Origin of the sequence: Halorubrum sp. SD626R (assembly GCF_001261915.1) — an archaeon.
In the GTDB taxonomy this organism is placed as follows: Archaea; Halobacteriota; Halobacteria; order Halobacteriales; family Haloferacaceae; genus Halorubrum.
Genome location: NZ_CVRT01000030.1, coordinates 1 through 115343, shown reverse-complemented (window position 1 = coordinate 115343; position 115343 = coordinate 1). Strand labels below are relative to the sequence as shown.

Annotated in this window: 83 protein-coding genes and 5 pseudogenes (1 of these 88 running past the window's edge); 43 read left to right on the top strand and 45 right to left on the bottom strand. The window is 55.2% G+C overall.

Annotation, left to right across the window (positions count from 1 at the left end; all coding sequences use genetic code 11):
- Positions 1-1810 carry the 5' portion of an ABC transporter ATP-binding protein gene (locus SD626R_RS02220; protein WP_092562886.1) on the bottom strand. 95 nt of this gene lie to the left of the window's left edge, so the window shows 1810 of its 1905 coding nt (coding positions 1-1810); it begins with the start codon at positions 1808-1810; the stop codon falls past the left edge of the window.
- Positions 1811-2215: 405 nt separating this feature from the next.
- Between SD626R_RS02220 and SD626R_RS02215 the strand changes: the two genes are divergently transcribed.
- From SD626R_RS02215 to SD626R_RS02205, 3 genes are all read left to right on the top strand, one after another.
- On the top strand, positions 2216-2578 hold the full coding sequence (locus tag SD626R_RS02215; RefSeq protein ID WP_092562883.1) for a nucleotide pyrophosphohydrolase: 363 nt from the start codon (positions 2216-2218) through the stop codon (positions 2576-2578).
- Positions 2579-2733: 155 nt separating this feature from the next.
- Entirely contained in the window at positions 2734-5688 is a 2955-nt protein-coding gene (locus tag SD626R_RS02210; RefSeq protein WP_092562880.1) for an AAA family ATPase, read from the top strand.
- Positions 5685-7043 (top strand): hypothetical protein, encoded by a 1359-nt coding sequence (locus SD626R_RS02205; protein WP_092562878.1) that lies wholly within the window; start codon positions 5685-5687, stop codon positions 7041-7043. Before SD626R_RS02210 ends, SD626R_RS02205 begins: the two co-directional genes overlap by 4 nt.
- 105 nt (positions 7044-7148) lie before the next feature.
- On the opposite strand, the gene SD626R_RS02200 is transcribed toward SD626R_RS02205, so the two are convergent.
- Positions 7149-9224 carry a phospholipase D-like domain-containing protein gene (locus SD626R_RS02200; protein ID WP_092562875.1) on the bottom strand — a complete coding sequence of 692 codons (2076 nt, stop codon included), beginning with the start codon at positions 9222-9224 and terminating at the stop codon, positions 7149-7151.
- A gap of 962 nt (positions 9225-10186) precedes the next feature.
- Here SD626R_RS02200 and SD626R_RS16650 point away from each other — a divergent pair.
- Positions 10187-10456, top strand: a complete 270-nt coding sequence (locus SD626R_RS16650; protein WP_158298345.1) for a hypothetical protein — start codon at positions 10187-10189, stop codon at positions 10454-10456.
- Between the two features lie 838 nt (positions 10457-11294).
- Here the strand turns inward: SD626R_RS16650 and SD626R_RS02190 are convergent.
- The 5 genes from SD626R_RS02190 to SD626R_RS02170 form a co-directional block, all read right to left on the bottom strand.
- Positions 11295-12314: a helix-hairpin-helix domain-containing protein gene (locus SD626R_RS02190; RefSeq protein WP_092562872.1), complete on the bottom strand. Its 1020-nt coding sequence runs from the start codon at positions 12312-12314 to the stop codon at positions 11295-11297.
- Positions 12315-12595: 281 nt separating this feature from the next.
- Positions 12596-12778: a ribbon-helix-helix domain-containing protein gene (locus SD626R_RS02185; protein WP_092562869.1), complete on the bottom strand. Its 183-nt coding sequence runs from the start codon at positions 12776-12778 to the stop codon at positions 12596-12598.
- A 110-nt stretch (positions 12779-12888) separates the two neighbouring features.
- Positions 12889-13578 carry a 7-cyano-7-deazaguanine synthase QueC gene (gene queC / locus SD626R_RS02180; RefSeq protein WP_092562866.1) on the bottom strand — a complete coding sequence of 230 codons (690 nt, stop codon included), beginning with the start codon at positions 13576-13578 and terminating at the stop codon, positions 12889-12891.
- A 93-nt stretch (positions 13579-13671) separates the two neighbouring features.
- Positions 13672-14448: a 7-carboxy-7-deazaguanine synthase QueE gene (locus SD626R_RS02175; protein ID WP_092562863.1), complete on the bottom strand. Its 777-nt coding sequence runs from the start codon at positions 14446-14448 to the stop codon at positions 13672-13674.
- Positions 14448-14909 carry a 6-pyruvoyl trahydropterin synthase family protein gene (locus SD626R_RS02170; RefSeq protein ID WP_049932898.1) on the bottom strand — a complete coding sequence of 154 codons (462 nt, stop codon included), beginning with the start codon at positions 14907-14909 and terminating at the stop codon, positions 14448-14450. Before SD626R_RS02170 ends, SD626R_RS02175 begins: the two co-directional genes overlap by 1 nt.
- A 180-nt stretch (positions 14910-15089) precedes the next feature.
- Here SD626R_RS02170 and SD626R_RS02165 point away from each other — a divergent pair, with 180 nt between their 5' ends.
- The 4 genes from SD626R_RS02165 to SD626R_RS02150 all read left to right on the top strand — a co-directional run bounded on the left by SD626R_RS02165 (position 15090) and on the right by SD626R_RS02150 (position 19068).
- Complete coding sequence (locus tag SD626R_RS02165) at positions 15090-15749, top strand: queuosine precursor transporter (protein ID WP_049932897.1); 660 nt, start codon at positions 15090-15092, stop codon at positions 15747-15749.
- A gap of 250 nt (positions 15750-15999) precedes the next feature.
- A complete protein-coding gene (locus SD626R_RS02160) occupies positions 16000-17034 on the top strand; it encodes a tRNA-guanine transglycosylase (protein WP_158298343.1) in 1035 nt (344 codons plus the stop codon).
- Positions 17031-17921: a hypothetical protein gene (locus SD626R_RS02155; protein WP_176697251.1), complete on the top strand. Its 891-nt coding sequence runs from the start codon at positions 17031-17033 to the stop codon at positions 17919-17921. The genes SD626R_RS02160 and SD626R_RS02155 overlap by 4 nt, the downstream gene beginning before the upstream one ends.
- Positions 17914-19068, top strand: a complete 1155-nt coding sequence (locus SD626R_RS02150) for a BREX system ATP-binding domain-containing protein (protein ID WP_092562854.1) — start codon at positions 17914-17916, stop codon at positions 19066-19068. Before SD626R_RS02155 ends, SD626R_RS02150 begins: the two co-directional genes overlap by 8 nt.
- A 130-nt stretch (positions 19069-19198) precedes the next feature.
- Here the strand turns inward: SD626R_RS02150 and csa3 are convergent, their stop codons facing one another.
- Positions 19199-19843, bottom strand: coding sequence for a CRISPR-associated CARF protein Csa3 (gene csa3 / locus SD626R_RS02145; protein ID WP_092562851.1), 645 nt, complete (start codon positions 19841-19843; stop codon positions 19199-19201).
- A gap of 442 nt (positions 19844-20285) precedes the next feature.
- On the opposite strand from csa3, the gene SD626R_RS17090 reads away from it, so the two are divergent.
- The 7 genes from SD626R_RS17090 to SD626R_RS02110 all read left to right on the top strand — a co-directional run bounded on the left by SD626R_RS17090 (position 20286) and on the right by SD626R_RS02110 (position 38961).
- Entirely contained in the window at positions 20286-21152 is an 867-nt protein-coding gene (locus SD626R_RS17090) for a hypothetical protein (RefSeq protein ID WP_092562848.1), read from the top strand.
- Positions 21149-22075: a hypothetical protein gene (locus tag SD626R_RS02135; RefSeq protein WP_092562845.1), complete on the top strand. Its 927-nt coding sequence runs from the start codon at positions 21149-21151 to the stop codon at positions 22073-22075. Before SD626R_RS17090 ends, SD626R_RS02135 begins: the two co-directional genes overlap by 4 nt.
- The gene (locus SD626R_RS02130; RefSeq protein WP_092562842.1) at positions 22072-25149 is read left to right on the top strand and encodes a hypothetical protein; all 3078 of its coding nucleotides are present in this window, start codon (positions 22072-22074) and stop codon (positions 25147-25149) included. The genes SD626R_RS02135 and SD626R_RS02130 overlap by 4 nt, the downstream gene beginning before the upstream one ends.
- Before the next feature lies 1 nt (position 25150).
- Complete coding sequence (locus SD626R_RS02125; protein WP_092562839.1) at positions 25151-25975, top strand: hypothetical protein; 825 nt, start codon at positions 25151-25153, stop codon at positions 25973-25975.
- A gap of 2 nt (positions 25976-25977) precedes the next feature.
- Positions 25978-31506, top strand: a complete 5529-nt coding sequence (locus SD626R_RS02120) for a DEAD/DEAH box helicase (RefSeq protein ID WP_176697250.1) — start codon at positions 25978-25980, stop codon at positions 31504-31506.
- Between the two features lie 26 nt (positions 31507-31532).
- Positions 31533-36989 carry a DEAD/DEAH box helicase gene (locus SD626R_RS02115; RefSeq protein WP_092562836.1) on the top strand — a complete coding sequence of 1819 codons (5457 nt, stop codon included), beginning with the start codon at positions 31533-31535 and terminating at the stop codon, positions 36987-36989.
- Between the two features lie 208 nt (positions 36990-37197).
- Entirely contained in the window at positions 37198-38961 is a 1764-nt protein-coding gene (locus tag SD626R_RS02110; RefSeq protein ID WP_092562833.1) for a phospholipase D-like domain-containing protein, read from the top strand.
- 496 nt (positions 38962-39457) lie between these two features.
- Here the strand turns inward: SD626R_RS02110 and SD626R_RS02105 are convergent, their stop codons facing one another.
- Positions 39458-39784: a DUF7344 domain-containing protein gene (locus SD626R_RS02105; RefSeq protein WP_092562830.1), complete on the bottom strand. Its 327-nt coding sequence runs from the start codon at positions 39782-39784 to the stop codon at positions 39458-39460.
- A 438-nt stretch (positions 39785-40222) separates the two neighbouring features.
- On the opposite strand from SD626R_RS02105, the gene SD626R_RS02100 reads away from it, so the two are divergent.
- Positions 40223-43216, top strand: coding sequence for a queuine tRNA-ribosyltransferase tRNA-guanine transglycosylase (locus tag SD626R_RS02100; RefSeq protein WP_092562827.1), 2994 nt, complete (start codon positions 40223-40225; stop codon positions 43214-43216).
- A gap of 394 nt (positions 43217-43610) precedes the next feature.
- Here the strand turns inward: SD626R_RS02100 and SD626R_RS02095 are convergent, their stop codons facing one another.
- Both SD626R_RS02095 and SD626R_RS02090 read right to left on the bottom strand, forming a co-directional pair.
- Positions 43611-43841: a ferritin family protein gene (locus SD626R_RS02095; protein ID WP_199242127.1), complete on the bottom strand. Its 231-nt coding sequence runs from the start codon at positions 43839-43841 to the stop codon at positions 43611-43613.
- Positions 43842-44457: 616 nt separating this feature from the next.
- Positions 44458-44790, bottom strand: a complete 333-nt coding sequence (locus SD626R_RS02090; protein WP_092562824.1) for a phage repressor protein — start codon at positions 44788-44790, stop codon at positions 44458-44460.
- 380 nt (positions 44791-45170) lie between these two features.
- On the opposite strand from SD626R_RS02090, the gene SD626R_RS02085 reads away from it, so the two are divergent.
- The 4 genes from SD626R_RS02085 (at position 45171) to SD626R_RS16260 (ending at position 50096) form a co-directional block, all read left to right on the top strand.
- The gene (locus SD626R_RS02085) at positions 45171-45470 is read left to right on the top strand and encodes a helix-turn-helix transcriptional regulator (protein WP_092562821.1); all 300 of its coding nucleotides are present in this window, start codon (positions 45171-45173) and stop codon (positions 45468-45470) included.
- A 219-nt stretch (positions 45471-45689) separates the two neighbouring features.
- Positions 45690-46193 carry a DUF8112 family protein gene (locus tag SD626R_RS02080; RefSeq protein ID WP_092562818.1) on the top strand — a complete coding sequence of 168 codons (504 nt, stop codon included), beginning with the start codon at positions 45690-45692 and terminating at the stop codon, positions 46191-46193.
- Between the two features lie 490 nt (positions 46194-46683).
- A complete protein-coding gene (locus SD626R_RS02075) occupies positions 46684-49491 on the top strand; it encodes a plasmid replication protein RepH (RefSeq protein ID WP_176697249.1) in 2808 nt (935 codons plus the stop codon).
- On the top strand, positions 49488-50096 hold the full coding sequence (locus SD626R_RS16260) for a hypothetical protein (protein WP_137782578.1): 609 nt from the start codon (positions 49488-49490) through the stop codon (positions 50094-50096). The genes SD626R_RS02075 and SD626R_RS16260 overlap by 4 nt, the downstream gene beginning before the upstream one ends.
- Before the next feature lie 450 nt (positions 50097-50546).
- On the opposite strand, the gene SD626R_RS02070 is transcribed toward SD626R_RS16260, so the two are convergent.
- The 4 genes from SD626R_RS02070 to SD626R_RS02055 form a co-directional block, all read right to left on the bottom strand.
- Positions 50547-52034 carry a tripartite tricarboxylate transporter permease gene (locus SD626R_RS02070; protein ID WP_092562814.1) on the bottom strand — a complete coding sequence of 496 codons (1488 nt, stop codon included), beginning with the start codon at positions 52032-52034 and terminating at the stop codon, positions 50547-50549.
- Positions 52034-52528, bottom strand: coding sequence for a tripartite tricarboxylate transporter TctB family protein (locus SD626R_RS17435; RefSeq protein WP_092562811.1), 495 nt, complete (start codon positions 52526-52528; stop codon positions 52034-52036). The genes SD626R_RS02070 and SD626R_RS17435 overlap by 1 nt, the downstream gene beginning before the upstream one ends.
- Before the next feature lie 12 nt (positions 52529-52540).
- The gene (locus tag SD626R_RS02060) at positions 52541-53608 is read right to left on the bottom strand and encodes a tripartite tricarboxylate transporter substrate binding protein (protein ID WP_092562808.1); all 1068 of its coding nucleotides are present in this window, start codon (positions 53606-53608) and stop codon (positions 52541-52543) included.
- A gap of 431 nt (positions 53609-54039) precedes the next feature.
- Entirely contained in the window at positions 54040-55389 is a 1350-nt protein-coding gene (locus SD626R_RS02055) for a cytosine permease (protein WP_092562805.1), read from the bottom strand.
- Between the two features lie 107 nt (positions 55390-55496).
- Between SD626R_RS02055 and SD626R_RS02050 the strand changes: the two genes are divergently transcribed.
- The 3 genes from SD626R_RS02050 (at position 55497) to SD626R_RS02040 (ending at position 60749) form a co-directional block, all read left to right on the top strand.
- Positions 55497-57581: a hydantoinase/oxoprolinase family protein gene (locus SD626R_RS02050; RefSeq protein ID WP_092562802.1), complete on the top strand. Its 2085-nt coding sequence runs from the start codon at positions 55497-55499 to the stop codon at positions 57579-57581.
- A gap of 5 nt (positions 57582-57586) precedes the next feature.
- The gene (locus SD626R_RS02045; protein WP_092562799.1) at positions 57587-59410 is read left to right on the top strand and encodes a hydantoinase B/oxoprolinase family protein; all 1824 of its coding nucleotides are present in this window, start codon (positions 57587-57589) and stop codon (positions 59408-59410) included.
- A 94-nt stretch (positions 59411-59504) separates the two neighbouring features.
- Positions 59505-60749: a Zn-dependent hydrolase gene (locus tag SD626R_RS02040; RefSeq protein ID WP_092562796.1), complete on the top strand. Its 1245-nt coding sequence runs from the start codon at positions 59505-59507 to the stop codon at positions 60747-60749.
- A 171-nt stretch (positions 60750-60920) separates the two neighbouring features.
- Here the strand turns inward: SD626R_RS02040 and SD626R_RS02035 are convergent, their stop codons facing one another.
- The 3 genes from SD626R_RS02035 to SD626R_RS02025 all read right to left on the bottom strand — a co-directional run bounded on the left by SD626R_RS02035 (position 60921) and on the right by SD626R_RS02025 (position 66553).
- Positions 60921-61739 carry a hypothetical protein gene (locus tag SD626R_RS02035; protein ID WP_241996670.1) on the bottom strand — a complete coding sequence of 273 codons (819 nt, stop codon included), beginning with the start codon at positions 61737-61739 and terminating at the stop codon, positions 60921-60923.
- A complete protein-coding gene (locus SD626R_RS02030) occupies positions 61732-63066 on the bottom strand; it encodes a protein kinase domain-containing protein (RefSeq protein WP_092562793.1) in 1335 nt (444 codons plus the stop codon). The genes SD626R_RS02035 and SD626R_RS02030 overlap by 8 nt, the downstream gene beginning before the upstream one ends.
- Before the next feature lie 898 nt (positions 63067-63964).
- The gene (locus SD626R_RS02025) at positions 63965-66553 is read right to left on the bottom strand and encodes a hybrid sensor histidine kinase/response regulator (RefSeq protein ID WP_092562791.1); all 2589 of its coding nucleotides are present in this window, start codon (positions 66551-66553) and stop codon (positions 63965-63967) included.
- A gap of 300 nt (positions 66554-66853) precedes the next feature.
- Here SD626R_RS02025 and SD626R_RS16255 point away from each other — a divergent pair, with 300 nt between their 5' ends.
- Entirely contained in the window at positions 66854-67225 is a 372-nt protein-coding gene (locus SD626R_RS16255; RefSeq protein ID WP_137782577.1) for a hypothetical protein, read from the top strand.
- Between the two features lie 171 nt (positions 67226-67396).
- Here SD626R_RS16255 and SD626R_RS02020 read toward each other — a convergent pair whose 3' ends face one another.
- Positions 67397-68020 (bottom strand): hypothetical protein, encoded by a 624-nt coding sequence (locus tag SD626R_RS02020; protein ID WP_092562788.1) that lies wholly within the window; start codon positions 68018-68020, stop codon positions 67397-67399.
- 102 nt (positions 68021-68122) lie between these two features.
- On the opposite strand from SD626R_RS02020, the pseudogene SD626R_RS02015 reads away from it, so the two are divergent.
- From SD626R_RS02015 to SD626R_RS02000, 4 genes and pseudogenes are all read left to right on the top strand, one after another.
- Positions 68123-68756 (top strand): annotated as a pseudogene (locus SD626R_RS02015) (IS6 family transposase).
- Between the two features lie 83 nt (positions 68757-68839).
- The gene (locus SD626R_RS02010; protein WP_092562785.1) at positions 68840-69142 is read left to right on the top strand and encodes a type II toxin-antitoxin system HicB family antitoxin; all 303 of its coding nucleotides are present in this window, start codon (positions 68840-68842) and stop codon (positions 69140-69142) included.
- 5 nt (positions 69143-69147) lie between these two features.
- Positions 69148-69396 (top strand): annotated as a pseudogene (locus SD626R_RS02005) (type II toxin-antitoxin system HicA family toxin).
- A gap of 26 nt (positions 69397-69422) precedes the next feature.
- A pseudogene (locus tag SD626R_RS02000) lies at positions 69423-69618 on the top strand (zinc ribbon domain-containing protein); the annotation flags it as partial.
- Between the two features lie 472 nt (positions 69619-70090).
- Here the strand turns inward: SD626R_RS02000 and SD626R_RS16250 are convergent.
- Positions 70091-70810: a DUF6498-containing protein gene (locus SD626R_RS16250; RefSeq protein ID WP_137782576.1), complete on the bottom strand. Its 720-nt coding sequence runs from the start codon at positions 70808-70810 to the stop codon at positions 70091-70093.
- Between the two features lie 673 nt (positions 70811-71483).
- Here SD626R_RS16250 and SD626R_RS16245 point away from each other — a divergent pair.
- The gene (locus SD626R_RS16245; RefSeq protein ID WP_137782575.1) at positions 71484-72044 is read left to right on the top strand and encodes a hypothetical protein; all 561 of its coding nucleotides are present in this window, start codon (positions 71484-71486) and stop codon (positions 72042-72044) included.
- A gap of 444 nt (positions 72045-72488) precedes the next feature.
- On the opposite strand, the gene SD626R_RS01990 is transcribed toward SD626R_RS16245, so the two are convergent.
- Positions 72489-75401, bottom strand: coding sequence for a PAS domain S-box protein (locus tag SD626R_RS01990; RefSeq protein WP_092562782.1), 2913 nt, complete (start codon positions 75399-75401; stop codon positions 72489-72491).
- A 414-nt stretch (positions 75402-75815) separates the two neighbouring features.
- On the opposite strand from SD626R_RS01990, the gene SD626R_RS01985 reads away from it, so the two are divergent.
- Positions 75816-76829: a DUF7544 domain-containing protein gene (locus SD626R_RS01985; RefSeq protein WP_092562779.1), complete on the top strand. Its 1014-nt coding sequence runs from the start codon at positions 75816-75818 to the stop codon at positions 76827-76829.
- A gap of 128 nt (positions 76830-76957) precedes the next feature.
- A complete protein-coding gene (locus SD626R_RS16240) occupies positions 76958-77647 on the top strand; it encodes a hypothetical protein (RefSeq protein WP_176697248.1) in 690 nt (229 codons plus the stop codon).
- A gap of 151 nt (positions 77648-77798) precedes the next feature.
- On the opposite strand, the gene SD626R_RS16235 is transcribed toward SD626R_RS16240, so the two are convergent.
- Positions 77799-78236 carry a hypothetical protein gene (locus SD626R_RS16235; protein WP_137782573.1) on the bottom strand — a complete coding sequence of 146 codons (438 nt, stop codon included), beginning with the start codon at positions 78234-78236 and terminating at the stop codon, positions 77799-77801.
- Positions 78237-78423: 187 nt separating this feature from the next.
- On the bottom strand, positions 78424-79224 hold the full coding sequence (locus SD626R_RS01980; RefSeq protein WP_176697247.1) for a DUF6498-containing protein: 801 nt from the start codon (positions 79222-79224) through the stop codon (positions 78424-78426).
- A 325-nt stretch (positions 79225-79549) separates the two neighbouring features.
- On the opposite strand from SD626R_RS01980, the pseudogene SD626R_RS01975 reads away from it, so the two are divergent.
- The 3 genes and pseudogenes from SD626R_RS01975 (at position 79550) to SD626R_RS01965 (ending at position 84435) form a co-directional block, all read left to right on the top strand.
- Positions 79550-80973: pseudogene (locus SD626R_RS01975) on the top strand (lamin tail domain-containing protein).
- Complete coding sequence (locus SD626R_RS01970; protein ID WP_092562776.1) at positions 80973-81269, top strand: DUF3006 family protein; 297 nt, start codon at positions 80973-80975, stop codon at positions 81267-81269. Before SD626R_RS01975 ends, SD626R_RS01970 begins: the two are co-directional and overlap by 1 nt.
- A 2581-nt stretch (positions 81270-83850) precedes the next feature.
- On the top strand, positions 83851-84435 hold the full coding sequence (locus SD626R_RS01965) for a type IV pilin domain-containing protein (protein ID WP_092562774.1): 585 nt from the start codon (positions 83851-83853) through the stop codon (positions 84433-84435).
- Positions 84436-84662: 227 nt separating this feature from the next.
- On the opposite strand, the gene SD626R_RS16230 is transcribed toward SD626R_RS01965, so the two are convergent.
- The 3 genes from SD626R_RS16230 to SD626R_RS01950 all read right to left on the bottom strand — a co-directional run bounded on the left by SD626R_RS16230 (position 84663) and on the right by SD626R_RS01950 (position 88536).
- Entirely contained in the window at positions 84663-85481 is an 819-nt protein-coding gene (locus SD626R_RS16230) for a DUF7537 family lipoprotein (protein WP_137782572.1), read from the bottom strand.
- A gap of 671 nt (positions 85482-86152) precedes the next feature.
- Positions 86153-87763: a hypothetical protein gene (locus tag SD626R_RS01955; RefSeq protein WP_092562768.1), complete on the bottom strand. Its 1611-nt coding sequence runs from the start codon at positions 87761-87763 to the stop codon at positions 86153-86155.
- Positions 87760-88536 (bottom strand): ABC transporter ATP-binding protein, encoded by a 777-nt coding sequence (locus SD626R_RS01950; protein ID WP_092562765.1) that lies wholly within the window; start codon positions 88534-88536, stop codon positions 87760-87762. Before SD626R_RS01950 ends, SD626R_RS01955 begins: the two co-directional genes overlap by 4 nt.
- A gap of 253 nt (positions 88537-88789) precedes the next feature.
- Between SD626R_RS01950 and SD626R_RS01945 the strand changes: the two genes are divergently transcribed.
- A complete protein-coding gene (locus SD626R_RS01945) occupies positions 88790-89671 on the top strand; it encodes a ParA family protein (protein WP_092562762.1) in 882 nt (293 codons plus the stop codon).
- Positions 89671-90102, top strand: coding sequence for a DUF7970 domain-containing protein (locus SD626R_RS01940; RefSeq protein ID WP_092562759.1), 432 nt, complete (start codon positions 89671-89673; stop codon positions 90100-90102). Before SD626R_RS01945 ends, SD626R_RS01940 begins: the two co-directional genes overlap by 1 nt.
- A gap of 54 nt (positions 90103-90156) precedes the next feature.
- Here SD626R_RS01940 and SD626R_RS01935 read toward each other — a convergent pair whose 3' ends face one another.
- From SD626R_RS01935 to SD626R_RS01925, 3 genes are all read right to left on the bottom strand, one after another.
- Positions 90157-90672: a DUF7342 family protein gene (locus SD626R_RS01935; protein WP_092562756.1), complete on the bottom strand. Its 516-nt coding sequence runs from the start codon at positions 90670-90672 to the stop codon at positions 90157-90159.
- Between the two features lie 117 nt (positions 90673-90789).
- Positions 90790-92019, bottom strand: a complete 1230-nt coding sequence (locus SD626R_RS16225) for a tyrosine-type recombinase/integrase (protein ID WP_137782571.1) — start codon at positions 92017-92019, stop codon at positions 90790-90792.
- A gap of 373 nt (positions 92020-92392) precedes the next feature.
- Positions 92393-94069: a transposase gene (locus SD626R_RS01925; protein ID WP_004595762.1), complete on the bottom strand. Its 1677-nt coding sequence runs from the start codon at positions 94067-94069 to the stop codon at positions 92393-92395.
- 532 nt (positions 94070-94601) lie between these two features.
- On the opposite strand from SD626R_RS01925, the gene SD626R_RS01915 reads away from it, so the two are divergent.
- The gene (locus SD626R_RS01915; RefSeq protein WP_004599809.1) at positions 94602-95720 is read left to right on the top strand and encodes an MFS transporter; all 1119 of its coding nucleotides are present in this window, start codon (positions 94602-94604) and stop codon (positions 95718-95720) included.
- A gap of 70 nt (positions 95721-95790) precedes the next feature.
- Positions 95791-96180 (top strand): CopG family ribbon-helix-helix protein, encoded by a 390-nt coding sequence (locus SD626R_RS01910; RefSeq protein ID WP_049908337.1) that lies wholly within the window; start codon positions 95791-95793, stop codon positions 96178-96180.
- Between the two features lie 30 nt (positions 96181-96210).
- On the opposite strand, the gene SD626R_RS01905 is transcribed toward SD626R_RS01910, so the two are convergent.
- From SD626R_RS01905 to arsD, 9 genes are all read right to left on the bottom strand, one after another.
- Positions 96211-96594: a hypothetical protein gene (locus SD626R_RS01905; RefSeq protein ID WP_049908341.1), complete on the bottom strand. Its 384-nt coding sequence runs from the start codon at positions 96592-96594 to the stop codon at positions 96211-96213.
- 334 nt (positions 96595-96928) lie between these two features.
- Positions 96929-97351: a DUF8036 family membrane protein gene (locus SD626R_RS17085; protein WP_239641222.1), complete on the bottom strand. Its 423-nt coding sequence runs from the start codon at positions 97349-97351 to the stop codon at positions 96929-96931.
- On the bottom strand, positions 97344-97634 hold the full coding sequence (locus SD626R_RS01895; protein ID WP_049908338.1) for an ArsR/SmtB family transcription factor: 291 nt from the start codon (positions 97632-97634) through the stop codon (positions 97344-97346). Before SD626R_RS01895 ends, SD626R_RS17085 begins: the two co-directional genes overlap by 8 nt.
- A gap of 68 nt (positions 97635-97702) precedes the next feature.
- Positions 97703-98398, bottom strand: coding sequence for an alpha/beta hydrolase family protein (locus SD626R_RS01890; RefSeq protein WP_255310032.1), 696 nt, complete (start codon positions 98396-98398; stop codon positions 97703-97705).
- 723 nt (positions 98399-99121) lie between these two features.
- Positions 99122-100798: a transposase gene (locus SD626R_RS17080; protein WP_092562747.1), complete on the bottom strand. Its 1677-nt coding sequence runs from the start codon at positions 100796-100798 to the stop codon at positions 99122-99124.
- Between the two features lie 32 nt (positions 100799-100830).
- The gene (gene hcsS / locus SD626R_RS01880; RefSeq protein ID WP_092562744.1) at positions 100831-101022 is read right to left on the bottom strand and encodes a halo-CC-star protein HcsS; all 192 of its coding nucleotides are present in this window, start codon (positions 101020-101022) and stop codon (positions 100831-100833) included.
- Positions 101013-101381: a halo-CC-star protein HcsL gene (gene hcsL, locus SD626R_RS01875; RefSeq protein ID WP_092562741.1), complete on the bottom strand. Its 369-nt coding sequence runs from the start codon at positions 101379-101381 to the stop codon at positions 101013-101015. The genes hcsS and hcsL overlap by 10 nt, the downstream gene beginning before the upstream one ends.
- Positions 101378-103309 (bottom strand): arsenical pump-driving ATPase, encoded by a 1932-nt coding sequence (arsA, locus tag SD626R_RS01870; protein ID WP_092562738.1) that lies wholly within the window; start codon positions 103307-103309, stop codon positions 101378-101380. Before arsA ends, hcsL begins: the two co-directional genes overlap by 4 nt.
- Before the next feature lie 3 nt (positions 103310-103312).
- The gene (gene arsD / locus SD626R_RS01865; RefSeq protein ID WP_092562735.1) at positions 103313-103642 is read right to left on the bottom strand and encodes an arsenite efflux transporter metallochaperone ArsD; all 330 of its coding nucleotides are present in this window, start codon (positions 103640-103642) and stop codon (positions 103313-103315) included.
- A 323-nt stretch (positions 103643-103965) separates the two neighbouring features.
- On the opposite strand from arsD, the gene SD626R_RS01860 reads away from it, so the two are divergent.
- Both SD626R_RS01860 and SD626R_RS01855 read left to right on the top strand, forming a co-directional pair.
- Positions 103966-104358 (top strand): ArsR/SmtB family transcription factor, encoded by a 393-nt coding sequence (locus SD626R_RS01860; protein WP_092562732.1) that lies wholly within the window; start codon positions 103966-103968, stop codon positions 104356-104358.
- Between the two features lie 152 nt (positions 104359-104510).
- On the top strand, positions 104511-104942 hold the full coding sequence (locus SD626R_RS01855; protein ID WP_092562729.1) for a low molecular weight phosphatase family protein: 432 nt from the start codon (positions 104511-104513) through the stop codon (positions 104940-104942).
- 82 nt (positions 104943-105024) lie between these two features.
- Here SD626R_RS01855 and SD626R_RS01850 read toward each other — a convergent pair whose 3' ends face one another.
- The 6 genes and pseudogenes from SD626R_RS01850 to SD626R_RS01825 form a co-directional block, all read right to left on the bottom strand.
- Positions 105025-105870 carry an arsenite methyltransferase gene (locus tag SD626R_RS01850; RefSeq protein WP_092562726.1) on the bottom strand — a complete coding sequence of 282 codons (846 nt, stop codon included), beginning with the start codon at positions 105868-105870 and terminating at the stop codon, positions 105025-105027.
- On the bottom strand, positions 105863-106222 hold the full coding sequence (locus tag SD626R_RS01845; protein ID WP_092562723.1) for an ArsR/SmtB family transcription factor: 360 nt from the start codon (positions 106220-106222) through the stop codon (positions 105863-105865). Before SD626R_RS01845 ends, SD626R_RS01850 begins: the two co-directional genes overlap by 8 nt.
- 425 nt (positions 106223-106647) lie before the next feature.
- Positions 106648-107034: pseudogene (locus SD626R_RS01840) on the bottom strand (transposase); the annotation flags it as partial.
- Between the two features lie 10 nt (positions 107035-107044).
- A complete protein-coding gene (locus SD626R_RS01835) occupies positions 107045-107398 on the bottom strand; it encodes a type II toxin-antitoxin system PemK/MazF family toxin (RefSeq protein ID WP_092562720.1) in 354 nt (117 codons plus the stop codon).
- Positions 107395-107766 carry a MarR family transcriptional regulator gene (locus SD626R_RS01830; RefSeq protein WP_092562717.1) on the bottom strand — a complete coding sequence of 124 codons (372 nt, stop codon included), beginning with the start codon at positions 107764-107766 and terminating at the stop codon, positions 107395-107397. The genes SD626R_RS01835 and SD626R_RS01830 overlap by 4 nt, the downstream gene beginning before the upstream one ends.
- Positions 107767-108121: 355 nt before the next feature.
- Positions 108122-108496 (bottom strand): hypothetical protein, encoded by a 375-nt coding sequence (locus SD626R_RS01825; RefSeq protein ID WP_092562714.1) that lies wholly within the window; start codon positions 108494-108496, stop codon positions 108122-108124.
- Between the two features lie 184 nt (positions 108497-108680).
- Between SD626R_RS01825 and SD626R_RS01820 the strand changes: the two genes are divergently transcribed.
- From SD626R_RS01820 to SD626R_RS01810, 3 genes are all read left to right on the top strand, one after another.
- Positions 108681-111155 (top strand): DUF5059 domain-containing protein, encoded by a 2475-nt coding sequence (locus SD626R_RS01820; protein ID WP_092562711.1) that lies wholly within the window; start codon positions 108681-108683, stop codon positions 111153-111155.
- A gap of 296 nt (positions 111156-111451) precedes the next feature.
- Positions 111452-112369 (top strand): DUF7551 domain-containing protein, encoded by a 918-nt coding sequence (locus SD626R_RS01815; protein ID WP_092562708.1) that lies wholly within the window; start codon positions 111452-111454, stop codon positions 112367-112369.
- 1 nt (position 112370) lies between these two features.
- Positions 112371-113162, top strand: coding sequence for a DUF7260 family protein (locus tag SD626R_RS01810; RefSeq protein WP_092562705.1), 792 nt, complete (start codon positions 112371-112373; stop codon positions 113160-113162).
- A gap of 462 nt (positions 113163-113624) precedes the next feature.
- On the opposite strand, the gene SD626R_RS01805 is transcribed toward SD626R_RS01810, so the two are convergent.
- Positions 113625-115208, bottom strand: a complete 1584-nt coding sequence (locus tag SD626R_RS01805) for a pentapeptide repeat-containing protein (protein WP_092562702.1) — start codon at positions 115206-115208, stop codon at positions 113625-113627.
- Positions 115209-115343: the final 135 nt, after the last annotated feature.

The window sequence follows — 115343 nt, the reverse complement described above, 5'->3', positions numbered from 1 at the left end:
CGATCCGGCCCTGATCCATGACAACGATCTCGTCTGCGTTCTGAATCGTCGACAGTCGGTGGGCAATGATGAACGCGGTCCGCTCCTCGACCAGCCGCTCAAGGCTTTCTTGAATCAGCTCCTCAGTCTCCGTATCAACATCCGATGTGGCCTCATCAAAAACGATGATCTCGGGGTCATTGAGTAGTGCCCGGGCAATAGCAAGGCGCTGACGCTGGCCGCCCGAGAGTTTGATACCTCGCTCGCCAACTTGCGTATCGTATCCATCCGGGAGGTCGGTGATGAACTCGTCAGCCGCAGCGGCCTCAGCGGCTCGCTTAACCCGAGCGCGGGCGCTCTTGTCAGGTTCCTCCGCCCACTCGGCCTCAAGTGTCTCGCGATCGCCATACGCGATATTCTCCGCGACAGTCCCAGAGAACAGGTACGGATTCTGCTCAACGATGGCGATCGAATCCCGTAACGACTGTAGATCATACTCCCGGACATCAGTCCCATCAACCCGGACTTCTCCGTCATCGACATCGTGGAACCGAGGAATGAGTTTCAGGAGTGTTGATTTCCCGGCCCCAGTCGCCCCAGCAAGGCCGATTGTCGTCCCCGCCGGCACATCAAGCGAGACATCATGAAGGACAGGCTCGCGGTCCCCGTAGGCGAACGTCACATCGTCGAACGTGACTTCCCCGTCAATCGACTCAGGAGTGTGCGGTGAGTCGGGGCTCGTAATAGTTGGCTCACGGCCGAGCAACCCGAACACGCGCTCGGCACTGGACTTCGCAAGCTGGTACTTATTTGCTGACTTCCCGACCCGGCGCATCGGCGAGTACAGCCGCCGCAACAGAAGGAAAAAGAGCGCGAACCCACCAAGGGTCAACACTCCTGCCTCGCCAGGAACGCCGGTGATAATATCAGTGCCACCGATGTAAAGAACGAGGACGAACACGACGCCGGTTAACAGCCGTAGCGTCGCAAAGAATCCACGTCGGATTTGTAGCGCCGCAACCTTCTCGTCGTGGTACGCTTCGCTCTGCTCAGCGACCCGACTCTGCTCAAACCCGTACCGGTCGAACGCCTTAATCACCGCCGCGCCACCCAGGTTGTTCTCAAGCCGCGTGTTCAGTCGAGCGACAGTCTCGCGAATCGATTTATACCGCGGCTCGATCCAGGTGAGAAACTGCCCACTAGCCAGTCCGATGACTGGGACGGGTGCAAGCGCGATGAGGGCCAACTTCGGCGAGTATGTCCACAGGATGATCGCAATCCCACCGACCGTTGCGACCACACGGATGAGTTGTCGAAACTCCGTATTCAGGAACTGCTCAAGCCGGTTGATATCGCTGTTGAGGATCGACATCATGCCGCCAGTCTGATGATCGGCGAAGAAATCCATCGAGAGCCGCTGGAGATGGTCATATGTATCGTTTCGCAGATCACGCTGAACCTTCTGGGCCGTCGCTTGAAGCAGATAGCGAGACACAAACCGAGCGAGCGACCGGACCAGATACGCAAGCACCGCGATGAGTACGAGCTGTTCAAGTACCGCGAGGCGGGCCGCCTCGCCGGTGATCTCACCCGGCGGCAGCAAGCCCACGTCGGTCAACAGTCCCGCGTCGGCCGAGCCGCGGATCGCTCGATCGATGGCGGCCGCGACGACAATCGGTGGAACCAGCCGGGCAAACCTCGTAAGGAACGCTGCAAGCACGCCGAGCGTGAGAGTCGGCCAGTAGCGTTTGGCGTAGCCGAGCAAATTCACCATCGGGTGGCCGTCAACGTTCTCCCGAGCGTGTTCAAACCCGCCGTGGTCGTCTGTCACTGCATTCGATAGCGTTCTCGCGCACAAGTATCCGATGACATGGATGTGTTGAACCGCTCGCCTGTATACGGTAGCGTCGGCAAGCTCCGTGATTGACCGTATCGGTGTTGCTGCCGCTTACATCACGCTCTCGGTTCACCGTATAAAACCAGCTCTACCATATCGGGATTCCCACAACTGGTGGGACAGATTATAAGAACAACGTGTTGAGCAACACTTGGCGGTTAGAGTAAGCTGCCGGAGCCGAACAGCAATCTACTTGATATATCTCTGATCACCTTGGGTCAGTACCTAATTAATTGGCTCTCTTCAGACACCACGCGCTATCCAAACTCACTCTATCAGCGACCGGATAATGGAGTTACCACCGAAATTTGATACTCCTCCACAGGGGACTAGCGGTAGATGACTGACTTCGATGAGTTCACTGACCGGTACAAATCATTTATCGTAGACCGTGATTGGGACCAGTTTCACACACCGAAAAACCTCGCTGAAGCGATCAGCATTGAAGCAAACGAACTGTTGGAACTCTTTCTCTGGCACGACAACCATCCATCTGAAACAGTGCAAGCTGACACCGAACTCCACGGCCGAGTCAAAGAGGAACTCGCTGACGTGGTGATTTATTCGATTGCGCTTGCAACACAGCTCGACATTGACCTTGCTGACGCAGTGGATGAGAAAATGACCGCTAATGAAACCCGGTTCGATGAGGACACGGCTGCAGACATGACTGCGGAACTCGAATCCTGGCAGCGGGACTAACCCACAGACACAGCCGAAATACTCTCTTCGTTTCCCTGAGAGCACTACCACGCTCTGAACTGTGAGTTTGTGACCTCAGACGGTAGTCACTGGCTCAGAAAGTTTGTTTAGCAGAATCATGTGTTATATGACATAGGCGTCGTAACCCATTTCTCATGAGTAATGGGTCTCCCGCCGACGGCAATCGTGAGCAGGCCGAACGCCGGGCGTGGATTGTTGGGTTCAATAATGAAACGTGGTGTAACCTGTTTTTACGCGAAGGGAGCGTTAGCATGGGATGGTCGGACGTCACAACTGACATTTCTGCATTAACATCTCATGAGGCGATTATTGATGCGACGACGGCCCGCGACTCGGTGCACCCGCGAAATCCCGCAGTACAACTCCGAAAATTCGCACATGAAGCCCAGGTCGGCGATATCATCGTGCTCAAAAACGGGCTTCGCTACCGTTCCGATGACAAATGGCAGGGGAAGGCTACGATACGGGCAATCGGTGTCATCGACAGCGACTACACCTATCAAGACCCGAGTGACCGGTACGGCGAGCTCCCACCGACCGCACGAAACTCAGTCAACACTCACCACCGGGATGTTAATTGGATCCTCAACTTCGATGAACTGATCGGTGGAGCGTTCACACCCGAAGTCCCAATCAATCGCTGGACCTTCGAAGAATTTGACGACTATCTGGAGCTAAAATCCCAGCTGCAATCTTCCCGTGGACTCACGGATCATTTCTCGGAACTCGAAGCGTACGCAGACCAGGCGAAAACACAACACAGCGGCGACCAACCGACGGTCTGGATCGAGAAAAGCTACCACAACCGTGACGATCGTGACGTCGACGGATGGGGGCTTGGGGACGCATTATGGTGTCCACAAACCAGGACCGACGGCGGGAGCTCCGTGTACTACGACAACGCGACCGACGTGGAACCAGGCGACGTCATCTTACATCTTGACCAGCATCAACGCGCATTCACCGCCGCCTCACTGGCCGCAGCTACGTATGAGGAAACGACATGTCTCGAAGACACCGAATGGGATAACAAAGGCGTATCAGAAATGGGGTACAGTTCCGGCGAACGTCCCGCGTACCGGGTCCCACTCACCGAGTATGAAGAATTTGCGACCCCGCTCGACGTCGATGAGGTACTCACAGAAGCTAACGAAGACGTCCTCCATGACCTCCGTGACGACCACACCGTTGTCTACAGTAAGAACCTGAACCTCAACCAAGGCGCGTACCTCACCGAAGCTCCGCCCGCTTTCATCGAACTCATCAGCGCCGCCGCACGCACCGCCATCGGTGACACACTTCCCCACCTCGACCGGGTGGGTTCCACTGAACGGGTAGAAACTCTACGGACAGATTCGAACGACACAGAGCCAGACGAGTCCGAACAGTTCGACCATCCGACCGACCCGTTAGTCCAGCACATCCAAGCTGAGGAACCGACGATCTATGGATTGACCGCACCTGCAGACTACTGGGTGACGGCACTCAAGTATCGGGCCTTAGGCTTCGAAGACACACAGCACTCCCAGTGGGCGAACATGGACCCCGGCGATGTACTCATCTTCCACGCTGGGGGCGAACCAATGCATCCTGAGCTTTCACGGCCCGATGGCTTCGTCTTCGGCATTGCGGTCGTGGGCAGCCACTTCGAAGCAGACGAGCAGTGGTGGTACGACGATATACACAATACCCGAACGTACCCATACCGTGTTGCATTTGATCGACTTTTCCTCACCCCTGGTGCTGCTGTTGCGACAGACCTTCCAGACGCAACTGACTCTGTCCATGAACTAACTGACGCCATCTCCCAACTACAACGAGAGAGTATCCCCATCGGCACCGTCAACGAACGCTGTGATGACGCGACAGGTAATCACTTCCCAAGCCGACAGTTCATCAGCACATTCGACGATGATGCCGAGTACGGTCGTGGTGAGGCCGTCATTGACCTACTCGTAGGCACGACAACTGAGTCGTCGCCAATTGCAACGACAATTGAATTCTCAGGCACAATCGACCCGGATGCGTTCTCTGGTATCGTGTTTCCTGAGGCGTACGATGTTCCGTCTGCCAACGAACTTGCCGACCAGATTACGGCTGCTGTCCGCGCCGGGGATCACATCATTTTCACCGGCCCACCTGGCACCGGAAAAACCGAGATTGCCCAGCAAGTCACCGCCCACCTCACCCGCCACTACCCGCATCTATACAGCGGGTACCAGGTTACGACCGCCACTGCCGACTGGTCTACATTTGACACCGTGGGCGGGTATATGCCGACCGAATCCACTGACGAGGAAACGAGCGGTGACCTCGCGTTCACATCTGGGATCGTTCTCAACCGTCTCAAAAACACAAAGACAGGTGTTCAGGCCAACGAACCGATTATTATTGACGAGCTCAACCGGGCCGACATCGACAAAGGATTTGGCCAACTTTTCACCCTGCTCTCGGGCCAACCAGTCCAACTCCCATACACGAAACACAACAACGAAATCGAGCTGCTCACCACCGATCATCTCCACGGCACTCCCGCGGATTACCAGTATCTCGTCCCTGACTCGTGGCACATTTTCGCGACCATGAATTCCTATGACAAGACGTCGCTGTATGAGATGAGCTACGCGTTCATGCGCCGCTTCGCGTTCATTCGGATCCCAGCGCCAACTCTCCCGGCAGGGACCGATGATGACGCACTCGATGCTCTTGATGACGGGATGCGGCAGTACGTCGCTGCCTGGGACGGTCTTGACCCGACACCCGAGGAACGACGCGCAGTCGGGCTCGTTTGGAAACATACCAACCAAGCCGTCGAGGATCGCGCAATCGGCCCCGCAATCGTCAAAGACATGCTCGGATACATTACCAACCACCACGACACCGGCAACGGAACCCTCCCAAACCGAGTTACCAATGCCGTTATCAGCTACATTTTCCCACAACTCGAAGGTGTCCCGAAACGAGACCAGATCGTGCGGCACATTACTGACATCAACAGTCACGAGGGAACTGCCGATATGATTGACCGGGAACTGTTGGAAACAGCCGCACGTGATATGCTGCAAGTTACACTCGACAGTGACTCATGAATCGCGAAGCCCTGGTCGACGGACTCACTCAAGATATTCTCGCGTACGTCATGAACGGCGGGTTCCCCGAACGCGAACTCGCCAACTCACTCACGTTTGACGGACTCGACGAGCGATTCGAAGATTACGAGCTCCTCCTTGATTTGCATTTTATCCTCAAGCCCGACGTCGTCGAATTCGTTGAGGAGCTTTCACAGCGCTTGCGCAATGTCCGTACCGAGACCAAAACCGTGGCTCGGACGCAACGCGGCGGCATCGACGGGCACATCAACTGGGGCTCAACCGTCAAAGCCCGGTACTCAACCAACCCGAACGACCGCTCACTCTTCGTCACCGAAAACCGTTCCGAGGACTACGATATCCCCGAGAATATCGTTCTCAAACGGCTTCTCTCAATCATTTACACAACGTTGCGTGACGCTGACGACTACCTGAAAGGCAACTACGAGTGGGTCACCGCTCGGTGGCAGGCGAACACTGACCTCATCGATGATGTCCAACGCACCGTTGAACGGAACGTCCACGTTCGGCGGATCCGTGACCCGAAAACGTACGAACCGACCGAGCGAATGCTCACAACTGCCGAAAACTCTCGGCAAGAAATCTACCGTGATGCTGCCGATCTGCTGCGAGCTCGCCAGCGGCTCTTCGACGGGGATCCCGATGCGCTGCAGAGTCTGCTTAATCAGACTGCGATCACCCCAGACGATCAGGCCCGACTCTTCGAGCTCTACGTCCTCTTCCGTTTTATCGGCACCCTCGAAGACCTCCAAGACACACCGCCCGTCTTTCAAACAATCAAGAGCGGACGGCAAGAGATTGCTCGCATCGATGGCAGTCAAGAGATTGTGTTGTACCACGATACCTCCGCCAGTGATCGCGGTCTCTCTTTCCGTACAGATACCGTGCCAGAGGACCGCGAACTCACTCGTGCCGAGCGCGTTCAACAAACTGCACGCGACGTTGCCAGTGCGTACTTCCAGAAGAATTTCCAAAATCACACGGGCCGTCCTGATGTTATTGTCCTCGAAGTCCAATCTGAGGACCCGCTCACGTATGAGTATCTCATCGCCGAAGTGAAGCATAGTACCCGCGAGGAAACCATCCGAACCGGGATCAAGGAGACGCTCGAATATCTTGCATTTCTCCGTATCAACGAAGACTACGTCTTTGGACGGGACACGAGTACTGGGGAGATTTTCGGGAGTGGGTGGAACGGTCTTCTTGTTGTACAGGATCTCGATCAAGAGACGCCGTCTGTGGATGCACAGGAAGACGAACCGATAACTATTCTCCAGGCAGGAGAACTCGACGAGGCGTTGCCTGATATTCTGAAGAACGTATTGGATCAATAGCTCGTGTTTTTTACGTAATCAATACACGACGACATCCGTGAGCTTCTACAGTAGTCTATTGAGTTACTGTGGGTTTGGGGTTAGCTAATCGATGGATAAGACGAATTACCCCAGCAAGCGGTCCAGGAACCCTGGTGATGATTCGGTATCGTTGTTCTCACTCAGTTCAGCGAGGTCGATCCATTCTTCGAAGCCGTCTGGGTTCTTGATAATGATGCTCCGACCGCTCTTTTCTGGGCGCATTTTCGTCGGGAGCGTTTTCCGATAGCTGTAGAGTTCGTGTGGCTCAAGATCGAATTCGGCGATGAGCCGGTTTTCCCGCCGGTCGAACGTTACGTCACCCCGCTCGTAGGCTTGCTTCCACTTGCGCTTGCCAATGTTGTACTTCCGGTTGGCCGGCTCTTTCGGGAAGAATCGTGGGACATCACGGTCAGCACGGTCGTAAAATTCGAGAAACACCTGGCGAACGTCATCGACAGTTCCGCCAGCGTCGAGATATCGCTCGTCGGTTAGGATGCGCCGTGACACATACGAGAAGATCGGGTTGCGGGCATCGAGGATTGTGTTGAGGTCTTCTTGCGCCTTGTAGAAGCCCTCATCCTCGGGATTTGATGGGAACGCGACATCGAAGTGAAGCATCTTCGCTCGGTTCCGGAACCAGTCATTCGGCCGAGAGTCGTTGCTCGTGAAGATGAGCGTCGGATACGCGACCTCATTTGATGGGTGCCACGAGTCTTGCCAGAAATTCCGCAGCGTATCGACACGCTCGATTTTTTGCTTGGAAATGTCGGAGACGACGTACGGGAACACCGTATCGATGTTCCGCAGCGATCGAATCTGGTTCTTTCCGACATCGTCTGCGTCTGCGCCACCGCGAACGAGGTCATCAGAGATGAGCCGCAACACGAACTCCGTGAACTTGTCTTTCCCTGCGTCGGACTCGCCAAAGATGTAGAGATATTGGAGTGCATTATCGAGGGTAACGCTTCCGTAGAACTGCTCTGCGTACAGATTCACGAACGGCGCCCAGAGCCCGTAGAGAACGCCTTCGTAGAGATGCGCTTTCACAGCTTCTGGGTTGTTCGTTTCACCCCAGCGGTCGATTGTCTTGATGTAGTTCTCGATATTCTCAAGGGCTGCGTCGAGGAGGTCTGGATCGGGATCGTGGTCTGCGGTCAAGATACGGTGATGTTCACCGTACTGAAGATGGACGCGGTGATTCTCCTCGTCTATCCACATCTTCGGCACGTCATACCGCGTTTGAAGATAGTTAGTGTAGCCCTCAACGGGTGTTGTGATTGCGTCAGCGCCGACATCTGCGCCGCGGCGCCTGAGATCGGTTTCCATCTGGTCGAGATAGCCGTTGGTTTCGTATCCTTGCGTCGAGAGAGTGATTGAGTACTCTGGGGTTTTTGCTGCAGTAATGCCTTCGACTGGATCTGCTTCTGATTGCTCGCCGTTGGTCGTAGTATCGTCGGATTCGATCTTCTCGGGATCAATGCTAACGACTTCATCTGCTTCTTCGGGGTCTTCGGCCACGCCCACAACCTGATCTACCTCGTCGCCTAACGCTTCGAGTTCTTGGCCAACATTGGAGTGGATCTCGCCCTGTTCTGAGAGCTGTGTGTTGCGGTTGTCTATCCACAGCTCAATACGGCGCTCAACCTCTTCTTCATCCTCAAGTTCTTCCAGCTCTGCCGCGAGGTCCTCCATGAATATGGTGTCAGCATACTCCTCGCGGTGGTGATCGATCCACTGTGTGAACTGTTGATCGAGTTGGCTCCCGACCTCTGTGTTGAACACGACAACGCTGTTGGTCTGGTTTTTCCAGCTGTTGTAGGATAGATTCGCGCTTCCAGCGATGAGCGTCACTGTATCGTCGGCCTCAACGATCCGATACAGCTTGGAGTGGACGACTTTTCGGTTTTTGAGTCTGACAGTCAGCCTGTCTTCCTCGTAGTATCGCTCAAGTCGGCGCGCTACCGTGGCATCATCAACGGCGGACTGGTACTCATCTTTGTCCCCGACGAGGACGTCCATCGTCTCCAGACTGGAGCCCTCTTGATCAAACAATTCGAGGAGTAGTTCGGGTGACTCACAGTACGTGACTGCGTCGATATGGACCGCGTCATCGAAGAAATTTGTAAATGACTTCCAGCTCTTGACGGTTTGCCACTCCATCTGTGCGGAGTTACCGAACCCGCCGAGGTTGATCGTCGTGTCCCAGTCTATTTGTTGGTGGATTGGGAGGACTGGCAATAAGAATTGGCGAGGTGATTGGTCGGCTGTGAGGTGATGGCTGGGATTGACGCGCGATACCGTCACAGTACAGAGGTGGAGTCAACTTCCATGACACCGGTGAGAAGTCATGTACTCCCATGGGTGCTCCTCGTTTCAGCGGCCGTGTTTCACGTTCTGTCCGCCGATATACTCCGTTCACTCTTAACCAACAGCTGGCGGTTCGATTACCACTGGTTGGTTAAGATTGAAACCACTGGAAGGTGAGCCTAATAGGGACAGGGTTCAATACAGTCAGAGATATCTATAAAAAAGAATTCATGAAGAGAATGTATAATATGAAAACAAACGGCGTTTCTACTGTGAGCGGACAACGAGAGATTATATCGGTAGCTCTCACACCCCATATTCGATATGAATTTGGTTCTTCCACAGCGAAGATTGCTCTAAACCCAATCTTCAACATCTAATACGGCAGTATTAGTATTTTGTTCAAGCATTTCATTTCGAAGCACCTGCTGCTACTCCTCATGATGAAATCTCGTGGACGGGCTCGCACACAGTGTTTTGGTATTTCATTTCGATGACGGGGTGTCTGTCTTGGTATCTGAGATTTCATATCGACAGAGGGCTCTTCACTTCGAAGTCGGTGTATGATCACGGAATTGGGTGGGAAGACAGAGACACACCACTCTTGCAAGTGAAGACGAGAAACTGAGGTAGAGGGTGGAAGTAGAACAAGGCAGTCAAAGGGTAACGCATACTGATCTCAATACGTAGAATCACTCTAAGTACAAACTACTACAAATCAATATGAGCAATACGTGTCAACGTTTTAGTTGAAACTGTGGACTGTTCCTCAGTTCAGTACTACTAGATTAGTATTTCACTTGAAATAGTGGTGTGTGAGATGGGCAGAAATCTCAGCGTCGATCGGTATCTGCGTACAGATTGAAGTCCCCAATATCGAAATCGACTTCCTCAACATCGGTGAGGCAGATCATGTACTCCCACAGGTGTTCCTCGTTTTAGTGATCGTGTTTTCTCTAGAGACGCTCCGCGAGGTCGGCATAGTGTCGGAGTTGGAGGACTTGGTTTCTCGCGACGAACGCGCTATTGTGGTCGACGAGAGCGATATCGTTGCGCTTGACGTTCCACCACGCCCCGGCTACTGAGGTCCCTCAGATGTGGCTGAGATCGTTGTCAGATGTCGTCTGAAATAGTTCGAGGTCCTAGTTATTGAGATTGGACTCAATATCCTCAATTGGGTACCCATCTCAGGTTGGGTGACCATCTCGGATGAACTGTTTGTAGTTCTCAAATGCATCGTCCCGACCAGCAGGGTGAATCATGATACCGCCCATGTCACATCTGTAGATCCTTCCAGTTCTCAAATGATTGGTAGGAGTAAGGGTATCGTGGTTAGTCGGAACAAGTAGAACTATGAAGAACTGTAGAGGTTATCAACATCTGCTGGAGATACGATTACAAACCTATTCCTATACTTACCATGACAGTTGGGGAAACAGAAGGGGCCATGTTGAAAAATAACGTAGATAACATATTCTGACCGAATGCAATCGGTACAGGACAATTAAATTTGACTCGTTCTGTGAGTCTTACGCGCGCTAATTCGGGCTATGTCGTCACAAAACTTCAGGCGGGGGTCTACCACGGATTGACTGTTGAGAGGCGGAAGACGCCAACGTTGATGAGGTGATGCTAGGAGGTGGTACAGATACGATTGCGGCCGTTGCGGGGGCACGGATTGGTGTATCCAAACTTACCGTCGGTGGCTCCGGGCAATTGACGAGACGGCCTTACTCACAAAGTTAGGCCAGCAGCTCGATACGATGAATATCTCGCCTCCTGAGTCGGTCGTTGAGGATCTTTCGAGTGGCCAATTTGATTTACGGATCTAATTGAATACCTCCGAGGTGACTCCAGAGAGTACTCTGTTTCAATCGATGACTGTTGGCTGCCATCTGAAGGACATCCTCTTGTCGGGCGTGACTACCGTGCGTCGAACATGGAACGGGCAGCCGATTGAATCTCCGCTGCGGTTGCCGACCCGACCTGATACACGTCTGTCAGTTCCTCTTGAGACGCCTGTATGATATCGTACGGGGTTTGATACCCCGATTCGTAGAGAAAGTATGCCTGTTGACCGGTGACGGCATCAATATCAGCGACAGTTGGCCCGTACAGCAGCCGGAGTTTTGGCACCGCTTCGGATGCTGGAACGCCCGAAGCAGCAAGCGATGCGAGAGCAGGGTCGAATACGGATTCTGAAACACCTGTTTGATCACGAAGCCGCTCGTCGGCGGGCTTGGTTCGCCCAACAATCTCGCGGGCACCCTCGACGGCGACGGCAGCAATGCCCTCAGTGATTCCCTCGATGTCGGCAAGATACCCGGGTCGTGAGTCAGAAAGCGATTCAAGAGAAGTCATACCCCCCTCCGCGAGTTGGTTCGCTCTCTGTGGCCCAATACCTGGTATACGCTCCAGTTCAGAGACAATATCGGATTCTGTCTTTGCTGGTTCTTCAGGAGCTATCGATTCTTGCTTTGCCTCCACAGAATTGTCTGATTTCTCCCCGGGTTCATCGGGTTTCAGTGAATCAGGGAGAGATGGAAGGTCAACAATCTGGAGGTCCTCAGCAGAGACTTCATCACCAATAGGTGAGCGGTCAATTGCTACCCGAACTCGCTCACTGTTCCGTTCAGCGATATTTGAGTCAGTAACATAGGAAATCAACGCCGACCGCTCATTCGGACTGAGAGTTCCATCAGCTGAGAGATCATCAATGATAGCATCTGCGTCACGCTGGTTTGGGAACCAGGCGTCGCCCATTGCCACGAAGACCGGGACAAACGGCTCGGGAACGGTGTCGCGTTCGGCAAGCCCCAATCTATCCGTGAGTACGATGATGGCTCTGTCATCTAGCGATAGTTGATATCGGCCGCCAGGAAGAGAAACTTCTAATTTTAGTCGATCGACTGAGTCACGAATCAGTCGCGTCGGTTGGCGCATGTCGCTATATTTTCACAAGTCATGATAATAGTTTGACTAGGCGAAATTTAGACACACATGTTTGATGCGGCCCAAATCCACACGATTAGCCGCTAACCAACTCTGAAGACCTCGTGATGAATTCCACAATAGCAGGTCCCAAGATACGATAATCGTACTGTTGCCCTTGACCTGATTCATAATTATCCACATTCACGGTGAACTATTGCTTATCCCGTGGTGGCTGAATACCAAGATTAACCAACGAATCGTGCTGCTACCAGCAGTTGTTAGTTAACTCACTAGATATCTTTGTCCGTTTCAACTCGCCCATGACGTCTATCAATCTCATCGAGTAGATCGAGCGTCTTGCGAATTGATGCCCGAATCGCGTCGCTTCGATTGACGAATTTGCCCTCGTCACCGACGTGTTCGTCAAGATCATCAAGCAGTTCTTGCGGGATCTCGGCGCTGACCTTCGGCATATACCTATAATCGCAGAGGAATATCTTCAGAGTGTCGCACAGTACAACGGTTCCCTTCCCACCTAGGATGATCCACAGTAGATAGCGAACCAAGCGTGCTGATTAATATACTACGAGAACTCCGGCCGTTCCGCGTACGCGATCGGGTCGCGTGACCCGGCGTTCCGGAACGCCTCTAACCGGAAGGCACAGGCATCGCACGTCCCACACGCCGGTTCTTCATCGCGGTAACATGACCACGTGATGTCGTACGGCACCCCGAGTTCCAACCCGCGCTCCGCAATCTCCGTTTTCGACCACTCAACGAACGGCGCTTTCAACTCAATCTCCGTTTCCGGTTTCGTCCCTACATCGATCACGTTCTGGAAGGCGTCGAAAAAGGCCGGGCGACAATCAGGATACCCGGAGAAATCCTCCGAATGAGCGCCGATGAACAGTGCCTCTGAGTCAGTTGCCTCTGCGTACGATGTCGCCATCGACAAGAGATTCGCGTTTCGGAACGGGACGTACGACGTCGGAATCTCATCACTCTCTAAGTCCGCGTCAGCCACGTCCATCTCCTCGTCCGTCAGACTCGACGCACCAATCTGCGACAGATGCCCCGTTTCGATATGGAGGAAGTCAGCCGCATCGACCTCCTCAGCAAGCGTTTTCGCGCACTCGTACTCTTTGTCTTCCGTGCGTTGCCCGTACGACGTATGGAGGAAGTAGGGCTCGTACCCTTGCTCCATCGCCTCGTAGACGGCCGTCGCACTATCCATCCCGCCAGACACCAGAATCACCGCGCTTTTGTTGCTCATATCTGCTCAGTTATGTCGAATCGATTATCGCTCTGTTCACCACACCGCACTCGCGCACCTCGCTCTTCCGACCGGCGTCTGAGAGTGACGTGCTCATGTTCCCGGTGCGTCGTTCCATAGGTCCACGTGGAGGCGCGGCGTGTACCGGTAGCCGTACTCCATCGCCAGTTCAGCGACCTCGCTTCGCGTCCCGTCGAGTTGCTCGCGCGTCATGCCCTCCGGCATCAACAACACGTCATCATCGGCGACGGTCGTCGCCGTCGCTTCTCGCACTCGATCAACCAGGTCCGTGATCTCCGGGAGGTCCGACTCGTCGGTCACGACGAACTTGAGTTGGGTCTCGTAGTTGTCGACCATCTGGGACAACGCATCCATGTCGATCCGGTTCTGTTCGTGTTTCTCTTCCCACTCGCCCTCTCCTTTCGGGTCACGCTCCGGTGTCGGCGTGCTGCTCGCCAATTTTGGGCTGATACTTGCCAGATCGATCGGCGCGTCCCGATGGATCGTCCCGTTCGTCTCCACCGTCGTGTGATACCCCCCTGCGTCAAGCCGTTCTAAGAGCTCGACTGACTCCTCGTGGATGAGTGGTTCCCCACCTGTGAGCACGACGTGGCCAGCCTGTTTGTGGGACTGTATTTCCTCCACGATAGAGTCGACGTCGCGCCACGCCCCGGTCGGCTCCCACGAGGTATGGTACGAATCACAGAACCAACACCGCAGGTTACACCCAGAGGTCCGTACGAAGACGGAGGGGACGCCTGCGAGCGTTCCCTCGCCCTGTAACGAGTAGAACACCTCGTTGATCGGGAGGCCCTCACCAGTCGTGTCAGCGTCTGTTGCGGGCTCCTCGATATCGCTAGCGACCGGCATCAGTAACTCGCACAGAGCTCACCGGTTTCGCTCACCGACACCGACACGTCCGAGACGGTGTCCGGGAATGTATCGAGCATGCGTTGTTCGAGGAGGACGCTCATCACCTCCGCCGTCGGCGGGTGCTCCAAGACGACGAGCGCGTCGCCGTCGCCGGACGCTTCGAACGCGTCGACGAGCGGATCGCCCTCTTCGACGAGGAACCGGTGGTCCCACGCGTCGATGACGTCCGTGACGTCGCCTTTGTCGACGACCCACCCCTCCTCGGTGAGTTCCCCGGTCACTTCGACGGTGATCTCGTAGTTGTGCCCGTGTGGCCGCGAGCACTTCCCGTCGTGGTGGAGGATTCGATGGCCCGAGCTAATTCGGATAGGGTTGTCGTCTCCGATTTGGAGTGTTCGTTGGCCTGCTTCCTGAAGCACATCTGCTTCGGATTCGTCTCTTGATATACTCCGAGCCATACTCGAAGAATATTCGGGGAATATATAAATATTGAGTTTCGATACTCCACCGATGGAACGGCAGCACCACTCACAATCGTCTCTCCATCGACTCTCTCGTCGCCCACTGGTATCATCTCCAGCCGGGCCGCAGCATAGCACCGCACGCAATTGTATGGTTACTGACGGTGATGACAGTTGATGCAGACTGAAGACACTCGTGCGATCTTCACTGCCGTGTTCGCCGGCTCAATCGTCCTCGCAAACGTCCTCGCAGCGAAACTTACGTGGATTGAACTCCCCGGACTTGGCGGCGTCGCCGTCCCTGCCGGGTTCGTTGCGTTCGGTGTCGCGTACCTCGCTTCAGACCTGCTCGTCGAGTACCACGGGAAAGAGTACGCTGCGACCGTGGTCAACGGAACCGTCGTCACGCTCGTCATCGCGTATGCGCTCGTGTTCCTCGCCATTTGGATGCCGTCTGCCCCGTTCTACGGCGGCCAGGAAGCGTTCGTCTCGACGCTTGGTGGTTCCGCCTCGATTATCCTCGCCTCCGTCGTAGCGCTTGCCGCTGCCCAACATCTCGACGTCCGACTCTTCGCTAATCTGAAGAGTCGCACCGGCGGTCGGCATCGCTGGATCCGGAACTGCGGTTCCACGGCAATTAGTCAAGCCGTGGACACAGTCGTGTTCATCACGCTCGGCTTCGCTATCTTTCCGGCACTCGGCCTTGGCGGGGACCCGACGTGGGGTTGGGCGCTCGTGTCGATCGTTGCTGGGCAGTACATCGTGAAACTGCTTGTCGCGCTGATTGATACGCTCCCGTTCTACGCCGTTACGGAGTTCGTGGAGCGGCCGGCTTAGATGTAATCTGTGCCGAATGAAGACCAATCTCCGATGCTGTATCAAAGCAGAATATCGAGTATAGTGCTCGAGAAGCGTGTTCGACGTGGTGTAATAAATAGCAAATATACTCGACACTACAGGCTACATAAATAGCAGATTAATATTATCGGGATAGGTATATTTCTACTTTCGTGGACCGAATGCGGTCTTCATACATTCTAGTCGGGAAAAGATATAAGTTACAGCTGAGCTTACCGCAGCTCGTCATATGTTGTACAGGCGACGATCGTTATCAACACCACACGGGGAGTTAGAGACACCTGTTCTCTTTCCAGTCCGTAACATCGGGAAGCGATCAAGCGATAACACCCCAGAGTACACGGATGAGATCCCTGACCTCTCGACTGCGATGGTTAACGCTCGGTCGATACGTCAGCGCGAACCACAGTGGGACAGAATACAGGACGGTCAGACCCTGCGGAGTGAGATGGGGGTACCCAAGTCTACCATTATTTTCGCCGATAGTGGTGGATTTGATTTCCGCTCTGAGGAACTAGACACCACCCCAGAGAAATCGCTCGAAACACAGCAGGCAATCGAAGCAGATATTCTTGGGACAGTCGACGTTCCACTTTCGCGTGAGAATAGAGAGCGAGAGAACGACCGACGGGCAGAAGAGAATATACAGCGGGCACTTTCCGCGAGTGATTCGCATAACGGCGACGGCTTACTTTTCGCTAGTGTACACGGGTACGACCCTGAGACAATACAGAACGGGATTCGATATCTTGAGAAAAACGGTGAATTCGACGGGTACGCGCTCGGTAGTCTCGTTCCTATCAGGACCGACTATGAGAAAGTCACAAAACTGATATTAGCTGCGAGGCGAGCAACTGACAAGCATCTCCATGCGTACGGATTGGGCGGCCTCGTGTATCAACCATTACTGCTCTATTGCGGAGTGGACAGTTTCGACTCAAGTGCGTTTATCCGGAGTGCTGGTAACCGGAACTACCTGATTCCTGGATTCGGAGGGGAGGAACTCCGACATATCAAGAATCTTGAATACCTACCTTGTGCTTGTCCGGTCTGTAAGGATCGCACACTTGACGATGTCCGTAAGGACCGTGATGCTCTTGTGAAGCACAACTTGTGGGCACTCGCACTCGAACTTCGTCGCTTCCGGTACATGGTGGAAGCAGGCGAGGATGTTGAATCATACCTCGATCTTCGCTTCCGTGGCAACGAAGTTACAGCTCGGGCCTACAAACTAGCGAAACAACAAGTCAGGAGGCTCGCATGAGTGACGAACGCCCTACCGTTCGACCGGTTAACCTCGGCCGACTGGTCGAACTAACTCACTTGTGTCGGGACGGCGCACAGTCAACGGATGACGCCGTTGATACACTCGACGTGAGCAAACGACGTGCACGAGAAACAATCCTCGAATCGACGCGCATCAATCTTATTGAAGAAATATCTGCCGAGGAAACCTACGCGACAACGTCCGTCGGTGAGCGTTTTATCGATGCCGTCGAAGCGAGCGATTGGGAGAAAGTCAGCTCGGTTCTACAAACTCACAGTCCACACTACGGTGAGTTTCTCGGTCTATTCGAAGATGGTTGTACCATCGAACCAGATGTGGCGCTGGAACTGCTTGAGGACCAAGCCGAGTTTACCACCTACGAGTATAACGAGACATCATTAGATGTCATCGGGGCTTGGGCACAACGCCTCGGCGCAATCCAAAGAAACGCGTTCAATGGGACCTTCTATGCAGTCGAAGAAAGCGAAGTGCCGCCAAACTTCCCGTACGTGTTGCTGTCTGTTGCTGACAGCCTAGAAGAAAGTGCTGGCGTGAATCTGAAGAAGCGGTATCTCTCGATCCCCGAACTTCGTGAACATACCTGTGAGCGCCTCAGTTGTGACCGTGCTGCGTTCGATGACGCCCTGCGGACGCTCGCGCAAGAAAATATCGGTCGGATAGAGCTCTCCGGAGCACCGATCGACACCGGCGCGAAGGAAGCACGGTACGGGCTCAAGACGATCGAACTGGCCGACAGCGACAGCGAACTCGTCACTACCAACCAGTCTTCAGAGCAGGTGATGCGTGGTGTCGAACAGCTCGGTAAGCAATACTACTACCTCGCGGTGTACGACCGCAACCTCCAGTTCAACAACAATGACTGACAATTTCGAGATTACAGACGAACAGCGCGACTACTCATCCCTCGGTCTCGACCAAAACCCGTTCCCCTACAGCCCAGTACCCTCGGACAATCCTGAGGTTTACTGTGGACAGGATCACGTAGCGGACGCGGTGAGCGATACCGTCTCATCGGTGCTCAGTACCGGAAAATCGAAACACCTCGTCATAACCGGAAAGTACGGAAACGGGAAATCACACACCCTCAAATACGCACGCTCGCTCGTCCGTGACCGCGAAGATGTTCTCGTTGGATATGTCGCTCAGCCCGGAGAAGGGTTCCTTGACATCTATCACGAGTTCATGTACGATCTCGGCTTCGATCGTGTACAGGAACTTGCGTACGAGTTCCTTTCTCACGTCGCCCGGAAGCATACCGAGACGAATCCGATGGGGGCAGCCTCGATGAAATCTCTGATCGACGAGGGAGATATTCTGCTCTCAGAACTCGTTCCAAAAGCTGTCCAACTGCTGAGTGACGTCACAAAATTCGCAGACTTCGCTCGGGCGATTGTACATATGGTCTATGAGGACACGAACCTCTACGCGTGGCAGTGGCTCACCGCGGAGGGAATTCGGTACGAGCAGCGCAAGGAGATGGAGATTCACAGCGCTCTTGACGACGACACGATGGGTGTGCGTGCGTTTACTGCGCTCAAGAACATGCTCCTCGAGCTCGGATACACCGGCGTGTTCGTCTTCGTGGATGAGTTCGAAAGCGTGGCGCGGCTCTCCCCGAAGAACGAACAGGCGACGCTCAACAGTCTACGCCATTTGATGGATCAGAACAGTTCCGGACTCAGCATGATGTTCGGATGCGCTCCGGAGGTCTGGCAGGACATCATGAGCGAATATCACGCGTTCTCCGAACGGATCGGCCGAGAGGTCTCCCTCCGACCGATGACAGAGGATCACCTGAAAGACCTCATCGATTCTTACCTTGATATTGCTGCCGGTGATACGGTTTCAGTGTCTGATATTTTCGAAGAGGACAGCCTTCAACTGATCTTACAGAGTTCACAAGGGAACGTACGACAGGCGCTTTCGATCTGTAGCTACACGGTCGATGATGCCGCTGAACGGGGGCGATCAAATATAGACGCAGAAATTATTCAGGAAATCGTTTCATAGTATAGCTTCCAATATTGAGATTTTGACTTTCTCGAATGTTCTAACTGATCTCTAACGATAAAAAGAAGTAGGCCAATACAGAGTAGTAGGGTTCGAGGCCATTGGTCATATTGTTAGTAAAAAGATCTAATCAGCTATACCTTCCCTTCAAGAATATCCGGGCACTATTAGTGATCTCGACCATCTTTGTTCTTCCTTCTTTCGTGGTTCTCACAAAATTCTCAGATTCCAGACTATCTATATGACGTGCGATAGTGCTTTTCGATTTGTCGAGCTCGGTAGCAATATCGCTGATCGATAGCGGCCTTTCCAGATCGTTCAGATCACCGAGTAATGCTGCTTCAGCGTCGGAGATATTCCCGCGAAGGTTCAAACGCGGAAGCCGGCGCACGCTACTGTCAATATCACCGACTTGGAGGACAGTATTGATATGTTTCTCGTTGGAGAACGTGGCAACGGTCAAGGGGAATAGGATCTCTCTTGCTCCACCACCGAGTACAACTATCGTTTCACCTTCGGCTGCTTGCATGAAGTCTGCACAAAGTAGCGTCGTTTCGACAAAATCGGCATACGGGAGATGCTCCGACTCCAACTTGAGGTCCGGAACTACCTGTGTCAGAACGTCTTCCACTTCTTCATACGCGTCCTCGCTTTGGTCAGAACCGTTCGCGGGTTGGAGGAGAACAACTCGATCCGATTCATCTAATCCTTCGCTCAATACTGGTCGAACAACACGTCGACTGTCGAATCCCAGTGGCGCGAGGTATGTTCTCATAGCTATGATGTCGATCCAAAACTCCGTTACTGTTCCGGAATATTACAACAGTCATCGAGATATTGGGATGAAAACAGAGCCAGAGGTGCCTAACTCAGCAATCTTCTGAATAAGGCCTCCAAACTGTCCCAGATTAATGCAAGTGATAGAGAAATATTTCGTCGGCGATAATTATTTTATGTCTGAATATAAACTGGTCTGTGACCGCATACTACGTGTCGGTAGGTGGTAACCACCGTCACGAGGAGAGGCATCCCCATAATACATAATCCAACCAACATTTTTATCTTGTCCGGGGTGTGATCGATTCACGGAAGCACTCAATGTGAGCAGGCCAGAGGTGGCCTGTATCCCGTAGCCACCGCTATGGGAAACAGACACGAAAGAGCGCGGCGTCAACCATCCCACACCGACGCCCGGAACAAACCAAGCCCCCCAGAAAATGACAGACCCACCCGATTCAGAGACGCCAGCACTTGCGGATTTTATCGGAACACGAGACTCGTTTCTCGTGATCCGAGACCCGCAACTCGCCAAAACTGGCTCACAGGCCCGCGCACAACTCAGATCGTTGCCGTTCCTCACGCACTTCAATCTTCGGCATGTCGCCCACCCTGGCATCTACGATAATGGGCTGCGACTCGTCGAATACGACCTCGTAGCGAACGAAACACTACGGGAAAACGGTGTTGAGGATGTCGAATTCCCACTGGTTCACTACGTCAGCCAGGAAATGCTGACTGGTGAACTACAGAACGAGGACAGCACCTACGATGAACAAGATGTCGTTCGGCGGCTGCTACGAGCGCGGCCGACCGACGCGACGTACGTACTTGTTACCGACACGAATACCCCGAAGATGCCGCGGCTCACGAAGAAGCCCGGCAAGTCGTTCATCGACGAGTTCGAATGCTCGGTCGCAGATTACAAGGGGTTACTGAAACGGTATCTCCAGTACAATCTCGACTCCGCACTCCCCTTGTCGACGACACAGAACCTGTGCTTCCACCAGGTCTCGGCGCATCACAAGCACGCCGGTATAGAGGCTGGTTCCATTCCAGACTTGTTTGATTACACACGCATACCCGCGGACAGTCCCGCGTGGGGTCCCCTCTACTATCTCATCCGCGAGGATGTCAATCAAGTGCTCGAGGATTACTCTGAACGCATTCGTGAAGCACTTCGTTCTTGGACCGAACGTGGACCAACTCAAAAAGTCGCTAACAGTATGCTCGACATGCTCGAGCTAGTCGACTTCGAAGAGGACCGGCTCGATAACTACCGCTACCGCCATCAAAAAGACGCATGAGTACGACATACACACCGGCGAGTCAAAAGCCGGACAAGCTACTCACCGGGTTCATCTCGGTTCGAGCACCGGAACTCAAACACATCCACGCTTCGCTTCAGGGGACGACGAGCGCGTCAGAAGTTACGAGCAAGTTCGGTCGTCCGTCCGGCAGCGGTCTCAAAACGAACCACGTCGAGGACTCGCTGCGGTTTCTGAATGCGGTCGATCTCGTCGAGAGTCCGACTGGGGATGTTCTGGACACGGTTGAGCGAATTAACGACCGTCACTTGGAAGAATTACCCTTTGAGGCGCGTTTGCTGTATCACTGCAACCAGCAAGATGGTCGTCAAAGCCATTTCGCCGACATCCACCGAGCGCTCTTGAGCGAGGGTAGCAGGACGGTGGACGCCGGCCGAGATAACCTCCGAACGATCCTGAAGCGGGAGACAGACTACGATTTCTCTTGGACCGACGAGAAAATCGATATGTGGGTGACGTTGACCGAGCAGTTGGGACTCGTTACCGAGACTGAGGACGGCCTTGTCTTGAGCCCATGTCGTGCGTTGATGTACGATGCGCTCACGCTCGCGCCAACCAGTTCGAGTGATGACCCTGAGTACGACGACCTCCCGGTAGACGACGGCGAGGCTCAGCAGATGCTCAACTGGATTAACGACAACCTGTTCACGGTTTACGCAGCCAGAACGGGAACCCCTAAGATCCACCCCGCTATCGCCGACGTGCTTCGGAACATGGCCGAAGATAGCGTTATCGACCTCTCAGCACCGGGAGATTCACAGAACGAAGTGAAGCTTTCCCCCGAAAATCTCGACGACGACAGTCGCGGCAATCGGCAGGACGTGACGTACGTGTCGGTTCACTCCAAACCGAGCGAGACAGCTTATCAGTACCCCCTCGACCAGTTCCTTACCCACCAATGAGCCAACAGACTCCAAAATCGACGGTAGGCGACGAAATGCCCACATATTGGGACGACCAGCAAGTCGACCACTTCATCACGTCAGAGGCGCACACGAAAAAGAAGACGCCAGAACAGTTTAGGGAGACGCACGTCGACATCGACCGGATTTACGCGGACAACCTGACGCCGCTAGGGGTATCTGGTGAGTTCGTCACCCAAGAAGACATACTCAACTCCATCACGGCGTCGAACCTCGACGACCCGAACCGCATCTTCATCTTGCGTGGCGAACCGGGATCTGGCAAGTCGCAACTCTGTGAGTGGACCAAGTACCAAATCAACGGCTACGGCGAGGATGACAAGGGAATCGAGGATCGTGTGGCACTCCACGTGTCACGCAGCCAGACCCGAATGGATCAGATTCTCGATATTTTAACCGAGCCCCTGGATGTTGACACCGATGTCCGCAACATCGACGAGCTTGACCCCGACGACGCGGCCGCTGCAATCGTCGAGTACCTTCGCGGCATCTGGTCGACCGAACACCTCAGTGACGACGAGATTCGCGAACTGACGGAAGCCCGGGGAGACAAGAGCGACCTTCGCAAAATCTTCGCGAAAAACATCCAAGAGTACCAGGAGGCTCTCGAATCTCGAGACGAAAACCCAGATTTCAATCTTCTGACTCGGACAGACTACCGGGATCTTCGGTTACAGGTGAGCTTCGGAAACAAACTCACCGAGAACAAGGACGTGTTCTTTTCCGTTCTCAAGAACGAAGCCCACGAGTACCTCTCTCGGAACCTCGTCGGCGACTTCAAAGAACTGCTCCAAGAATACTCCCAAAAGTATCAGGATCAGGGAATTCGTCCGACCCTCATCTGTGAGGACCTCACAACCTTCAGTGTCCTGAAGGAACAACTCTTAGACCACATTTTCGAGCTCGGTAGTAGCAGCTTCGACATCGTTCTCGGATGGACTATCGGATGGGAACAGGACAACATCAACGACGCGCTCGCTCGTGAAGACGCTGCGACGTACATGAAGGGGCGCTCGGAGGGGTATCTTACGATGACCGACGAAAACGGCGAGGCGTACTTCCTCGACGACGATGCGTCCGTCGCGCTCGCCCGGTCATACCTCGGCGCAATCAAGCGGAACTCCGACGCTGAGGGTGCTCCGGAAGAAGTCGAGGAAGCATTCGACGAACTCTACCCGTTCAACCAGCGCTTCATCCACGTCGCATACAGACAACTGAACGACGAGGGGAGTAGCCGAAAGACGCCGAGGCTGCTACTTCTACGTGTAGTCAAACACTGTCTAAAATCGAGCTGGCCGCCCTACGAGGCGATGAAGTCGAACTCGTTCGTCGACACTCCGACGTTCGAGATCGACATGAAGTACGACCAAATTTACCAGGATGTCAGCCGGTGGTACGGTGTCCCGGTAGCCGATGGAATCGGTGTCAAGGTTGGTATTCTCGAAACCTTCGATATTGATCTCCCTGACAGCGACAAGGCACCGGTCAAGGATGACTATGTGGTCTTCGAGCGTGGAAGAGGTAGTGCGGTCATCGAGAAGATCAAGAATCCTCCAGCACCGGAACACGACGTCGACAAAGACGAGGACACCGACGAGGCTACCGAAGAAGACGAGGGTGATTCAGAGGCAACTGAAACGGACGAAGGTGAGGAGGACGAGGAGGATGAAGTCGAAGTCATTGACGGATCGGAACTCACGGAGGAAGAGCGCGAGCGCCAGCAGAAATTCCAAGAGTTCCAGGATTGGGTGACGAATGGGGAGGAATACCCGAGTTCAGACACACTCCACGACGGTGCGGTCGCGACACTCGAACGCTGGCACGAACCAACACGCCTCAGTAATCCCAACGCGTCGACGCGTTCTGCTGGAGGTATCTACTACGCACGCGGCGACAGCATCCCCGTCTCGATTCAGGGGGACCAACAGCGCCAGGCAAGCATTGACATCGAACTCGAGTGGGGGGAGGACCATGGCGACCTCTACACCAGTATGCTTGAGTATGGGCTCTTCGACGTGTTCGACCCCCAGACGACGGACTTCGACCAGCTTCGTTCATGGGCCGACACGAACGTCGCTCAATTCAAACACCAGATGCGCGAGGAGATCGAAGACTGTCTCCCGTCAGAGCTCAACATCGAGAAGACGCTGGTACTGGCCCAGTGCTTCCTGATCAACGCAGCTCGGGGCGTCGAGATTGAGGATGACGGGATTTCGCCTGAACTCGTCTTTGAGGAGTACAACAGTAATCAACCATACGGCAAGCCGGTGTCCGAGCACTTCGATAGGGAGAGTGCGTTCGGACAGGCGTTCACTGATCTGACGATGTCGTCCAGCGACATCGGCGACCTCATCGAGGGGATCTTCCTCCTCAAGTCGAACGTCGTGGACTACGAGCGCCTTTCGGAAGCACGGCGCGATATTGTAGACGACCCGCAAGCGCACGTCGACGCAGCGCTGATGATCGATACTGCCGATCTCGCTGACGCATACAAGATCGGCACGACACGCAACAAGGCGAACACGAAGCTGTCGAGCCTGCTCGATCGTATTTCCGACTACGCTGCCGAACTCGACCGCCTCACCGTTGAGGAAGACGCATCCCACATTCAGGAAGCGCTCGAACCGGTAGAGCGCTGGTACGACAAGAGACATACTGTCGACGACTTGGCCGAGTGGTTCGAGATCCTGTACGAATGTGCCGGCGCGATGGACGTGCCGATCAAACCGAGTTACGAAAACGCCTACGAGACGCTCACCGAATCGTCTGAGGAAGTGAAGCTATCGGCGTTCAGTGACGATGTCGAGCAGTTCCAGAACATGGGGAACACGACGGGCATGACGCTCGTTTCTCGACTCCACGACTTCGCCCGAAGCCAACACGAGCAGGACGCCTGGGAAATTTACGAGGCGTTCGACTCGCTCATCGACGACCTTCAGGAGCAAGACCATGCGACCGGCGTCGACCTCGAACACCGTATCAAACAACTTGATGAGTACAGTGACTACGAGCAGCAACGCCAGAAGATACTCTCCGTAACGGAGGACCTGTAAGATGTCTGGAACTCAATCACTACCCACGGCTGTTGACGCTCTGGAAGACAAGGCTCGAGAGCATAAACAAGCACAAAACACCGAGTATCACGTCTCGGTCGCACGCCACAACATCCGCGAAATTAATAGCGAACTCGCCGACCTCGAAGAGTCAGTTCGCGATCTTCGGTACTACAAAACCGTGTTTGTGGAAGCCTTCGATGGCTCAGCACCGACGATGGTTAGTAGTGCTGTCCAAGCCGCTGAGAATGCTGTTGAAGTGACACAGGATGAACTGCTGGCGAATATCCAAAACAACGCAATGGATGAGGGCGAAACCGTTCATGAGGAAGACCTGACTGGGCTTGAGGTTGAACTCACACCGGAAGTGAAGAAACAGCGAAGTCAGATTCGATCCGCAAAACAAATGATAGAAAATGTTAGTGAGAATATCCAAACGAAACTAGAGAGCAAGCGTGACACTTGGAGTACGCGCGTAAGCGCCGCCGAGGAACTCCAGAAGATCCTCGGGAGTCAGAACTCAGATTTCGCGCGTACGCTCAACCACATGCACCAGCTCCTCACCCGGGATCTGATGGATTCCAGTGAGAACGCATCTAGGTTCGTGTCCGAGTGGGGGAACGCTACTGATAACTGGGAGGAGCACCAGTCGCTCCAGAGCTTCGACGATTTCAAAGAGAAACACGACCTATCGGACTCAACCATCGAGGACGTGAAGACGCTCAGTAAGTCTCAGCAACTCACGCTGGCCGACGTCTCTATGGATACACTTGAAGAGATGAAACGCGTCGATGAACTCGAATCAGCCGTAGAACTCAGTCTCTGATAATGAAAGACCCCGCCGCCCGCGCGGAACAGATGCAAGCGGCCTACCGCGACTACTTCATCGGTCGCGGGGGACGCGCTGCCCGCAGCGTAGCGCATCGGTTAGCCGACGGGGAAAGCGACATCACAGGGATGCGTGGGCCGTTCCTACAAGCACTCGACATCCCGAACTGGAGCGACCGCTCGTGGGATGCCTTCGCCAGGTCAGCACACCTCGAACCTCACATCAGGAGGGCGTTCTCGGAGATCGGCTTCGAGAGGCTCTACGACTTCCAGGAGCGGAGTATCGAGTCAATACTCAAGGGTGATGACACGGTGATCACTGCCGCGACGGGGCGGGGGAAGACCGAGGCTTGGCTCATTCCGATTCTCAACCGGATCCTCGAAGCGAAACGCCACGAAGAGGACGAGGGAGACGACACAAGCGTCAAGGCTACACTCATCTACCCGACGAAGGCCCTAGCGCAAGACCAGTTGAAGCGCCTCCTCCAATACCTCTACCTCATTAACAAGCAACTGAAGTCGTCACAACGCATCTCAGTCGGCATCTACGACGGGGACACTCCCCGAGACGTGAGCGAGTCCGGTTCGGAAGGGTACCTCAATTCCACGTTCAAACACTTCGAGTGTCCCGGATACAATCCCGAACTCGACAAGTGTCAGGACTGCGGTGGTGGTGTTCGCGTCAGGAACACTGGCTCCCGGTTCAAGCTCATTCCGGAGAAAGCTCACTGCGAGGACGATGATCCGAACGACGTGCCGTTGGACTTCCTTCGGCTGACCCGGTACGACATCCTCGAAAACGGCGTCGACATTGTCCTTACGAACCCCGACACAATCAACTACAGACTCATCAACACCAACGCCGAGGACGAACACCAACGGTTCATCTACGAACCCGAGTTCCTCGTGTTCGACGAGGTTCACACGTACGACGGCCTGTTCGGAAGCTACACGTCGACGTTGATGAAGCGCGTGCAGGCCCTGCGAGAGAACCGGGGCGTCGACGACTTGCAACTCATCGCGAGCAGCGCGACCGTCGAGAACGACGTCGAACTCTTCCAGAAAGTCAGCGGCGCCGTAGATGTCACGCAGGTGAGCGAGTCGCCGCGCGAGCTCGACGTGACGGTGCCATCGTCCGTCCCGGAAGAGCTTACGTCGCACAGTCTGTCCGTCGACCGCATTCTGCGTGCGACCGGAGCGCCGGACGACGCTGTACCGGGGCTTGACGCGTTCGATTACACGCTTGAAGAGGCATCGAGCTACGACCGTGACCGTCGGGAGACACTGGTCGCCGATGCCCTCTTCGATCATTTAACCGGCGATCACAACAATACCGGCGTACAGGTCACACAGTACGTCCACCAGTTGCTCTACGACGATCCGCTGACGCGGTCGGAACTACACGATCAGTTGGCTGAGACCTTCGACCTCAATGAGTCAGGTGTTGAGACGCTGGTGGAGAACGTCCGTACGCTCGGTGAGTTCTCCGGAATCTTGGAGAACCGTAGTCACATGTTCTCTTGGCCGATCGACGGGTTCTACGCATGTGCTGCGTGCGAAACCGCCTATCGCTCACCACAGGATTCCTGTCGGCAGTGCGGATTCGAGTTTGTTACTCGCTCCACATACTGTCGGTATTGCAGCGACGAACACCTTGTTGCCTGGTACTGCACCGAATGTGACCAGTTAGAATCGTACACGCCTACCGAACACGGATCAGTTGGACAAGACGAGGACCACGTCTGTACTCGGTGTGAACGCGTTCGCGACGACGCGGTACAGATGGTTCGTGTCACGTTCCAACCCTTCTTGGAGTGTCTAGAATGTAATCACCAGTCGGAACGGACTACCATTACTGGATGTTCCGACTGCGGGTCCCGTACTGTCAGGACCGATTCCGAGACTACCACGTGTATTAACCCACAGTGTGGGAGTACCCAACCAGTTGAACACACCTGTGAGCGGTGTGAGGGCTCTGTGTTCGAAGTTACCACTGTCGAGGGGCAATTCGATTGCCCTGAATGTGGAACTACGTACGACCGGCCCGAAGATGCTCCTGAGCGTTGTCGAGAGTGTGATTCGGCACTCGAATCGACACGATACCTACCGTGGGTGTGTGCGAACGACGGCTGTGACCGGATCCACTTCCGAGATGCCCCTGACCAGTGTCAGTGTGGATCGTCGTCGTTTGTGAAGCGTGGGTTATTCGAGATACAGCGCGACCAGCATTGCCGGTCATGTGACACTGCGTTCGTCGGAGAAGAAGGATGTAGTTGTGACGACCCCGACGTCCACCAGAGAACGGGGTCTCATCGGGCCTACAAAACGCTCGACACACACGGTCGAATTCACTCGATGAGCTCCCAGGGCTCGGCAGTTCCGTGCCCCCACTCGTATGCTCGCTACGAAATCGGTAACCGGTTCGATGAACTGATGCGCAGTCCGAACAACCTGGCAGCGACGACATCACAGTACCTGATGCGTGCAGTCGCTGACGACGAGGGGCAACAGGCTGCCAAACTCCTCTCGTTCGCTGACTCGCACCGCGATATGAAAGAGCTCAGCAGGGACTTCTCTGAACCCGAGGTCGAGACACTGCTGGACCAACTGCTCGTGCGTGGCGCATCAAACGACGGTTCATCCTCGTGGGTACCATTCGACGACGTCCTCGAATACGCCGACGAATCTATTGACAGCCTCAACGAGTTGCTGGAACCGCCACGTGTGGCGAGGAACGTTGAATTCGACCTGAAATCCCGTCTCAAGGATCAACCTCGTAAACGGTGGGACGACGATGATGCGCTGTACGACCGCCTCACACGCCGCGCAATATCGCACACATACAGTCAGCGTCTCGGGGAACGCGACGACCCTCTCTCAGAAGTCGGCTTACTCGACGTGCGGTTCGCTCCCGGACTGGATGCCCTTTCCGATGCCGAACGTGCAATCGTCCGAGAACTCGTCGATGAAGGGAACGATTACCGTGTGGCGAACTTCGATGATCCAAGCGCTAGCAGAGGCGCAACCGAGGTGGTCTCGGACCTCGTCGAACGCGGCATTCTCACGTACGGCCACTCCGACGAGTACGTCTCGTTTGACCCGACTGCGCTCGAAGTCACTATTGCGGGTGACGACGATAGCATCGCTTTCGACCCCGAGACCGAGCGGTACTACACAACACTTGAGCACAAATTCGGGCTCGACAGTCAATCGACAGTCTCGTCGAACGCGACTCTGTCGGAGCTGGCCTCCGTGTCACATCCACGCTTCACACAGCGTGCGCACCGGGTAGAATACTCACAGACCCGTATCCTGGTTTCCGAGGAGTATCTCGGAACGACCGAGAAGCGTAAGCGCCGCGAACTTGAGTTCCTCTTCCGCGAAGAGAACTATCCACACCACCTGTCGTCGGGGCCGACGATGGAACTCGGTGTCGACATCGGGGCGCTCGACGCCCTGTTGCTGTACGGGACGCCACCCAACATGAACGCGTACCTCCAGCGTGTCGGTCGTGCTGGACGTAGCTCTCATTCGTCGTTAGTACACTCTGTGAGCCAGCGCAATCCAATTGACTACTACTACTACGACCATCCAGAGGATCTCATCTCGGCCGAACCGACGCCGGTGCCACTCAACGAGCACAACGAAGAGGTACTACGAGTATCGCTTTCGTGGGGCGTATTCGATTTCGTAGCGGCCAACTTCTCGATTCCGTGGGATGTCAGTCGCCACGGTCGTTCCCGCTCGATCGACGGTGGTGACACCTACCATCAACGCAGCATACTCAAAGAGAGTGAACGAGAGGACGCAAGCAAACTGACCCACGTCATGTCGCTTGCCGCTGATACGCTATCGTTGGGGAGCGACGATTCGCAACTCGCGGTACTGAGCGAAGTGGTATCTGACTACGAGTCAGAGATCAGAGCCTACCTCGAGTCCCTGCTGGAGTACCAGTATTGCGAGGACTGTGAGCGGCGGTACGCAGCCGACGACGATCGAACCACCTGTGAGCGAGAGGACTGCGACGGTCGAATCAGACACGCTGGAGAGCAGTTCGGGCACCTCGTCGAAGACGCAATCTCGAACTTCGACGACCGGTACATCACGCACTATCAAGAGTATCAGGAGTCGCTGGAGAGTGAGCGCGCGTCGCTCTCCGAACGAGATCGCGATCTACGGCGCGACCAGCAACGTGCGAGTGCGGATGAACGCGGTCAAATCATGCGTGAGCGCCGGGGACTCCAAGAACGCGTGGAGGTTCTCAAAGAGCACCTATCTGACTTAGGCGAAGAGAGTTACTTCGATTTCCTCCGGGAATCCCGCGAGAGCAAGTATGATTTCTCGATGCGAAGCGTCGCCACTACTGCTGGTCTAACCCTGGTCAATGAAGGGTACGACCGACGCAACATCGGCGACCAATCGAGCGGTAGGGCGATGCGGATGGCGCTGTCAGAGCTCCATCCGGGAGCGGCGTACCTCGACAACGGTGAGACCTACACTGTCGCTCGCGTTCGCTTCGATGATAAGGCAGGTTCTGACTTACGAGAAGCAGTCACCGACGCGAACAGCGACGACCATCTCGCGGACGAACTGGTCTGTCCGGCGTGTAATTCGACTTACGGGCTCGATGCGACCGGCTGTGACTGCGAGAACGACGTGCCGTTGAAACGACGCCAGCTCGCCGTCCTCGATTCGGTCGAGGCATATCACGACAACCTGCAACTCACTTCCGAAGGCGACGAGGCACGTTACTTGCATAGCGAACCCAACCAGCAAGTTCAGAACACATACGCCGAACGCGAGACCTCGATCCTCTCTTTCGATACTAAGCAGACGTACGAGTTACAGACAGACGAGGGAGAGGTACTCGGAACGCTCGAATACGGTGACTACTCAGTTCTCCTACACACCGACGGCTATCGGACGAAGTACAAATCAGGAGAAGTTGACGCACGAGAGTCACCCTTCGAAGTCTGTGGCGAGGAGAACTGCCACGGCGTAATCTACGAGGACGACGATGAGACGCGTCGGTGTAGCGCAGACCCCGAACACTTCCCCGAAGGGAGAGGGGCAGACTCTGAGTTCGTCAGACTCGGATACCAATACGAGACACAGGGTGTCCGAGTCGAGTTGAAAGATTGTGAACAGTCCCACACGCTCGCTCACGGCCTCCGGGTCGCCCTCCAGTACCTCGGCGGCGTCAACATCCGTGAGTTGTCCGAGTACGTCGGAGAGGACCACGTCGACGTCTTCGAGTCACAAGAGGGCGGATCGGACGTCGCACGACTGCTCTTCGAGCAGTCCGATGGAGATTTCCGCGCCTTCTCTCGAGCAGTCGGTCTTATGAGCGAGCAGTTCGACTGCGACTGTGACAATGGCTGTCCGTCTTGTCTGTACCAGTACGGCTGCGACGTCATAAACGATCAGCGATCTTTCGACCGTGACCGTCTCCAGGCTAACTTAGGCGAACAGAGGTTGTCGATTCGTCCACTCGACAACCGGGACACGAACGAACAGTTTACTGACTAACCACATCCCACAGGAGATACCCACCGATGGAATTCGACCCACTGGAACTCGCCGACACGATGCGCGAATCGTACGCCGAACACTACGCAGGCTCACAACCCTCGCCAGCCGTCAAGAGCCTCGTTTCCCGCTACCACGAAGGTGTAGGCGAGTCCCTGGAAGAGGACCTCCCCGAGTTCATCCGAACGAAGGGGCCCTACCTTCAGGTACTCGACCTCCCTCGAATGAGTGACACGCCGTGGGAGACCTTCGCCGACAATCACGACCTACATTCGGACGTCACGGAAACGTTCAGTGAGGCGGGATTCCGGAACCTCTTCGAATTCCAGGAGGACTCGATCGAGGCAGTCGGTGAAGACCACCACACGCTGTTGACCGCGGCGACGGGGAGGGGGAAGACGGAAGGATGGCTGATTCCGATACTCCAGTTCATCTCTGAAGCGAAAGCAGGCCAACACGACGAACATCCTCCAAATAGCGTCAAATGTGTCCTCACGTACCCGACGAAAGCTCTGGCACAGGACCAGCTGAAGCGCCTCATCGACTACCTGTTCACGCTCAATCGAGACCGCTCGGCGAACGACCAGATCACTGTGGGTATCTACGACGGGGACACGAAACGTCGCGATCCCGACGAACTAGCGTACCTCCAGACAACGTTCCAGTATTTCGACTGCCCGTGCGGAGAGTGTGACTCTTCGTTGACTGTCCGGCGTCGCTCGGACGACTCGTTCGTCGTCGAACCGCTGGAAGAACACGATGAGGACCTCACGTTCGACTTCATCAAAGTCACGAGAGACGCCATCGTCGAAAGTCCAGCTGACATCCTGCTGACGAACCCAGACACGATCAACTACCGGTTGTTCAACGTCAATGCGAACGAGGCACAGCAGCGGTTCGTCGCCGAGCCGAAATACTTCGTCTTCGACGAAATTCACGAGTATTCCGAGTTGTTCGGCTCATTCACTTCGGCGCTGATGCGGCGGTACATACGGGAGCGGCAGGAGCTCAACGACTACAACAGCGAGGCCGACGACGATCTCACTATCGTCGGTGCGAGCGCCACCGTCGAGAACAAACTCTCCGTCTTCCAGCGTATCAACCCTTTCATCGACCCCGACATCGAGGTGGTCGAGGAGGAAGGACGCACACTCGATGCTCCCTTCCCTAGCGACGTTTCCGACGAATTCACTACGACCGAACTGTCAGGCGACGAGTTGCGTTCCGGAGAGACAGAGGCTGCGAAACTCGTCCTCGAAGCAGCGGGTATCGACGATTCTAGCGACGAGGTAGACGTCGAAGGCGATCTCTACGAACACCTCGTGGAAGGCGATAGCGAGATGCTGGACTTCGTTCGCGGCATCTACTCGGCTCTTCGAGAGAAACCACTTCGACCCGACGGCCTACGCGATCGACTCGTTGAATCTGCCGCTCTAACCGAGGAACAGGCAGAGACGGTGGTGGAGAACTTCATGACGATAGGCGACGTATCCGGGATTCTGGAGCGTCGTGCTCATCTATTCAGTTGGCCGCTCGACGGCTACTACTCCTGTATCAACTGTGGAACGGTCTACGATACTCCACAATCTGCTTGTGCCGAATGCGGACATCACTACGTGACGAAGCTCTCGCTGTGTAACCAGTGTGGTGAGGAGTCACTTGAATCGTGGTTCTGTCCGAACTGCGAACGACTCGAACCACATACTGTGACCTCGGAGGAGGGACGATTCGACTACTTCTCGCGGCGGGAGTGCCAGTGTGAAACAGCCGAAGGCGAAACGCCGGAGATGGTCCGCGTCTACTGGCGGCCGTTCTACGAGTGTTCCGAGTGTGGCGAGCGCCAGAAGGTCGACCACCAGCAGGATTGTCCGACGTGTGGTTCCTCGATGGTACTCGACGACTCGATGGAAGCCCACATTTGTTCGAACCCGGACTGTGACGAGGAGGTCACAGTAGAGGAGGCCAGAGAGCCGACCTGCCATTCGTGTAACACTGCCGCGTTAGAGCCCCTGTCGGACGACAGCGTCCAGTATTGTACTGAGTGTGGAGAGATATACGAAAACTCCGACGTACAGGCGTGTACGTCCGAAGACTGTGATGGTGACCTCACACCGAAGCGGCTACTCGGATGGACCTGCGGTGATTCAGATTGCGATGAAGTATACTTCGGACGATCCCCAAACACATGTAACTGCGGAAACCGGCGGTTCGTCCGTACCGCGCTGTTCGACATTCAGATGGTCGACGAGTGTACGTCCTGCGAGCGCGAGTTCCTTCCGGGTGGACGACAGGACTGCAACTGCGACGATCCGGAAATCGTCCGGCGCGCGAAAGGATACAGTAACTTCCGGATGGTCGACGATGACGGCCGTATTCGGGAATCGAGCCAGTTCCCCGGTGGCCTTCCTTGTTACCACCAAGACCAACGGGAGACCTACTCGAAGAGCGGTAGATACGACGCGATGCTGCGTGGCCCGGCAAACACAGCGGTGACACAAGGACGGTACCTGCTGCGGTCGCTAGCTGACCGCGACAACCCTGATAGCTTCACGGAATCGAAGATGCTCTCGTTCGCGGACAGTCAGTCCGATATGAAAGAACTGGAGCGGAACTTCCGTGAACCCGAAGAGGCGTTCTTTTTCGACCAGCTGTTCGTCAGCAGTCTCAGGAATGAGGCCGACGCTTCTGGATGGGCGTCATTAGCGGGCGTTGTCGACCGTGGCGTAGCCGAGGGAAAACAGTATGAGGAGGATCTCGAAGGGGAAACCAACAACCCGCCGGATGCGTTCGAATTTCTCACCAACTACGACCAGTCAGTCGACGAGTATCTGACTGAAGAACTGGTGTCGAGAATCTTCGCTGGACAGTACAGCGAACGCTACCGTAGTCAACAACTCACTGACGACGGAATCGTTGACGTTCGCCTGAACGCCGACATCGGTGATCTCGAACCACACGAACGGGAACTACTCGCAGAGTGTGTCGCACAGAATCACCGGTACGAACCACAACTTATCGATGAAGTTGAGAAGGGGCACAGCCATCTCGACTCACTGATTGACCGGGGACTGGTCCGTCGGGTCGAAGAGGACGGCAGCCGGTACGTGATGGTGGAGGAAGACAAAATTGAATGCGCGGTCGTCAGTGAAGCGACGCCAACGTACTACAGTCCGAGTCAGGAAGACTTCGTCACGAGCCTCGAATCAACACTGACCGACACTCCTGACGATGTGGTCGAATTCGACTCGACTCCGGAAGACCGCTCCACGTTCTCGCATTCCCACTTCTCACTGACGGCACAACAAATAACGACGTCTGATCCCATGATGCTCCTCGCAAGGGCCTACTACGGGGAGACAGACCGAGACGAACGACGGGAACTGGAATACCAGTTCAGGCAGGGTAGGTTCCCTCACTTCCTGTCTTCGGGGCCAGCGATGGAACTGGGCGTCGACATCGGTGACCTCAACACGCTGCTCCTCTACGGCACCCCACCGAACGCGAACTCATACCTCCAGCGTATCGGACGTGCCGGGCGGGAATCTGGAAATTCACTCGTACACTCGGTCAGCCAGCGAAATCCGATCGACTACTACTACCACGAGCATCCCGAGGAACTCATCGCGTCCGACCCACAGCAAATTCCGCTCAACGAAGTGAATCGTGAGGTACTCCACCAGTCTCTCACGTGGGGAATCCTCGACTGCGTAGCGACGACCCGGTGGGTTCCATGGCGACGAGACCAGAGCGGACTCGACGAATTCGTCGTCTGTAAAGACGAGCCGTCTCCACGGTCCAAGTCGAAGCCTAACGACCTACTGCCGTTCACCGGTATTCTGTCGTCGTCGAACTTCCAAGTACAGAACCAGAGCGACGACGCCCCACTGGAAGTGCTGCGTTCCGTCATCAACGAGAACCAGGACGAGATCGAACAATGGCTCGAGGATTTGGTTTCCTTCGGTATTTGTTCGAGCTGTGGTCGCAAACACGAACCCGGGTACAATGGTGACTGTCAGCGAGACAGCTGTAGCGGCTCCGTCGAATCGATTCTAGACGAGTACGACGACGTCGTCGAAGGGGCACTACGGGGGACTGACGACCACCGTGGTATCGAAGCGACGATTATCGACCTCTATAACGTTCAACGAGACGCTATTGATGGTGATCTAGAGGAACTTGACGAAGAGGTCGCAGACATCCGCAGCAAAGAACGACGCACCCGGGACCGCGAAGAAAAACGTACACTACGTGAACAGAAGCAGCAACTGCGTCGCCGTACTGACCAGTTAGACGACTACCTGCGGCGGCTTGAGGACATGGACTTCGGCCAGTACCTCAACCGAGAGAGTCCGGCAGCGTTCGGTTTGCGGTCAGTGGGTGATTCAGTCGATTATCAACTCGTCGGCGAGGAGTTCGATAACGTTAGTGACGGTTCTCGAGACCGTCGCATCGCACTCTCCGAACTCCACCCGGGGGCGGCGTACCTTCACAACGGCGAGACGTACGTCGTGACGCGGACGGAATGGGAGCCACTGGAAACCGCCCGTATCAGCGAACAATTCGAGGACGCGGCTATCTGCCCGACGTGCGCTTCGGAATACGATACTGACACGTCGAACTGCGAGTCATGCGGCACCCAGTTGAAGCGGCTGGTCACGAAAGTACCCGAACGCGTGACTGCGTTCCAGCACGATTTACCGCTGGGGATAACGCCCAACGCCCGTGAGCTTGAGCCGTCGAGTGTGTACCAAGCCGACGAAGAAGTACAGAGCACGTACGCACCAGTAGACACTGACGCGGGGGATTCGTTCGACTCTACAATCTCGTATGACATCGTCGACGAAAGCGGAAACGTACACGGCCAATTCGAGTACGGTGACGTAACGATCGCCGCTTCGACGAGTAAATACTGGGCGACATACAAGAATGGGGGTTCAGACCCGCTTCCGAACGTATTCGAGGTGTGTGGTATTGAAGATTGTAACGGCATGATCGCTAGCATGGGGGAGTCCGCAGCATGTACGAACAACCCCGAACATCCTGCAGATGAAAGTATCGCAGTGCGTCCCGCTACCAAGTTCGACACCAAGGCCGCACGTATTCGGTTCGACAGTGAGGAACTTGAGCACGGGTTCGCTCACGGACTCCGGGTGGCACTCCAATACATCGGCGGTGTGAGTGTTCGCCAGGTTCCTGAGTCGATCGAGGACGAAGGTACGTTAGTGTACGACTCCGACGAGGGGGGGAGTGGAATCACCGTACTCCTCACACAGGATGACGGTGAAAAGTTCGAGAGAGCGATCGAGATAATGCACGATGCGTTCTCTCCGGAGGAGTCGGAGTGTAACTGTGAGAACGGATGCCCGTTCTGCCTTTATCAGTACGGCTGTTCCGAACAGAATGACCCCGACTCGTTCGATAAGGACGAGTTGCTCGAACTGCTGTCTCACGACCTACACCTGGAAGCGAGAAACGATGACTGAAAATGACGTAACCGACTCGGCGCGAGCACTTCGGACTCGCTCTCCCGAACGGCTCTGGGGAGTCTCACCGGCGAGTATCTACGCAGCACTATCGGCGAAAGTGACCGAGGACAGTCTCGAAGAGTGTCTTTCGCCACATATTCGTGCGGAAACGCTGCGGACGAATGATGAACGAAAATTGAAGCGGGTCACAGAGATACACAACTGGATGCTCGACGAGTTGGGCCTTATTAAAGGAGATCGCCCAACTCTGGCTGGTAGTTTGGTTCTCTCAGTAGACGAACCTCGCCAGCTCATTCGAGCCATCATCGTTGCCAGTTCTCGGACAGCCGAAAGGGTCTTGCGGTCCAGTCTCAGGATCGAGGACGAAATTCTACCCCGCCGAGAGTTCGACAGCCTGCTCGCGGGCGACTGGGAAGAGACAATTCTCAGTCCACTTCTCGGGTCTGCCGGCCTCCTGACGATCTACCCGGACAGTGTGGAACCGCACTTCGAGCGCATCGAATCAGCTCTTGAAGCCCAAAGAGAAGTGCCGACAGAAGATGCTACTGCTGAGGGCTATCTATATATTCTTCCACAGATTTCAGGCATCGAAGAACGTGACTGTCTCGAAGCCATCACAGAACGATTGGTTGGAGAGCTATCGAACGATACGTTCTCGTTAGAATCAGTCGCTGTATCGCTTGTTAAAAACGATGTGTCACTCCCGGACACTAGCGTGGTTGAAGACGCAATCGAAGAGCAATACGACGAGTACGAACGCCAATTTGAGACAGTACGTTCGCTCCTAGCTCCGCCGGCAGAAACCGAACTGTCACAGGTCGATGTTGGAAAACGAGTCAGTGTATCTGATATTGATGGTGGTTCCGAGATCGGTGAAGCGGAGCGAGAAGACCTCATTAACGTAATTGCCACGGTCTCTACCCACTCTAAATTCACGACCCTCGATTTGAGCTTCGTGACCGATCGTCTCGGTGCGACGCCCTACGAACTCTATCAGTTACTGTCCGGAATTCCCGGCGTCGATTGCGAAATCGGTGACAACGAAGTCATTGAATTCTCCACTGTCCCGACGCAGGTTGATGGTAGCAGCCTTCAGGAGGAGTATACAACATATCTTGTCGATCGTTGTGCGGCAATACAACGACGAATGGAAACGTTGTCCCGAGCGTCAGTGACGACACTATCACCGGCCGCTAGTGACGCCATCGTTGCTCAAGATTACGACTCTCTTTCCGACGGTGATGTTGCGCCAGCATATTTCTCGTATACCCTCGTGGATCCTGAGGCTCTTGGCGAGAAGAAGATGGACGACTATGTGGGTGAATCTCGGGGTCTCGGCCGTGAAAGAGCGAGGTTACGACACTGGCATGAAAATCGACCCGCAGGGATGCGGTCGTACACAGCGATGACCGACCGTCTGTTCAGTCTCGGGCTTGAACGTGATCTTGATGACAAGGTCCTGCGGATTATGACGCCGTTTGACGACGATACGTTCAACGAATACGTCTCCCAGATACGGCGCCTCCTGAACCAAGGATTCGCACTACGATTGCTGACGCGACACACGAAAGAACCCTGGGAGTGGCGACGCCTACAGCAGAACCTGCTCAGCGAAATCAAGCACCACCGAGAGAGGGTCACGATCCGCACCTATTCGCGGTTCAAAGAGCACCAGCGGGTAAATCCAGACATGGATTTCCGCGAGCTCGGTGAATTCGGCATCCACGGGAAGGTACAGACTATCGGAGGTTCTGAGGAAGGCGCAGCATTGCTCGGTTCGGCGAACTTCATGGAGAACAGCTACGACTGGAACCCCGAATGCGGAGTATACACAGAGCGGACGCAATTCGTTGACGCTGCGCTCGAGTTCTTCGACATCGTATGGGAACTCGCTGAATCCGACGAACTATCTACTAAACGCCTACAAGAGGTTCCAAACCATCAACTTGTACCGACTGACTACAGTTGAGGTTACACCCTCTACTCGGACCAACAGCGAACTGGTCTAGTGTTCTATCTCTCGCTCAGCAATTCGATTTTGTAAAAGAAAAATTTACTACCGGATACATAACAACCGGTCTTCGTCTATATTTTCGACAGAAGTTACATCCTCAATCAGCGCCGTCATTACCGTCACACAGGTAGTAGTTATTCTTCCCTCTCTATCGCGAAGTCTAGCGTCCTTTTTCGCTCCCGATCATGTGCTGGACGTGTCCCAGTTGGATCGATTGCGAGATTATGATCATAAGTTCCACGCGCTTGGCTACGATAATCAATATCCACGACTTCAGAGAAGGGAGTGATGCCACCGATGGAACTGGCAACTCCCAAGCATCCCAGGTGTAGACGACGACACTTCCAGTGCCACGCATCCCACTACGCGGCTATTCGTCGTCCAATTAGAAGAACGGTGGTAACAGTAATACATATTCGGCCGTTAGAACGGCATAATCAGGTTCTGGACTTCAGACAGACGACCCAGTCGAGAGAACGAACTGAGCGATTGTCGAAAGGACGACGTGCCGTTCAAGCGACTCTTCCACGGTTACCGCCTTGCGCCGTTCGTCGTACTGGATGAGACCTCTCTGATCGATTTTCGGCAGGTGGGTCTGGATCAGCGCGTTGTACGCCGATTCGTAATCGGCAGTTCCCTCGTTTTTACGTGCGTTCTCAGTTTCAACTCCTTGGATGACCCGTGCTAAGCGACGTACCTCGATGGTGGTGCCCGGCTCGAACAGAGCGAGGTACCGTAGCGTTAGCAGCCGCCGTCGGTTGCCGAGGAAGTTGAGCACGTCTGTAACTCTTGAGGAACCACTAACTGCGCTCAAAATGACCACCTCTTCTTTGATTCTTCCATCGCCGAAGATACGATACGACCGTCGGTTTTTTGCTGATTATCGTTGTTAGTATACATGCTGTCTATTCAGGCAGCGCGGGGGTCGGTGTCTCCAGCACCGGGCCCACTCTTCGTGAGCAACCCGCGCGTCAGGACGAATTAGCGCTGGAATCAACTTAACCGTAGGTAATTCGGCTCAGTGGAGTCTACGGTTCGGTTGTTCGCTTGCCCACATCAGTCAGCTCCGACGAGTATTGCTGTTCTAAGGACATGGAGACTCATTCACCAGGTACACACAAATATTATCAAAGAATATCAAGTGGGCATCTAATCGCGGTAGAAAGGGATATTCATATGGTGGAACGAAGTAAGCCTAACATGGTGACTCTAATCTGTGAGGTTCTACGTTCCTGAGTGGGACGACGCGGTTGATGCCTACTACGACTTCGAGCACGACGAACTCTCTAGCCTCGACCGTAAGGAGCGAACCCTAGACTACATCTGGGACATTTTTGATCGCGAGACGACACCCATCGACGGCGTGTTGATCTCCCGAGAACAGGTCGAAGAAACTGACCGAAAAGCTGAACGCCTGGCTGAATACGGGGTGTACGACGACCCAGTCCTCTCAGTTCCGGAGTGGCTACCGACAATCAGCGACTGCGGGGCGTGGGGGTACAAATCACTCCCGTTCCCTCCCTACGGAAACGGGGATATGCTGGACTTTTACGAGACCCTGGATGTCTCTGTGGGCGTTACTATCGACCATCTCGTCCTCGGATCGGGGAAAGACAAGGGGCGACTCTACCTAGACAAGCGTGCGTTCCATGACGGATTCAAACAGAGTGACCTTCCCGAATCGTTCACCGACGTCGTCGATGTCATGATCGACGAATGGCCAGAGGAGTGGCCAGAGTACGTCGACGAATATGAACCGACAATACGGACAGAAGCAGGGGAAGACGTGGAATCGTTCGATCCGACTGACTTCCGAGGGGATATTGACGCGACACTCAGCCGACTGGATAACGATCCACGTGCGGTCTACCGAGAAGACGACAAGGAGTTTCGCTACGATTTGACTCTCAGGAACGCCCGTGAGATGTACGACCTGTACCAGGACGGTGAATATCCGTTTCGACTCATGGTCGCAATCCAAGGCTGGGACCCCCAGTCGTACGCCCAGGCCGCTAATACGGTACTTGATCTCGGGTACGATTATCTCGGAATCGGTGGCGTCGCCGGTAGTCCCATTCACGAAGTCCGGAAGATCGTGAAGGGAGTCGGCAAGGCAGTCAAGTCGTTTGAACGGGAGCATAGCACCCGGATCGATTCCCACGTCTTCGGGTTCGCGAAGACCGACGGCTTCGATAGTATTGGCCGGTCCGGGATGACGAGCTTCGATAGTGCGAGTATGCTGCGATCGGCCTGGACAGGTGGAGAGAACTACCGACTTGACAGCGAGGAGCGCTACGACGCGATTCGGATTCGCTATCCTTCGACTAGTGATGACCTCAATGAGGCCGTAGAGAAGTCGCTGCGTGGGCGGGAAGCCTTGGTGGCATTACGTGCTTACGACAAGAAGTACCCCCTCATCGAAGCCATTCACGACTGGCACCAGAAGGCCGAGGAGGTTCTTCCGGCGGCTCGCGATTACCTTCGAGAACACCGTCACGACTCGAAGTACGACAAGTCTCTGCTGACGGACGTCGAGTCGGCCTTCAGAAACGATTTCGAGTACGGGCGGGAATTACAGGCGAGTTTCAGCGACACACTCAGGGGCAAACTCGTCAAACTCCTACGAAAGGACGACCCCGAATCGCCGGTTCCTTTCGAGGAGTACGACGAGCTGCTGCGGACTGCGGAGCGTGAATTCGAGCAGTTCCCTCGGATGCCAGACCACCTCAAGGAGGAAGCCCTTTCGCGTGTCGGATTTTCTGAGTTCCCTGACGTAGACGACTTTTCTGAGCCTTTCCATCAGATTGTGGACACCGTGACAGCTGTACCGGAATTCAGTCTGTACGAGCAAGTTTGGAACGTGGTCAAGGATTATGCAGAGTGGATCGGAGACGAACAACTCTTAGAGGAGTACCAACAGACACTGTGGAACCGCCCTTGGGACAAATGCGATTGTTCCATCTGCGAGGAACACGGAATTGAGGTGTGTATCTTCCGGGGGAACGACCGGAACCGCCGTCGTGGATTCCACAACACGCGGCGGTTCTACGACCAGTTCGCAGAAGACCTCCCGAAGATTCTGGTGGCAACTCAGGGGACAGCTAGCCTCGGGAGATACGACACCATTAAACACTACCTTCGCGCTGAACATCCGGACTTCTGGGAAGCGGTCCACGATCTTCCAGTCGCTGAAGTCGGGGCCTTACACGGCGATGGTGTACAAGAATGGTGGGATGAGACGCCGTCGCTCGTGTCCTTCGCTCCGGGCCGAACGGCCGAAGCAGTAGGTGAACAAACCGAGCGCTATCAACACCTATTTCTTCTTACTCAGGATGGAGAGATCGATTCGGGAATTTCTGAGGCGGTAAGCGAGAACGACTGTACTCTTCAGTCACTTGATGACCCACGCGAACTGAGGGAGAGCGTCTTGGAAACGTGTGGCCGGGACTACTCAGTTGGTGACGACTTCGTCCCGCATCCCCCGACGATCGATACAACGGACGGTCTTGACATCCTCGTCATCGACCAGTGTTCCGGGTCGAAGGAAATCCCGAAGGGAGCGCCCGTTTTCGACGAAGAGGAAACGCTGGAATACACTAGGGAAGAATTATTAGGACAAAATAACGTCCCTGAAATCGAGGCCCGCGACTTGTACACCGGCCGTCAGCAGGGATTCGTCAAAGACGCTGTGCGTCGGCTACGAGGGAACGATCACGATGTCGAACGGTACTTCGTTAGTGCCGGGTTCGGACTGGTCGGGGAGCGAGATCGGCTTCCACCGTACGAAGTGACCTTCAGTTCGATGAATGTCGGCGAGATCCGGGAGCGGTCGAGGCAACTGAATATTCAAGAAGAACTGGAACGAGTGTTGACTAAGTCGGATTATGACATCGTCTTCTTCACGCTTGGCAGCGATTACTACACCAGTATCGACGTCGACAAGATAGTTCAGGAGGTCCCGGCCGACCGTATCGGTGTAGTATTCAACCGGAAACTGGTAGACGAGCAGTTCGAGAATATCGTATCAGTCCCCGCACGGACGGAAGACGCGAAGCGCCACGGTAAGATCGTGGTCGGTCTCAAAGGCCACTACCTGAAGAACTTCGCTCAGTGGATCGACGGTTACGATGCACTGAAACCGGAACTCGTCGAGAGGCTCTGCCGTCAGGTCGACGAGGAACCAGCCCAGGCCGCGTTCGAGAAGTATTGAACAGACACCCCGATTCAGGGCTGTAATGTGAGCTAATACGGGCCCGGTGTGGCGCTAACTGGGTTAGTACGGGATATGAAAAGTGCTAGTTACGAAGTAGCTGCGACTGTCGAAGTCGGTCTTGTGTAGCGCATTGTTGGTGGACTGTAGTCTGGCGATTTGCGGGTGCGTGAATCAAATTGGGAGTTCACGGTAGAGGTACTTAGAAACTCGATTAGTGTTCCCGCTCAGCTAGCAACGACTGTATCAACAATCTCCTACAGAAGGAGCGAGATACTCTTTGTCACGACAGCCATCAAGGTTACCGACCGGAAGATCTGTGGCTCCTCGGAGTTTTCTCTGGTCGGTTCTGGCGAAACCTTGGAACATGACGGTGGAAGCGTTGATCCGATCGTCACCTACCGATACGTCGGTCCTCAAGAAACTGGTACATCCGTTTAAATGGTACCTGAGCCTCTGCCCGCTTTTCCTCCAGATTCAACACTGTCAGCACCGGGAGTGACAACTCGTCGGCTAAGAGAATTAATCGGTCGAGAAGCGTAATCTCCAAACGTTCGTTAATTAGTCCGGTACTGATCACGTCAAGATCACGGAGGTCGTCGCCTTCGACATCGAACCAGATCACAGATCTTGGTGAGAGATACACGCTCTAAGTATTACATTAGCCGACCTACCAACTCTTGAGTACATCCGTCTTTAGCTAATATTCACAGTAATACTATCTAGCCGTGATCTGCGGTCGAATTTCGCTCGTACACCTCGGCAAAACGCCGAAAACACCAATCTTAGCGTTTCCAATCGCCTGTTTTCACGATGAACAGCGTCTCACCGGCTGGAATTGTCCTTCCCAACACCTTTAGTTATATTCTGAGCTTTGAATATTACTATCAGTCTTAGCTAAAGACGAATGCTCTTGAGTATATACTGCTGTTTCACTGCTCTTCTGTACGGGACAGCTGATCTCAAATGTGTCGAGAAGGAAGTGCTATACACGGAACCACAGTAACCCCCACTTGTTCAAATTAGTAGGAACACCGCGAATAATAGTTGAAAGAAGACCCTCAGCAGCGGAGTTCTACTATCAGGGGTCATCGTTGACCAACATCTGATGCCGCTCAGTCACACGACTGGGACTACCCTCACCGGTAAGTTTGGACAAGTCCCTCCAAGGTCGCAGCACCTTCCGAAGCTAACTGCTCAAGAATTCATCCGTCAAACTGTGTCATTCATGACGTACTCATTCAAGTTTCGCCTCCGGTCGACTCACCGGGGATGTCTTCGGAACTGCTGGCAGTGACTTCGTTGGTTTCGTCATCGATGTAGCGCCATTCTTGCGTATCGAGTCGGCCATCGAGATACGCCTCTCCATCGTCGGTGATGACGTAAATACCGTTCCCGAGATGTTGAACGAGCCCATTTTCTTTCAATTTCTTACATCGACGGCCGATGTACTGACTCGAATACCGGATCGGTCCCTCTTCCTTCATTTCCGTAGGAGATCCAGAAGCGTTCTCGCGTAGATATTCAAGCACTCTGTCGTCGACGAGTGCCATCCAGTCGCCAGAATATCTCATAGCATGTTTACTAGTTCGCAAAAACCTATTACACACGATTAGAATCTAGGATTGTTTGATGAGCTACAAGGTTCATACACAACTTATAAGTTGTACCACCCATTTTGAGTAAACACGGAGCCCGAGTGACGAACCCTCGGCTAGTGAAAGAATGTCGGAATCCCGGCCGCGGTGTACCAGCACCCGGCCAGGTCGGGTTCTGTGCTGTGACACAGAACCATGCTGACGATAGCAACTGCGGGGCTTAAGCCCTGCGTGACCGGAGACGTATCACTCCAGAAATTGACAAGCGGTTGTATAACCCAGAGCCCGGCACCTGAACGGGTCAATTCAGGTCGTATCGAAGCGACTGACACCAAGAAAAATACTGGAGAGTTCGCATGAGCGCGACGACTGACGGCGACGTCGTCGCCAACCTCACCGCCTTCCAGCGAGACCTCCTTCGCGCACTCGCGAAAACTGACGAACAGAGCGGGCTCTCGCTGAAAGCGGACCTCTGCACCTACTACGATGAAACGATCAACCACAGTCGGCTATACCAGAACCTAGACGAGCTCGTCGCGCACGGACTCATCAGTAAACGCCTGCGCGACGGCCGCACCAACAGCTACAGCCTGACTGACGCGGCGCAGACAGCGCTCGAAAAACGTGACGAGTGGATCCGGGGTGAGACCGCGTGAGCTCCACCCATCCACAGATCCGGTTTGACGCCCGGGAACGCCTCACTGGCGACTACGACGAAATCAGCGTCAAGCAGGCAGTGGAGGGCCGCGCACAATGACGAAGCTCTGGCGCTGCCGCCAGTGTGACCGGCTCGTCAATCGCTTCGTCAACGGGTGGGTCTGTCCACGCTGCGGGTGGTACTGTGGCCGATCTCTCACACACGTGAACCGAGGGCCATGAGTCGGGAGCTACACTCCGACACCGGCTCGACGCCGACGGTCCACCCGACAAGCGAGCTCACCACAAGCCTCGATCAGCTGTCGCTTGCGTCCACCTCGGGCGCGTGTCAACACTGCAGGCGCTCGTTCACTGAGGGCGACGAGATCGTCGCGTACGTCTCCAAGCCAGCAGACCAGCGCACCCACGAGATCGGCCACTGTGTGTGCGCACACGCCGACCACCGGCAACAGGAGGTGTTCACGCTCGGCGTCCACGAACTGCTCGTCGCCGGGCGTATCGGGCTCGTCTCGGACGCCGCGACACAGTCGACGTGGCCGATCCTTGTCGAGCCGGTCCCGTTAGGTGTCAGCTCGCCAGCGACCACGACGATCCGCTGGCTGCCGCCCGAGACACCACTCGTGGAACAGGTCACGCCCACAGTAACCCAACGGCAGCAGCGGCGCGAGGCCAGGACACAGGTAACGGTCGGTGATCCACCGAGAACCGAGGGGGATGACTAATGGACTCACCACCCCGCACCAAGACCTCTCGACATACGAGAGCTGATCGCCACCCAACCCGTCTGTCCACTCGACAACCAGCGGCAGATCCGGACGCCGTCCAGGCGACGATCGCGCACCTTCGTCAGGCACTCACCGCGAGCAGCACCAATGACGCGGCCGGTGTGAGAGCTGCTTTGTTCCGGGCCACGAGAGCGGTCGATGAGGCTCACGATCCCGACATCGCCGCCGCGATCCGGCTAGCCCGCGATGCCGATCCAGTGTCGCGGACGGTCCGCCACTACATCCGGCAGCTACTGCGGCGGCTTGTCGCGGTGGTCAACTGCTGGGAGCCACCCGAGTGATGCCGGCCAGCAATCACCCCCACAACGGGCACTCCCAGCCCGCCACACAGGGCCGCGAGCGTGGTGTCCATCTCGTGAGACCAACCACACAACACGATGCCGCTGGCATCCGCTGTTCAGCCGTCTCGCCGCGACTCACCGAGTGGGTGCCAGTACTCCTCGGCGAGCTTCGTGAGGCAAGCAGCGAGACAATCCGGACACAGACGAGCCACACCGACCCGTGGCGTGCGAGCTCGTCGATACTCGGTGCGACACTCCCGGAGTGGCACTCCCTAGAGGACACGTGGGACGATGCGACTGCGGAGGCGGTCGCGTACACGCAGGCGATCACCGAGCTTGCGCTTTCCGACACCTCCACTGAGTCGACGTATCACGAACGCCGCCACGAGTCGTTAATCGAGACGGTCGAGTCAGTTGGCACGGGTCGCGGCGCCGTCAACGCGGGCCTTGGGGCGCTCGCCAAGGGACCGGTCGCCCTGCATCGCGAACTCGATCCCAGCCCGCGGGCGCTCACGTTGGTCCTCGATGGCCCGGCATGGACTAACCTTAGCGATCGGCGGACCGGCGTCCGCGCACTCGCGGCGATCGCCGTGCTTGCGGACGGGTTCGACGTCCGGGTCGTCGCCTCACCGACGCTCCAGCGGGAGCTCGCTCGTCGGTACCCGCAGTGGAGTGCGATCCATCTCGGTCTTACTCACAGCCGGGATGGGTCCCACCACCAGGGACACCGCAGTGCCGCTGACCCACTCGGTCCCACCGACACCACACAGAGGGTGTGGGACGCCCTAGATGGACTCGCGTCTGCACCCGGGAAACGACGGTTACTCGCCGCGTTACCAGCTGAGAGCGGCCGCACGTATGCCGACCTCGCAGATGATCCCGACCTCGACATCGAGCGTGGGACGATTGGTCGGTACGTGCTCGACTTGGAGTCGCGGGGCTTGGTCGCGATCGACCGGCGCCGGGAACACAACACAGTCGAACTCACCGATCTCGGAGAAACGGCCGTCACCGAGTGTCTCACGGCGGAATGTGAGCTTCAACACCCGGACCAGACCCAGTTGGAACACAGTCTTACCACGACCACTCACGAGTCAGCAAGTACAGTGTCGCCCCCGCGGGAGGCCTCGGGGGCCGACTACACCACGGTTGAATCGTGGCTTGCAGCGACCGGCGACGCCGATGAGGGGTATGTCCAGACGATCGACACCCACGACGCAGCGTCGATCCACCAGCGATTCACCATCCCAGCGAAGCGTGGGGCGGTCACGCTCGTCGATGACCCGGTTGCACCGTTTGACGACGGCCGAGTGAGCTACCTCAGCCACCACGACGAGGAGTGTCTCGCGATCGCCCAGTGGGGCGGGCCCCTTGCCACCCTGGGACGTCTCGCGGGCGTCTTACTCAGCGAGACGGCGCTGTCGGAGATCCTCACACCGTCGCGACTTGGCGAGACGTTCGCGAACATCCACGGCGGAACCGGTGCGTTCACCGACGCACCTGGCCGGACGCTCCGTCGTGGCCAGCAGGTCGGCTGGTTCAGCGAAGACGAGGAGGTGTATGAGGCGTGGCGTAACCGGGTCGAAACCGTCCGTGACAGCCATCTTGCTCGTCTTAGTGCACTCACCGACAGCACCGACAGCGCGGCCCGTGGAGAGCTATTTGAAGACCTCCACGGACTCATCGCCTCGGCCACCCAGCTGTATCACGCTGCTGGTGTCGATCTCACGGTGACACTCCGGCTACCAGACACCGAGACACTCGCGACCAACGAGAGGAAACGAACCGACCTCTGTGAGTTCATCCGGCATACGGTGCCGAAACAGTCGGTATACGGCGTCCACGCAGGCTATCGGATGCTGTTTGAGACGCGTCCGGCGAAGCTGAAGCGACGGCTGCCGTACGACATCGAGAGAGGCGCCTCGATGGAGTTGACCGCGTCGTGGGTGCTTACCGGCCCGACAATCACCGCACTCCAGACAGAACTCACCACGGCACTCGATGCCGAGCTTGGCGTCCTCAGAGACGCGATCGCCAGTGGCGACGAGATCGCCCCGACACTATCGATCTCTGTTCGTGACGGGACGACCTATCGAGCGATCCGCGAGACTGTCGACACGGTTGCAGATGAGTACGACGCAGAGTGGTCACCGCGTGTTCGCCGTGAACTCACGCGGTTCTGTCTCCGATCGTTTGGGCGTGACGTTCCCCACCGGACGAGCCCATACGACACCGTGAGTTGTCTAATTCGAGCAGTTATGGAACAGCCTCAGCAAGAGTGGCTCACAGCGGCCAGTACTGCGGCTGCAACGCTACCATGTGACCGGTTCCGGCCAGACCTCACCCCAACGGCAACCAAGCTTTACGCGACGCTCATACAGACCTCTGAGCCGTGTGGTCGACAAGAGCTCATCGAGCTCGCCGATATCTCGGCGAGTAGCTACGATCGCCGTATTGGCACCGTGAGTGAGCTGCCCCGAGTTCGGTCGACAACAGTGGACGGATATCAGAAATGGACCGTCCATACGCGGGCAGTCAGTTGCGACCGTCGATCGACACCATGCCCCCGTCGACGAATCCAAGATATCCCCTGCCCGGGAGGAGGTCGTCACAATGTCGCGTCGACGGCGACACTCGAACGCCCACCACAGCGGCTCCAGATGACCAAAGAGCGAGCTGGCAGATTGCAGGCCAACCCACTGTCAGTCGCGATGACACAGGACCACTGGAGGAAACCACGGCACAGACCCACCGCGAGACAGCACACAGCTCAACAGCCCGGATTCATCGAGAACCGCCTGGAGCACCGTGTGAGTGCCCTGTGTGGCAGAGTGAGTACTGATCAAAGCGGACGAACTCAGCCAACGCTCCGAACCGACCCCGCGGCGACCGACGCCGTGCGCACTGTTCACCTAACCGAGGCTGACGTTGCGACACTACAAGACACACAATGATCGGAATTCCCACCGACGACCCGGTATGGAAAGACGCAGAGTGCGACGAAGAGAACGTTATCGATGGGATACCGCAGCTTACTGCGGTAGAGTTCACCTGTGGAGAGGCATACAAGGCCTATCTGATTGCGCTGCTTGAAGAGTACGATTGGGACGTTGAGTCTGAGGTAATGGATGACGACGAACACGGCCGTATCGACATCATCGCCGAGCATCCAGCTGTTGGCTGTGTCGGAATCGAAGTCAAACGGACGCGTAATTATATCCGTCATCACATCGCCAAGGGGACCGGACAAATCCTGAACTATCGGTCATATACGTTCAGTGATTACGATATTGATTATTGGGCCTTAGCTCCCGGATTTGACCGGGGCAGTGGCCCCCGGAAATTCAAGCAGGTACGGAACATGATTCGGCGAATACTCGCTGAACTCAAGCTTGGAATGGTCTCACGACGGCGTGAGGCAATTACCTTCGGCAAAAAATTGAATCTAGGAATTCCACTTCGTGAGCCAGAAAGCCTTGATGAGGCAGATATTCAGCGAATTGACGAAAAGATCGCAGATCGAAAATGGGACGTAACTGAGTATGACCCAAGAGAGTAGGCACCTTCCTTAGGGTACACATAGCAAAAGTTTGAGAAGACACTCTCGTGGTTCATTTCGAGGATGAATCCGACGACTCCCAATACGCCTCGCTTTATATTCTGAACAAGTGTTTAGCTAAGCAGTCAGAAAATTATATTAATACATAGATGGGACAAACCATCTTTATGCGTATCTTTCTCAAATCTTCTCTGCCCAGTTGTTCAGAGTTGGTCGATCGACTTATCGATGATGTCAGGAAATTGGCTACCGGTCGGTCAAAATTCCAACGGCAAAGCTGTGATTCACGATTGCTGTGACCAGGAAATGAGGGCCGAATCGACGGGCCCGAGATGGTGTTGAATCACCACTCGTTGACAACCCCTGTATCTCTCATCGCGTACCGGATATTTGTCCGCCCCCATCGCATCATAAAAGTCGGGATTAGTATAATATAAAGGCCGACTGTCGCTACCTAAGACCCTGCCGCTCACGAAAACGTTGTACAAGTGGATAAGTCACTGATAACAAACTTAGCAGTAATATTGTCACTGTGAGTGGCGTTTCAATGAAGATACCTAGCTCCCCACCGGAGAGTTGTAGCGACCGGCGAAGATTTACTTCGGCTATTGGACCGAGTATTAGCCCGAGTACCATCGGGGCTAATGGGTAATCCTCAACACGCATGACATAACCGAGCACCCCAGCACCGATCGTAGTCCAAATATCAAGTGGATTTCCTCTAAGCGCGTATGCGCCAACGAGCGAGAGGACAAAGATAACTGGCCACAAGTACTTCGGTGGAAAAGAAATAATCCGTGCCCAAAAGCGCGCACCAAGTAGGCCTACAATTAGAATAACAATGTACACTAGAAAGAATCCGACGAAGATCGAGTAGACGAGCTCGGGTTCGTCTTGGAATAGGGCGGGCCCGGGACGGATACCATGGACCATGAGTGCCCCTATGAGAATTGCCGTTACTGAGTCGCCAGGGATCCCGAGGGTAAGAGTTGGAATTAGTGCTCCGCCAGTCGAAGAATTATTTCCTGATTCGGCGGCCGCCACACCACGGATGTCACCGTGGCCGAACATGCCATCATCGAGCCACCGCTTTGCCTCATTGTAAGTAACAAAAGAAGCAATGTCTCCTCCTGCTCCAGGTATTGCTCCAATGATGCTCCCCGCAATGCTTGAGACAGCCGAAAGTGGGAGGATCTGACTAAGGGTTTCTCTGTCTGGAAATAGGTCAGTGATATCTTGGTCAGTCCCAGTTTCGTCTAATCCGACTTGATACCGGTATAAGCCTTCAGCGATACCAAACAGTCCAATCATTACTGCAATAAACTGAATGCCAGATGTGAGTGGCTGGTACCCAAATGTGAATCGAGCTGAAGACATCACAGGGTCAAGCCCAACCGTCGCTAAAAACATCCCGAGTAAACCAGAGATGAGGCCCTTAATTAGTGAGTCTCCACTCACACTGGCGATGATTGATAATCCGAAAACTGCGAGTGCAAAGTATTCAGGAGAGCCGAATTCAAGTGCAAAGGAGGCAATTTGCGGCGATACAAACGCTAACAACACGACGCTCACGGCACCGCCAATAAAAGAAGCAATCGTTGCGACAGAGATGGCTTGGCCGGCCTTACCCTGCTCCGCGAGCGGGAATCCATCAAAAACAGTGGCAGCAGCACTCGGTGTCCCCGGAGTACGAATGAGGATTGCCGGGATGGAACCCGCGTACAGCGCTCCACCATAGATGCCCAGCAAAAGCATCATACCAGGAACAGGATCCATACTAAATGTAAACGATACTAAAACCGCGACGGTCATCGTCGCGGTCATTCCGGGAAGTGAACCCATTATAATACCAATGAGGACTCCTGTAACAAGTAGGAGAAATGTTATTGGCTCAGTGACAGCTCCAATCGCTCCAGAGAGATTTGCAGCGAGATTCATCAGAGAATACCTACTGTCAAAGAGATGGTACGACCGAGTCCAAACGGTCCATCGGGGAGGGGCACATGAAGAAAGCCCACGAAAACGTTCTGGAGAATTACACTAATCCCGATTGCAAGCGGTACAATCACTCGGAAAGTATGTGCTCCCGAGTAGTACATGACTGCGATGAGAAAGACTATCGTTGTGAGTAGAAAGCCAGCTAGTGGAAGTAAAAGTGCATAACCAACGAGAAGTGTTACCGGGGCACCGAACCGGGAGAGATTACTTCTTGTCACGGTTTTTATATCCTGATCTCGCGACACAAAGGCATCAACAAGCTGTATAAACGCCAGTACAGCTACGCCTCCAGCGATGAACCGTGGAAACAGCGCCGGTCCAGGTGTCCCGCCAACTCCACTGGGGAAACTATTGCTGACAATGAACACCCCTACAGCGAACGCTACTAGCAGAACAGAACCGACCTCGTCAGTCCGAGAGAATTCCAACGACATCAATGCTTTCAGCTACTCTCCAAGGTCCAGATTTGATATAAGTTCCTCAAATTCGCCATTCTGCTGGTCCATGAATTGATTGAACTCCTCGGGGTCACGGTATACAAGCCCAAACCCGTTATTATTCATAAATTCTTGGAACTCATCCGAGTCATAGACCGTCTTATACACGTTATGGAGTGCTGAAACAGTCTCGTCCGGCGTCCCAGCAGGGACACCAAGTCCTCGCCAGGCACCGACAATTATGTCATAATCTGCATCTTGGAACGTCGGTGTGTCAGGGAAGATATCGACTGGTTCCTCGCCCATAACACCGAGTATCTTGAGAGGCCCATCTTGAACCTGTGTGGCGACCTCGGCAGCACTCGCTGTCGTAGCCTCGACCTCACCATTTACGACTGCTGTGGTAGCAGGGGCGCCTCCGTCATACCCGACATGATTAACTTGATCTTGAATCCCTGAAGCTTGTGCGAACCGTGCCGCTGCAAGGTGCCAAATGGCGCCGATGCCGGAGTTAGAAATCTGAATCTGCTCATCAGTATTCTGAGCGTGTTCGGCGAATCCCTCAATCGTATCGTATGGAGCGTCCTCGTGAACAGTCAAGGCAGCTGGGTCAAAATTGTACTGCATAACGGCCTTGAAATCGTCGGGTGTGATGTCTGAGATATCAAGATGTGAAATAGTACACACCTCAACAGTTAGCACCCCGACTGTTGATCCGTCCGGGTCTGAGTTGGCAACCCGCCGGAAGCCTGCACTTCCGCTGCCACCAGTCACGTTGCTCACAAAGAAGGAAGAATCAGATTGATCTCCAGCTAACGACGCCAACTGCCGGGCGGTTCGGTCCGTGCCGCCGCCCGACGCCCATGGACAGATCATCTCAATCTCACTGGAGAGCGTATTGCTTCCAGAGTCTGTTGAGCCTCCTCCGTCTGAGCCATCGGACGATCCATCACTATCGCCATTATCACTACCGTCGCCACCGTCACTACCGCCTTGACATCCTGCTAGCGCGACAACCGATGCGGTACCACCAACTCCTTTGAGAAACGTTCGCCGCTTTGCAAAGTCATCTGACATGGCGGTCGGGCATTTCATAGTAAATAATTATAAATCCTTTGTTCATTCCAATATCGTACGATTGTGGATTTAACGACTCTAACAGTTTCAACGCGTATTGTTTATCGAAAGTGCGCTGTACCTCTTAACAGAAGCTGCATGAGTTAGAAACTGTGTCCACCAACTCTGACGGGTTATAGATTCGGTTGGTAAATTCTTGAATACCGCGGCGACAGGAACAGCAGGACCGTTCGATATTGAGGGTTATCAATGGCTTCGGCGTTGATTCTCACTCCACAGATACTGTGTTAATTTTGTATAAATAGACGCCGAAGCGGTCGTTTTACCCTCAGAAGGGTTTAAAAATATACATTCTACCATTTAGTGATTACGTACTCACCGCAGCATATAGAATTTGAGATTTAAATTATGTGTAGTAGGTCAAACACGTGTCAGTCAGCAGGTTCGGTTACTGTCGGAGTTCCGGTGATGTAGCCATCAAGATCGATACGTCGGAAGGCGACGTAAGTAACAACACCTACCGGCAGTCCAACGATCCATGAGAGGTTCAGAACAGGCATACTTGCTCCAGCCCCGATGAGGAGAGCAAGAATTGCGGACGGTGAAACGCCACTGACGTACCAGAACCGAGAGTCCTCAGATTTGTCGTATAGAGCATCAACATCGCTGAACCGATCCTGCACGATCCAGTAATCGGCTATGAGGATACCGAGCGCGGGGCCGAGGAATGCCGAGTAGAAGTTAATGAAGGTAAAGAACCACTGACTACTGAACAACACCCAGGGGAAGGTAACAACCGAAAGGACGCCCGTAATGAGGACGCCTTGTTTCCAAGAAACACCGAGTGTGTCTTGGAAGACGTGGGTAGGTGGGAGGATGTTGAGAGTCAGGTTGGTGGAGATTTGTGCGCCGATAATAAACACGAGCATCATAGTTCCGAGTATAGGTGTCGGAGCAACTGCCATAATGGCCGCAATCGGATTAGGATTCCCGGTTGAGACGCCGAAGGTGATACCGACCAAGAGCATGAAGAGTAGAGGCGGGAGGATCCCGATACTGGCACCGAAGATGTGGTTACCCGCACCATCGGACTGTTCAAGATGTCGGCTGAGATCGGAGGCATTGAGAGCCCCGGTAATGATCACGCCGACTGACGCAGCAATGACGGTGACGAATTGCATCCCCCACGAACCGCCATACGTGAGGACATCTTGTGGAATCCCCTCCGTGGTGAGGACGATATAGACGGTGTACGCGAGGAGGATAATGATGACCCCGGCAGCAATAGAGTCGAACCATTCGATCGAGGTCACGCCTCCCCAAGCGAGAGCCAGGTTGAGGAAGAGGAATAGGAAGAAGTAGACCCAAATATTCCCGAATCCGAATAATGTGTCTGTGATGGTTAATATCGCTTGAGCACCGATCCAGTTGCCAACACCAAACCAAGCGATGGCGGGGATAATACGTACTAAATTAGGTATTATAGCGCCTCTTGCGCCGAATGCTGACCGAGTCTGCACGGCGTACGGGATACCCTCCTCGTATCCCGGGAAGCCATTTAGAATGAAGAATCCAGTTACAAGCGCCGCACCGATGAGACACGCGAGCGCCGCTTGTGCCAAATTAAGTTGTCCCTGCGGATAAACGGCGAAGAACGCTACTGCGAACGCCTGAACAACAATGAGGGACGACCACCATACAGGGATATACGTTTTTAGTCCCATCTCACGGTCGCTCGCTGGAATTGGACCTAGGCCTTCTGATCCGCTATCATTACTCATGATGACAGTCCGCGAATTGATAAGAAGTATACTAAAAGTTAATTAAGCAGCAAGACTGCCCGCTATGCAATCGCATACCATATCAACTATAGAATGTCGTCCCGTAGATGACTATCATCGGCGTCGACATCGGAGGGACGTTTACTGACGTCTTTCTGATCGACAACGAAACCGAGACGCAAGCTATCCACAAGGTTAGTACAACTGACGACCCGTCGGTCGGCGCACTCACGGGTATCCGAGAGATTTGTGAGATGGCGGATACACCACCGGAAAACGTCGACTACGTCCTTCATGGGACGACTATCGCGACTAACGCCGTCCTAGAACACGAAGGCGTCGAAACGGGAATGATCACAACAGAGAATTACCGCGATATCTCCCACATCGGCCGACATCAGCGTCCTCAGAATTATTCCATCCAGCAAGATATTCCGTGGCAATCAAACCCACTCACGAAGCGTCGGCACCGCAAGACAGTATCTGAACGTCTCACACCGCCTGATGGCAATGTGAAAGTCCCTCTCGACGAAGATGCTGTTGTGGATGCTGCTCGTGAGCTGAAAGATGAGGGAGTAGAAGCCATCGCTATCTGTTTCCTCTTTTCATACCTCAACGATGTCCATGAGCAGCGAGCCAAGGAGATCGTAGAAGACGTCTATCCAGAAGCATATGTGACCGCATCAAGTGAGGTGTACTCACAATTCCGAGAGTTCGAGCGGTTCACAACGACTGCGATGAATGCGTTCATCGGGCCGAATGTCGTCGAATACATAAACCGGTTCAAAAAAGAACTCACCAGTTATGGGATCACCGCTGACCTCCATATCATGCAGTCGAATGGCGGGATTGCCACTGATGGAATGGCTGCCGAGAAACCGGTGAGCCTCTTACTTTCTGGACCCGCTGCCGGCATCCTTGGCGGACAATGGCGGAGCGAACTCAGCACACCGACAGATGAGGACCCGAACACAATTACTCTCGACATGGGCGGGACAAGCGCTGATATCGGGATTATTGACGATGGGGAGGTGACAGAGGCAAATATTCGTGAGACAGAGATCGGCGGCTATCCTGTAATGGCACCAATGATCGATATTGAGACCATCGGTGCCGGCGGAGGTTCCATCGCATATGTCGACCAAGGTGGTGCGTTCCGCGTTGGGCCGAAATCGGCTGGTGCGAACCCTGGCCCGGCGAGCTATGGGCGGGGAGGTACTGAACCGACGGTCACGGACGCACACGTGGCGCTTGGTCGCGTACGCCCTGAGTTCTTCCTCGGAGGCGAAATGGATCTTGACACCGAAGCCGCGAAAGACGCAGTCTCGAAGACGCTTGCGAACCCTCTCGGTATGGAGATGGTGGATGCTGGTCTTGGCGTATTAGACATCGTCAATAATAGTATGGCGAACGCGATCCGGTCAAAAACGATTCAGAAGGGACGAGACCCGGCGAATTTCACGCTGGTTACGTTTGGTGGTGCGGGACCGATGCATGCGGCAGATCTTATTGAGGAACTCAACATCCCACGAGCAGTCATCCCTGTCAACCCTGGCGTGCTCTCTGCAGTCGGTCTCACCACGACAGATATCCAATACGACTACGTCAACACGGAGTTCAGCCTTATGTCTGATCTCGACCAAGACGGACTCCGAGACACGTATGACGACCTTGCCAATCAAGCCCGTACACAGTTACGCTCAGATGGAATCCCACGAGATCGGATATCTCTTGAGTTGACTGCTGACTGCCGGTACGAGGGACAGGGCTACGAACTCAACCTCACCGTCGGTACAAGTGGGAAGATTGACGACATCGAGACAATCCGGCAGCGGTTCCATGAGGCACATGAAGCCGAGTTTGGTCACAACTTCCCAGGGAACCCCGTGGAAGTCGTGAACGAACGTATTACGGGGTATGGAGAGCTTCCTTCCTCAGAACAGGTCTCATTCCCAGAGGCAACGACACCGGTCGCAGATCATGTGCTTGCTGAGGAAGTCGTCTACTTCCGTGACGACGAGGAGTCCGTCGCATTGGACACGCCGTTCTTTGAGCGGAACGACCTCAGGGCCGGCCATTCGATCGAGGGTCCGGCCATTATTGGTGAGAAAGACTCGACTACGGTCGTTCCACCGAATTTCACCGCGACCGTCTTGGCGCACGGAGACCTCGAACTGACTCAAACGGAGTGATTACAATGTCCAATACAAACTCAAAACATACGGTACGCGAACAGACAAAACCGCTCGTCGCCGTTGATAATCCGGAGGATGAAATCGATCCAATTCAGCGCCGCGTCATCGGAGGGAGCCTAATCAACATTTGCGACGAGATGGGTCACAAGCTCACTCGAATGAGCTATTCAAGCATCATTCGGGAGTCCGAAGACTTTGGGTGTGCACTCCTTGACGAACAAGGCCGTCAGCTCTGCGAAACAGACAGCACGCCGCTCCAGATGGGACCGATCCCTGCCTACGTGCAAGGGGTTATCGACCTTTTCGAAGAACGCGACGAAGCGTTCAATGAAGGGGACGTGATCCTCCACAACGATCCGTACTATGGTGCCAGCCACGCACCGGACTTTGGCATCATCATACCGGTTTTCCACGAGGGAGAACTCACTGGATTCTCTGTAACGACTGCCCACCATCTTGAGATCGGCGCCGACAAGCCAGGGACATGTATTATCGAAACCGTCGATTCATATAGCGAGTCGATCCGGCTCAGTGCGCTGAAAATCGTTGAGGAGGGTGATCGTAATGACACGGCGTGGGATATGATCGCCGACAACATCCGGACACCTGACATGGTGATGGGCGACATCGAGGCACAGATCTCGGCCGCTCGAGTTGGCGCCCGCCGTTTGACAGAGTTGTTTGACGACTACGACCACCACACGGTCAAGATTGCGGGACAGGCATTAATGAACTACTCCGAGCGGATGCTGCGGAGTGAAATTTCAAAACTCCCCGACGGGACGTACTCGGCAGAAGGGTATATCGACGGATACCTCGAATCAGAAAACCCCGCGGAGAAAGACGTATTCCTAGCAGTAGATCTTGAGATTGACGGAGATGATATTGAAGTCGATCTTTCCCGGTGTGACGACCAGCTCGACAATAAACCCATCAATATGCCATTTGAGGGTGCAGTCATCCCCGCAGTTCTTCTTGTTATTCGATCGACGCTCCTAGACACGGAGAAATTTGAGATGGTACCGCAGAATGATGGCATCACGAGACCGGTTTCGGTACACGCCCCGAAAGGATCTATCGCTAATCCCCGGTTCCCAGCACCGACAATTGCACGATTTACACCTGGAAATCGTATAGCAGATTTGACACTAAAAGCGCTGACCGAGGTAGTTCCGGAAAAAACGTGCGCTGGAATCGGAAATCTGAAAGTATCCACGAATAGTGGTGTGACAGACGATGATGAGTACTGGGTCTATATGGACATCTCGTCAGGGAGCTATGGGGCACGACCGACGAAAGATGGTCTTGACGCCGTCGACACGCTCTACGCGAACACGCGGAACAACCCAATCGAGGATATTGAGAGCCATTACCCACTCCGAGTGAGTCGATACGAACTCCGCGAGAACGATGAGGGAGCAGGGGAGTTCCGCGGCGGCTACGGCCCGATCCGGGAACTTCAGTACCAGACTGACGGCCGTATGTCCATTGAAGGCGATGGAAGTAAGTACCCTCCATGGGGATTCGCTGGGGGCCAAGATGGGTCGCCAGGAGCTCTCCTTGTTGAAAGTGAGATTGACGAGACAACGCCTCGATCGAAGATGTCGAACAAACCGATCAGCGAGGGGCAGCGCGTAACGCTCATCGGCCCCTGTGGTGGAGGTTGGGGGGATCCTCTTGACCGTGATCCCGAGCGAGTTCAAGCTGATGTTCTCGATGACTTAGTGAGTCGCGAGCGCGCCAAAGAGGTCTACGGCGTCGTAATCACGGAGGACGGCGAAATCGATCAAGAATCTACGGTTGAGCTCCGCGAGGATCGTCGCTGATCACACCCTCCCCCGAGCCCTTTCGCGCCCAAATTCTGGAATTTAAAGACTTTTCAACAGGAAGATTTTCGAGGAGTCACATTGAGATATTAATATGCAGATTAGCGAAGAGCGACTCCGATCTGATATCGAAAAAAATGCATCATTTGGGGCGATTGAACACGAGGGACATGGACGAACAGCCTTAGCCGGTACGCCACCAAACGGGTCTGCACGCGACTATTTTGTAGAGCGCCTTGAGGATGCGGGACTTGATGTCAAAGTTGACGCTGTGGGGAATATCGTTGGGCGCTGGGTGCCAAAAACAGCGGATCCTAATGCAGATGCCGTTGCGGCGGGGAGCCACTTAGATTCCGTTAGAGAAGGCGGCATGTTTGATGGCCCGCTCGGTGTTTATGCCGCTCTTGAGAGTGTCCGTGCATTCCAAGACGAAGGAGTTGCGGTGGAACGGCCGGTAGAAGTTGTCTGTTTCACAGAAGAAGAGGGCCAGCGATTTGGGAGCCTACTAGGCTCGTCTGTTGCATCCGGCCAGACATCGGTTGAGGATGCGCTCGCTCACACTGATGATGAAGGAGTTACGCTGGCTGAAGGCCTCGAAACGATCGGCTATGCTGGGGACGGCCGTGTGAATGCCGAAGAGTGGGATGCATATCTTGAACTCCACATCGAACAAGGTCGACGTCTTGAATCGGCAGGCGTGCCTATCGGTATCGTCACTGGGATAACAGGGATTACTCAGGCAACGGTCAATATCCAAGGGGAGGCAAACCACGCAGGAACAACCTCAATGACCCATCGCACGGACGCGCTGGCTGCAGCAAGTGAATTTATTCTGGATATTGAACGCGCAGCGAATCATACTGTTGAGGCTGAAAGTGAATCCGCTGTTGGGACTGTTGGCCGAGAGATAGTCAGCCCCAACTCAACAAATGTAATCCCGGGAGAAGTTACGCTGGGAGTCGATATTAGAGATATCGAATCGGATAGCATTGCGAACATCGTGAGAGATGCAAAAAAGAGCTTGGAGCGGCTGGAGGACGAACGTGGCGTAAGCACATCGTATGTTACTGACCTAGATATCAATCCGGTTCCCATGAGCGATCGTTGCCAAGATGCGATGCGACAGGCTACGGAAGAAATGAAGCTTGACGCACCAAAACTTCCCTCTGGGGCAGGGCATGATCCGATGCGTATCGCGAGTGTGACGGATGTTGGTATGCTCTTTGCGCGCTCAAAGGACGGAATTTCACATAATCCGATGGAATGGACTTCATGGAGCGATTGCGCTACCGCTACGCGTGTCCTCGGTGAATCAATCGCTAACCTTGCCTCAAATTAGATTTCAAAAATTTCCACTTTCCTTCGGCTCCTGAATCAACACAAGACGATCTTCTCGGGTTTAACCAACGTAGAGTCCACCAATCTCCACTTGTGTTGGTTAAGATTTCTTGTATATTGATGAGAGAGCCCTCCATCTCGACCAAGTCACACAGGCCCCCCGGAGTTCCGCTCAGCGTGCCCCGCCGACCGCATCCGCACTCCGCTTCAGCCGAATAATGAGACTGATCAAAAAGGTCCCAATCATCACCAAGAGAACGTTGACCGCACCGCCGACGGCGGGTTCTGGAATCGACACGATGACGGCTCCCTCCGTGACACTCACCGCGCCGACACAGAGCAACACGGCGATGGTATAGGTAACGGTGGCATCAAGCACCGTCCCACGAGTTAGTCGGCGAGCGCGGATCGCCTGCCCGAACGACACGCCATAAATAGTGAACGCGCCGGCCGCAAGCGCCAAAATCACCTGTGCAAGCACTGTCGGGCCAACCCACACGACAATCGGGAACTGGATTAACGCAAGAAGCATGAACCCGGTCTCAATGCGCCGAGCGGTCGACAGCGAGATCCGGGCCCCTGCGGCGGATGTCGCCGGCTGCGCGTAGTACAGTTCCCGCAACGAGAGGGCAAGAAAGACAGCAAAAAACAGCTGTGCGAGGAGTCTGAACGCAACAACAACGGTCCCAACTCCCGGGGACGTGGTTTCGATAACCAACAGCGCCGAAAACACCCCACCGACAGCTGTCGACAGGGCAACGTACCGCCAGACAAGCGTATCATGTGGCTCGTGTCGCGCCGTCACCAACGCATACCACGTCGTTCCGAGACACGCGCCAAACACGAGGACCGCGGCGACGAACCGAGTGATACCAGTTCCAGAGGCCGCCGGAGTTGCACCGACAACCGCCGAAAACGAACCCGGTATACTCACAGCAGGACCGGTCTCGAAGAGCACTCGGCCGACGCGTTCGGCAAGTTGGTCACGCACCGTTGTCCTCCGACATCAAGTCTCGTTTAAATGCTGCTGCAGACGCGTACCGTTCCATCTTGGCCGGCTTGAGCGACTTGGTCAGGACTGTCGACAATCCGTCGGGGACACGGTTCACGACATCCCCCACCGGGCGGACCGTCCCATCGTCATGGATCGGTGGACGCCCAGTCAGTAGTTCATACCCGATCACACCGAGCCCGTAGATGTCAGTCGTAACGTCGACGGCACCGTACCGCTCTGGAGCAACGTGTTCCGGCGCTGCGTAGACACGAGGCACGTTGAGGAGCTCTGTCGTCGCTTCAAATACTGCCCGAAGTCCCCAGTCACCAACCCGGGGTAAGAGCCACGCATTAGGGTCTCCGACCGCAGTGACGAACGTGATCGCACCGGGCCAAAACCCGCCGTGGAGCACACCTGCGGTATGGGCGTAGTGGAGGGCGTCGGCAACCTGTAATAAGATCCATCCAGCCTCCATTGGTGATACCGGTGTGTCTCGTTCGATGAGCGATCCCGGCGCGCCTTGCTCAGAAATGAGCCACGGCACCGGCCGTGTTCCGTAGTCAACAACCCGAGCCATGGCATCATGATCGTCGATTCGACACCACCGATCGATTGCGTTCTGGAAGGCTGCGTCGTCAATACTGCCGACACGTGGTGCCCGTCGACGCGTTGCGGTGAACTCGCGACCGCCCTCAGTGATCCGGATACTTTCGATCGCCGACCCGCCATATCCGCCAGCAGAGGTGTCTAACTCGTAGGCGGAGAGCGGCCGATCGAGTCGCGGTGGCTTCATCGGGAAGTCATCCGGTGGATGTCCAGGTGTTGCTGGCGAGTCCCTGTCGGGGCCAGACTCACTCTCCTCGGTCTCCGTTTCGACGCCGGCGGTCCCGACCGGTGAGCTCGTTTCTTCGCCCTCATCAGCGATAACCGATCCACCAGAGTCCAGCTCATCCGGCCGATAGCCAGCCACAATCCGTTGACCGACGAGGTCGTCAATCAACTCCGCTTCAACGGCCCCATCGATGATGTCGGCAACCGCCTCTTGATTGTGTTCAGCAAGCACCGCGAGGGTTCGAAGGATAACTGGTCTGGCGTTGGGATTGCGAAGCGCCCGCTGGAACCGGCTGGTGCAGGCATCAACGAGTGAGGGCGTTTCTGTGACGACAAACCGAAGTGCCCAGGACGCAGCCCGTTGCACCTCTGGGTCATCATGTTCTAACTGCGCAACGAGCCGGGTGGTTCGCGCAGCGTCGAACGATTCCGGATCAGTGAGCGCTGTCTCAAGCAGATCGTCCGGATCCGGCGTCACATCGGTTCGGTCCATGGTAGTCGAAGCGACAGTGCGTCGTCACAGCGTCTACTCTGTTAGAAGAGGGTCCGATACATAAATCGCAGCGAATTCCATCAGTCGTCTATCCACGCGGCGAACTGCGTTTCGTTGGCCCACTTGAGATAGTTTCGCGAAACTCTGTCAGCAGTGATTGAAATCAGGTTTTGAAAGCGTCAACGACGGTCTAAACGAACGATTCTTTGAGGCGGGCCTTGGCGCATTCTTATTCATTTGGGCTCTGTTGAAACCCATAGGATCTGATAGGATCAGCCTGCGAGATATAGAGGATTCATACAGCACGTCGACAGCGTTCATTTCGCTCTCGAACTACTGAACCAGCCGTACTATCCTGAGTGCGTATTGACCGTCGGATCTTCTGCCAGTTCAGATAGATGTTCTGATAGCCGTGCTGACTCGATGGAAACACTGCTATCCCTAGAGAGCGTGAGGTAAGCATGGGACGCAAGAGACCGACCTGTATTCAGTGCCTTAGAGCACGTCGTGCTGACTGGTCCATGCGCGAAAGAAGCCGAATCATGGGCGTTACAGCTCGGATGCCGCGCCGCGCGGCATCCGAGAAAGCCCGAATAGGTGAATATCTGCCTCACGCGCTGGCGTCCCGAGTCACGAGATCGTCCCCCCGACAACAACGGTGACTGTGTCGTTATAGCGACGAGGGAGCTCAGGGCCGCCGACCGGGCGGCCCTGAGTGGCCGGTCGGGACCACTAGTAGCTTCAGCTATCGCCAGACAGCGACCGCACCGCAGCACACGTTTCGACCGCCTGCCGGCTGTGACAGCAGCAGATCCCCCGACGGCGTAATCATTTTATTATCAGCCGTGGATTATTTGGTCAGCAGCGTTTCCATAGGTGAATACAGAGCGCGTATCGGTCACACCGATTTTTCGATGTCGGTGATTTCAAATCGTGCCCCACCTTGCTGGCTCTCTGTCACATTAATTTTCCAACCGTGAGCGTCAGCAATCTCTTTGATTATTCGGAGGCCGAATCCAGTTCCATTGTCTGTGGTTGAGTAACCTGTCTCAAATATGTCCTCGCGTTCAGACTCGGGGATGCCAGAGCCGGTGTCCGCGATGAAGAATCCGCTATCCATCTCTCCAACGCGAACTGTCACGTCACTACCTCCGTGCTCAACGGCATTACGATACAAGTTCTCGAACAATTGCTGGAGGCTACTGGTATCAGCCCGGATGGTTAGACTGGCTTCAGTATTCAACTCGGCCGATTCGGTCATAACATTCTGCCAACTCTGCTCAGCCGCATCTGATACTCCTACTGAGTCCTTCTCGCCAATCTGTTCACCCTGTCGTGCCAGTGTTAGCGTGTCGTCCAATAGTGTCTGACATCGGTCAACTGCGTTGGCCGCGTCGGCAAGGTGCCTACTGTCACAGTCACTACAGGCCAATTCCAACCTCCCTTCAGCGACATTTAATGGGTTTCGAAGGTCATGACTGATAATGCTCGTAAACTCATCTAAACGTCTATTCCGACGCTTGAGTTTCTGCTCCCGACGCTTTTGCTCGTTGATATCACGAGTGGCACCGACAATCCAGTCTACCTCGCCGTCCATTTTGACCGGCGAAATATGCGTTTTCCAATAGACAATTCCATCGTCGGCTGGCGAGTCCTTGTTTGGAACCTGCTCCTCGTCGAGCGTCTCCTCGTAGCTGAGTGACACTTCGTTTTCAATACACTGACGATACTTGCCCTCAATTTCTTGTCCACGCGCCTTGCCGAAGAGTTCCTGCGGTGTCCTCCCTTTGAGATCATCGTTTGAGAGACCAGTTGCCGACTCAAAGGCTTGGTTTACTCGCTTGACGCTGAATTCATCATTCGAGTGTTCAATAATAAATAACATGTCTTGTGCATTTTCGAACAACGTCTCGGTTTGCTCAAGGGTATTAATTCGCTCTTTTTCATCTGTGATGTCCTGTACGTACCCCCGTACTATCTCTGTACCCTCCTGTTGAATACGCTGACCTTGTGTAGTGACCCATCGCTGTTCCCCATCGGCTCTAGTCACTCGCACATCCATCTTGTACGGCTCACCGGCTTCGAGACACTCCCGGAACCGTGTTTTGAGTCGATTCAAGTCTTCTGGATGGTAAAACTCAAATGCCTCGTCTAATCGAAGCTCGGATTCGGGGTCAAGGCCGTATATCCGTAGCTCGCCAGCGGTGTGCGTTGTCTTGTCCTCATTTGCGTCGTATTCCCACGCACCAATCTCGGCCAGTTGCTCCATCTCTGACATCAGATTGTGGGTCTGTTTTAGCTCCTGCTCGCGTTGTTTTCGATCAGTAACATCACGAGCAACTATAGCCACGGCTTTGTTCACGTCTTCGTCCATGGAGTTCTGAGTCGTCGAAACGCGTGAGAATCGGTGTTCAAAGACTGATTCCGAGCCGCCGGCAGCTACTGTCAGTTCGACTAGATCCGGCTTCTCATCTTCGCGGTCGTTTAGTGTCGTAGCAAGCGCCTGCTCAAACTCTGCGGTATCGGAAGTGTCGGCAGTGTACTGTTCGACAAACGGTATAATTGGCTCGCCGCTAACTTCCTCGGCTGCGAGGCTAACGTTGTCAAGAGATTGTTCATTCGCATAGACGATCGTCTGGTCCTGATCCACTACAAAAACCGCATCGTTGATGCTCCCAAGTATGTCTCTGTACTGCCTGAGTTGTTGTTCACGCTGTTTATATTTAGTGAGATCAGTAATCGCGCCTCTGACTTTTATTGTCTTGCCGTCGATCACGACGGAAGTCATCGTGATATCGACGTGTTGGCGGGTGTCATCAGCGGAGTGTAACTGCCATGTACCCTCTACTTGCTCCTGCGTCTGAATAACGGTATCAACCGCTATACGAACATCGTCCCCGTCGTCAGGTTGAAAAAAGCTCAGAAACCGCTCAAACGGTATCCGCTGGCACTCTACGTTCAAGAGTTGGCGTCCTCCGGGAGTTAGTACCAGTTCGTCGGTGGCAACGTCGAGTTCCCAACCCCCGGTGTCACCAGCAGACTCAGTGAGGCGCATCAACTCCTCCTGTCTCTCGGCGCGTTGTGCCTCACGTCGCGCCTGAACGGCATTTTTTATCCGGTTGGCCAGCAATTCGAACTGTTCGGTGCCGCTTTGTTTTTGTAAATAGTCGGTGACACCGGCAGAGATGGCGTCACTGGCGAGTTCCTCACTACCCTTACCAGTAAAAAATATAAATGGGAGATCCGCGTCTCTCTCCCGAACGGTCCGCAAGAATTCAATCCCATCTATGCCCGGCATGTTGTAATCCGAGACAATACAATCAGGCGGACAATCAGCGAGGTGTTGTAGGCCTTCGTCGGCGCTGGTGACAGTCTCAACGGTGAACCGGTCGTCATCGCGTTCGAGAAATGTCTTGGTCAAGTCAGCAAATTCTGGCTCATCGTCAACATGGAGGAGGCGGACTTGTGATTGGTCATCAAGGGGCATGACTTGACATCGTATCAGACAGTGTAAAAAGGGTTGTGGATAGGATCATGAGGGAAGATATTGTGTAGTGCTATGCTGAGTAGATCCTCCCCATCTCACATGAATTTCTGATAAGTAGCGAGGAAGCACGCGGTTTAATTGGTATATGAGTTCCCTGTACTGAGCAATTACTCTCTCGTAGCTCGGCTTCGGTTCGCTGCACGGCTGCTGAAACCTATCATCAAATGAGGGATTCAATAAGGTCGGCTCACTAAATACAGAGAGAGGTAAATGCGGAGCCACGGTCGCTTTAGCACAACAATGGGTCTGCTCACTACGTTGCATGCGTCCACAATCCTCCAAGGAACCGTAATCGAAGTCATCCGTTTTTCGGGAGCACTGCTCGCAGTCTATGGAGCGGCTAGCATCGCAATCTGGGTAGGAGCGACCCACACCTACTACGCCTGGACAGGCCAACGAGACAAACTTTCGGTAGTTGTTGCAGGGCCGAGTTTCATACGAGAGGGACCGGCATTTCGGGAAGTACTCTGGAAATTTGGAGGGCCATTCTGCGTTCTCAGTGGGATTCTGATCATTGCCTACCTGACGAACTTCGCGATCCTCTGCCCGTTATCCACCCGCTTTGAGTTCGTTCCAGCCATCTACTGCGACGGCTATCCAGATATCACTTAGACGGCGATCGGACATTCTTAGTCACCCACTTGAGCTCGCCCGAGTAGAAGAATCACTATGCGAGATATGCGCGCTGTATTCAGCATGGCCTCTCCAAACTACCGGGAGTTGAGGATTTAAACAAAGCCTTCGTCTGATACACTACGATCCACAGTGTGTATTCGTTCGCTGTTAGTCAAGCCCGAGTGCAGCCGTGAGAGCCGCCTTCGCTCCCTCATGGAGGCTCGTGCCATGTCCAACGAGAATGTGGTCGGGATCCCACTCTGCGAGCTCCTGCGGGGTTTCCTCAACCGCAGGGTGAATACCAACTGCGTCGCCGTCCTCCCGGAATGATGGCAGTGTCCCAAGCGTTTCGGGGACGAGCAATATCTTGCGCTCATCGTTCCAGAGGACGGCCTCTTCCCATTCATCATCGAGTCGCAGCATGTGAACCTCATACGCTGACTCAGAGAGCGCCGATTCAGTAGCCTCCGCTTCGACGTCGAGTTTTTGGCGGGTGAGCGACATCTCCTTCGGCACAGCAACAGCGGTATCATGCCGACGCGCCACCGTCGCAGCGTCGCGCGTGTGTCGATCTTGAAGGACGATGACACCGGCTACGTCACCTACCGCATGGAGGTGCTCGTCGAGTCCCTCGACGTCGACCGGATCGACAAGCCAGACACCGGCGTCCGTCGTTAGCGCGTGACTTGCTCGGCGGGCATCTTCATCAGGGTATGCGATCCAGCTGAATCCACCATCCCACTCTGTTGTCTCAGCAAGACTCACTTCATCAGACGTATCGGTATCAGCCATACGCATCTATTGGGTGGCCTCGCCCATACGTCTGTGCCCCGGTTGGGAGGCGGTGTTCAGATAAGGATTAAAAACTGAGGCGGTACGTCTTCAAAGTGATCTATGCCCAAAAACGACCGCCTCAACGGCTGTTTAGACGATATTAACTTAGATTTTGCGGAGCGAGAAGCAACACCGAAGCTGTTGATGAAGCTCAGTATTCAGCTCCATCCTGCTGGATTATCGCTTGGAATACTGTTTGTTTCTTGAGGTATTCGGTGTTAACCGGGTTCGATCTACTGTTCATAATTGGGTTCACAAGGCCGATTTACAGCCGAAAACTGGTCGGAGCCCGAATCACGTTGCGGTTGATGAAACGGTGATTCAGCTTGACGATGAACAATATTGGCTGTATGCAGCCGTCGATCCCGACTCAAACGATTTACTCCACACAAAGATTGAACCGACAAGAACGAACGTGATCGCGGATCAGTTTTTCGCGGAACTCCGTGAAAAACACGATTTGGATGACACGATCTTTCTCGTTGATGGGGGGGTTCCACTACACCGAGCTTGTGACAAACATGGCCTCGATATCAGATACGAACGACATGGAAATCGGAACAGCGCAGAATGTGTTTTTCGTGAGTTAAAACGTAGAACTACCAGTTTTTCAAACTGTTTTAGCAACGCCGAAGCAGAAACTGCGAACAAGTGGCTCAGATCCTTCGCATTCGCATGGAATCAGCTTATCTGAACACTATGCCGCGCCCAAAGTTGTTTACGACGGTTCGTTCACCGGCCGAATGCTTATGACACTACTCAGGTAATATGCTGGTAATGAGTACTGAAACGAGCACGAACGACGATCCCCAGAGTGGGCGAACCATCACGCTCACTCAGGCAGACGACGGCTGGTGGGTCGCCCGTGACGAGGAGACAGGTGTTGCGAGCCAAGGTGAGACGAGACAGGACGCCCTCGACAACCTCGACGAGGCAGTCGCGCTCCACAAGGGAGAGATCGGCGAGTCGATCGATACTCGTGAGGAAGAAGAGAACGTACTCGAGGAGCTCGGTATCGATCCGGATGAGGTAGCGCAGGCTCGTGATGAGCACGATGGCCTCCCCGACTTTATGCAGTAACTCGGATGGCGTCACGCGATTTCTCTGGGCGCGACATCGTCAAGGCACTCACGAAAAACCGCTTCGTCATTGTTGACCGAACTGGTAGCCACGTCAAGCTCCGGTACGAGCACCCGACAAACGACGATGATGTCCGCGTCGTCTCTGTACCGCAACACGACCGGATCTGAATTGGCACGTTGCGCAACATTGCAGACCAGTCCGGGGCGGAGGACTTCGAGAAGTGGTGTCAGTGGATCGAGCAGCAGTGCTGATACGCCAATCAGCAAAATCACTCTGAATTCGAGAACACTCATGCCCAGCGTGCGGTCACACCGAAGATAGAGACTTGAACGCGGTGAAGAACATTCTTTCTCGCGGTCGCTCACAGATAGGGGCGGGACTCTCCGAACCAACGCCTGTGCAGACTGCGCTCCCTACGGGAACCGTTTCTTCCTGCAAAACGCGTCGTGGAAGCAGGAAGCCCCGAGGCCTGACCTCGGGGTGAGTTTACTGATTCAGTACTTCGGCTCTGTTAAAATCCTCAACTGGTGATATGTCCTCAACGACTTGCTGAATACAGCGCGTGAGTCTCGTACCAACCCCGCTCTGAATTACAGAGAACCCGAACCGGCGTCACGAGGGTACTACTTTTTACGTTTCTGCTATTTTAATCCATATTCCTCTGGATCATACTCACCAAGTACGGGTACAGACAGTATTAGTGTTCCACACACAGCCAAAGAAACCCAGAACATATCTACACTGAGTGGGCCAACAGTGACCAGACTATTGCCTGGGTTAGAGAACACGATAGTCATTATTATCCCGCATACACCAAGAATTGGGAGTCGGTAATAGTGGATTTTTGTCAAGATCCGTAGCACGTTTCAACAGTCTCCACAATCGCGAATCATAATATTTGTGAACGACGCTTCTTTCGCACGCAGAGTTGTGAAAACTGCTGATTCATTCCTCACGTAGATGTGGATGCCAATCAGTGCCTTGGATATACACTCTGATGACACCAATGGGGATCAGATACGCTAATGACACGAAGTGTGGAATAGAGTAACCATCAATATCCATCGCAATTACAACACTGACAATGATGAACGTAACCGGAATAAAGACATAAAACAGAATGAGGTACAGTTCACTGAGGGGAATAAACCCAAATTTGAGTGCCTCTGCTGGTGTTCGGTTCTGATATCGCTGATCAGCGATGAAATGTCGCCACACCCGACTTAGTTGGAAGATACCGACCCCGATAATTGCTGTACCGGTAGATAGTGTGAGTATCGATCCAAGAGGTGGAGCGACTACAAAGAGTCCACCCGCAAGAGTGGTAGTCACCACGATTTGCTTCGCCGCAAATCGGATATTACGCCGATAGATCGGTGGAAGCCTCGGAAGCTTAATCAAAGGCGTTGGCTCCTCATCCCATTGCTCGTCGGGTTCCCGAAGGTGTTCCCGGATCGGCTGGGGGGTAAAAAAGGCGGTCCCGATGAATAGGATATTGATGACAACGATTTCAAGCACGTACAACAGGATAAGTTCTCCAATATTCCACCCGAAAGCGACCGTCCCAGCAACAAGTGCAGCGTTCAGTACCAAGGCTGGAATATAATCGCTCGGCTTTCCGACGTGTTCTGGCAGGTATTCACAAAGATGCGTCCAGAGTGACATACAAATGAATCTGTTCGGTATCAATGATCTGCTGTCTGGGCAGTAATAAAATACGACCTCATGCAGTTCAATGAGGTGGCATAAGGAGGGTACTTCGATGGGATTCAGTGATGGATCCTCACTTGGCGTTGACACTCATCTCCGAGAGCTATGTGCGGTGCTCATATCGAACGGAATTCCACTGATCGATGTCGGCGTGTCGAGATAGAATATCAGCGTGCTGGTGGTGCTCTATTGGTTAGAACTCACAGTGATCTTCTTTTTTTGCGGTACTCCAAGCACTACTCGTCGGTCGACGATCAGATTAACTCAACGGGAGTGATAATCGGCGCGCTGGCTGATCGGCGGGTATCTCTGTCAGTCCCCCGGACAGATGTTGCAATTCATTTGATTACTTAATAGAGGGATAAATATTCATATCCGTATGTCCTTCTTTCAGTCGGTGAAATTCTTCTGGCACCCCCGCGTTAGCAGTACAATACCCCACCTGAAAATCTGATTCGCTGACTTCAGCGTGAAGGAAATGAAGTTGCCGTGCTGAATTCATCCTCTGTATCTTGCACGCCGCTACTGACATATTATGGAGAAGTCCGTAACAGAGGCTGATTTTGGCCGTGTTTCTCTGCCTAAGACACGGAACAGGAAGTATACGGGAGACGACCGATCAGCCGGTATGACGGACGACGCCTCAACGAGCGGGCCTAGCCCTGAGGTTGACCGAGCTACGTCACACCCTAACACTTACTCGGATCGGGCGTACACGTGGCTTTCACGGAACGGGCTCTACATTTGGGCCGGGATTTCTATAGTGGCAATAGCGCTAGGAGCACTTGCCATCCCGCTTTTGGCCTTCGGGTCATTAGCAGCGATCGGTGGAGAAGAGTCGATACTCGCTGGCGGAACCGCCATCGTTCTCCTCTGTACTGTCTTACTACTCGGTTTGGCAGTCGTACTACTCAGTTACGCATACTTAGAGGTAGATCGTCGAGGGGTCCCGTTCGTCGGAGACGGCAGTGCGCGGACGCTAGCATATGATGGCATCCGAACAATAGAAACGGTCGCAGCGGGAACGTTCATCGGCGGACTCCTCACAATGCTCGGACTAGCGGTTTCAGTGGGTGATATCCCGACAATACTCTCAGTTACCGTGGTAGCAGCCGCAATCGGGCTCCCGGTAACAGTGTTGGTACACGCAGCCGGGCACTTTGCGTTATTTGTTGTTGATACGGTCTAGTGATTCGCTCTTGAACGAACACTCGCGAAGCTCCTTGGTCCCGATTAGATGGTCTCGTTTGTCTGACCGAGATCCGAGAACGACCCTCCGACTCGAAGCGCAATCGGCTCAGTTTCGTCGCTTGAGCCAATGGAGATAGAGACGATTTCTCTTCGGTACCAGTAATCGAAAATTACTGATTCAGCTGTGAAATCCCTGCTATCACGGTATCTGCAAGTTTCAAGTCAACTTGATACTCGCCGGTAGTGGTCCATACGTTGGCGTGGGCGACAATATTACGGAGAATAGAGGAGAAAGCCTCGCGCTTTAGCGCGGGGAAAATGTCAACTACACATCACTTATCGGCGCGTCCTCAGATCGGGGATCAATTATGTATTGTCGGCGTCGGACGTAATGGGCGAACGGGGCCGTTCGGAACCGGGCCCGCTACTTCGTTCACGTTTGTCAACGCAGTACGTTTGGTAAAGAAAGGTGAACGGCGGTTCCGCCCTCTTCGAGCCGCTCAAACTCGATACCGCCACCGAGTTGCCGAACACCCCAGTTGACAAGCCAGAGACCGATTCCGTGATTGTGCTGGAACGGCGACTCACCGTCGGCTCGGAACGGAGTGAGCACGCGGTCAGGGATACCGGGCCCGTCGTCGCGCACCGTGATTACCGTCTCATCATTGGCCGTAGACGGCGTCGTCTCAATTTCGACTTCGGGGGAGTCGCCGCCGTGTTCGACGGCGTTCTCGACGAGCTCGCTCAAGACCAACCGAAAAACAGCTGTATCAGCCGGTGCGGGAGTCTCCGCGGAGTCCAGTTGAATCGTCGCTTCGTCGTGAGACTCACGGAAGTCGGCGACGATAGACCTCAGTACCGTTCCGGCTTTGCGATTTTCCGGTTTCTCGTCGTCCTGAAGCATCTGACTTGCGGCACGCGCCTTACTGCTCAGTTCCAAGAGACTGTTCGCAGTGTCGTGAACGCTTTCGGCGTATCCTCGGACGACTTCGTCTTCCGCCGTCTTCTCAATTGCAGCCGTGTATCCCAAGACCGCGTCCATATCGTTCCGCACGTTGTGTCTCAGCACACGGTTCAACACTTGAACCCGCTCTTCGCGGTCACGCCGTCCAGTGACATCCCGAGCGATAGTGACCACACGCTGCTCGCCGCTAATTTCTGTTAGCGTCGCGTTGACCTCGATCCATACGACCTCGCCGCTGGCGGTCCGCAGCGCCCACTCGATATCCCTCGCCGGGTCACCGGATTTGGCCACCCCGCGGACGACCTCTCTGATCGTGTCCGCATCGAATCCGAGTGCCGTCGCCGTCACCTCTTCCGGGTCCATATCGATGATCGTGTCGCGGTCATATCCGAGGAGCTCACACATTGTGTCGTTGACATCAAGCAGCTCCGCAGTCTGCGGGTCGTAGACCCCGATTATGTCTGTCACGCCGTTGAAGATCTGTTCGAACTCTCGTTCACGACGCTTCCGCTCCGTGATATCACGGTGGATCGACAGGACTCGCTTTTTACCACCGATCTCAGCCGTCGCCAACGTAACCTCGATCCATGACTGCTCCTCGTCCGGCGGCGCGAGTTTCCACTCAATGGTCTTCGGTTCACCCGAACGGGCGACAGTCTGAATCAGTTCTCTGCCACGTTCCGCTGTGTACCCATCCTCAGTTGCGCTGAGCCCTTCAATACCGAGTTCGCGAATTCGCTTGAGATCGTCGCACCCTACGAGCTCGTAATAGGACTCGTTCACACTGACAAAGGAGAGCGTCTCCGGGTCGAAGATGGCGATAGCGTCGTTGACTCCATTGAAGATCTGCTCGTACTCCCGCTCACGACGTTTCTGTTCTGTAACATCGCGCATCAACGAGAGGACACGTCGTTGTCCGCCTACAGTCGCGACTGTGAGATTCGCTTCGATGAGACGGTGGTCGCCCTCAGCAGTTTCAATTCGCCACTCGACTGTTTCATCTTCCTCGTTTTCGCCGACATCGGTGATGAGTCGTCTCGCGCGCTCATCAGTGTACCCTTCCTCGGGAACACTGAGGTCGTTGATTCCCTGTTGAAAGATTGTGTCGTAGTCGTATCCAAACAGTTCGACGTAACTGTCGTTCACATCGACCATTTCACCCGTGTCGGGGTCGTGGACTGCGATCGCAGTGGTAACGCCGTTAAATATCTGCTCGTACTCGCGCTCACGGCGTCGCGCATCGGTAACGTCCCGAATGACTCCGACGATTCGATCAACGGCACCGCCCGGTCCGCGGCTCGGATAGCCGCGTACCTCAACCCAACGTGTCTCACCGCCAACGCGGAGTCGGTGACAGAACGTGTACGGACCCGACTCCTCCTCGCGGATATATTCGCTCATAGAGATGAGATCCGAGCGGTACGCCTCGCGATCGTCCGGATGAACGGCGTCAAGAACGGCCATCGGGTCATCATACACGCGATCGACGGGTTGGTCGAACAAATCCGCGTAGGCCTCGTTGATAAAGAGCACCTCCGAGAGGTCCGCACGGGCCAAATAGACGACCTCGTCGATATGAGTCGATATCTCGCGGAACTGACGGCGCTGCCGTCGACGATCGGTCACGTCCGTAGCGGTCGACAACACCAGTTCCTGATTGTCTGTCGTGACCTTCGTCAGCGTCGCTTCGACCCAAATGTGTTCGCCGTCAGCCGTCTCGAGCGGCCATTCAATTGGACCGACGGTTCTGCCCTCTGTTGCGGAGGTGATAACCTCCATGGCAGCGGCCTGATCGTACCCGTCGATACCCGCAGTGTAATCGCCAACCTGCATCGAAATGAGTTCCGCTCGGTCATACTTCAGTAACTCACAAAGCCGCTGATTCGCGTGGATCAACTCTCCCGTCTGGGGGTCATGAAGTGTGAGTGGCTCAGAGACGTTGTCATAGATGGTCCGATAGTCGGGGGGTGGCTGTACCTCTGTTGCGGTGACCGCCCGCTTGAGCACTGTCGTCGGCGATCGCGAGAGTAGTTCCCAGGGGAGGTACTCGGTTACACCGGACTCAAGCGCTTTAGCGATCGATACCTCCGTAGGGGCGACGTACACCACCGGTGGGGCGGAGTCGAGGGTGGCGTTCCGGACCGCCCAGTTGCTGGCCTCGGTCAGTGACGCGGCTGCGTCAGTGTCTGTCCGATCGGCGCTGCCCGACTCAGGCGTTACCGCGGCAATCACACAATCAAACTCCTCGATTGAGTCGGGAGTATCACGCTCGACAGGCGCTATTGAAACAGCGACGTCAAGCGAATCCTGTGCGTCTTGGAGCGTCGTTTCGACCGACGAAGGCCCCACCACGCCAATTGTCGGGTGTCGTTGCGTGAAGACCTCAGACATTCTCTCTGTAAGTTGAAGTCTATAGAATAATAACGCTACGCCCGTTCTAGCGGTTGTTTGGGCCGATAGAGAACAAAGATGACCCAGATATTTCAGCCCCCAACGAGTACGCCGGCCGGGGAATCATGTTTGCTGCAGTCATAAGTCGATTAGATCACTATCCAATACAGCAGTCGATACGGGACGTGATTTGATAATATAAACGTTCGCTGCCAATCTGAAGATTGTATTCGCGTACTGACAACCTGCGGCTGTCTACCGATTTCCGATCCCGTAACACTGCGACCCAGTTTATAAAGAGTCGATACAGATGACGACAATGTATGTGTTTGAGCTTCTGCCACCGCGACGACCGACGGTCTCCATCAGTAGTTCAATGTGAAAAACAGCTACACAGCGACGATACGAGAGGCAATGACGACAGTTGACGCCTTCCAGACCGCTGTCGGCGATACTCGAGAGTACGCCGGTGCACTCGGGGTTTCCGGCTGGCTCAAATTCGCCGCGCTCATTCTATTCGTCAGTCTCGGCCCCAGCATTGCGAGTCGGGTGGGGCGTTTCGCCGCGCTCGCTAGTGTGTCCGGCGAGCCGTCAGATGTTGTGTCAGCACCCGCACTGCTCGTGATCGCAGCCGCCGGACTGCTTGCGATCCAGTATATCAACGCGGTCGCGGATCTGGTGATTATCGAGTCGCTGTGTGCGAATCGGCTCCAAGTGGGAGAGTACGCCCGCCACAACCTCCGGCGCGGAGCCGAACTGTTCGGCTTCCGACTCGTGCTGCTGGTGGGGGCGGCCTTGATCGTGACGGTGTCCATAGTCGCAAGCGGCGCAACGACCCCCGAAGAGCTTCGGACAGTTGGGCCAACGGCTGGGACGCTGATCGCTGCTGGCGTTATCGTGGCTGCCGTAATGTATCTCGTGGTTGGGACACTGACGACATCGTTTGTCGTCCCGATCATGCAGCGTACGGACACAGGACCGATCGCCGGCTGGCAGCGGTTTGGGGCCAGTACCACTGGGAATCGATTGGCAGTAGCGGGCTACGTCGTTTTGTCGTGGGTAATTGGTGGAATCGCCACCTCATTCAAGTTCCTGATCTCATCTTTCTTTACTGCTATCCTTGGCGGATTCGCAGTCCTGACGCTGTCAGCAGTTGCAGAAACCACCGCGCTGCAGGTCACCGTCGGCGGTGTCTTTCTGCTTGGCTATCTACTGTTTGTCTACGTGGTGACGGTCGTTATTAACGCCCCAATCAAGAGCTACCTTTGGTATGCTGCACTTGAACTGCTCGGGTTGTGTAACGCCGACCTCGACTTTCTCGGTGTCGCCAGTGATAGTGACTCTTCCGACAGCCGTGCACACAGCGTGGCGGAGGTCACAAGCCACACCGACGACGACCACAACGAGAGTAACGAGGATGAGAAGTGAGAATGGTGATGATTCAAGACATGGCTGGTCGTGAATAATGCTGTTTAGGAGGGATTGTGTTGACTGTTGATGGATTTCTGTCTAGACTGTTGCTTAGTATTGCAATTGCATGGATAGGATTGACTGCGATGACTAGTGGGGTCAAATCTCTGAAAGATTGGTGGGAGGTGTTAACAACAGATTCAATGTCAGTCGCTGAGGCTCTCGCAACTAATGAATTAAGTCAGATCCGAGGCCGTGTTCGTCCAACCCAATCAAATGGCGCTCTTCTCTCGCCATTACGAAATAAACAATGTGTAGCTTATGAGTATAACATCAGTAAAATAGTACAGGATACCGGTCGCAGCTCTATTGACTCTAACATTACTTATAATTCGTTCATCATCTCTGATGGAACTGCGGATATTCTTGTTAATCCTGACGAAGGTAGTTTGTCGCTTAATATGACAGCGAATAGACTCACCAGTAAACGAGAAATTATGGAACAAACTGCTGATGAACGGCTTGATTTGGAACCATCAGCATATACATCGGACGTAGGCGAACTCACAGTGCCTATCGAGTTAAATGAGGGAACAATCAGCATTGGCGAGAAAATCACTGTCATTGGAAAAGCAGATCCAGTGCTAGAGGAAGCAACCACAGATGCGGATGCAGTCATGACATCCGAAGAAGATTACTTGGCAGTGATGAATGACGACCCGGGAAAAACCGCGTTGAAGAAAGCTGCTCGGGGAATTTTTCTGTTGATAGTGGGATTACTCTTCAACATTTTCGCAATACTTGTTCTCACCACCGCTATCTCTGACATAGTATAAGCGAAGCAATGCTGAGAGAGGGATCTGATGAGTGCGCGCTGTATTCAGCAGCGCCTTTCGAATGTAATCTATTGCTGTCAGAAGCTGCGTGACTGATACAGAGAGTCTATCCAATAACTACTCGGCTCAAAAGCTCGACTAACTGCACCGTCTATACCCACACTGGTGTCTGAGAATAGTTGTGAAGATCAGGACGTCCAATCATACGAGATCGTTGCCAGAGATAATACAGGCCGCCAGCGACGAGCACCGGCGTTGCAATGACAGGCACGATGAAATTGCTGAGGGCAGCGAGCGGGATGAGGAGATACCATCGAGTTGGTTTGTACTCCGTCAAGTCGGTCCTAAAGACGCACCACCAATCAATAATAAATGAAATGATGTAGAGGGCGGTCATCACATAGAGCAATAATCCGGCAGCAGCTGTCGCTGCGAGCGAGAGCACTTTGATAACCAATTCTGCATCTGAGTTTGCTGGTTCAGATGGCCCAAGTAGAATGAAAACAAACGCAAATGCATACAGTAATACTCCAAAGAGGATGGTAATAGCAATTCCATACCACCATCTGCTGACTGATTCTGCTGTCATTGAGATAGGTATTGACCTATCATATGTTGATTCTGATTAGTCATTTCAATTTCTGAAACAGAGCCGTTGTGAGCGCACGCAGTGCAGTATTGGGGTAGTTGAATTGGGTCCTGATACTCGATAAAGCCGCATCAGGTGTGCACTGATCCAATCAAGCCACAAAATCGTGACAACGTTGGACACTCAGTCAGAGTAGCTCTCGAAGTGGTTTGTCACGGCTGTTAACGTAGTAGCTCGTGAGATCAATCAGGAGTTTACAAGCAATTGCAGTGAAGATGAGGGGCCCACGAGCTGTACTTTCAACGCTGCCAGTGTTTCCCTCTGTGGACTCATATGCGAGCACCACAATGAGTAATCCAGCGCTAGCTAACGCGAATCCCTGCCAGAAGACTCCCTTGACAGCCATCCAAGCGGAGGTCTCACGATACTTGCCATCATAGAAATACTCTGAAATTGTTCGACTACCCTCACTCAAAAAAACGACACCGGCGCCGGTGAGAACCCACGCTGGGGTGGGAGCCGGATCAGATGCTGCGATAACCGGGCCAACAACGAGTCCGCCAAATCCAATCCACACGACAGTGAGCAGCGGGATAATGAGCAACAGCGCAGGAATAGTACCAAGATAGATACCGACATCAGTACGCGGTATCAAGAGTCGCTTGTCCATCACACTGCTGTCATCGGACGAGGACGTATTATTCGCATTCTTAGAGCGGCTATCAGAGGAAAGGACCCGTACTGCAGCGATGAGAGTGCCATTAAGATCATCAAGCCCGGATTCGCGGTCAGGTCGGTGCCCAGCAAACAACGCTCGGATGATCGCCCAGATAGCAAGCACGCCGAGCTCAAGCCAATAGAATGTCAAGAGCGCTACAGCAGATGTGCCAACTACAAGGAGTCCGACTATGGGGATGGTGTTCGCCACGAACACAGAGAGAAGGTTTCTGTCCAACGGCAGAGTTTGTAGAGAAAACAATTCTCGCATTGAGTTATGACGCGTTATTGAATGCACCTTTTAAATACCTAAGACGCTGTTGATGGGCCTGAAATTGGACTGCGTTTTTAATATAGCCGACAATGGGTCATCTGACTAGCTCCTCCATCCGTTTGAAGAAACGTGCTACAACAGAATCAACAACGGCACTCGCTCGGTACTGTTGGAATTCCTACCCCATAACCTGCTTCGGCAGTCCTGCTAGGGACAACTCGCATCCTCGGTTCAGTAGCAACCAAACGACCAGCGGTGACCACACCCAGTTCACAACCATGGACGCCCAGAGCGCTTTACCCTTCGAGAAGAGTCATCCAGTATGAACTCCGTCGGGAGTCGCGGTCGACTCCTCATTATCGTGGGTATCGTCCTCCTTGCCGGCTGTGCAGGCGCAGTTCCCAGCGATCCGTCTGCAAGCGCCCCAGAGACCGGTACCGAGTCGACACCCACCGCAAACGGAACAATCGAGATCCATTACATCGACGTTGGCCAGTCAGTGAATACACTCATCGTCGGCCCCGACGGTGACACTATGCTCGTCGATACCGGCCACTACAACGATGATGGTGACTACGTCCTGGAGTATCTCCAAGCACACGACATTACGAGCATCGACCATCTCGTCACCTCCCACAACGACGCCGACCACATCGGCGGGAACGCCGCAATCATGAGTACTACGAGACGGAAGCCGACGGCATCGGCGCCGTCTATGATCCCGGGATCGCAGCGAGCACACAAACCTACGCCGAGTACCTCGACGCCATCGAGGCCCACGACGTGACGCTGTACGAAACGCGTGAGGGCGACACGATTGATTTCGGTGCCGTCGACGTCGATGTCTTGGGCCCACCAGAGCCGTATCTCGAAAGCGAAGCTCGCAACGAAAACAGCATCGTCCTGAAACTCACCCACGGGGAGACAAGCTTCCTCCTGTCCGGGAATGCCGAGGATAACTAAGAAGCGTACCTCATCGAGGCGTACGGGAGTCAGCTCGAATCGACGATCCTCAAAGCTGGCCGCCACGGGTCGGCCAGTTCCTCTAGTGGACCCTTCTTAGATGCCGTCCAGCCACAGGCCGTCGTCATCTCAAGCGCGTATGATTCACAGTACGGGCATCCGCATGAGGACGTTCTCCAACGGCTGTCCGATCGTTCAATCCCGACTTACTGGACCGCCACACACGGTGATATTGTACTCGTGAGTGATGGCCAAGCCGTTTCTGTACAAACCCAACAGGAGGCTCCAACCGAACCTCTCAGCATTCGCGATGGGAGCACTGTCGAGCCGGGCGCAGCGGGCAGCGTCACGGAACGCGATCGGATCGGTGGTGAGGGAACCGGATCGATTGACACCGGTGGCGAGCCAGCGGAGACGGATTCCGGATCCGATACCACCACAGATTCGACTACCAGCGGGCTCGCGGTCGCAGAGATCAACGCAGACGCTGAGGGACGAGACGGTGAGAACCTCAACGATGAGTATGTTGTCTTTGAGAACAGCGGGACTGAGACCCTCGATCTGTCAGGGTGGACGGTCGCAGACGACGCCGACCACACGTACACGATTCCGGATGGTGTCATGCTGGCTCCCGGAGCGACAGTGACGCTGTATACCGGGAGTGGCACCGCAACTGACAGCGAACTGTACTGGGGATCGGGGTCACCAATCTGGAATAATGATGGCGATACGGTGATCGTAACTACAAACGAGGGCGACCGAGTGCTAGAGGAGTCCTACTAATGACTACAATTGACCTTCCAGACGGCGAGTACACTGCAGTTGTCGATTCGATTGAAGACGGGCTCGCAACGGTGTTCTTCGAGCAGGATGGTGAGGAGGTGGGCAACGCGGTCCTCGATCCCGGGGAGTTGCCCGCGGACGGACGTCACGCTGAGGCGATTCTGACTGTAGAGGTACATGATGGTGATATATTTTCGGTAGAGCACAGATCTGAACAGACAAAAACCCGTTCCGATACGGCTCAAGAGCGATTTAATCGGCTTTCAGAGAGACCACCATCCGATACAGATTCGTGAATCGTATCAGTATGAAGCCCCGGGTCCTTCGGCCCCGAATATCACACTAAGGACGAATTGGTGTCGAGGGAATAATGTGTGTACAGCAGCAAGTCAATCGGCCACGTCGGTGTCGATCACACTCATCTGAGATTGCTCTATTTCCGCGATTGATTCAGACATATTTTCAAGCCTTGGTGAATGTCAGAAATGTCCTGTTCTAGCTTGTAAATCCGTGGCTCAGAGACAAAGCCAACGCCCCCACTCTGGCTACCGCGCTCTGCTTCCACTTCTGAGACAACTTTCCGACCTTTGTCAGTCAACTCCATGCTTTGAGGACCGAACTATCGCGACTCCACAGTTGGGGATGAACGCGAAAATCCTCATTTCATCAGACGCGAAGCCGCGCCCGTTCTCGCCATTGCAGACCCATTAGACAACCTACGATTTGGTCAGACTCGTTTTCCCGAAGCACGCTGATATTCGCTACTCTTCACCCGATTCCGTATTGTCGTAACGATTAGTATTCTGCTCAATATCTTCGACAGTTAAGTGAAATTCTACGTTAGCCAGCTCCAGTTCGTCCTCCGTGAAGACCGTTGTGTATTTTCAATTCCTTTATATTTTATAAGAATTTCTAGTATCGTATTTGTTATGATCATTGATTTTCACACTACTATTCTAATACCGTAATAAGAGCTATTCAGTATTCATGACCAGTTCTAGCCCACAATATCTAATATTCAGTATTGAGGACTAGTTGTAGCCCACAATATCCAATATTCAGTTTCGAGGTGCTTACTAGGGGCTTAATAGTGCGGACTCTTCCATACCTACCGATAAATGGGGCTTAATTAGTGGTATAATACTTAGTATTCAGTATTACACCGCTGAAACAGACGTTAATAAATGGTATTCGGAATTAAGGGTCCATTCACCCCCTCAATATACCGCACCCCCGCATCGACCGCACTAATAGACACGACACCACCCACTTACCAATTCGAGAAATCGATCATGGGGTCCATCGTGTCGCCATCAGACTCTATCCACAACGCGACGACGACCGTGGACCGTGGAGACGACGACGCGGAACCCAATACAAATTCGTGCGCTGATCGCACTCGAACCAGCGACACAATCATCGCCGTCGATACCAGAAACCGATCTCGCACAGTATACCAGAAATATGAGAAAAACCACCTGGATCGTCGCGACGACGCCGCGATCACGAACGTCAAGTGAGACGATCGACGAGCTCAATCACGAGGACAGACGCAGCGCGCAGCGCAGACTCGAACCCCAGACGCGTCGCGTCGATCGTCGCCGTCGACGACGCAGACGATGACCACACATCGAGTGCGAGCTCGCGCTCTCGCGTGACCGCCCACGACGACGATCAGCCGTGACTTCAACGCGACTCGACGACGCACGTTGACCGTGCGCCATCTCGTTGACCCCACTTCGTTGCACTCGTTTCGTTACAGCAACGATCCGCACGTGGGGTGCGCCTCAACACCGACTCGAACCACGAGTTCGACGCTGTCGATCACGACCGCACCAGCACCGCGAGCAGATCGCGTCGACCGCAGAATGTCCGCGTCGTGTTCGCGAGAGACGATCGTCGATCGCGTCGCGTTCGCACCACACGTTGACCGCTGAATCTCACGCTCTATACCCGCCGTCGATCGTCGTCGTTGCCAGCGTGGATCGTCGCCGTCGACGACGCAGACGATGCCCGCGCGACGAGTACGAGTCGCACTGACCGACCGACGCGAACAGACGCACAGCACGACGCGTCGCGACCGCCGCGACACCCACGCACGTCGACGCCGATCCACCGCGCTACACCCAAGTTCTATACAATTAGTAGTAATCAGCAATAATGCCTACGTGGGGTGTGCGCCTAACACCGTGTTCTCACAACGACGATCGACACAGAGACACGACCGCAGACAGCACCGCAGCGAGCACTCGTTGTGACCGCTTCGCGACCGCCAACAGCACCGCTCCACGAGCGCGAGAGACGACCGTCGACCAAGGCGTGCTTACCGCGACAACACGTCGCCGCGTGGACCGCCGCAGCCGAACTCGCGTCTCGTCGACAGCGCGTGTGCCGCGCTCTCCCCGCACCGTCGATCGTCGTCGTCGCGAGCGTGGATCGTCACCCGCGTCGTGAGCTTGACCCCTCAATGAGACAGTCGTAATCGTGGAGTGTCGAGTGTGAGTCATGTGGAGTGTGGAGTGACGCGATCGATGTGGAACCGAGGTGAGTCGCGCCCCGTTGACCGTCGCCTATCGCGTCGCAGTGCTGGAATTTTTCTCAGAATAGATTACCAGTCCATAATTGCACCCGAGCGATCCCGACACAAGAACGAGGCAGGGACAACCGAAATTATTCCAGCTGGTACTGATCTGCTTCCCGCGTCTCACAGAGTAATTCAGTCGCAGGAGTATCCATCGTTGCTTCCGCGTTTCGAACAGTAAAGCCAGTCATTGTCGATGCTAATGGAAATACTGTGTTGATATTCGTGCGAGAGACGACAAACGTACCCAGGAGCGAATCGGGAACTTATTTTGTTGATAGGATGTACCCATGCGCATGACTCAGCTGGATCGTGCAGTATCTTCTGTCATTTCAACTATTTTGATGGTCGCAATCGTCGTTATTCTGGGGATAGCTGTTTCTGCTGCCGCTCTTCCCATCACAGAAGACCTGAACGAACCCGCACCGATTGTTGGTCAAACGAGTGGTGATTTTGTTCCAGGAGCGGACGATCAAGAAGTTCGAGTAACTCATCTTGCGGGAGATAGCGTGAAGGTTGAAAATATAGAGATAATCGTCAAAGCGTCTGGTCCGGGTGTAGATAGCAACGAGCGTCTAATCAATTTACCTGCTCAGAATAGTGATATTGATGAAGAGAACCTCCAAGAGGACAATGGATTGATTAGCAAAGGGTATGGAGACGCGGGTCCCGCAGATCCAAACCAAGTCATAATAGAGGACTACCCAGCTGACAACAATATATGGAATGTCGGAGAGACAATTCAATTCGAAATAAATGTAGGTGGAGCCGACTTCCGCAGTTTGCCTGAGAGAACAGGCCCAGATGCGGATAAACTCAAAGTTATTATCATCCATACAAAATCAAACGCGATACTGTTTGAGAACGTGTTTAGCCCGTAGTTGAGAAATCGGCTCTGTTGAGATCCGCTTCTTCAATCATATTTTCGACTGAAACAGCCGGTCGATGAGAGCTGCGAGTTGACCGCAGAGAATCCTACCAGTTCGAGATAATGTACTGTTCACGTTACAAGATGCAGGGCGCGTATCTTACACAGAAGAAAAGTAGACAAAAAACAGAGTCGCGAAACCAGTCATTGATCATCTGTTCCGGTATTGTTCAAGGAGCCTTAGTTCGTGGCGCGGTCAACCCATGACGGGCGTTCGATGGTCGTCTCGCCGACATCTGTGTACGTCCGAATAAATGTGTGAGTGACGTTGACCGTCTGTTCCTCGCCGTCAAGCGCTACCGTAGCAGGGCCGGCGTACTGGAGTTCGAACCGTCGTATAACACCATCCCTACTCACCAGCATCGTGGCTGTTCCGTTTGGGGGCGCAGAGAACGGTGGGGGCGCAGTCTCAAGGCTCTGCTTGGCTCGATACCGGTACAGCGTTTCGCCGCCGCGCTCAACCGTCTCAACATGCGAATAATTGAATTCGACGGTCCCACCGCGAAGGAATCGAGCGAGTTGTGTCACCGTCTCCGCGGCCCTGAAGCGGTCGATACGCTCTGACCGCGTATCCACGTCTGGGCGTTGTTGGGACGAATATTCGTAGTCACAGTCTGGGCACTGCTTGCGTCGCGTGGCGGTCAGGTCGGGCGTAATGAAATGATTGCTCTGCCGGTGTCCTTCCGTGACGTACGTGTCGAGGTAACGCCCTTTATCGAGATCGACCTGCTTGCGAGTGAACGTCGGTGGGTAATACCCCTCTGGTCGTGGCCCTACCGGGTGGGCTTCGCCGTCAACATGGACGGTCTCGCTGTGATTTGTGGTGAAGCTACCGGCCTCACGGAGGGTCTGGAAGTGCTGTTCTGTGAGTGCGGTCGTGTTGATACTGTCACCAGAAGCCCAGTCGGTATCGGGGGGACCAGCAGTAGACGTAGGACCAACCCCACTGAGACAACCAGCGAAAACGATCAACACGAGGACGGAGAGTACGCGACGCATGTTTACCAATTAGCGTGGAATCGGTCTGGAATCCTTTCTGAGGAACTGGTCTCGTGAGCGTTACCGTAGTACTGGGTCGTTTCGATCGGAGTGCGCATGGTCGTGTTTCGGCCTGTCAGGTGACTTGGAAGTGCGCCAGTAAATTGGTTGTCATAACCTGCATGCTGGTTTTATGAGACAAGATTCCCTATCAGTGTTTTAGTATCTTGTTGATACCGTGCTACTGAATAAAGCCTCTGTGCCTTTTTTAGATGCTCTCGATAACGTATATTGGTGTCTGTGTTGACTGAACAGGATCAGTCTCTGAGAGACTCTCTGTATCATTCCGTTCTTCAGATAGCAACTGTTCCGCCCAATCTACACCGCGTCTAAACAAGGCTCATCCTCTGTATCTTGCACGCCGCTACTGACAAGTCACCGGTAGGTCAATCCGGTACCTGCAAAAAGCAACTGCTGTATAGACCACAACCGGAGCAGAATATATCATCTGTCGATAGTTTCAACAGAGCCAGAAAATCATACCAAGACAGAGACGTACTGATGACAGTCCAACACTGCCGGTAGATAACTTGGTAATTTCGTCAATGGGAATTCGTGCTCCGAGTTGTTTTCCTTCTATGACTCATTGACAACCAGTACTGGCTCTGTTCAAGACATACGAAACTGCGTGGTCACGCCAGTGTGTAGCGTCGGTGGCGTCGGAGCGCATAGCGGTAGGAACCATACGAAACTCCGATGGTCAATAGCAGATATGTACCGAAGAACACGCCGAATATGGGCGTCAACACGACGTTTCCTGTAACCGCGAACCAGGTTACGAACAGCCCGAGAATCGTTCCAGCACCCACGACGAACAGGTACACCATCATGACGAGCGTCGACGGGACGACTGTTTCGGTCCCCCAGAACTCGCGCTCCTCGTAGATCGGATACGCGGAGCCAATGCCGACCGCAAACATCGCCGCAGCGAGACACATCGTGGCGCCGACAGCGGCGGTCGCTGCCGCCTGAAGCACCGTCACCCCAAAACGGATCGAAACGAGCGAGCCAAGACCGACGACCGGCACTCCGATGGCAACGCCGGCGAGGAGCCGTCCACGGACGAGAGCCGAGGATGGTGTCTTGGTAAGAAGTAAAAGTGGTAGTTGCGGCCGCTCGTCACCGAGCGGGTTCAACCCAAAGGTGGCACCCGAGAGGTATGTCGCAAGGACGACACCGACCCCAGCCATGATCGGTCCAAGGGCGTCGGCCGAGAACTCGACCAGCATGGTCCCGAACGGTGCGATAAAGAAGACGGCGATCAGGAGGTGACTCAATTCCGCCGGATTACGGCGACCGCGCACGAGGATCCCCCACGCGATACGCCCAGCTTTGGTCCATACGAACGGTTGTGGGGCAGAGAAACCGCCGCTCGACTGCCGTACCTGCGTCGACGCATTGTTGTCAACCGGATCGGTGAACCAGAGCGTGGAAGCCTGCCTAGTCGAGACCGCAAGGCCGACCGGCGTGAGCGCGATGAACGCCGCGAGCACCGCCACCGCTGCCGGGGAGATCGATCTGGAGAGCGGCGTTCCGACGAACGCGAGGGCAATGTATTCGACGAGTGGATCGAACGCCACCGCCGAGAACAGCCGCTGCGCTGAGAGGTCAGATTCGACGATGAACTGCCCAGCGAACTGCGATGCGACGACGAATCCGACCATCGCGAGGATACCAACCGCCTTCAGGAGACGGCGGAGACTGGGGAGTTGCCGCAGGAGTCGTAACACGGCGATCCCACCGGCGTACCCCCAGACGGCGGCACAGCAGACGAGCGGCAGCGCGACCGCCCCGCCCGAAACGACAAGCAATGGCGAGCCCATTCCGAGTGCGAACGTGACGACCACTGCTCCGACCGGGAGCCCAAACCACAGAAAGAGCCGTCCTATCTCCGCTGTGATGAGCCCGATAACGACTGCTCGCGGGTGAACCGTCAGTAGGACGAAATCCGCACCATCGATGTGTCCGATTCGTTCGAGAGTCCGGAACACGGATATCGACAGGAGACCGAGGGGAAGGAGCGTCGCAAGGGGCGCGAAGAACGGGACCGCTGTTACGGAACGCGCGGTTTGACCGAGCACATATGCCGTCGGTAGCGCGAATAGGAGCGCGCCGCCAAAAAACAGCGCCGTGATCAGGAGTCCGAGGACGCGACGCGGGTTTCCGAGGTACCCCCGGAGGCTTCGGACGAACTCCGCCCGACCGATTCGGAGTCCGTAGCGGACATCTTGTCGGAGAGTCATTCTCTCCGAGAGGCCGCGTCCGTTTCGGGTTCGCTCGTGACAGCGAGGAACGCATCTTCGAGGGATCCACTCTTACCAGTCTCCGCACGGGCCTGTACTTCAGCGGGCGTTCCCTCGGCGACGAGCCGACCGTCGAACAACACCCCGACCTCGTCGGCGACAGCTTCGACCACCGGAAGAATGTGTGTTGAGAGAAACACAGTGGTCCCTCCATCGGCGAACGCGGTGATTGATTCCCGGATGGCGCGCGCCGCTCGGGGGTCAAGTCCCGATGTCGGTTCGTCTAAATACAGGACGTCAGGGTCGTGTAGAACGCTCTGGATGAACGCAGTCTTCTGTTTCATTCCCTTCGAGTACCCGTCGATCCGCCGATCTGCGTCACCGGCTAACCCGAACTGATCGATGTACTCGTCAATGCGTTCGCGAGCAACGGATCGCGAAATGTCGCGAAGGTCGGCGACGTATTCGAGCTGCTCGCGGGCGCTGAACTCATCGTACAGCGGCGGCGTCTCGGGGAGATAACCGACTCGACCGGCGATCGTACGCCGGTCGCTCGCATCGACGCCACAGACGCGTACCGATCCGCTGTCTGGATCACTGAGACCGGTAAGGAGCCGCATCGTCGTCGTCTTCCCTGCGCCGTTCGGGCCGAGAAAGCCGTAGACGGTTCCATGCGGGATGTCTAGCGTGAGGCTGTCGAGAGCAACTTCCGACCCGTAGCTTTTCCGGAGTTCGGTCGCCAGAATGGCGGGTTCGTCATCGGTGGAGGGCATACGCAACGAATGTCAATACTCGGACCGGTCGTCTATGCGTTTCGGAATCATTTCCCGGTCGTACATCCCGCAGATGATGCCACGAATGGGTAGTGCCGTCGGCGTAATGTCTTGGATTTGCGTCTTAGATTTGTATCTTAGATATCTGACTCAGACATCTAAGTTACAAGCCTGTCTTGTCAAACTAACTTTTGTGTCTTTCATAGATGTGTGTCTGACATACGTTTATGTGAACAGTCTCTAATCATACGGTATGCTCTCGTATACGGTCTACAGCGAGGCTGGCGGCGTTGGCAAGACGTCGTTGACAGCGAACATTGCCTGTGCACACGCTCGGGCTGGACTAGATGTCCTGGTGATCCCGCTCGACCCACAAGATGGTAATCTGAGTCGACTATTCGACGTCGACGACGCACGGAGTGATTCGTCCGCGGACAGCCTTGTTCGACACCTCGTCGATAACCCGGGTGGGAATTTCGACGATCTGATTCGCACCGGAGAGGGTATCGATATCATTCCAGAACATAACACGCTTTCAGACCTCTCAGACCACCTCGCCCGCGAAAAGAGTCGTGCAGAGGACTTCGGCGATGCGTACAACATCTACGCGCAACTCCGTCGAGTCCTCGCTGAAAATGATATCCCCGACCGGTACGATGTCCTCATCTGTGATCCACCGGCGACGGAGTCAGATCACCTATATAACGCGATTTACGCGACGCGGAACCTCCTCATTCCGTTTGAGCCATCTGCGAAGGGTGAAGCGTCTGTGGAGGGCTTAGAGGAGCTGGCAACGAACTTCGCAGGCGAGTTGAATATCGACGTCGGCGTCCTTGGAGCGGTCCCAATCGAGTTCAAGGGGACGAAAGACCAGAATGAGATCGTTGAGGAGGTACCCTTCGAGGTACCCGAGGTAATCGGCGACCGGACATCAATGATGGAAGGCTGTTGGCGACATCAGTGCAGTGCCTTCGAGTTCGTCCGAACGCACCGGAGTCGGCGTCGTGACTACGAGGTTGAGACGCTAGCCAAGTTCGACCGAATTGCTCGGTTCCTTGAGACGCAAGGCGGAATTACCGCCCCGTCTCCGCCTGAACCAGGCGCCTTAGACGACCCTGAGGAGGTGACTATCTGATGGGGGGATTCAAAGAGGGCACTGTCAACGGGTGGGACGACGAAGAGGAAACAGACGACAGCGAGTCAGCGTTCGACACAGAGTCGTCAGCTGGCGAGGACAGCGGCATAGAGGAGAATCAGTCCAGCAAGGTAGAAATCGAAACCGGAACGGAAACCACCGTTGAGGAGGGTGTCAGCAACACTTCAGCGGGGGATATCCCATGGATTCTCCGGCGAAACAGTATCACTGACGGGCGCGAACAGACAGTCCAACTGCACCTCCAAGAAGAGACAATGGACGTCCAGCGGACACAGAAGTCACTAATCGAGAGTCGCCTCGGGGAAAGTGTTCGAAAAGCAGATCTCCGTGAAGCAGCGTTATTAGTCGGGCTTCAACATACAGACGATGTCGTGGATGTCCTCAAGGAGTGGGGATACGCTCTCGACTAGAAGGGAGTACCAACAATCGATTAATGCGATTCGGACAGAGCTCATGACAGTGAGTTACGGCGAAACAGCAGAGCGGTACGTATCGTAGTTTCTGAGAACCTGGTCGACAACAGTCACCCGGTATTCAACGAGTTCCCAGTCGGCCGCAGTACGGCGAAGTGAGGACGTTTTTTCAGAATCAGGTTCAGTAGTGGCCTGCTCACGGAGGGCCGCTGGTGAGTTAACCCCATATTGAGCTTGCCACGCCGAAATTTGGGCCTGAAGGTCCGCTTTGAGCTGTTCAAGACCGTCTCGGTCGTGTTCAGCCAAGAGCTCACGAATCGTTTGGAACCGTTGGTATATCGGATCGGTTGTGTACGTTATCGGATCCGTATCTGTGTCCGCGACCAAAACGCCGACCTCTACAAGTTGGTCAAGGTGTGTTTGGGCAGTCTCTTCTGCGACAACAGCTTCGGATGCGACCCAGTTCGCTGATCGAGGCTCAGAAGCGGGTTGGATGACCGACCAGACTCTCTCGAAGGGGCTCGTATGCTCAATCCAAGTTTCGATATCAGGATCGGAGCCCATCATAGCGGTTTATCGTCGATGTATCCAACTAAAACTAGTGTCCCACGGTGCTATCGATAGGATATCGCAGTAATGGGTTTATTCGGGGCCTCAGGGATTGCGGGACAGCAAGTTCGGCGGCTAGTCTTCTGGTGAGAAAATGTCACTACCTACATCAGACAGTTCACTCGCCTCCTTGTGAGCGTACATCTTTGATGTCGTCGACGGATCCTCGTGTCGAAGGACTCGCTGAGCGTCACTGAATCCAGCTTCATCGTAGTATGCCTCCCCAACACCTCGGCGAGCACCATGGAGAGTAAGATAGGCCTTCGAATCGGCTGAACAATCCACAGCAGCTTCTTTAGAGAGTTTCTTGAGCGTGTACCGGCCGCCCTCAGTGGTTAGCGCCGGTGGTGTAAGTTCTCGGTCCCGGAAGGTATCGACGAGATCAGCTGTCCCGAGACTGGTAATGGAATCGAGGGTTGCAGAATCGACGCCATGATCCTCAAGCTGACTTCGTGCGGCGTCTCGCAGTGATGCGAGATGGAATGAAGGGAAGACCGGCCACGCTTTGGTAGGCGGATCTAAGAGCGTCTGCCAGCGGTTGAGAGCCCCCACAGGACGGTCCGTTAGCGGTGCCTTCTCGATCTGTTGGCTCTTTCCAAGTACCGTCAGAACCTCCTGATCAGTGTCGACATCGGCCCATGTAATCCCCGTCCGCCGGTCATCTCGACTAGCAGCGAGAACCTCAGCTCCACGGACGCCTGAGAACCCGATAACGGAGACGAGTGCTCGGTCGCGAGCAGCAGTGAGTGCCTCCCGACTCCGAGGATCTGCATCAATAGCCTCCTGGGCTCGCTCGTCGACGTATGAGACAATTCTCTCACGCTGCTGTTGCGACCAAAACTGTTGTTGTCCGGAATCCGTCGTAGGCCGGTCTGGCATTTCGTCTTTCGCTCGGTCGGTGTCTGCCGGATTCTCTGTGATATACTCCCATTGCTGGCAATACCGGAGGTACGCAGAGACGAGCGAGTAGTAATTCCACGCAGTGGCGGCTGTGATTCCGTCGGTGTCACCGTTCGCCTGTCGGGCGTTCACGCGCCGGGCGAGATGGCCAGCGTACCGGGCGAGATGGCGACTATCGAGTTCTTCGAGGGTGGCCACCCCCCGACGGTCCATCCACTCGACCCAGTCCGGTATGATGCGTGCGAGCGCTTGAACGTAGTTGCCCGATCGCTGGGTCGCGTTGCCGTTGGACTCTGTTTCTTCAATCGTCTTCGCCTTGGCATCGAGAAAATCAGGCAGTGGCTCGTCGAGTGGGGTCTCACCGGTCGTTTCCCCGGGTTGAGGGCTGTCAGTCGGCGGTTCCATCGATTCAGCTTCATCGACAGCGGCGACCCTCAAAAATCTACTTGTGACTACTCGACTAATGCAAAGTAGAATCGACAAATAGAGAATCAGCTTTCTCAAATCTTGTATTGCCTGATAACGCCAAAAATACCGTATTATGGTACATAGTATATCGTATATAGCTATATACAATTTCACGGGTGGGGAAGTTGAGACTATACCGGTTTCAGCGGGGCTGTGATGCGTGAATTTGGCCGGGTCAGTCAACGCAGACCACCTCAAATCACTCCCCAAGCGGCCATTCCTATCAGACTTCCAATCGTATGGACGAATTTTCGCGACTTTCAACAGTGTAGCCACTCAGACGGCGCGCTAACCTGGGCTGAGTGTCTCTCTACCCAATTCCAGTCTCCTTCTTCAGCAGCGTCAGCGTGTTGTCGGCTGTTACGATCGGTGAATGTTCGTACTCACCAGTCAACTCAACCTGCACGAGCAGATCGACAGCCCGCCAGATCGAGTACAACAGGCAGGCGAATGCGAAGTAGAAGAACCGTAGCCCGAAATCCTTGGATGTCGTCGCCGCCATGAATCGCTTTATCGACCTGTAGCCGCTCTCAATCTCCCACCGATACCCGTACTCCGTGAGGTGCCCACTCCCGCCATTCGTCATGAACACCGAATACTGTCGATAGTCGTCGTGCTCGGAGTCCTCTTTCCGACGGTAGATCAGCGTCGTCTCGTGCCATTCGTTCTTCCCGAGATGGAGCTTCCGGTCGGTCTCGTAGCGGTCCTGACCCCGTTGGAGCAACCGCTTGGCCTGGGCTTTCTCGCTGGTCTGCATCCGCTTGGGAACGACATAGGAAAGCCCGCGCTGGCTGAGCATCTCCAGGACGTGCTGGCTATCGAACTCCCGGTCCATCAAGACGTTATCGACGTGAACGAGGCCCTCAGCCGAATCAAGCAAATCCTCGACGATTTCCAGTCGTGTCTCCCCCTTCCGGACGGGGCGCGCGTCCAGCACAATCGGGACGGCATTCCCGACCAACTGCACCGTCGCCCACTGGTAGGCGTATTCGTCGGTCTTCTCCTTCGTGCCGATAATCTCGTCTTCGTAGCCCGTTCTATCGCCCGTGAACGGGTCAGCTTCGGTAATATCGATGGCGACGATCCCCGCTCGAAAGAACTCCTCTGTCTCCACAACTTCGTTCAGGAGCCGAGTGATGGCCTGCCGGTACATCTCCCTGATCTCCGCGATAGAGAGGTCACGAACTTGCTCGCGATGGGCGTGCCCCAGCGGTGTCCGATCCCGAGTCGACTCGTAGAGGAAACTACGAGCACCTTCGTTCGCAGCCAGCCGCTCGCGAAGTCCGAGATATGTCTGCAGGCCCCAGTAGGCGTTCTCGTGGATCTCACAGCCCTCGCCACGGTCCAAGGAGAATGCCGGGAAGACGACACGGCTGACGTGATTGCTTATCTTCGCTGCTTCTTCCAAAACAGTCTGGTCGTCCGGATCGGTCGCCTCAGACTCGTCATTATGGTACTGGAGCTTCCGTTCTGGGTCACGAGGCACCGTAACACCGGCATTCTGTGCGTTGATGAGAATCGTCTGAGCCGTTCTCTCGACTGTCTCACGGAGGTCGGCACTGAAGCGCTTGTTCCAACTGCGCCAGAGTGTCGACTGATCGGGGACGGAGTCGAACCCGAGCGAGCGACGGGGTCCTGAGCGCTGGTGGAGATACTCGACAAGCGCCGTTTCGTGGCTCCAGCCGTGTATCTCTTTCAGCAGGAATGCCCTGAAGAGCTGTGGCATCTCGTATCGAGTCAGACCGGAGTACTGGTCGTGGGGACTGAAATCCACGTAGGACAGTGGATACTGACAGACGAATCCCTCGACCGAATCGTGGGCGTCGTGCTCGAACCAGATTCCCGAGACAGTCCGGAAATCCTCCGTGAGCGCCGTCAGTGAACTCTGGTCGTACAGTGGTGTCGAGTCGTAGGCCGGCCAATCGAGATGCTGTGTTGTCGCTATCGAACGGAAGACATCGCGTCGAGAGACGGCAGTCGGTGCCATCAGGGACACGTCTGCCGTTCTCGACCAATGATATGACGTTCTCCCCAATGCTCACGTGTGGGACTCAGGCCTTCTCAGTTTCGGGGGCGCTCACAGACAGCAACCCCGTCGCTATCAGCCGCCGGGTGATCGCCCACCCCGTTATCGAATCCGCGGCTAAAGACACCTCGTTCGTGCTCACGGCCGTCTGCCCTCGTTTCGGTGAACAAACTTACCCAAATCGCCTCACGGTCGGCCAGTAACGATATGTATGGAGGTTCCCAGTCTCAACTTCTGCCGAGGCTTGCTCGACCTTCGGGGTCAGCGATACTTCGAGAAACGGTACAGGCGGATGCCGAATAATAGCTCTACTTGCTCGGAGCAGCCGTATTACGAAATGCCAAATCGATCATAACACAACATCCATCTCTTCAGAATATCCATCGCCAATATGGCAGTTCCATTCTGGCGTTCGTCTGATCTTCCTCCGGCGAGCGTTCTGAAGTACTACCTCTACAAATCGACGAAGGCTGTCGAGTTTTACCGCCCGATTATGTACCTCTTCTTTCTCGCACAAGGGCTCAATTTCACGCAAATTGCCATCCTCGAAGCGATATACAATCTGACGACGTTGCTGGGTGAAATTCCGACGGGCTACATCGGTGACCGTGTCGGTCGGCGCAACAGCCTCCTGACCGGCACCGCGCTCATCTCGCTCACACTGATTGGCATCGGACTATCTAGTTCGTTCTGGGCGCTCGCGACTCTGTACGTCTGCTGGTCGATGGGCTACAACTTCCGGTCGGGAAGCGAAGATGCCTGGCTGTACGATACGCTCACCGACGACCTCTCCGAAGACCAGTTCGCGCACGTCCGTGGGCGCGGCGAATCCGTCGCCCTGGCAATCGGCGCTGGAGCGGCAATCATCGGGGGGTATCTTGGGAGCATTGACCTCTCGTATCCGTGGTTCGTCGCTGCGGGAGTGACAGCAATCGGCGTGTTCGTTCTCCTGACGATAGACGAGCCCGCGACCTACGAACGAACCGACACCACGGCGTTGAGCTTTCGTCGCACACTCTCGATCATCCGGCGGACGATCTCAGAGCGAAACATACGGGCGTTCGTGCTGTATTACTACGTCCTCTACGCAGCAGTGACGTATCTCGTTTTCGTGTTCCTTCAACCAATATTCGAGACCATCGTTCTCGACTTCGGTGTCTCACAGTCGCAGGTGAGATCACTGCTCGGGTGGTTCTATGCGGCGTACAGTCTCTTTGGTGCCGGGCTGAGCTACTATACTGGGACGATTCGTGCCCGTCTGGGGCTTCGGACGTGGTTTCTGTGGCTGCCCTTCGTCGTCGGCGGCGCGCTAGTGGGGATGTATTTCGTCCCCGTTCTGGCCTTACCGACCTTCCTGCTAATCCGCGGACTCTCCGACGTGACCCGATCATTCGCTGGCCAGTACATCAACGACCGCATCGAGACGATGGGACGGGCGACGATTCTCAGTGCCATGGCGATGGTTAGCGGACTCGCTGTCGTTCCGTTCCAACTTGGGAGTGGTGTCATCTCCGATGTCGTTTCCCCGCTGTTCGCGCTCGCCGTAGCGGGGGTTGTGCTGGTCGTCAGTTCGGCAGGAATCTTACTCTGGGAGGCACCTATCGAGGAATAAGGGCCATCACTGCCGACTCGCGGAGAGCGCATACTCGGAACTCTTGTACAAGCAGTCCGAATCGCACCTGATGCGGACAAGTTTCAACATCCCAGATGCAGTCGTCGAAGAGTTCGATCAAGTCTGGCAAGACGAGGGACTCAACAATCGGTCACGAGCGGTTCGTGAGGCGATGCAGGAGTACATTGAGACTCATTCCCGACTCGAAGACCTCAGCGAGAACATTATCGCGCTCGTCGCCTTCGACTACCGCCATCACGAGGTGATCGGGGAACTCCACGGTGTCCAGCACGACTATCAGGACGTGATTCTCAACACGAGTCACACCCACCAGGGGGAGTGGTGTCTCGAGTCCTTGTTCTGCCAGGGCGCCGGCGAACGCGTCCGGGAGCTGACCTACCGCCTTCGTGACTTCGACGGCGTGAATCGGGTGAAAATTATGGTGATTCGAGATAACTGAGCGAGATAGACATCCCGTGAATTCGCACGCTCAGTCCGCTGCCGTTGCTGTGTTTCCGGCTGAATCGGACGACGTGTTCAGATAGAGGTAGATCAACACAAGGATCAAGGCGACCTGAACCGCCTTGTCAACGTAGTCGACCATTCCGTATTCTGACTTGGCTACGATCCAGAGGGGGAATTGCACGGCCGTATACGGAATCCCGGTCAGGTAGAGCAGTCGCCGCCGATAGTCGAAGAAGAACAGCACAAGTGCACCGGCGTAGCCGACACCTGCGAGTGCAACGGGAATCCGTCCCTCGACGATACCAGCATACACGTGGAGAACGCCAGTGACCACGACTAACGCAACTGCTAGCCACTGGAGTTGGGTGAGCGATCCGATCCGACCCGCGGACCTATTTTGTGCGTTCATCACAATACTACATCTTCCGGGATAGGAGATAAGTACTGTTATTATCAGACTCTTGGTGTCGTCATACGACGCGAGTTAAGCGGTTGTGCCGGTTTCTCAGTCACGTGGTTGTAGCTACGCTTTCGCTCGGAAGAGGGCAGTATTCACACAACCGATTCGTTCACTCACTACCAGCTATGCATTAATAGCCCCAGTCTCAACTTCTGAGACCCCGAAGAAGTTGTGACTTCGGGAGAGTAGCCAGATATTCACTGGCGTGTTTGTCAGCAAGGGTTTCAACACGGCTAAATCATTCTATGAAAGGCATATTAGAAATGTAAAGATTGATCCGAACTCAGGTCTGGCTCTGATAGAGAAGAACCAGGATGGCAAGTCCGATGAAGAAGTCCGGGAGAAACACGAACGCGCCGATATTTGGGCGAGGGTGGAAGCCGAAGACGTTGTGTACTACTGGATTTGACGTACCCGCGTATAGGAGCAGCGCGAGACTTAGCACAAGTAGGCTTGCTGTGTACTTGTTCGGAAGGTCGCGATAAAGCTGTACGTAGATAGCTGCGAGTGTCACCAGCAACACGAGGTTCAGGGTTGTAAAGAAAACCTCCATCCGAATGAGCAGTTCAACCTGTGAGGACAGCGCCCTCGACGGAGGGCCATGGGACGGAACTGATGTGAAGAGTGCGACTAAGAGTGCGATACCACTCGCGATGGTCGCACTCGCTACTGTCGTTCCAAGTGGACTCTCGATCCAGTTACGCATCATCATCAACTCCGGCCTGTTCCGCCACGTCTTCCATGATATCGAGGTTGTTCATCATTCTGTCTGAGAGGAAGTACATCTGCCCGTAATTGTCGCCCTCCGTGGTCACGATATTGCTCTCTTGGAGGACTTCGAGGTGGTGCTGCACTGTTTTGTAGTTCAAATCTAGGTCATTCGACAATTGATTGGTGTTTCGTGGCTGGTCGTTGAGTGCGCGGAGGATACGAAGCCGATTGCGGCCTCCACGAGACCCACCAATAAGCCACCAAAGCAACTGCCGCATCTATCGAGTATTCATTTGGTCGGTCCAAATACATTCTGTCTCGGTGCGAACGATGCTACTCCCCCGAATCAGTCTCCAATCCAGGTGAGAATTCGATCAGCGATTTCGCCGTTGTTGTCGTCCTGCATCATAAGATGTGTATTTCCGGATACCCCTTCGTCTGGGAGGCTAAGCAGCGTCGATGCGGGACTTACCTCTCCTGCGAGCTCTGCAGTTGTCTGGGTCGCCTCCTTGCGACCAGTCTGTCCACGCTCGCCGACGTAATCGCCATACACACCCATAAACGGAGCATCACCACCCATCTCCGCCACGATTTGCGGGTCAGTCGGTGCGCCGACCGGCTCAACGGCGACGATCCGTTCAACGAGGTCTGGCACAGTCTGTGCGACCGCGAATCCGGATCCACCACCTGCTGAATGGACGAGCAACACTGACGGACCGATACGATTGAGGAGTGCCTTTAGAGCGGCAGTCTCCTGCGGTGATGCGAACCGACTCCCGCCGCCACCTCCGCCGGTGCTGACGTATGCAGGGAATGACGCAACGAGTTGGTCTACCGATTCGACCGGATATCGAACGTCCTCGTACGGGTCACCGACTTCAGGTCCGAACCCCCACGTCGGCCATGCTCGATCGATAGACCATCGAGAGAGTGACGCAGAGTCAGATTTCTGGAGTGAACCAGTATCTAACCCGCCTGAATCAACGTTCCGAGGAGGATTGAAAACATACACTGGATGGCCAGCTTCGGCAAAGTACTCCACCCAGCCGCGTCGGCCGTCAGGTGTCGTCGTGTAAATGTACGGTGACAACCCGAGGCCGGGCACCATTACGACGGGTGACTTGTCGGTGGCCGTATCGGGCCGTGTATATACGACTTCAGCACGTCCGTCGATGATCGTACTACTGCTTGTGTTTGCGTTACCGACGTAGAAACTACCGAACGTCGGAGAGTCGTCATTCTGTTGTTCGGATTGCGGAGAGGCCTCAGGAGACGTCTGTGTATTGGTGTTTGGTTCGCTGTTGTCAGTTATGCTATTGCACCCTGCGATAGTCGCAGCAAGTGCGACTCCAGTTGTGCGAAGAAACGCTTTCCGAGAGATGCCCGATGACATACAGATCGTACTGACCGGGGAACTGACTTAGTCGATTGCCGAAATCGGCCACAGGTTAGGCACAAATTCATTCCAGTTCATGTAGAACGCCCGATATTGACAAATAATGTTAAATTGGGATAATACTGTATCGCCCAGAGCGTATGCATTGAGAGCGCCAGTCTCAACTACTGTCACGGGTGTGGAAGTTGAGACTACAATGGGTATAGCAGGGCTGTAATGCGTGGATTTTGTCGATTTGGTCAGCGGAAACTACCTCAATTCTCTCTACAAGCGGCCATTCTTGTCATACTTCCAACCGAAGGGGCGAGTTTTCGAATATCCAACAGTGTGGCCACTCAGACCGCGGGCTAACCCAGACTGAGTGTCTCTCTAACCGATTCCAGTCTCCTTCTTCAGCAGCGTCAGTGTGTTATCTGCCGTCACCATCGGCGAGTGCTCGTAGTTACCAGTCAACGCGACCTGAACGAGCAAGTCGACGGATCGCCAGATCGAGTACAGCAGACACGCAAACGCGAAGTAGAAGAATCTAAGCCCGAAATTCTTCGACGTGGTAGCAGCCATGAAGCGTTTGATCGACTTGTATCCGCTCTCGATTTCCCAGCGGTAGCCGTACTCCGTGAGGTGTCCACTCCATCGATTCGTCATAAACACCGAGTACTGCCGGTGATCGCCATGCTCGGAGTCCTCTTTCCGACGGTAGATAAGCGTCGTCTCGTGCCATTCGTTCTTCCCGAGATGGAGCTTCCGGTCGGTTTCGTATCGGTCCTGACCCCGTCGGAGCAACCGCTTGGCTTGGGCTTTTTCGCTGGTCTGCATCCGCTTGGGAACGACGTAGGAAAGCCCGCGCTGGCTGATCATCTCCAAGATGTGCTGACTGTCGAACTCTCGGTCCATCAGCACGTTATCGACGTAAACGAGGTCCTGGGCAGAGTCGAGCAGATCCTCGACGATCTCCTTCCGTGACTCACCTTTCCGTACTGGGCGGGCATCAAGGACGAGTGGAACAGCGTTGCCGACCAACTGGACTGTCGCCCACTGGTGGGCGTATTCGTCGTTCTTCTCTTTCGTTCCAATTATCTCGTCTTCGTGTCCGGTGCGGTCGCCTGTGAAGGGGTCGGCTTCGGTGATGTCAATGGCGACGATTCCGGCTCGATAGAACTCCTTCGTCTCTGCGAGTTCATTGATCAGCTGTCGGACCGCCTGTCGGTACATCTCGCGAATCTGCTGGATAGAGAGATCTCGAATGTGGTCGCGGTGGGCGTGTCCGAGTGGTGTTCGATCCCGCGAGGACTCATGAATGAAACTGCGGGCTCCTTCGTTCGCAGCCAGCCGCTCGCGCAATCCGAGATACGTCTGGAGGTCCCAGTAGGCGTTCTCGTGTATCTCACAGCCGTCCCCACGGTCCAGCGAAAACGCCGGGAACACGATGCGGCTGACGTGGTCGGTGATCTTCTCTGCCTGCTCCAACGTGGTTTGATCGGCTGGTTCTAACTCGCCAGACTCGTCATCGTGGTGCCGAAGCTTTCGTTCCGGTTCACGCGGAATCCCGACACCTGCATTCTGGGCTTTGATGAGGATCGTTCGAGCCGCCGTTTCGACCGTCTCTCGGAGGTCAGGGGTGAACCGCTTGTGCCAACTCCGCCATAGTGTTGACTGCTCTGGGATCGTCTCGAGACCCAGTTGCTCACAGAGTACAGGACGGTTCTTTAGATACTCGGACAGTGCTGTCTCGTGCTCCAACCCGTGGAGTTCCTTCAGGACGAACACCCGAAACAGGGAGTCCATCTCGTAGCGTGTCGAGCGTGTATAGCGATCGTGAGCCTCGAAGCTGAAGTAGGCCAGTGGAAGTACGAGGACGAACTGCTCAACCGAATCATGGTTGGGATGCGTAAACCAGGTTTCTGAGACGATCCGAACGTCCGAGTGTAATCCGGCAAGTGAGGTACGATCATAGATCGGTGTCGAATCATATGTTGGCCACTCAACGTGCGCTCGTTGTGCGATTTGTCGGAAGATAGCGCGCCGGGACGCAGAGGTCGAAGCCATATAGAAATACTGAGAAAACACCAGAACTGGTGTTAGCAGCAGTCGCTTCCAGCGCCGCAGACCTCACCGTACTCGAGACCAATTCCGTCGTTGATCGCTTCGTTGCACTCGATCAGCAGCGACTCGAACTCGTCAGCCGTTACCTCCGATTGTGCCACATCGAGGTCTTCACCGAGCGCTTCAGCGGCGGTCAGAACTTCATCGTCGGAGGCGCTCAACAGCACCCACCCCCAAGAGACTGCGCGAACTCCTGCCTGATTTGTTCGCTGATGACGTCGTTCGTCTCCTCAAGGAGGGCGGCGAGTTTCTCTTGTGCTGCTCGGTGCTGTTGTATGGTGTCGTTGTTCGAGACCTCGGATTGTAGCTCCTGTAATTCGCTCATAATCGACGAATCGAACTCGTCCGCCTGCAACTCCTGCTGTTTTTCTTGGTACGCTTCGAGTAGGGACTTTGCCTCCTCGTCGGCCTCGAGTTGTTCGTTCGCGTCCACGAACTGTTGATAGGTCGCTGAGTCACGGAGCGTCTCGATGAACGTCTGAAGTGACTCCTCGACGGCTGTCGTTTCCGACACGGCTTCGCTCACGACGCCGTCACCTCCGGCTCAGTATCCTTGGTGATGTCATCCAAGCCGGTTATTTCCTCACCGAACGCGCGCAATGCGTCCAGTCCGACCGGCTCGTCCTGACGTAGCGGAGCGAGCATCATCGGCACGTCGAACCGATCACTGATCTCGCCGAGGTACTCCGCCTGCTGGGCGCGACGATTCTCGAAGAAGGCGTTATCGCCGTATTTCTCGGGGAGCAGGTAGTTTGCGACCACCAGCGAGGTCTCGATCCCGACTTGGTCTTTGAGGTCTGCGGCGGCCCGGTAGGCTTCCATCATTGGGGTGTACTCGGGGTACATCACGAACGCGAACGTACTCTGATCGGGGTCCTTCATCGTCTCGATGACCTCGTCGTACTGGTCGCCTTTCGCGGGCGCGGCACCCTTCGTCAGCGAACCCAAATCCATGAATCCCTTCCAGTCGGAGGGGAGTTCGAGCAGTCGGAGCGTGTGCCCCGTGGGGGCAGTGTCGAAGACGACGGTGTCATAGCCGTCTTCGTCGAAGTAACTCACGAACTTCTCGAGGGCGGCCATCTCTTCGGCACACGGTGACTCCAGTTCCTCTTCGACGTTTGCGATCGCCGCGTCCACGTCGATCTGGGTGTCCTCTTTGTCCTCGTACATCTCGGTGACGTGGTCGAGGACCTGTGTGCGGTACTCTTCGAGCGCTTTCTCTTGATCGATCCGTGCCGCGTCGAGGTTTGCTTGACCGACCGAGGTCGGCTCGTGGCCGACACGTTCGCCGAAGATGTCTTCGAGGTGGGCAGCCGGGTCAGTTGTGACGACGAGCGTTTCGTGGCCAGCTTCGGCGAGCTTCGTCGCCGCCGTCGAAGCGATCGTACTCTTGCCAACGCCGCCCTTCCCGGTGAAAAAGAGATACCGCGTCTCATCGCCCGGTTGCAGCTGTTCGGCGACCGCCTCGGTGTCAGCCATCGACTCGAAGTCGACTGTAGTCTCGGCGTCTACGTCGGTCGCCGTCCCAACGTCGACGGTGGCCTCGTCGCCGTCGTACAGGACGCCACCGACATCTGCGAGTAGGTCGAGCCCTGCGATCTCGCCCGGCTGGAGTGGGTACGTTGCCATCGCGTCGGCGCCGAACTCCGTCCGTGCGCGTTCGATAACTGCCTGCTCGTCTTCCCGCTTCCCCTCGAAGAACGGATCCTCACACACCGACTCGGGGAGATAGCCGTTGATGATCAGCAGTTGGGACTCGATCCCAAGCTCGCCGAGGTCGCTTGCACTGCGCTCGATCTCGTCGACCGAAGAGTCCTCGGGCTTGCCGACGAACGCGAATGAAGTCTTCTCGTCGTCCTGAAGCGTGTCGATAGCACGCTCGTAGTCCTGTTTGCGCTCCTCCATCGAGGCTGCCGGCCCGATGCAGGTCGAGCCGCCCTTCTCCAGTTCAGCGTTCCAGTCGGAGGGCAACTCCATCAGTCGGATGGTGTGTCCCGTGGGAGCGGTGTCGAAGACGACAATATCGTACTCCGGGCTATCCATGAAGTCGACGAAGTTATCGAAGGCGGCGATCTCTTCGACACACGGGCTGTTGAGTTGTTCCTCGACGGTTTCGAGTTGCTCGTCGTCGAGAAGCTGTCGCATCGGCTCAATCGTCTCTTGTCGATACTCTTCGGCCGCCGTATCCGGGTCGATCTCGATGGCAGATAGGTTCTCGATGTCGTCGATAGCAGTGACTTCGTGGCCGATCTCCTGCCCGAAGATGTCCGAGAGGTTCGGCGCAGGGTCTGTCGTCACCAGCAGCGTCTCGTAGTCGTTGTCCGCGAGCCAGGTCGCTGTCGCGCAGCTCACGGTACTCTTACCGACGCCGCCTTTGCCGCTGAAAAAGACGAATTCGGTCTCTTCGCTTGTCGGCTCTACGACCGCTCGTGCGTCGGTGGGGGTTGTGTTCATGCGTTAGGCCTCTTGGGTCGGGGTGACTGTTTCGAGTGCTGCCGCGAGTTCGTCGTACGAGAGGTACTCGGACTTGCCGACAATTTCGTCGTCAACGACAGTGATCGGCAAAATCGATGGACCGTGTTCCTCGACCAAGTCGGAGATGGACTCGGTCTCGAGGAACTGGTCGATATTGTGCTGCATGTTCGCCCGCGAGACATCGACATCCTCAAATTCTGATTCGAGTTGGTCGAGGGCGGCACTGACTTCTACGAGTTCTTCGTCGGGGTCAGGACCACAGACGCCGGTGGAGCAACACATCGCCTCCTCGTACAGGGTGAGTTCAGTCATTGCTCGGGAAGGAGTATTTTATCAATTGTCCGGCTAGCAGTGCGGCGGTCACGGATCATATTGGTAGCCTTGTTCCATCGCATTCGATTGAAAGATTGTTCAATCATATTCATAAGGCCTTCGACTCGTATAGACGTAGTCAGTACTCAAAATAGAAGAAATACGCTGAGCCAAGTATTTCTACGCGTCATATCGGTTCCGTGCTGTCGATAGATCCTACAGTATATATTATAGAGTCCTAAAGTGATAGAGTCAGAGTTGAGTGCAAGGAGTGCGCGGGTCGGTCCAGAATACTTAATTCGTTATCTGCTCAATCGAAGTGTATGTCCTCAACCGAGCGGCTACAACGGTACCTCGCCGACGAACGAGGCGGATGTGGCGACGAGGAGGTATGCCAGCGTCTATCTGAACTCGAAGAGATCGACGCGGCCGCAGGCGGGCCTGCGCTGGACGAAGACGTTGGATTGCTATCGGCGCTCGCGAACGAGACCCGGTACAAGATCGTTCGTATCCTCCACATCGCTGGCGAGGAACTCTGCGTCTGTGAATTTGCGCCGTTGCTCGACGTCAGCGACAGCGCGATCAGCCATGCGCTGTCCCAACTCACCGACGCTGGACTCATCACTCGCCGAAAAGAGGGGAAGTGGCGGAAATATCGAGCGACAGCACGCGCCAACGCCGTCCTCATCGCCCTAGACGGATCGCGGGAGCTTTGATCGGAAACGAGAGTTATCGACATGGCCCATCGACGAAGTAACTCTCACTGGTCGGTAATAGCCGGCATTCGATACGATGGCTACTGAGCAATATATATTGAAAAGTAACACTCATAGGAGCGCTTAACACGGTATAAAAGAGGAGATTATCTATGGATACAGCATCACCCGCTAAGTTTGGATTTGTGTGTGTACAGAATGCGGGACGAAGCCAGATGTCAGCTGCGTTCGCCGAGCGGGAACGTGATCTCCGGGAATTGGGGGATACTCTCGAGATTCTCACCGGCGGTACACATCCCGCTGAACACGTCCACGAGGAAGTGATCACGGTCATGCAAGAACGAGACATCGACCTCTCTGACCGAACGCCTCGGGAGGTCTCGACTGACGAGCTCGAATCGTGCGATGTCGTCGCCACGATGGGCTGTTCGACGCTAGAACTGGACGCTGAGAACGTCGACGTTCGAGACTGGGCGTTAGACGATCCGCACGGGCAAGACCTTGACACTGTCCGCGAGATTCGTGACGACATAGAGCAACGCGTCAAGGCGCTGTTCGACGAGTTCTATCCGGACGAACCGTAGCATAAACGTAATCAGAGGATTCATTCGTCCCTCCAATCGGAAAATTCTCCTCTGGACAAGCCTGTTTGTGATTTTCGGTGAGTTAGGGGTTCTGTGGCGGCTTCCGAGCCTCGATAGTGGCAGAGACGAGATACTCACCGAGATCGCGATCGGCGTCCCAATCGCTGATGAACTCGGTGCTCTCGCCCTTCGGCGCGATCTCGATCGCTTCGAAGCCGGCGTTATCGAGCATCGCTTCGAGATTCTCGATGGTCGACGCACCGGCGACGCAGCCGGTTAGCGAGTCCGGATCCATCTTGACGTCGTCGGGGAACGGCGCGGTTTGGACGACGTCCGAGATGGCGACGCGCCCGCCGGGCTTGAGGACGCGGAAGGCGTCGTCGAACACGAGCTGTTTTTCGGGAGCGAGGTTGACGACGCAGTTCGAGATAACGACGTCGATAGTCGCGTCTGCAACGGGGAGATGGCTGATCTCGCCGAGGCGAAACTCGACGTTGTCGGCGTCGTTTTTCGCGACGTTCTCCCTCGCTTTCGAGACCATCTCCGGTGTCATGTCCACACCGATGACGGTTCCGTCCGGACCGATCTCCCGTGCGGCGAGGAAGCAGTCGAAGCCCGCACCGGAGCCGAGGTCGAGCACCGTCTCGCCGGCCGCCATCTCGGCGAACGCCTTCGGATTTCCACACCCAAGGCCAAGGTCTGCGCCCTCGGCGACAGACGCGACATCGTCGGCGTCATAGCCAAGGCGTTCGCTCCCGGACGCTCCTTCGGTGCCGTCACAGCATCCACCGTCGTCGGTGGTATCGATGCCGACGTCGCCACAGCAGTTTTGACTGTCCGAAGCGATAGTTTCGTAGCGTTCGCGCACCATCTTGCGGGTCTCTTCGGGGTCGCGGTCACCGGCCACCGTAGTAGTATCGTTACTCATGGGAACCCCGCAGATCGTCGAGGGTTTCGAGAAGGGCCGCGGTCGTTTCAGTCGGTTCGTAGTACCGCCAGGATCCCTCTTTGCGGCGCGTGACAAGTCCTGCGGTGTACAATCGCGAGAGCGCTTGGCTGACGGCGCTCTGACTAACACCGACCGCGGCTTCGAGGTCGCAGACGCAGACGCCGTCATCGGCGTTCGAAATTCGGCGAAGCAGTTCGTATCGTGTGTCATTCCCCATCGCGGTCAGTACTTGGAGGTCTGTCGCCATCGCATCCGAGTCGACATCTTCGAGCGGTGTACAGCAGGTCTCCGTTTCTTCCGTGGTTCCGTCAGTGATCGCATCTCCTATCATATTAGCAGTAGCTTATACAAGAGATCACTAATATGTTTCCCTCGGCAACTCCCTCGAAACTCTGGAATCAAGTTGAACCTTGGGTACAACAGTACCATCACCGATCTGTATCAGAATCGGTGCGGTAGAAAATCGATACGTCGGTGAAGTTCTCGAAGGTGAAAACAACGCCCGAGATGGTGTGGGCTGAACACATATGCATTGAGAGTACTAGTCTCAACTTCTGTCACGGGTGGGAAGTTGAGACTACAGTGGGTTTAGCAGGGCTGTGATGCGTGAATTTGACCGATTCGGTCAGCGGGTACTGCCCCAGATGGCCCTCCAAGCGGCTATTCTTGTCACACACTCAACTATATAGACAAATTTTCGAGACTTCCAGCAGCGTAGCCACTCAGACGGCACGCTAACCCGAATAGAGTCCCTCACTACCCGATTCTCGTCTCCTTCTTCAGCAGCGTGAGCGTATTATCTGCCGTCACGATCGGAGAGTACTCGTACTCACCAGTCAGCTCAAGCTGGGCAAGTAGATCGACCGCTCGCCAAATTGAGTACAACAGGCAGGCGAATGCGATATAGAAGAAGCGAAGCCCGAAATCCTTCGACGTGGTTGCTGTCATGAATCGCTTGATCGACTTGTACCCACTCTCGATCTCCCAGCGATAGCCATACTCCGTAAGGTGTCCGCTCCCCCGATTCGTCATGAACACCGAGTACTGCCGGTGATCATCGTGTTCAGAGTTCTCTTTCCGTCGGTAGATCAGCGTCGTCTCGTGCCACTCGTTATCGTCCAATCGCAGCTTCCGGTCGGTCTCGTTCAGACAGCTATTGCAGTTCCTCTACGAAGGCAGCGACCGCTTCGTCGACGAGTTCGGTGTCCACCCGTCCCTGCCAGAAGTCGATATCCTCGTGGTCAATCGATTGGACGCCCCACGGGACGATTCGACTCTCGTCGGGCGTCCCACCACGCAGCCAACTCTCTTCGGGGATTTCGATCAGCCCGTCCATCCAGGATTTCGTCGTCAACGTCAGCGCGATATACTGCTCGCCGTGGAACGGACGGCCTTCGTGATTCGAGAGAATGAGCCACGGTCGGGCATCATCCTCGCCTTTGAATGGATCGTCACCGTAGACCACGTCGCCCCGCTCAAAAATCGGGGTTGCGGTCTCGTCAGTCACTGCTCGTTCTCCACGCTCGGATGTGGCTCGCTGGGTGCGTGATCGCGCCACGACTCCTTGTCTTCGTCACCGAGTTGCTCGTTGAACAGGGCGGTCGCCCGTTCGTAGCCGCTATACCCGTCGAGTCGCTCGGTATCGTCAGTTACAGCCCAGTACGTTGCCTTGTGTTTGACCATGTCACGGTCCTTCAGCCGCGAGAGCGCAGTACTGACTGCGCCCTCGTCGAGGCCGACTTGAGAGGCAATTTCGTGTGCCTTGAACGCACGATCGTCGTGAGCAGCGAGAAACCCGAGTACCTGATCAGGGACAGAAAGATCTTCGAGTTCGTCCTCGCTCGTGTTCTCGAAGGTGTCTCGGTCGATGGACATCTTGGATGAAGGTACGCCACCCACTGTGAAGAGTGTTAGGACTGAAAGTATTGAAAATTCCGAAGGAGATGATACTACGCTGTTCAGTGAGTAGAAATCACTCCCAACAAAGAAATCTGAGGATCATATGCATTGAGACGACTGGTCTCAACTACTGTCACGGGTGGAGTTGCGAATGACCCCGATCTTGTGCATGAGTCTCCACACTCAGCGGGTGTCTCCCAGCCTGAGCGAGTCTTAGATGCTGATGGAAGCTATCCAATTCGTGGAATAAGTAGAATCCAATATTAATCCAACCGAAAATATCACCTATCCACAGCGAAGTCTCTAGCCGCGCGCTGACCGTCCACTGGGATTATATTAGTGTCCCGAAGTGCCGACTGAGTAAGGCCCTGAATCGGCCTGCTGTGATCCGCGGTGTCAACCGGCAGTCGACGATCTCGAGCGACACTTGCACGAGGAAGTCCAACAGCACCCACATATTGTACAACAGGACCGCGAACCCAAAGTGAAACAGCCGGACGCTGAACGCCTTTGAGGTGGTCCAGGTGGCGAATTCCTTGATCTTCTTGTAGGCCGTCTCGATCCCACCGCGTCGAGTGTCCCGGGCGATTCGACGAGGCGTCTGGCGCCGATCCAGCCCGATTTCGTCGTCGACATCAAGACTCGTTATGAACGCCTGTGGACGCTCTCTTCCCTCATCAGCCGGGAGCCCCACCAACGTTGTCACGACCGCTCGTTCGAGACCCACCCTTTGACCGCTCCATACATCGCATACTCGTGCTCAACGGTAACCTACTCGTTTAATTCACTGGCCGAGCAACGACGGGCTCTCTGTAAAAAACAGGGGCATTTTATTTTAGGTCGGCCAAAAAATCGGTGTTTTTAAGTTATTTTAGGCTGGCCTAAAGCATGTGCAAGAGACACGACGAACCTGGCTAAAGGGAACAGGCGCAGCAATAGCCGGCGTTGCCCTCGCGGGTTGTAACGGGATATCCGGCAGTGAAGGGTCGACGCCCGGTGCTGATGAAGGACAGTCAACGAACGACACGTCGGGTGATGAGGAGACCGCCCAATCGGATCCGACGCACGCCGCAGTCGCCGCGGAATGGAACGCGATGCGGATGCGGCTTGATGACGCGTTCTCGTTGGGCGTCGCCGGCTACGTCGAGGCGGGGGCGAGCGTCGGACAGGACGTCTTTGCCCGCTTCGAAGGCGCTAATGGCGAGTACGGTGCCCACGAGTTCCTCGAGGAGACGGGTGAGGACAACTACGAGGGCTTCGAGGAGGACGGGCTGGTCGTCATGAACGAGGGGCTGAGCGCGGGCGAATTCGAGGCCGCCCGCGGCGGCTGGGAGGCGGCACACACGAACCTCCGCGAGGCGACCGTCACGCGCGTGGGCGAGACTAGGGCGAACGCGCTGGAAGTCCTCCGGTGCGGCACGGCCGTGAACAACGTCGAACTGCTCGCCGCCGCCGGCGACACCGAGGGCGCGGCGTCGGTCGGCCAGGAGGTGCTGGGATGGTGGGAAACCTCGCCCGCTCATGATGCGGTCGAAAGCGCCGACAGTGAGGCCTACGAGTCGCTCGAAGGTGCGATGGAAGACGCAATCTCAGCCGCACAGTCCGGTGACATGGAGTCGCTTCGTAGTGCAACGAGCACGGCGTTGAACGCGTCGGCCACTGGAGCGTATGCCGTCGCTACTAGCGAAGAACTCGCGGGCGCGGGGCAAATCGCGTCCTATCAGGGCCAGGGTTGGGACGGCGCGGCGCTCGCGTCGATGGGCGGCCCCTCGACGGAGTTTGCACACGCGGCGGCATTGACGATCTATCGGGCACGGATCCACGACGCGGCCTGGCTCTACAAGCGCGGGCACGCCGAGGCGGCGCGACAGCGCGTCGAGAACGTCTTCGCTCACTTCGAAGGCGCCCGTGCTCACGAGGCTCTTGAAGGGGCCAGCGAGGATGCGTACACCCGGTTCGAGGACGAAGGGCTGAGCGCGCTCTCGACGGCCATCGAGAACGACAACGCTGAGGGCGTCGCGTCAGCGGTCGAGACAATCAACGGTTCGCTGGTCGAGGGCATTGAGGCGCTGGGAAGTGGCGCCGGGCCGGCGTTGCTCGAGGCGGGCTACTTCAAAGCCCGAATCGAGGACGCTCACGAACGGTACCGTCTCGGCGAAGAGGCGGTCGCTGCCGAGACAGTCCGTGGGCTATTCCAGACCTTCGAGGCCAACGAGGCCGACTTCCACGAGACGCTCGAAGAGACCGACGAATCGCTGTACGAGACCTTCGAGGAAGAACACCTCAACGGGCTGATCACGGCGTTCGAGGAGGGCAACGACGGGGCCGTCAACGAACATGTGAGCGGCATCCGGGAGACGCTTTTAACCTTCGAGACGGCTGCCGGGTCAACAGCACAGGTGAGCGCAGTCGAGAGCGGCTACATGGCCGCTCGGGTCTTCGACGCTGGTGTCCTCGGCGTCCTCGGAGAGAACGAGCGCGCAGGTTCGCTGGTTCAGGCGGCCTTCCAGCACTTTGAGGCGGGTGCCGGCGGGTTCCACGAGGCGCTGGAGGAGGCCGACGACGATCGGTACGAGTCCTTTGAGGCCGCCCTCAGCGACGCATCGAGCGCTGCACAAGAAGGCGGAGACGCCGGTGAAAAGTCCCGTGCGTTCAATGACGAGGCGGTCGGGGCGATTTACGCGGTCGTTGAATCCGGCGGCGGGTCGTTCGGCGGGGCAGCGACGTCAATCATGCAGGACACTTTCGCTGCTTTCGAGGAGGCAGAAGTCCACGAGATGCTCGAAGAGGCCGACGAGAGCGCCTACGAAGGATACGAGTCCACGCTGAACGACTATATCGGCGCGATCGAGTCAGGGTCGGGCGTCAGGAGCGCAGCGACGGCGTACGCCGACGCTTCGATTCGTGCGCAGTTCGCCGTCGTCGGGGCTGTCGACGAAGCCCCCGTCGGCGAGGGTAGCGGCGGCGAGTCGGGCGGCGAGAGTGAGGAAACGGACCTTCAGGGCGGCCCCAACATTCAGGATGGGGTACCGGACGACGCCGACCACGTAGTCAATATGGAGGCTGTCGCCTTCGAGCCGGAGGAGCTGACGATCCAGCAGGGCGATACAGTCGCGTGGAAGCACGCTGCAGGGGAACCACACAACGTCGTTGCATACGAGGGTGAAATTCCAGAGGACGCGGAGTACTGGGCCTCCGGCGGGTTCGAAAGCGAGGAGGCCGCCCGCGAGGGCTGGGAGGATGGTGAGGGTGCCGTTCAGTCCGGCCAATCGTACGTCCACACGTTCGAAGCGACCGGGACACACGAGTACTTCTGTGTTCCTCATGAGGCTGCAGGGATGGTCGGTTCCGTCATTGTCGAATAAGCGATGGTACCGTCGCATTCCACGTGGTATCGTCGCGAACAAGCATCTAAGCGAGGGGGCGCCGATGAGGGGCCCCCTGCGAGAGGTGACCGGCTGACGCCTCTCCGAGAAAGATCAGGGAATCGACGCTTTCCGGAGTTGGGTGCGCATTTGCCTGTCCTGAAAACGACACTCGATATGCGCAGTGTCCCAGTCGACAAACAATGCTACGGGACTGAGTATGAGTGGTCTGTCGGACCTTCAAACAGTCCCGATTCCGGTTCAAAAAGGCCATCAAATGGGGTTTCAGAGTAAGTATGGTCGGCCCGACACTTATTGACATCAGAGAACACATCGACGGCCTCGGGACCAAAGGCGGCCAGTACTACGTCCGCTGTGGCCGCACGGGCGACCGACCGGTCCCGGCGGCCGGCATTCGGTTCCCGGACCGGGCCACCGCACGGGCCGCCGCTCGGGCCACCGAACAGTACCGCTCGGCGCTGCGACGATACGACCCGCAGGTCCCTTACTACGACCTAATCGTCTGTGAGGAGCCACCACTGGGTTCGACGAAAGGACACCGCCACGATTCGATGACCGAACGGGACGAGTACACGCTCTCCGAGCCCGTGATCACCAAGACTCACACTCCCGGACACGGCGATCTCGTCGAGTTCTGCCACCGCGTCGCCGGCGCCGTCTTCGAGACGCTCTCTGAATCGGGGTACGACGACATCGAGACTGCGGTCATGGACGCCTACTTCGAGCTCGCCGAGAACGTCGGTGGTCCCGACGAACTCTGTCTCTGCCTGCTCGAAAGCATAACCACTGAACTCCACGAGCGGCTGTCTCCTGCTGACCAGGCTGAAGTCCTTGCCGATGCCGCAGCGCGACTCAAACCACCCACCGACGAAACCAATCCTCTCGACGCGACGCTGGACACACTCGAGCAGCGAGGCGTTATCGAGAGCTACACGCGCTCGCCGGACTCAGTCGATCTCGACGCTGGCGCGGGAGCCATTGTCGTACAGATCTCCGGCTACGCGCTCTCGGCACAGAACGACCGACTTCCCGTACTTCCGGTCACGCTCGAACTCTGCCGCCATCACACGGACCATCCCCCACAATCTATTCAGGTGACCACCGGAGACGGTGGCTGGCAGCTCATGTTCGGCCTCGCGGACACGGGAGACCAGAACGACATCGTAAGTGCGCCGATCGACGGGGAGGTGTGAGATGGTCGTCGACACCTACATCGAGCAAGCGCGAACGTGCGCTCGATCCGAGCAGGATGCTACTGCTGAGATGCGGGACGCTTACGAGGCGTTCATCCGTCGGGTACAGAAACAACAGCCCGAGCAGACACCATCATCGGCTGCTGGCCTCACAACAGCCGGGGGAGTCACTCACCTCTCCGCAGACTCCTCCAGTACTGATGGCTGTCGGCCTGTCCGAAAGGCGTTCGCCGAGACGATTCGCCCCCACAGCGTGGCCGACCTCGACGAGACCGAGTCCTTGCTGGAAACGATTCGCGAGGAGTTCACTGACGCAATCGCAGTAGCACTCGCCCCGACGACAGAGGCCTCGTTCACTCCCGAATTTAAACGGATGGTCCTCACCGAAGCACAAGCTCGGCGGGCGGAAGCCACCGCGTTACGGAAAGCGCTCGAACGCGAGGAGGCGCACCTCGACGAGGCGGGTGTGGCGGTCGACGACATCATCGCCTGGATCGTCAACGCGAACGAGACGCGGTTGACCGACCTCGGCTTCGATGCGCTGCAACAGCGCCACGAAACGCTTACACATCATCGCGACCGCTGTGAGGAGATGGCTTACGACCGGCAGGCATTCCTCGAGGCAACGACGAACAACGGTGTCGACGCCGGCGTCCGCCACCGAAGCCTCATACCGTACCTCTACCAGGATTTCCCAGTCGACCATCCGGTGCTGGCGACGGTGGCGCCGCTCGATGAAACGTGTCAGAAGTGCCAACAAACCGTGCGGGATCATCTGGTTCGGAGGGGCTAACCGATGGGCAACGGGCCTCGTCGACAGCGAACGGAGGCGTGGACGTGGGTGTATCTCGCGCTCTTCGGGGACGATGGCGAGGCGATGGACACTAAGACGGAATCAGCTGATCAGACCGGAGAGCCAACCCAAGAGACGTCAGACGGCCCTGAGACGAGATGAGCGGGGCAGACTGAATAAAGAAATCGTATTACCAACAACTGGTAACGTCCAACAGTTTGGATGCCAGATTCTCAACGTGAGCTGGGTTGGCTCTGGTTCTGTCTCCTCTGTGCCACCAGTACTCATGGATAGACGGCTTTCAGCAGGGAGATAATACCGACGGTCAAACCGTGTTCGAAGGCGCTCAGACAGTTTCTGGACGGTGGATTGGCTCAATTCGGTACGCGAGACACAGTATATACTGCTATTCCACTCTTCGCGGGGGAATAATCCACAAATTCGGAGTAAACCGGTGAGTTACTATCGGGTCGTTTGCCGGCCCAACACGAACGCAAGAAGTGCGATCAGTACCGCGCCGAGTACGGATTCACCTCCGACAATAATCCGTGTCCAGCCGGTTGGCTGGAATGTCGGTGGAGCCGACCCTGTTGCTACGAGTAGACTGTAGTAACCACCTTCGAGTAGCGTCCGACCGCCCTGGTGTGACGCGGCTGCAACATATCCGAACGCAGCGAGCACAATCACGGCTGCAAACACGCCGAGGACATGCCAGATACCCTCTCCATAATTCGTTCCGTAACGGGCGACGGTTGCGTACGCGTATTTCCCAGCGTGTTGAACCCCGTTACGAGTGGCACGAACCTGATCGGCATGCCAGCGGCGCTGCATCTCTTTTCGATTCACGTATCCCTTGTGCTGGAGAGAAGAAAGTGAGTTGTACTGACCAATCCGTTCCAGTGTTTTGTAGGTCCGGGCCGCCTTTCGCCATTCGGCCTCGATGTCTGTAGACCGTTCGGTAATCACAGAACGTCCCAACCATCGAACCCGGCCATACAAGCTCCGACACTGGTCTGGTCGCGGGTCATATACAACGAACGCCGGTTCTGTTGGCTCCGCCCCCGTCGCGATGAATGCTGTCGATTCGTCAATCACCGCGTTATCGAACGTGGCACCATCTAGCTTGGCATCATGGAATCGCGCCTTCCGTAGAGTGGCTCCAGTGAACCGTGCGTTTTCGACATTAGCACCGCTGAAGTCAACATTATCGAGTGAACAGTCCCTGAAATCTGTGCTCTTGAGGCAGACCTCTGCGAGGATGTCAATCTCAGGGTGCGCCCGCGCGAACGATGCCCCTGTGAAATCGATTGTTTCCGGGTCACGGAAAGCGTAGCCGAAGTATACATCCTCAATAAATTCAGCGTTCCTGAACGAGACTGTCCCGCCATTGGTGAACGCTGTCCGAGAAAAATCGGTGCCACCAGGATTGGTGAAGTCCGTGTCATCAAAACGGACCTCACCGCCGTTATCGAATATTGACCCACTGAAATCCACGTCATCTTCATTCTGAAAGTCGACTTTAGCGAACGAGACATCACCCGCATTAGCGAACGTAGCCCCGGTAAAGGAGATATCGTCTCGTCCCTCAAAGTCCGACTCGGTGAATAGGACCTCATCGCCGCTGAACGTTGCGTATTGGAACGTCACCGGAGCGCGAAAAACAGCGTTCTTAGCACTGACCCCGTCTGTGAACGTCGCTCCAGCAAAGCAGATCGGGTTGTGCGGATCCCGACCGATAGACTCGTGACGCCAGTTAACCTGTCCGAGAGTTGCACCGATAAATTGATCCCGGCTCGCTGTCCCATTGTCGTTCGAATCCGTGGCCTCAATAGCGGTCTGGATGTCCGTCGCGTCTGGCCTCACAGACGGTGCATGGAACTGGCATTTCCGACCGTCTGCGTTTGGCGACGGGTCGTGAGGACAGTTCCAAGTGTCACCATCGATATCCAGGCGATCGAGCAGTTCTTTCCAGCCTTCTCGGTTCCCACCCCAGCTAACCCATTTTTTACAGTCAACAGTGTACTTGCACTGATCTTCGACCGCCATTACTGGCGTCCACAGTACGTCTTTACTTTAATATCACTCTCGTTGGCAGGGCGGTGTTCAGATAAGGATTGAAAGGTGAAGCGGTACGTTTTCAAAGTGATCTATGCCCGAAAACGACCGCCTCAGCGGCTGTTT

Coding starts and splice junctions, on each gene's coding strand:
- SD626R_RS02025 (WP_092562791.1), bottom strand. CDS start 66,553: ATGCCCCTTGATGACCAATCACAAGTCCGCCTCCTCCATGTTGACGAT.
- SD626R_RS01850 (WP_092562726.1), bottom strand. CDS start 105,870: ATGAGTAACGATACTACTACGGTGGCCGGTGACCGCGACCCCGAAGAG.
- SD626R_RS01805 (WP_092562702.1), bottom strand. CDS start 115,208: ATGGCGGTCGAAGATCAGTGCAAGTACACTGTTGACTGTAAAAAATGG.
- SD626R_RS01945 (WP_092562762.1), top strand. CDS start 88,790: ATGCTCTCGTATACGGTCTACAGCGAGGCTGGCGGCGTTGGCAAGACG.
- SD626R_RS02050 (WP_092562802.1), top strand. CDS start 55,497: ATGACTATCATCGGCGTCGACATCGGAGGGACGTTTACTGACGTCTTT.
- SD626R_RS02175 (WP_092562863.1), bottom strand. CDS start 14,448: ATGCCGGTCGCTAGCGATATCGAGGAGCCCGCAACAGACGCTGACACG.
- SD626R_RS01990 (WP_092562782.1), bottom strand. CDS start 75,401: ATGTCTGAGGTCTTCACGCAACGACACCCGACAATTGGCGTGGTGGGG.
- SD626R_RS01980 (WP_176697247.1), bottom strand. CDS start 79,224: ATGCGAGAATTGTTTTCTCTACAAACTCTGCCGTTGGACAGAAACCTT.
- queC (WP_092562866.1), bottom strand. CDS start 13,578: ATGAGCAACAAAAGCGCGGTGATTCTGGTGTCTGGCGGGATGGATAGT.
- SD626R_RS17080 (WP_092562747.1), bottom strand. CDS start 100,798: ATGGCTTCGACCTCTGCGTCCCGGCGCGCTATCTTCCGACAAATCGCA.
- SD626R_RS02115 (WP_092562836.1), top strand. CDS start 31,533: ATGGAATTCGACCCACTGGAACTCGCCGACACGATGCGCGAATCGTAC.
- SD626R_RS17085 (WP_239641222.1), bottom strand. CDS start 97,351: ATGCGTAACTGGATCGAGAGTCCACTTGGAACGACAGTAGCGAGTGCG.
- SD626R_RS01940 (WP_092562759.1), top strand. CDS start 89,671: ATGGGGGGATTCAAAGAGGGCACTGTCAACGGGTGGGACGACGAAGAG.
- SD626R_RS01830 (WP_092562717.1), bottom strand. CDS start 107,766: ATGTCCATCGACCGAGACACCTTCGAGAACACGAGCGAGGACGAACTC.
- SD626R_RS02040 (WP_092562796.1), top strand. CDS start 59,505: ATGCAGATTAGCGAAGAGCGACTCCGATCTGATATCGAAAAAAATGCA.
- SD626R_RS16245 (WP_137782575.1), top strand. CDS start 71,484: ATGACGGACGACGCCTCAACGAGCGGGCCTAGCCCTGAGGTTGACCGA.
- SD626R_RS02070 (WP_092562814.1), bottom strand. CDS start 52,034: ATGAATCTCGCTGCAAATCTCTCTGGAGCGATTGGAGCTGTCACTGAG.
- SD626R_RS02215 (WP_092562883.1), top strand. CDS start 2,216: ATGACTGACTTCGATGAGTTCACTGACCGGTACAAATCATTTATCGTA.
- arsA (WP_092562738.1), bottom strand. CDS start 103,309: ATGAACACAACCCCCACCGACGCACGAGCGGTCGTAGAGCCGACAAGC.
- SD626R_RS01910 (WP_049908337.1), top strand. CDS start 95,791: ATGCGGACAAGTTTCAACATCCCAGATGCAGTCGTCGAAGAGTTCGAT.
- SD626R_RS01925 (WP_004595762.1), bottom strand. CDS start 94,069: ATGGCACCGACTGCCGTCTCTCGACGCGATGTCTTCCGTTCGATAGCG.
- SD626R_RS02210 (WP_092562880.1), top strand. CDS start 2,734: ATGAGTAATGGGTCTCCCGCCGACGGCAATCGTGAGCAGGCCGAACGC.
- SD626R_RS01915 (WP_004599809.1), top strand. CDS start 94,602: ATGTACCTCTTCTTTCTCGCACAAGGGCTCAATTTCACGCAAATTGCC.
- SD626R_RS02045 (WP_092562799.1), top strand. CDS start 57,587: ATGTCCAATACAAACTCAAAACATACGGTACGCGAACAGACAAAACCG.
- csa3 (WP_092562851.1), bottom strand. CDS start 19,843: ATGAGAACATACCTCGCGCCACTGGGATTCGACAGTCGACGTGTTGTT.
- SD626R_RS16260 (WP_137782578.1), top strand. CDS start 49,488: ATGATCGGAATTCCCACCGACGACCCGGTATGGAAAGACGCAGAGTGC.
- SD626R_RS01955 (WP_092562768.1), bottom strand. CDS start 87,763: ATGACTCTCCGACAAGATGTCCGCTACGGACTCCGAATCGGTCGGGCG.
- SD626R_RS02125 (WP_092562839.1), top strand. CDS start 25,151: ATGTCTGGAACTCAATCACTACCCACGGCTGTTGACGCTCTGGAAGAC.
- SD626R_RS02155 (WP_176697251.1), top strand. CDS start 17,031: ATGAGTGACGAACGCCCTACCGTTCGACCGGTTAACCTCGGCCGACTG.
- SD626R_RS02120 (WP_176697250.1), top strand. CDS start 25,978: ATGAAAGACCCCGCCGCCCGCGCGGAACAGATGCAAGCGGCCTACCGC.
- SD626R_RS17090 (WP_092562848.1), top strand. CDS start 20,286: ATGACAGACCCACCCGATTCAGAGACGCCAGCACTTGCGGATTTTATC.
- SD626R_RS17435 (WP_092562811.1), bottom strand. CDS start 52,528: ATGTCGTTGGAATTCTCTCGGACTGACGAGGTCGGTTCTGTTCTGCTA.
- SD626R_RS01985 (WP_092562779.1), top strand. CDS start 75,816: ATGACGACAGTTGACGCCTTCCAGACCGCTGTCGGCGATACTCGAGAG.
- SD626R_RS01905 (WP_049908341.1), bottom strand. CDS start 96,594: ATGAACGCACAAAATAGGTCCGCGGGTCGGATCGGATCGCTCACCCAA.
- SD626R_RS02030 (WP_092562793.1), bottom strand. CDS start 63,066: ATGGACCGAACCGATGTGACGCCGGATCCGGACGATCTGCTTGAGACA.
- SD626R_RS01815 (WP_092562708.1), top strand. CDS start 111,452: ATGGTCGGCCCGACACTTATTGACATCAGAGAACACATCGACGGCCTC.
- SD626R_RS02205 (WP_092562878.1), top strand. CDS start 5,685: ATGAATCGCGAAGCCCTGGTCGACGGACTCACTCAAGATATTCTCGCG.
- SD626R_RS01970 (WP_092562776.1), top strand. CDS start 80,973: ATGACTACAATTGACCTTCCAGACGGCGAGTACACTGCAGTTGTCGAT.
- SD626R_RS02020 (WP_092562788.1), bottom strand. CDS start 68,020: ATGGCTGATACCGATACGTCTGATGAAGTGAGTCTTGCTGAGACAACA.
- SD626R_RS01860 (WP_092562732.1), top strand. CDS start 103,966: ATGTCCTCAACCGAGCGGCTACAACGGTACCTCGCCGACGAACGAGGC.
- SD626R_RS02185 (WP_092562869.1), bottom strand. CDS start 12,778: ATGCCGAAGGTCAGCGCCGAGATCCCGCAAGAACTGCTTGATGATCTT.
- SD626R_RS16250 (WP_137782576.1), bottom strand. CDS start 70,810: ATGTCACTCTGGACGCATCTTTGTGAATACCTGCCAGAACACGTCGGA.
- SD626R_RS02090 (WP_092562824.1), bottom strand. CDS start 44,790: ATGAGATATTCTGGCGACTGGATGGCACTCGTCGACGACAGAGTGCTT.
- SD626R_RS16230 (WP_137782572.1), bottom strand. CDS start 85,481: ATGCGTCGCGTACTCTCCGTCCTCGTGTTGATCGTTTTCGCTGGTTGT.
- SD626R_RS02085 (WP_092562821.1), top strand. CDS start 45,171: ATGAGCGCGACGACTGACGGCGACGTCGTCGCCAACCTCACCGCCTTC.
- SD626R_RS02080 (WP_092562818.1), top strand. CDS start 45,690: ATGAGTCGGGAGCTACACTCCGACACCGGCTCGACGCCGACGGTCCAC.
- SD626R_RS02160 (WP_158298343.1), top strand. CDS start 16,000: ATGTTGTACAGGCGACGATCGTTATCAACACCACACGGGGAGTTAGAG.
- SD626R_RS02170 (WP_049932898.1), bottom strand. CDS start 14,909: ATGGCTCGGAGTATATCAAGAGACGAATCCGAAGCAGATGTGCTTCAG.
- SD626R_RS01810 (WP_092562705.1), top strand. CDS start 112,371: ATGGTCGTCGACACCTACATCGAGCAAGCGCGAACGTGCGCTCGATCC.
- SD626R_RS02130 (WP_092562842.1), top strand. CDS start 22,072: ATGAGCCAACAGACTCCAAAATCGACGGTAGGCGACGAAATGCCCACA.
- SD626R_RS02135 (WP_092562845.1), top strand. CDS start 21,149: ATGAGTACGACATACACACCGGCGAGTCAAAAGCCGGACAAGCTACTC.
- SD626R_RS02165 (WP_049932897.1), top strand. CDS start 15,090: ATGCAGACTGAAGACACTCGTGCGATCTTCACTGCCGTGTTCGCCGGC.
- SD626R_RS01950 (WP_092562765.1), bottom strand. CDS start 88,536: ATGCCCTCCACCGATGACGAACCCGCCATTCTGGCGACCGAACTCCGG.
- SD626R_RS16240 (WP_176697248.1), top strand. CDS start 76,958: ATGACTAGTGGGGTCAAATCTCTGAAAGATTGGTGGGAGGTGTTAACA.
- SD626R_RS16225 (WP_137782571.1), bottom strand. CDS start 92,019: ATGGAACCGCCGACTGACAGCCCTCAACCCGGGGAAACGACCGGTGAG.
- SD626R_RS01895 (WP_049908338.1), bottom strand. CDS start 97,634: ATGCGGCAGTTGCTTTGGTGGCTTATTGGTGGGTCTCGTGGAGGCCGC.
- SD626R_RS01935 (WP_092562756.1), bottom strand. CDS start 90,672: ATGATGGGCTCCGATCCTGATATCGAAACTTGGATTGAGCATACGAGC.
- SD626R_RS02055 (WP_092562805.1), bottom strand. CDS start 55,389: ATGAGTAATGATAGCGGATCAGAAGGCCTAGGTCCAATTCCAGCGAGC.
- SD626R_RS02010 (WP_092562785.1), top strand. CDS start 68,840: ATGAGTACTGAAACGAGCACGAACGACGATCCCCAGAGTGGGCGAACC.
- SD626R_RS02110 (WP_092562833.1), top strand. CDS start 37,198: ATGCTCGACGAGTTGGGCCTTATTAAAGGAGATCGCCCAACTCTGGCT.
- SD626R_RS02150 (WP_092562854.1), top strand. CDS start 17,914: ATGACTGACAATTTCGAGATTACAGACGAACAGCGCGACTACTCATCC.
- SD626R_RS16255 (WP_137782577.1), top strand. CDS start 66,854: ATGGGTCTGCTCACTACGTTGCATGCGTCCACAATCCTCCAAGGAACC.
- SD626R_RS01845 (WP_092562723.1), bottom strand. CDS start 106,222: ATGATAGGAGATGCGATCACTGACGGAACCACGGAAGAAACGGAGACC.
- SD626R_RS02060 (WP_092562808.1), bottom strand. CDS start 53,608: ATGTCAGATGACTTTGCAAAGCGGCGAACGTTTCTCAAAGGAGTTGGT.
- SD626R_RS16235 (WP_137782573.1), bottom strand. CDS start 78,236: ATGACAGCAGAATCAGTCAGCAGATGGTGGTATGGAATTGCTATTACC.
- SD626R_RS02200 (WP_092562875.1), bottom strand. CDS start 9,224: ATGGAGTGGCAAACCGTCAAGAGCTGGAAGTCATTTACAAATTTCTTC.
- SD626R_RS01855 (WP_092562729.1), top strand. CDS start 104,511: ATGGATACAGCATCACCCGCTAAGTTTGGATTTGTGTGTGTACAGAAT.
- SD626R_RS02190 (WP_092562872.1), bottom strand. CDS start 12,314: ATGCGCCAACCGACGCGACTGATTCGTGACTCAGTCGATCGACTAAAA.
- SD626R_RS01965 (WP_092562774.1), top strand. CDS start 83,851: ATGACTCAGCTGGATCGTGCAGTATCTTCTGTCATTTCAACTATTTTG.
- arsD (WP_092562735.1), bottom strand. CDS start 103,642: ATGACTGAACTCACCCTGTACGAGGAGGCGATGTGTTGCTCCACCGGC.